The following is a 112,606-nucleotide window of genomic DNA, read 5'->3' as shown; positions in this document are numbered from 1 at the left end:
CATGTCACTTGCAAAACCGCTGCACAGTTTCGCGCGACATGCTTCAGTTCGTCAGCCGAACTTTACAGCAGGATCGCCGCTTTCGGGAGGCTTGTTGGAGCCGCGATCGGCAAGCGACATGCTTTGTGGCGTGAGCGTGGGAGATGTTGCTGTCGGGATCGTTGTATAGGCGTCGCGGTCGCTCGCCGGAATGGCTGCGCGAATGCGGCTTCTGATGATGGCGTAGGCGGTGATCAGAAGGTGGGCGAGCGCCGTTACCAGGAAGAGCGCATGCGGGCTGATGATGGACATGACCGGGCCGCCGATCGTCGGGCCGATGACGGTGCCGATGCCGTAAAGCAGCAGCAAGCCGCCCGAGACCTTCACGAAATCCTCCGATGAGGCAAAGTCGTTCGCGTGGGCAACCGCGATTGGATAGAGCGTGTTGGCGACTGCGCCGTAGAGAATGACGAGGCCGATCAGAAAAGCGGGGGAGGAAGGGTGCAGCAGGAAGATCAGCAGGCCGGCAAGGGCTGCGATGGCCGACATGGCGGCCAGCACGTAACGGCGGTCGATGCGGTCGGAGAGGCGCCCGGCCGGAAGCTGCATTATGGCGCCGGCAAAGATAGTGGCACTCATCATCACCGCAATCGAGGTATCGGAGAGGCCGGCACCCGCGCCGAAGACGGCGCCGAGCGTACCATAGGCGCCGTTGGCGATGCCGACGAGCAGGATGCCAAGGCAGGAGACGGGCGAATTGCGATAGAGCGCCGGCAGGTCGAGTTTCACTGCCTTCAGCGGTTGTGGCGAAGCGGCGGTCGAAAGCGTCGTCGGCAGCATGGCGATGCAGTAGAAAATGCCGCAGATCATGAAGAGTACCGGCGTGCGCACGTCTTCCAGCGGGATCATCAACTGACCGCCCACGACGCCGAGCAGGGTGATGCCGATATAGAGCGAGAAGATCGCGCCGCGGCTTTCATTGCTCGCCCGCTCGTTCAGCCAGCTTTCGATGATCATCGAGGTGCCGGCGGTTGAGAAACCGGTGACGGCGCGCAGAATAACCCACCAGACCGGATCGATGACTATGCCGCTCACCAGCGCTATGATGGCGATAATGGCGATGAAGCCGGAGAAGGCGCGGACATGGCCGACACGGCGCACCATCTTCGGGGCGACAAGGCAGCCGATGACAAAGCCCGCTGCCCATGACGTTCCGAGCAGGCCGAGCGTGGTCGTTGCATAGCCTTCGAGATTTCCGCGTACGGGAAGCAGAATGCCCTGCAATCCATTGCCCATGAAGAGGAAGAGCGTGCCAAAGAGCAGCGCAGCGACGGACAGCAGATTTCTTGTCATATCCCCAGACTCGGCGTGTTCGCTTTGAAAAGGACATAAGGCGAGACCTGCATCCGCCCAGTCCATAAGAATGTTGATTGTGCCCCGGAATGCCTTTACGGCGTGTAGATATTCTCTGTTCGCGTGAAAAAATGTCCGTCCTGTGACATTCTGATAGATGGAAAAAATAAAGCCATGACAAAGCTGATAGCTTTGCTGCTCATCCTTGCCATGGCAATCCAGATCATCAAGCCGCTCGGCTATCCGGGGCTGCGCCGCCGGATGGATTTCTGGAAGATCGCACTGATTGCCTTTGCCATCTGGGCGGTGGCACTGCTGGCGCGCGACTTCCTGGTGCAATAGGCAGGTTCAGTCTTTCAGGATGATCTCGCCTTTCATGACCGGCACGCAGCTTCCCGAGATCGTCACGTCGGTGACGGTTCCGGTTCTCTTGACGACATCAAGTTCGATGATGCTGCGCCGGGCCATTTCGACGCCCTGTTCGATCGTTACGTGCTGGCTGATGTCAGCTTCCGGCAGCAACGAGACGAGATAGGCGGAAAGGGCTGCCGATGCGCTGCCGGTCGCCGGGTCTTCGATGACGTTGTCCAGCGGCGCGAACATGCGGGCGCGGATCTTCCAAGGTGTCACGGCCGAGCGAACGTAAAGGAACAGGGAGAAATCATGGCTGCCGGTTACAGACTTGGCCGCAGTCTGGAAGCCGTTGATATTAGGGCTTGCAGCAGCCAGAGCCTCAAGGCTCTCGAGTTCGGCAACGGCAAATTTCAGGCCGACCGAGACGAGGACCGGGACATGTGTGTTCTTGCGGATTGACGCCGGATGGATAGAGACGCAGCCAGCGATGACCGCATCGGGTATCGTGTCTTCTATTTCAAGCGGTCGTGGGGCGCGGATCGTCGCTGCGGTGACCCGGCCTTCGCGGCGCTTCAGGGCGACTTCTACCAGACCAGCCTTCTCCTCGAACCGCAGCGTATCGTTGATGGGGCGGCCGAAGATTTCGCTCTGCTGGCCCAGTACATAGGCGGTGCCGACATTGGGATGACCGGCGAAGGGTATCTCCATCGTCGGCGTGAAGATGCGCACCCTTGCAGTGTTTTCGGGGCTCTCCGGCGGCAGTACGAAGGTGACTTCGGAATAGCCGAATTCGACAGCGATCTTCTGCATTGCCGCGTCGCTCAGCCCCCTTGCATCGGCCATGACCGCAAGCGGGTTGCCCTCGAAGCGGGTGGAAGTGAAAACGTCGACAGTGGTGTAGGACAGGCTGTTCATGGCGGCTCCGATGGTTGGGCGCCATGATTAGCGAGGCCAGCGGTTGCGGCGAAGGATTATCTTGTCGCCATGACAAATCGCCATCGCGATATGCAGGCGCAAAGAAAACAGGCGGCGAGGGTGTTCGCCGCCTGCATCATTCTCTCAAGCTTCAAAAGCTCATGCGGCCTTTTCGAGCTCGGCCTTCCAATTGCCCTTGGCGGCGAGGCTGTTCATTTCGGCGCGGTGCGTGAGTTCGCGCTGGCCGGCAGCGACATTTTCCGGCTTGCCGTTCCAGGCCTTGAGCGCGCTGTCCTGCAGGGCCCGGCCGTAGGAGAAGGTGACGAACCAAGGCAGTTCATAGCCGGAATTGATCGCCGAGAGATGGGCTGTCGCTTCTTCCGTGGTCTGGCCGCCGGAGAGGAAGGCGATGCCCGGAATGGCCGATGGGACCGTGCGCTTCAGCACCTGAACGGTACGTTCTGCGACTTCGGCGACCGAGGCCTTGCGGGCATTCTTGCCGTCGATGACCATGTTCGGCTTCAGGATCATGCCTTCGAGGCTGACGCGGGCATCGGCCAGTTCCTCGAACACGATGCGCAGCGTGGATTCGGTCACTTCGGCGCAGCGGTCGATATTGTGGTCACCCGGCTTGCCGTCCATCAGGCATTCCGGCTCGACGATCGGCACGATCCCGGCCTCCTGGCAGAGGGCTGCATAGCGGGCGAGCGCCTGAGCGTTGGCGCGGACGGAACCGCGGGTCGGCAGGGTCTTGGAGATGGCGATGACGCCGCGCCACTTGGCGAAGCGGGCACCGGCGTCATAATATTTAGCCAGACGTTCTGCGAGGCCATCCAGGCCTTCGGTGACCGTTTCACCCGGATATTTCGCCATCGGCTTGGCGCCAGTATCGACCTTGATGCCTGGAATGCCGTCGGCGGCTTTGATGATGTCGACGAAGGGCGTGCCGTCGGCAGCCTTCTGGAAAAGGGTTTCCTCATAGAGAATGACGCCGGAGATATATTTCTTCATCGCTTCGTCGGAGCGGAAGAGCATCTCGCGATAGTCGCGCCGGCTGGTTTCGGTCGATTCAAGATTGATCGCGTCGAAACGCTTCTTGATGGTGGCGGTCGATTCATCGGCTGCAAGCAGGCCCCGACCACCGGCAACCATCTTCACTGCAATGTCTTCCAGTCGTTCGCTCATCTTGTTCTCTCCACAATGAAACCCGGTAGAATTGATAATATAGAACCCGGATAACAGAAGTTTATAGGGAGAAAAAAGGGAGCGCTAAGTCGTTGAAACGATTGAAATGATTTCAATCGTTTGAAAGTTCGGGAATTTTTTCTTTTCTTGAGCAAAAGACCGCAGAAGCGTGCGCTTCCACGGTCTATCCTGCTGGAATATCTGTCGAATCGGCTTATCGATTAGCGCCGGTTAGCGGGAGAGAACGGCCACGCCCGGCAGTTCCTTGCCTTCCATCCATTCAAGAAAGGCGCCGCCCGCGGTCGAAACATAGGTAAACTCTTCGGCAACGCCGGCATGGTTCAGCGCGGAGACCGTGTCACCACCGCCTGCGACTGACGTGAGCTTGCCGGCCTTGGTGCGTTCGGCGGCATATTTCGCGGCGGCGACGGTCGCTGCATCGAAGGGCTCGATTTCAAAAGCGCCGAGCGGGCCGTTCCAGACGAGCGTGGTCGCGCGCTCGATCCAGGCCTTGACGGCATCGATCGACTTCGGGCCGACATCGAGGACCATGGCATCATCAGGAATGGCGTCGATGGAGACGGTCTCGTTGGCCGCACCTGCCTTGAATTCGCGGGCGACGACACCGTCTTCCGGCAGGACAATCGCGCAGCCGGCGGTGGCGGCTTCGATCATGATCTGCCTGGCGGTATCGGCGAGATCGTGTTCGCAGAGCGACTTGCCGACATTGGTGCCGCGGGCGGCGATGAAGGTGTTGGCCATGCCGCCGCCGATGACGAGCGCATCGACCTTCTTCACGAGGTTCATCAGGAGGTCGATCTTGGAGGAGACTTTGGCGCCGCCGACGATCGCCACGACAGGGCGAACCGGGTTGCCGAGGCCCTTTTCCAGTGCCTCAAGTTCGGCCTGCATGGTGCGCCCCGCATAAGCCGGTAAATGATGAGCAAGCCCTTCGGTGGAGGAGTGGGCGCGGTGAGCAGCCGAGAAGGCATCGTTCACATAGATATCGCCGTTTGCGGCAAGTGCCTTGGTGAAATCAGGATCGTTCTTTTCCTCGCCCTTATGGAAGCGGGTGTTTTCCAACAGCAGGATATCGCCGTTGTTCATCTTCGCGACGGCGGAAGCGGCAGCCTCGCCGATGCAGTCGGAAGCTGTCAGCACGGCATGGTCAAGCACCTGTTCGACGGAGGGGGCAACCAGCGAAAGCGAGAATTCTGCCGAGGGGCCATCCTTAGGGCGGCCGAAATGAGCAAGCAGGATGACCTTCGCGCCCTTTTTCGACAGCTCAAGGATCGTCGGCGCAACGCGCTCGATGCGGGTCGTGTCCGTGACCTTGCCGTCCTTGACCGGGACGTTGAGGTCGACGCGGACGAGAACGCGCTTGCCGGCGATGTCGTTGAGGTCGTCGAGGGTCTTGAAAGCTGCCATGGGAGGATCCATTCGTGGTTGGCGAAAGTTGCGCCGACCATAGCAAGGATCGGAGGAGACGCAAGGCAGTCGGCCGCCGTTTCAACGCGGGTTTTCGTCACGTCCTGCAGCACTTTCCGCCGTGGCTGCCTCATGTTTCTGGCGGCCTTTCATGCGGTCGCGAATGCGCTGGATAATATCGCGCAGATTGATGAAGATCGGCAGCGTGGTGGCTGGCTCGACAGCCTCCAGCGACATGCCGACAGAGGTGATGTGATCCTGATCGTCGAGGTCGCGGACGATGAGGATGAGCGAGCCGAGACGGACACGATCGGCGTAGTCCGCCTTGCCGCCGAGGCGCTGTTTCATCAGTTCGGCGATTGTCAGCCCCTTTTCGGATTCATTGAGAAGGCCCGGGCCATAGGCGGCATCGAGATCGGCTGCGGGGCGGGCCGGGGACAGTGCGAAGGCGCCGAAGAATTCCGCATCGTCGTCATCAACGGGAGCGCGGCTGGCGAAGAGGCGGTCGAGCAGGCGTGAGTAGCTGGGCGCTATGAAGAGATAGACGAGATCGTTTTCCCTGAGGCGGCCGGCATACTGATAACGCATCGACTTGCCGTCGCGGATCACCAGCGAGGGTGCTGCCCAGCGCGGAATGCGCTCGCCGCGCAGAACCGGACTGTCCTTGACGACGCGATAGGAAAGCAGTTCGTGATTGGCGGCACCCGGCAGGTCTACCTCCACCTTGTCGACCGCGCCGATGCGTGGAGGGATGATGAGGCCGAGGCGCTTGGCGACGGGTTTGATCGTCCAGCCTTGTACGAGCAGCGAGACCAGCACGATGATGAAGGCGGTGTTGAAATAGATTTGGCTGTGCTCCAGCCCGCCGAGGATTGGCATGATGGCGAGCAGGATGGAGACGGCGCCGCGCAGGCCGACCCAGGCGACGAAGCCGATTTCCTGCTGCGTGTAATCGAAGGGCAGCAACGACAGCCAGACGGCGAGCGGCCGGGCGACGAAGATCAGGAAGAGCGCGAGCAGGATCGCCGGCACGATGATAACAGGAAATTGCGAAGGTGTTGCGAGTAGGCCGAGGACAAGGAACATGATGATCTGGGCAAGCCAGGTCATGCCGTCCTGGAAGCGCCTGATGGTGCCGATCGCCTGCATCTTGCGGTTTCCGGCGTAGATGCCGGCGACATAGACCGCAAGGAAGCCGCTGCCACCCACCGCGCCGGTGAAGGAAAAGACGAGCAGGGCGAGCGCCAGCACGAAGATCGGCGTCAGGCCGCGATCGGTTTCCAGTCGGCCGGCGATCAGCACGATCATCATGCCGCCAAGCAGGCCGAGGATAACGCCAAGGCCCATCTGCTGGATGAACATGGCGAGCATGCCGATATTGATGCCGGCGTAACGTTCGCCGCTCGCGAGAACCTCGACCAGGGCGATGGTCAGGAAAATCGCCATAGGGTCGTTGGTGCCGGATTCGACTTCCAGCGTGGAACGCACCTTGTCGCGGATGTTGATACCGCCGATGCGCAGCAGGAAGAAGACGGCTGCGGCATCGGTGGATGCGACGATGGAGCCGAGCAACATACCTTCGAGCCAGCTGAAATGCAGCAGCCAGCGGGCCGCAAAGGCGAAGAGCGCTGCGGTCAGAAGCACGCCGACCGATGCGAGCGTCAGTGACGGGATTGCGGCGATGCGGAAGGCCTGCATCGGCGTGCCGAAACCGGAATCGAAAAGGATGATGGCGAGTGCGATCGAGCCCAGAACATAAGCGAGATAGTTGTTGCTGAATTCGATGCCGACACCGTCAACGCCTGCAGCAAGGCCGATCATCAGGAAGAGCAGAAGCAAGGGGGCGCCGAAGCGGAAGGCCAGCAGGCTCGAAAAGGCTGCAAGAAGCACGAGCGCCGTTGCGACCAGCACCACGATGTAAAACGCTTCCATGCCTACCCCTTTCGCTTCATCACGCCATCCCGAAGCCGCCCCGGCCTATTCTTCAACCCTCCGCGTCCAGCACGATCCGTTAGTAAACGGCAAAATGCGGCAGAAGGGTAGGCCTTGCGGCTTAACCTCGGCTGCATTGCTGCATCATGCTGCTGGACGGCCCTTGAAATGAGGGCCAGTGGAGAATGTTACGGGAGAAAGTCTGTAAAAAGAATGTATAGGCAAATCAGGCGAGAGCAGGGCAGATAGGCGGGGCACTGCACTTTTTGTTGATGAGGCTGTCAGAGGCCGCTTCGTTCCTTCTTCACCAGATATTGTTTCTGAATTCTGTCCACGGGGGTACCGTCGTCGAGAGGCACTTTTTCCATTACGTCATAAGTGCGGAATCCCATCTTTTCGTAATAGGCTAGCCCGCCGCCGTTATCGGCGCGAATGGTTGCGTTGATGAAGTCGATATTGCGTTCTTTCGCCACAGAAACTGTTGCTGAAAAAAGCGCGGTGCCGACGCCCGGTATCTTCGGACTCCGGCGAGCGAAGGTCCCGATGTCGGCCCATCCCTCCGGCCGGTTTTCATAGAGGCTCAGGAACTGAAAGCCGACGAGCCCGGATCCTGCTTGCGCTACATGACATGTGAGGGCGAATTCGCCGGTAATGAACCAGTCGGCCAACTGGTCGGGGGAAAGGGGAGCCTCCAGGGCAGTCGTGCCGCCGGCTTCGATGATCTCATTGAGAAGTCCGCTGAGTTCCTGTGCGTCATCAGCCGTCGCCTTGCGAATAGTGAGATGCGCCATGCTTTTCTATCCTTCCGTTGTTGCATGCAGGGTCGGGTACTTCGATTCCAGCCGCTCCGATCTTCTGTTTATCGCAGAAACGAAAACGGCCCGGTTTCCCGAGCCGTTTCCTGATCTCTCTGCCGGAAGCTTAGATGAGCTTGGCGAAGGCTACGGCCGTGTCGGACATACGGCTGGAGAAGCCCCACTCGTTGTCGTACCAGGACAGGACGCGCACGAAATTGCCTTCCATGACCTTCGTCTGATCGGTTGCGAAGATCGACGAGTGGCTGTCGTGGTTGAAGTCGCGGGAGACGAGCGGCTCGTCGGTGTAGCCGAGGATGCCCTTCAGCTTGCCGTTTGCAGCGGCCTTGATCGCTTCGTTGATTTCGCCGACCGAGGTGGCCTTCTTGGCAACGAACTTGAAGTCGATGACCGAGACGTTCGGGGTCGGAACGCGGATCGAGGTGCCGTCGAGCTTGCCCTTGAGGTGCGGCAGCACAAGGCCAACGGCCTTTGCGGCGCCCGTCGAGGTCGGGATCATCGAGAGGGCAGCGGCGCGGGCGCGATACAGGTCCTTGTGCATCGTGTCGAGCGTCGGCTGGTCGCCGGTGTAGGAGTGGATGGTCGTCATGAAGCCATGGTCGATGCCGACGGCGTCGTCGAGAATCTTGACGACCGGCACCAGGCAGTTCGTGGTGCAGGAGGCGTTGGAGATGACCAGATGCTCCTTGGTGAGCTGGTCATGGTTGACGCCGAAGACGACCGTCAGGTCAGCGCCGTCGGCAGGAGCCGAAACGATGACGCGCTTGGCGCCTGCCGTCAGGTGAGCGGCTGCCTTGTCGCGGGCGGTGAAGATGCCGGTGCATTCCATCGCGATGTCGACACCCAATTCCCCATGGGGAAGGGTAGCCGGATCCTTGATGGCGGTGACCTTGATCGGCTTGCCGTTGCCGACGGTGATCGTGTCGCCTTCGACCTTCACGGTCGCTGGGAAACGGCCATGGATGGAGTCGTAACGGAGCAGGTGGGCGTTGGTCTCTACCGGGCCGAGGTCGTTGATGGCGACGACTTCGATGTCGGTACGGCCGGATTCAACGATGGCGCGAAGAACGTTGCGGCCGATACGTCCGAAACCGTTGATGGCAACCTTGACTGTCATGTGCATTCACTCCCTAGAGGTGGGGCTTACAGATAGTAGGTGAGGAAGTGCCCGAAGGCACTTCCGTTGAAATCAGCCCGTTAAAGCTTGGCTTCTGCCGCGGCGACGACGGCGTCAGCCGTGATACCGAAATGTTCGAAGACCTTCTTTGCCGGACCGGATGCGCCGAAGCCCTTCATGCCGACAAACGAGCCTTCCGGACCAATGAAAGCATCCCAGCCTTCGCGAACGGCGGCTTCGACGGCGATCTTGACCGGTGAGTTGCCGAGGATTTCCTTGCGGTAGGCATCCGGCTGATCGAAGAAGAGTTCGGTGCAGGGAACGGAAACGACGCGGGTGCTGATACCCTTGCCTTCCAGCGTTGCGCGGGCAGCCACGGCCAGTTCCACTTCCGAGCCGGACGCGAAGATCGTGACTTTGGCGTCGGCATTGCCTGATAGCGTGTAAGCGCCGAGTTCGCAGAGGTTCTTCTCATTATACTCGGTGCGGACGGTCGTCAGGTTCTGGCGGGTGAGTGCCAGCGCAGACGGATGGTCCTTGCTCTTCATGGCGATCTGCCAGCATTCGGCCGTTTCGACGGCGTCTGCCGGGCGGAAGACCCGCAGGTTCGGAACGGCGCGCAAACCAGCGATCTGCTCGACCGGCTGATGGGTCGGACCGTCTTCGCCGACGCCGATCGAGTCATGCGTGAGCACGTGGATGACACGAATGCCCATGAGGGAGGCAAGGCGGATCGGCGGGCGGCAATAATCCGAGAAGATCATGAAGCCGCCGCCATAGGGGATAAGACCGCCGTGCAGCGCGATACCGTTCATGGCAGAGGCCATGCCGTGCTCGCGGATGCCCCAGTGCATGTAGCGTCCGGCAAAATCCGTCGGCGTGATCGAATGCATCTGGCTGGTCTTGGTATTGTTCGACGGAGTCAGGTCGGCAGAGCCGCCAAGCGTTTCCGGCACGAAGCCGTTGATGACTTCAAGCGCGTCTTCAGATGCCTTGCGGGAGGCGATCGTCGGCTTGGTCTCTGCGAGCTTCTTCTTGTAGTCGTCTATGGCCTTGTCGAAACCATCAGGCAGATCGCCAGCGAAACGGCGGCTGAACTCGGCCTTGGCCGGTGACTTGGAAAGGGTTTCTTCCCAGGCCTTGACGATATTGTCGGAGCGGGTGCCGGCAGCGCGCCATGCGTCGAGGATGTCGGAAGGGATGACGAAAGGCTCGTATTCCCAGTTCAGCGCCTTGCGGGTGGCGGCGATTTCGTCGGCGCCGAGTGGGTTGCCGTGCACCTTGTGGGTACCCTGCTTGTTCGGAGCGCCGAAGCCGATGACGGTCTTGCAGGCGATGAAGGTCGGGCGGTCGGACTTGTGGGCGGCTTCGATCGCGTCTGCGATGGCGGCCTGGTCATGGCCGTCGATCTCGATCGTGTTCCAGTGAACGGCCTTGAAGCGGGCGACCTGGTCGGTCGAGTCCGACAGCGATACGGCGCCGTCGATGGTGATCGAGTTGTTGTCCCAGAAGAGGACCAGCTTGTTGAGCTTCAGGTGGCCGGCAAGCGCGATCGCCTCATGGCTGATGCCTTCCATCAGGCAGCCGTCGCCATTGATGACGTAGGTGTAGTGGTCCTGCAGATCGGAGCCGAATTCCTCGCGCAGCTTGCGCTCGGCAATCGCCATGCCGACGGCATTGGCAATACCCTGGCCAAGCGGGCCGGTGGTCGTTTCGATGCCGGTGGCATGGCCGTATTCCGGATGGCCGGCGGTCTTGGAGCCGAGCTGACGGAACTGCTTCAGGTCCTCGACCGACATGTCCGGATAGCCGGTCAAATAGAGAAGCGAGTAGAGCAGCATCGAGCCATGACCGGCAGAGAGAACAAAGCGATCGCGGTTCGGCCAGTGCGGCTTCTGGGGATCGAAGCGGAGATATTTGGTAAAGAGGACCGTTGCCACATCCGCCATGCCCATCGGCATGCCCGGGTGGCCGGAATTCGCCTTTTCTACAGCATCCATGGAGAGGAAACGGATCGCATTCGCCATCCGGTCGTTTTGTTCGCGTGAGGTCATGGCTTTTCCGCTAGTTCCGGGTTTGAGGATGGCCTCGAGCCTGCCAAGACCATCAATGAGAGCGGTCGAGACATACCAGTTGGAACGGCCAAGTCAACAAAATGGAAGCCGTTTGGAGGCCGGGTGCGACGATTTTTGACATTTGACCGTCAAGTTTTACAAAAGACGAATCTTGTGTGACAGGCTTGTGTAAATCGCTCATCCACAGAATAGGGCGGGGTGCAGCGGGGAGGCTTTATTGACGTGCTCCGGGCTAGCTGCATATCCTCTTGAAAATACAGGGTCGGCGGCAGAGGCCGATTCGCGGGTCTTGTGCGGGGAACCGGAAAAGACATGACGCCTAATGGCAACATCATCGAAGCTGCGCTTACGGAGCTGAAACAGGCAATCTCGGGCCTAGAGAATGCCGTCGACATGCGCATCGAGCGCCAGCGTGAGCAGGGCGAGATCGAAGGCGAAGTCCGCCGCGTGCATGCCGACCGCTCGCGCCTTGCCCAGGAGCTCGACCAGGCCGAATTCCGCGCGAACCGGCTGGAAGAGGTCAATCGCGAGGTTTCGCGGCGTCTAGTGACGGCGATGGAAACGATCCGCGCGGTTCTTGACCGCTAAGAGGACTTGATGACATGGCGCAGGTAACGGTAACGATCGACGGCAAGGCCTATCGCATGGCCTGCGAAGAAGGCCAGGAAGATCACCTGACTGACCTCGCGGTGCGTTTCGACCGTTATGTCGGCCATCTCAAGGGGCAGTTCGGCGAGATCGGCGATCTCAGGATCACCGTCATGGCCGGGATCATGGTCATGGACGAGATCTCGGAGCTGACGCGACGTGTTGCCGGGCTGGAATCGGAGCTGGAAACGCTCCATAGCAACCGGGACACGGTCCTTGCCGCCACCGCTCGCACGGAAGAAGGCATTGCAGTGGCGCTTTCGGAGGTCACGAGCCGTATTCAGGGCATTGCCGACAAGCTGAACGGCCGCACGCCCGCCGAGCTTAATTAATTTGGGAGAGCAGTGCTGACCCACTGGTGCGGTGCTGCAAATGCCCCTATATTCTCTTACGCGGTCTGTGCTTCTCGACAGGAACAATGAATCCTCGGGGCCATACCCGATCCTTAGGGAGCTGTCCCTGTCCAGGCTCGTGGGTCTGGATACACGGCGCCCACCTACTTTCGTAGGCGCCCAGGATCGAAAGTTTCCACCGGTTGTGTGGATCGCGCTTCTCTCTTTCGGCCGGGTTCTTCCCCGTTGCGAGATATCTCCCGATAAGCTCTCTAGTCGCCCGGCGGCTCCGTCCAGCCGGTGAGCTTCGCCCAGTCGTAGGCGCCCTCCATGATAATATCGAATACCGGATCCTTGATGTCGTAATAGGCATTGACGTCATCGGGGAAATAGCCGGCGAGGCGTTGTTTGATCAGCCCGTAGGCCGCGGCGGCCGTCGGATGGGCGCGCAAAAAATCCCGGCAGAGAAGCGGATAGCGTTGATTGAAGCGGCCTCTTTCGCGGATATGCACATTTGCAGCACGGCCGGTGCTCTTGAAGAGCAGCTTTTGCAACTCGCCCTCCGCCAGATCGAGGCCCGGCGGGCAATGGTCGGTCACGCCTGTGCGGCGGATGAAGCCTTCCTGCTCGAAAGCTGTGTCGTTGATCTGATCGAGGGAGACGACGCTGAGCTGAACGTCAATGATATCCTTGGCAGCGAGATCAGGCACGGCGGTGGAACCGATGTGGTGGATTACAACGTCGGCTGGCGCTGCGCGCAGGAGGGCCTGTTTCAGGCCCAGGAAGTCGTCGCTCCAGTTCTGTCTTGGCGGATGAATTTCTATTGGCATGTGAGGCTCGCTATCTTTTCGCCGTGACGGGCCGATGACAGGCTTGATATCCAACCTAGCGGATATTGCTGACCAGGAAATCGATGAAGGCGCGGATGCGCGCCGCCAAGTGCTCGTGACCGGGATAGACGGCGTGGATGAGCTCGATATCCTCCGGATTATAGGCTTCAAGCACAGGTAACAAAGTTCCGGCGTCGATATCCGGCTGCACATGGAATTGGCCGACGCGTGCAAGACCAAGGCCGGCGAGGCAAAGAGTGCGTGCTGTCGGTCCATTGTTGGTTTCAAAGTTGCCGAAAATGGGTCTTACGAAACGATCGCTGCTTTGGGGATCGCGGAACGGCCATTCCGCCGCACCCGCAAGGAAGCTGAAGGTCAGGCAATTGTGACGTTCGAGATCGTCAGGAGTCTCCGGGATTCCCTCCCTTTTCAAATAGTCTGGTGACGCAACGATAATGCGGCGGCTTTCGAGCAGCTTGCGCGCCTTCAGGGAAGAGTCGCGCAAGGCGCCTGAGCGGATGGCAATATCGGCGCGCTCGCCGACAATATCGATGATGCCGTCGTTAAGTGCGAGATCGAGATCCACCTCCGGATAGAGATTCAAGAAATCCGGAACCAGCGGCACGATATAGCGAACGCCGAAGGCGACGGAAGTGCTGACGCGCAGACGTCCCCGCGGCATTGCCGCCCCGCCGGCGGCAACGGCACGTTCCGTCTCCTCGATGTCTGAGAGAATACGGCGGGAGCGTTCGAGATAGATTTCGCCTTCCGGCGTGAGCTGCAAAGCGCGGGTGGTGCGCACCAGAAGACGCGTAGCGAGACGCTCTTCCAGCCGCGTTACGAGCTTGCTGACGGCGGAGGGCGAAAGCCTGAGTTTGCGGCCGGCTGCCGAGAAACTCTGAAGTTCGGCGACCTGCACGAAGACATCCATCTCACCGATGCGGTTGTCCATGACACCCTATCTTGAATTCAATTCACAACTGTTGAGCCATTATAGGCTGTTATCGAGCAGGTGCGCCACGCCCATATTCCGGCCCGAACAAGAATCAAACCATCGGGTTACTCTCATGCCACTTGCTCTCTTTGCGTTGACGATCGCCGCCTACGCGATCGGCACGACGGAATTCGTCATCGTCGGCCTGCTGCCGACGGTTGCCAATGATCTCCACATCACCCTGCCGCTCGCCGGCCTCATCGTCAGCGTTTACGCGCTGGGCGTCACCTTCGGCGCGCCGATCCTGACAGCGTTGACAGGGCGGATCGAGCGTAAGCCGCTCCTGCTCGGGCTGATGGCGCTTTTCGTTATCGGCCACATCATTGCCGCGCTCAGCCCAGGCTACGAAGTGCTCTTGATTGCCCGTGTCGTCTCGGCTTTCGCACACGGCGTCTTCTTCTCCGTCGGTTCCACGATCGCTGCCGATCTGGTGCCGGAAAACCGCCGGGCATCGGCTATCGCCATGATGTTCATGGGCTTGACGGTCGCCATCGTGACCGGCGTTCCGCTCGGCACCTTCATCGGCCAGACCTTCGGCTGGCGTACCACCTTCGGTGTCGTCGCCGGTCTCGGTGTCGTTGCCTTTGCCGGCATCGCCTTGCTGCTGCCATCGAACCTCAAGAAGGCTCCGCCGGCCAGCATCGGCGAACAGATCCGCGTGCTTGCCACCGGTCGCTTGCTGCTCGTCTATGCAATGACCGCGCTCGGCTATGGCGGCACGTTCGTTGCCTTCACCTTCCTCGCGCCGATCCTCGAGCAGATCACTGGCTTTGCCTCCTCGGCCGTTGCCTTGATCCTGATGCTCTATGGCGTGGCGATTGCCATCGGCAATGTCGTCGGCGGGCGCATTTCCAACCGTGATCCCGTCAAGGCGCTGACTGTATTGTTCATCGCCCAGACGCTGGTGCTGGTGCTCTTCGGCTTCACCGCGATTTCACCCTGGCTGACGATCCCAACGCTCGCGATCCTCGGCTTCCTGTCCTTCGCCAATGTGCCGGGCCTGCAGCTCTATGTCGTGCAGCTCGCACGTGAGCTTCGGCCGAATGCAGTCGATGTCGCCTCGGCGCTCAACATCGCCGCCTTCAATCTCGGCATCGCCTTGGGCGCCTGGATCGGCGGTCTGGTCGTCGAATCTCGCTTCGGGCTGGGTGCCACGCCTTTCGTTGCGGCAGCGCTTGTTGCTGTCGCCCTTGGTCTCACCATCAGGAGCGGCGCACTCGACCGCCGCTCCACGCCTGCCGCGGCTGTTGCCGGCAGCGCCGCCTGATCTCTGCGCATTGAAAGGAAACAGCATKAAAATCGTCAGCGCCAATGGCGCCTCCATCCCCACCCTCGGCTTCGGCACGTTCCGCGTGCCAGGTCCTGATGCAGAACGCATGGTCTCGCATGTGCTTGCCACTGGTTATCGCCACATCGACACAGCGCAAATCTATGGCAATGAGGCCGAGGTTGGAGACGGTATCCGCCGTTCCGGTGTCGCCCGCGGTGATCTCTTCCTGACCACCAAGGTCTGGGTCGAGAACTACAAACACGTTGCCTTCATTGCCTCGGTGGACGAGAGCCTGAAGAAGCTCAGGACCGACTATGTCGATCTGCTGCTTCTCCATTGGCCGAACGAATCCGTGCCGCTTGCCGAGCAGATCGATGCGCTGAACGAAGTCGCAAAGGCAGGCAAGGTGCGCCACATCGGCGTGTCGAACTTCAATACCGATCTGATGCGAGAGGCCGTCAAGCTCAGCAGCGTGCCCATCGTCACGAATCAGGTCGAATATCATCCTTATCTCGACCAGACGCCGGTGCTCCGCGCTGCGAGCCAGCTCGATATGTCTGTCACCGCCTACTATGCCATGGCCGACGGCAAGGTGCTGAAAGATCCGCTGCTGCAGGAGATTGCGGCCAGGCATGGCAAGTCGATCGCCCAGATCGTGCTGCGCTGGATCGTGCAGCAGGATGTCATTGCGCTGTCCAAGACTGTCTCGGAAGAGCGGGCGAAGGAAAATGCGGCGATTTTCGACTTCGCGCTGACGGCGGATGAGATGGCGGAGATCCACGCGCTGGCACGGGCCAATGGCCGAATCGTCAATCCGAATGGATTGGCGCCGGTCTGGGACAAGACCGCTTAAGGAAACGGGCGCTTCGGCGCCCGTTTTGCCGTACCGGATCAGCGGCCTTGGAGCGGGTGAGGACCATCCTCAAAGATCTGGTCGTGATAGCCCTTGGACCCGACAATGCGGGCGAGCGGGCTCCTCCAATCCTTGCCATCACGCAGACAATTGAGGACGTGGGAAAAGTCGTATTTTTTGGATTCCAGCCGAGCTCTCGTCGGGCGAGCGTGTTGACGTAGACACGATCGAAGTGCTGGAACATGCTCCAGCCCCGCACGGCATATAGTGCGGTCATGCCAGGGAACAGGCGTCCCACCGTTGCGGTCGCGTCACGGCGCAGGTCGGCGAGATCAGCCTCGGTAAATGGCGCAGTCGCAGAGATGATATAGCGGCCGAAACCGATAGACTGCGCCTTGTCGAGCGCCAGCAGATGGGCATCGACCACGTCCTCGATATCAACGCGGCGACGGGCAGCACATCCTCCGTGACCCAAGCGGCCGGTTCGCTTGCGGCTGGGCGCAGGGCCGCTCCGAAAGCGCTGGTGGTGCTGGTGAAGACGAAGCTTTTCACGCCGATGGCGACCGCCTGTTCGAGAAGATTCAGCGTACCAGAGACACTTGTGTCGACGAAATCCTGATTGCTGTGCGTTCCGACATCCGGCTTGTGCAGGGGTGCGGCATGGATAACGGCGGTGGCGCCTGTTAGCGCAAGGCGGATGAAATCGGCATCGGTGATCGAGCCGGTCATATTGGTGAAAGGCGAGGGCTTGATATCGATTCCGCGCGCCTGATGGCCTTGATCTCTCAAAGTGCGCATCAGCGCTTCACCGAGATGGCCGGCGCTTCCCGTCACCAGTATCGTCATTCTGCGTCTCCAGCCAGATGGCGACGGAGGCTAACAAAGGCAGCTTCGGCAGGACAACCTGCGCACCCAAAGAACATATCCGACGGTGATGGGCAGTACCCCAGGGCAGCAAAGCTCACTAAAGCGAGGGATCGTCGAGTTCGCTTTTCAGCCGGTCCAGGATGGAGAGCGCATGCCCGGCATAGGCGCTGATCCAACGGTCATGGATCTGCTTGATCGGCAGGCTGTTCAGGTGATTCCAGCGCTCCCGGCCTTCCTTCCTGGCTATGACCAGATCAGCTTCTTCGAGCACCTTCAAATGCTGCATGACGGTGCAGCGGTCCATCTCGGGAAAGGCTTCGCAAAGCGCACCGGTTGTGCGGGGTGCATCCTTCAGAAGGTCGAGAATGTCGCGGCGGCGGCGGTGCGCCAACGCCTTGAAAATGGGGTCGTCATCCGATTCGCTTGACATGTTATGTTTTTATAACATAATTGGGCGAGATACAACGGGGAAGAGGAGGAAGTCACATGTCCCTCAATATTCGCGTCTCGGGCCGTATCGGCCGCCCGGTGGCTGATGTCTTCGATGCGGTCGTCAATCCGAAGAGCCTGTCGGGCTATTTCACAACGGTCGGCGGAGCGAGCGCGCCGCTTGTGCAGGGCACGACGGTTACCTGGTGGAAGGATGTGCCGGTCGAGGTGGTCGAGCTCGTGCCCGACAGCAAGATCGTGCTGCGCTGGGATGGCGCCACGGACGAGGAGAAGAAGCCTTATAAGACGCTTGTGGAGATGAATTTCAAACCGCTTGATGATGGTGGCACCATGGTGACTATCGCCGAAGACGGCTGGCGCGAGGATGAGCCGGGGCGGCGCGGAACCTACCAGAACCTGGAGGGCTGGACGCAGATGTTCTGCTGCATGAAGGCCTTTGTCGAATACGGCATCAACCTGCGCGACGGCATGTTCCTCAGCGAGATGCGCGGCGAGCAGGCCAAAGCGCAGGAAGGTTGAGAGGAAGTGCCATGAGCGATTTGATCTATGGCGGCGTCGACGTTGCGATGAAGGTTCCGCCGCATCAGTATGAGGCCACTATTTCCTTTTACCGCGACGTTGTGCAGCTGAAGGAAATCGAAGTGGAGGATGTCTCCTTCGAACTCGGGCCGATCCGGCTCTGGATCGACAAGGTGCCGACCATGAGCCAGGCCGAGCTCTGGCTGGAATTCATGACGCCTGACTTCGACAGCGCCGCAGAGCATCTGGAGAAGGCCGGTGTTCTGCGCTGCGATCCCATCGAGCCGTTGCCCTCCAGCCTCCGTGGTGGCTGGATCCTTAATCCGGCTGGCATCGTTCATCTGGTGCGAGAGACTGGCCGCGGCTGACGGCATCCAAGAGATCCCTCGATGGACATAGATAGCCGCTGATGAGGCGGCTATCTGCTTTTGAAGGGTTGGAATTGCTCTTCAAAGACGGCAAAGTAGGAGGCGCGAGAGGTAGAGCCCTGCGCAAGATGCAACAGACGCATTCGCCTTTGTGACAGAGACTTCGCTTGCCTGTCACGATGCGGGTGCTAATTTCCGGAATCATATCGATTTAAATCCCAGGAGATTTCAGATGCAGCTTGGCATGGTAGGTTTGGGCCGTATGGGCAATTACATGGTCCAGCGCTTGATGCGGGGCGGCCACGAGTGCGTGGTTTATGACGCCAAGCCCGAAAGCGTAACCGAGCTTGTCGGCCTCGGTGCCGAGGGCAGCGCCTCGCTCGAAGAATTCGTCTCGAAGCTCGCGCGCCCGCGTGCGGTGTGGCTGATGCTGCCGGCGGCCATCACCGACAAGGTGATTGCAACGCTTCTTCCGCTACTGCATGACGGCGATATCCTGATCGACGGCGGCAATTCCTACTATCACGACGATATCCGCCGCGGGGCGGAGCTCATCACCAAGGGCATTCACTATGTCGACGTCGGCACCAGCGGTGGCGTCTTCGGCCTTGAGCGCGGCTACTGCCTGATGATTGGCGGCGAAAAGGGCATCGTGCAGCATCTTTCGCCGATCTTCGCGACGTTGGCGCCGGGCGATGGCACCACGGAAGCCTCGCCGAACCGCACGGCTGAAGCTGCGGCTCTCAGCACCGCCGAGCAGGGATTCCTGCATTGCGGCCCGCATGGTGCCGGCCATTTCGTCAAGATGGTGCATAACGGCATCGAATATGGCCTCATGGCCGCCTATGCCGAAGGCCTCAACATTTTGAAGCACGCCAATGTTGGCGCCCTGACGCATGAGGCGGATGCCGAGACGGCGCCGCTCTCCCACCCGGAATTCTATCAGTACGATTTCAACCTGCCGGAAATTTCCGAAGTCTGGCGCCGCGGCAGCGTCATCACCTCCTGGCTGCTCGACCTGACGGCCGATGCGCTGCACAAGGACCCCGTCCTTACCCAATATGCGGGTCGCGTTTCGGACTCCGGCGAAGGCCGCTGGACGATCATGGCCGCCATCGACGAAAGCGTGCCGACGCCGGTGCTGAGTGCCGCACTCCATGGCCGTTTCTCCTCGCGCGACCAGGATGAATTCGCCAACAAGGTGCTTTCGGCCATGCGCGCCGGCTTCGGCGGCCATGCCGAGAAGCCGCACAAATAGGCGAAACATATTGTTCTGATGTGATGAGCCGCCGGCCGCGAGGCCGGCGGCTTTCTTTTGACCATGATCAGCTAGACCGTTTGTTCGTCTGGCTTTTCCGCTGCGGCGCTTGCATAAATGCCTGACGTGCGAAACCGGAGGCGGGCATGCGGCGAATTTCAGCGATCGGCATCTGCAGCATCATGATGCTGCTTTCTCTTTTCAGTGCCGTTTACGCACAGACGACCCCGGCAGCCTCTCCTGATGTTGCGCCGCCGCCTGCCCAGGTGCGGCAGATGATGGAACTGATGCAGACGCCGGAGGTCAAGCAATGGATGGCCACGCAGATGGCGGCGCCTGCGGTTTCTGATGGCAATGACGAGGAGATGTCGGTGTTGTCGGGCCGCCTCCAGCGGGCCCGCCGGCATATCGCCATGGTCTCCGGCGCCGCGATGACGCTGCCGTCCGAAGTTGCCCGTGCTTCATCGCTCTTCGTCGGCGAATTGAGCGCGGCCGGCCCCTTGCGCATGGCCGCGCAATTTCTCGCCATCCTGATCACCGGCTTCATCGTCGAAATGCTCGTGAGGACCGCCGTGCGCGAAAGGCGGGAACGGGCGGCGCAGATGACCGGCACAAGGCTTGCCGCGCGTGTCATCCCCGCTATTGTCTTCGGCCTGGCGACTGGGCTGGTGCTGGTGAGCTTCAACTGGCCGCCGGTCAGCCAGAATATCGCAATCGCCATTGCCATAGCGGTGGTCGTGCAGCGCTTTGCCATTTCCTTCGGCGGGGTCATCGTCGATCTTGTCACCTTGCCGCGTGGGGAAGGGCCGACGGTTGCGGTCGATCACGCCGTTGCGCAATTCTGGTTTCGGCGTTGCGTGCTTTTCGTCATCTATTTCATCTTCGGCTGGGCCGTCCTGCAGTCGATGGAGCCGCTCGGCTATTCGATCGGCGCACGTTATCTGGTCGGCTATGTGCTTGGCATCGGGCTCTTCCTGATCGCGACGGAGGCGGTCTGGTCGCGGCCGGGCAATGAAACACGGCGCAGTCACGCCGCAACCTGGCTGCTGATCCTTTACTTCCTGCTGCTCTGGGGCATCTGGGTGCTCGGTTTTGACTGGCTCCTCTGGGTCTGCATCTATCTCCTGCTGTTGCCGAAGGTGCTTTCGGTGTCGACGCTCGCGGTCAAGTCGTTCCACCAGGCCGAGGCAGGCTTCCTCGCCCAGCGACGCATCGCGACCGTACTGCTCGACCGCGGTGTGCGGGCGGTCATTATCGCCCTCGCGGCGGTCTGGCTCGGGCGAATGCTCGGCGTCGAAACCACCGCGATGATGATGTCGAACGAGACGATGATTAACCGGGTGGCGCGGGGCATCATCGGTGGCGTCGTCATCCTGCTTGCAGCAGACCTGCTCTGGCATCTCGTCAAGGCCTATATTGACGGCAAGCTTGTCGATGCACCGATCGATGGCGCGGTCAGCGACGAGGAGAAGGTCAAGCGCGCCCGGTTGCAGACACTGCTGCCGATCTTTCGAAACATCATCGCGGTTGTCATCGTCGTGATTGGCGCCTTGATGGTGCTGTCGGGCCTCGGCATCGAGATCGGGCCGCTGATTGCCGGCGCCGGTGTTGTCGGCGTCGCGGTCGGCTTCGGTGCACAGACGATCGTCAAGGATGTCATCAGTGGCATGTTTTATCTGTGGGACGATGCTTTTCGTGTGGGCGAATATATCGAAAGCGGCAGTCACAAGGGTGTCGTCGAAGCCTTCAGCCTGCGGTCCGTGAAGCTTCGTCATCACCGCGGGCCACTGACGACGGTGCCTTTCGGCGAACTTGGGGCAGTCAAGAACCTCAACCGCGACTGGACGATCGACAAGATCAGCCTGAACGTGACCTACGACACCGATCTCGTGAAGACGAAGAAGATCATCAAGCAGATTGGCCAGCAACTTCTCGAGAACCCGGAATGGGGTCCCAACATCATCGAGACGCTGAAGATGAAGGGTGTCGAGCAGTTCGGCGAGTTCGCCATCGAAATCCGCCTGTCGATGATGACCAAGCCCGGCGAGCAGTTCGTCATCCGCCGCAACGCCCTAGCGATGATCCGCAATGCCTTCAAGGAAAACGGCATCCAGTTCGCCGTGCCAACAGTGCAGGTTTCCGGCGAGCGGGAACTCGATGCGGATGCCGCCGCCGCTCGCTATGCGGCGCACTCACGCACGCGCGATGAGCCGGCGGCCTGATCTTTTCGGATATGCATCGGGGGCGACGAGAAGCTTACGAAAATGCAATGCATTCGGGCCTGTGTGCTGCGCAAATTTGCCCCAATTGGGGATGAAGGAGGCGGCAAGCGCGGGTGTGGGGTAGCCGCGGCACGGCTTCATAGAGCTTGCATGCCGCGTATGTTACGTCTTTCGAAAGAGATTCCCGCCAGAATGGCAGTTGCAGCAGGTACGAGATGTCGGGTCACGGCAATTTGGAAGAGATTTCAGAGACGGAAGAAGGCTTTTCGCTGCGTGCGCTGTTTCGACGCTACCGGACGCCGTTAACGGCTTTCGCGACGCTTCTCATCTTCTGCCTCGTCGGTTACGCGATCATGCAACTGACGGACGAAGTGCGCTACGACGATGTTGTGGAGGCGCTAGCGGAAACTCGGCTGAGTTCCATCCTGCTCGCCTTGTTATTCACGGCACTGAGCTTTCTGGCGCTCGTCTTCTACGATCTCAACGCCATCGAATATATCGGCAAGCGGCTGCCTTTTCCGCATGTCGCGCTTACGGCCTTCAGTGCCTATGCGGTGGGCAATACCGCTGGTTTCGGTGCGCTTTCGGGTGGAGCGATCCGTTACCGCGCCTATACGCGGCTTGGACTTTCGCCTGAGGATATCGGTCGCATCATTGCTTTCGTGACACTATCCTTCGGCCTCGGTCTTGCTGCCGTGGCGGCGATTGCACTGCTCATCATCGCCGATGAAATTGCGCCGCTGATCAGCGTCAGCAGCCTTTGGCTTCGCATCGTGGCAGCGGTGATCCTGGCGATCCTCGGTTCTCTCATGGTGCTCGGTCGCGACGGCCGGGTGATCGAGATCGGCTCGATCGCCATCCGCCTGCCGGATTCTCGTACCTGGTCGCGCCAGTTCCTGGTCACCGCCTTCGATATCGCAGCCTCCGCCACGGTGCTTTACGTGCTCCTGCCGCAGACGGCGATCGGCTGGCCGGTGTTTCTGGCGGTTTATGCGATCGCCGTCGGGCTTGGCGTGCTGAGCCATGTTCCGGCAGGGCTCGGCGTCTTCGAGACGGTCATCATCGCCTCACTTGGCAGCGCGGTGAATATCGATGCTGTACTTGGCTCGCTGGTGCTCTACCGCCTTATCTATCATGTGCTGCCGCTCTTAATCGCCATCCTTGCGGTCTCGGCCACCGAGCTACGCCGCTTCGTGGATCATCCGGCCGCTTCCAGCGTGCGGCGCATCGGCGGGCGGCTGATGCCGCAGCTTCTTTCTGCGCTGGCGCTGCTCCTGGGCGTCATGCTGATCTTTTCGAGCGTGACGCCGACGCCCGACCAGAACCTCGAATTCCTCTCCAACTATCTGCCTCTACCGATGGTGGAAGGCGCGCATTTCCTCTCCAGTCTGCTTGGTCTTGCGCTAGTGGTTGCCGCGCGAGGCCTGGGCCAGCGGCTCGACGGCGCCTGGTGGGTGGCGGTATTCTCGGCCGTTGCTGCCCTCACGCTGTCGCTGCTGAAGGCGATCGCCCTTGTCGAGGCGGCCTTCCTTGCCTTCCTGGTCTTCGGGCTGTTCGTCAGTCGCCGGCTCTTTACTCGTCATGCCTCGCTTCTCAACCAGGCGATGACGGCATCCTGGCTGATGGCGATTGCGGTCATTATCGTCGGCGCGGTCGTCATCCTGCTCTTCGTCTATCGGGACGTGGAGTACAGCAACGAACTCTGGTGGCAGTTCGAATTTGCGGCGGAAGCGCCGCGCGGTCTGCGCGCTGTGCTCGGCATCACCATCATTTCCTCGGCGATCGCCATCTTCAGCCTGCTGAGGCCGGCGACCTTCAAGCCGGAGCCAGCGGACGAAGAATCGGTACGCCGCGCTGTCGAGATCGTCGAGAAGCAGGATAGTGCGGACGCCAATCTGGTGCGCATGGGCGACAAGTCCATCATGTTTTCGGAAAAGGGCGATGCCTTCATCATGTATGGCCGGCAGGGCCGTTCGTGGATCGCGCTGTTCGACCCGATCGGCGACCATCATGCCGTGCAGGAGTTGGTCTGGCGCTTCGTGGAAGCGGCGCGCGCCGCCGGCTGCCGTGCAGTTTTCTACCAGATCTCGCCGGCGCTGCTCTCGCACTGCGCGGATGCGGGCCTGCGCGCCTTCAAGCTCGGTGAGTTGGCGGTGGCCGATCTGCGCACTTTCGAGATGAAGGGCGGTAAATGGGCGAACCTGCGCCAGACTGCAAGCCGCGCCCAACGCGACGGACTGGAATTCGCCGTTGTCGAACCCGCCGATGTTCCTGCAATCATCGGCGATCTCTCGGCCGTCTCCAATGGCTGGCTCGAGCATCACAATGCCAAGGAGAAGGGTTTCTCGCTCGGCGCTTTCGATCCGGATTATGTGATGTCGCAGCCGGTCGGCGTTCTCAAGAAGGATGGCAATATCGTCGCTTTCGCCAATATCCTCGTGACCTCGGCAAAAGAGGAGGGGACGATCGACCTGATGCGTTTCTCGCCTGACGCGCCGAAGGGGTCGATGGACTTCCTGTTCGTGCAGATCATGGAATATCTGCGCGCCCAGGGTTTTACGCATTTCAACCTCGGCATGGCGCCTCTCTCCGGCATGTCGAAACGCGAGGTGGCGCCCGTCTGGGACCGTATCGGCGGTACGGTCTTCGAACACGGCGAGCGCTTCTACAACTTCAAGGGGCTTCGTGCCTTCAAATCCAAGTTTCATCCGCACTGGCAACCGCGCTATCTTGCGGTTTCCGGAGGGGGCAATCCGATGATCGCATTGATGGATGCGACATTTCTGATCGGAGGCGGATTGAAAGGGGTAGTGAGAAAATGATGAAAAACATACTCTTTGCCGCTGCGTGCGTCAGCATGCTCGCGGCTGCGCCGTCCTATGCTGCGGAAGAAACCACTGATAGTTTCGAGACAGGCCTTATCCCTTCACCGCACATTTTCCTGCCGCAGGGCGAAGTGAAGGGCGCCGTCTTCCTGATCTCCGATGCGGCCGGCTGGGGAGACAATGAAAAGACCGAGGCCGACCGCCTGGTTTCGGAGGGTACCGTCGTCATCGGCGTTGACTTTCCGTCCTATATGGTAGCGCTCAATCGCTACGACGTCAGCTTGAACGATGGCTGCATCTATACGGTTTCCGATATTGAATCTCTGAGCCAGCAGGTGCAGCGCGCCGCAGGCAACAGCCCATATCACCTGCCCATCATCGCCGGAATCGGCGAGGGCGGCGCTCTGGCGCTGGCCATTGCCGCGCAGACGCCCGATGCGACGATCGGTCAGACATTCGCCGTCGATCCGCGCGCAGGTATTCCGCTGACCAAGGAGCTCTGCACGCCGGCGACCAAGCGGGTGGTGGGGGACCGTAGCATCTACGGGCTTAGCGACGGCGCCCTGCCGGACCCTGTTATCGCCACCTTCACGCCTGCGGCCGACAAGGATGGTCGTACCCATGTCGAGGATCTGAAGAAAGTACATGATGCGATCGAAATCCGCGATTCTTCCGACGATGCGCAGACCACGTTTGCCGATACGCTCGATGATCTGGTAACGGCCTCGGGTGCCTTCGACAATCCGCTTGGCCTGCCGCTCGCGATCCTCGATGCCAAGCCGAACCTCGATACGATGGCTGTCATCTATTCCGGCGACGGTGGCTGGCGTGATATCGACAAGGAAGTGGGCGGCATGTTGCAGAAGGAGGGCATTCCCGTCGTCGGCATCGACTCGCTGCGCTATTTCTGGACGGAGAGAGAACCGCAGGAAACGGCCGACGATCTTTCCCGCATCATCGACTTCTATCGCAAGCAGTGGAAGGTGAAGCATGTTCTGCTGATCGGCTATTCCTTCGGCGCGGATATCCTGCCTGCCACCTACCAGCGTTTGAAGCCCGCAGAGAAGGAGACGGTGGCGCAGATTTCGCTTCTATCGCTGTCGCACCAGGTCGACTACGTGATCTCCGTCATGGGCTGGCTGGGTCAGAAGACCGACGGGGCGAGCGGCGATCCTATCAAGGACCTCAAGGGCACCGATCCGAAACTCGTCCAGTGCATCTACGGCAAGGATGATGACGATGATGTAGCGTGCCCTGCCGTCAAGGATGTCGGCGGCGAGGTGATCGAACTGCCGGGCGACCATCACTTCGATGAGAATTACGGTCTTCTGACCAAGACGATCATCGATGGCCTGAAAGCGCGTCTCAAGGGATGAGCATTTCTGTTTTTCTTCGAACTACGGAAATGCTCTATCTCTGTGTTTTACGCAATTCCGAACGCGAGCCCGCTGCGCACCTTGCTGGAGTTGCTCAGCGCATCAGCATCTCTTCGCTCCAGCCGAGTGCGGTGATCTCGCCGCTCCGGAACCTCGCATCGTCGTCGACGATGAATTCGTCGAGCTGCGGCGGCGCGACGCTGCTGCCGGACAGCATGGCATGAACCTGCCCGCGATGGTGCGTCTGATGCTGGAAGAGGTGATTCAGCACGTCCTCCATGCGCTCCCGCTGGATGCGGCCGTCGCGCTGCAGGTCGATAGTAGAGGCAAGCTTCTCCAGCGTCAGCGCTTCGCAGACGGCAACAAGGCGCTGGTCGACCTTGGCCTGCTCCGAGGCAATTGATGACAGGTTGTCAAAGGGTTCCTCGATGTCGAAGGCACGAAGGCCGAGCGTGCCGCCTTCGAGGCCATCGATATAGAACCAGTCGACTGTGATTATGTGGTTCAGCGTCGACTTGATCGACGGGAAAAAGCTTGCGCGCGTGGCCTCAAATTCACCGGGCTTGAGGTTTGCGCAGGCGGAAAGAAGCCGATTGTTCGCCAGGGCATTGTTGTAGGCGAGCTTTCGGAACATGCGGCAGGGGTCGAAACTCGCCATTGCGTCTCCTCCTTAGAGCATTTCCGGTCCTTAGAGCATTTCCGGTTTTCTCCGAAACACGGAAATGCTCTATCCCTTTGTTTCACGCAATTCCGGACGCAAAACCGCTGCGCACCTTTGCTGGAATTGCTTAGTTCTTGTCATCAAGATCGCCGTCGCGCCACACCAGATGACGGGGCGAGGCGGGCAGGTTTTCGATCTCAGCAGCGATGAAATAGGGCGGAATATCGAGTGCGGTCAGGGCCTGGAATGTTGCGGACACCCATTTGAACTCCAGATGGTTGTCGCCATCCTCCACCCGATGAATGATCTCATGCGTGCGGAACGGAAATTCCTGGGGGATTTCCATGAGATAGTAGAAGCCGAGTTCGTGCCAGTCGCGCCCTTCGTAATGGAAGAAATTCTCGACGGTCCAGAGCAGGCGGTCGACGGTCACCTCGACCCCGATCTCCTCCATCATCTCCCGTTTCAGCGTTTCCTCAGAGGTTTCGCCGATCTCGGCACGGCCGCCGGGAAAGGTCCAGAAAGGTTCGTGAACGGCGCGATGGACAAGTACGTGCCCATCACGAAAGCCGAGCCCGGCGATGCGGTAGTTGAAGCGCTGGCTGCCTGCATTGAGGCGTACGACGGTTCTTTTGGGCATGATATTATCCGAGATCAATGACCACTATCTCCGGCGGAACGCCGAAGCGCACGGGCGCGATAGAGCAGCCGAGCCCGCCGGAAACGATGATATTCCGGCCGTTCTCTATGATATGGCCATAGGCATAACGATCGCCATAGCGTGAGGGCACGATCGGCGAATAACCGAGAAGACGGATCTGTCCTCCATGCGTGTGGCCAGACAGCGTCAGCGATACACGTTCGGGCACGCGCGGAAAGATATCGGGCTCATGGGCAAGCAGGATGACTGGCGCGTCGTCGGAAACCTGCGCGAGCGTTCCGTCGAGATCATCGAGACCCTGCATTCGGGTGCGGCCCCATTTCCTGCCCGGCAGGAGCGCCAACTGGTCCTCCAGACCGGCCAGCCAAAAGCCATGCCCGCCCTTTTCTAAGCGGACGGCGCGATTGCTATAGACGGGAATACCGGCTTCGGCCAGAGCCCTATGTCCGAACGTATCGCCTCCGCCATTCAGCTGCGCAGTTCTATCCTCCCACCAATCATGGTTGCCCATGATGGCGTGGACACCCAGCGGGGCTTCGAGCGCCGCGAGTGCCTTTGACCATTCGCTGGAATGGACATAACGCGTCACCATGTTCATGCCGGCCGCGTAGTCACCGAGCAGGAGTGTGATATCCCCCTCCAGCTCGTTCGCGAGGGCGCAGATCGAAGCGATGCGGGCTGCGGACATCCAGGGTTCGCAGGCGTGGAAATCGGCAAGTGCGACAAGCCGAAGCTTCAGGCCGGGCGGCCATCCAGGCGGGGTCAGCGTATAACGGGAAATTGTCAGCCGGGCCAGCGGTTCATAGGCGAAGGCATACCCGCCGAGCGCCATGAGGCCTGCGAAGCTGCTGCCCATGAGTTTGAGAAAGCCGCGCCGGCTGATCAATCAATCGTCCTCCCGGAACAGCCCGAACTGCGCAGCCTCCATATCCTTCGGCGGCTGCATGCCGAGATGTTTCCATGCGATTGCGGTCAGAACGCGGCCGCGCGGCGTGCGCTGAATGAAACCCTGCTGGATCATATAGGGCTCGATGATGTCTTCAATCGCGTCACGCGGCTCGGAGAGGCCGGCGGCGATGGTTTCGATGCCGACCGGGCCGCCGCCGAAATTGACGGCGATCATATTGAGGTAACGCTTGTCGAGCTGATCGAAGCCGACATTGTCGACCAGCAGGCGGGTCAGGGCCTCGTCGGCGACCTCGCGGGTGACGGCTTCGGCCCTTGCGACTTCGGCGAAGTCGCGTACGCGGCGCAGCAGGCGGCCGGCGATGCGCGGCGTGCCGCGGGCACGCCGCGCGATCTCGCGGGCCCCGTCATCAGTCATGCCAAGGCCCATCAGGCGGGCGCCGCGGCGAACGATCAGCTCCAGTTCCTCCACCGTATAGAAAGAGAGGCGCACGGGAATGCCGAAACGGTCACGCAACGGCGTGGTCAGGAGGCCGAGGCGGGTGGTGGCGGCAACGAGGGTGAATTTCGACAGGTCTATCTTCACCGAGCGGGCGGCCGGGCCTTCGCCGATGATGAGGTCGAGCTGGAAATCTTCCATCGCCGGATAGAGGATTTCCTCGACCGCCGGGTTGAGGCGATGGATTTCGTCGATGAAGAGAACGTCGCGCTCTTCGAGATTGGTCAGCAATGCGGCCAGATCGCCGGCCTTGGCGATGACCGGACCGGAGGTCGAGCGGAAGTTGACGCCGAGTTCCTTTGCCATGATCTGTGCCAGCGTCGTCTTGCCGAGGCCGGGCGGGCCGACGAAGAGGACATGGTCCAGCGCCTCACCGCGGTTTTTAGCGGCTTCGATGAAGATCTTGAGATTGGCACGCGCTTCCGCCTGGCCGGTGAACTCGTCCAGAGACTGCGGGCGCAGCGTCGTATCCAGGTCTTCGCCACGCTTTTCAGGCGTTATCAGGCGGGCATCGGTCATAGGGTATTTCCGTTCGAAGCTTGCTCAAGTCCATACACCAAGCGGCCTGCGTTGACACCCTGCGGGGCCATCAGCGCGAAAGTTCCCGCAGGCCAAGACGGATCAACTTGGCGCTATCCGCATCTTCGCCGGCGGTCTTCATGGCGGCGGCAACCGCATTGGCTGCCTGATCACGCGAATAGCCGAGATTGGTCAAGGCTGAAACGGCGTCGGCAACAGGGGCTGCGGCCACACCTTCGCCGATCTCCTGCTTGAGGCCGATATTGATCGCATCGCCGGCAAAGGCAGGTGCCTTGTTCTTGAGCTCGGTGACGATACGGATCGCGACCTTGGGACCGACGCCCTGGGCGCGTGAAACGGCGGTCTTGTCCTGGAGGGCGATCGCATTGGCAAGTTCGGGAGGTGTCAGGGTCGAAAGCACCGCGAGCGCTACTTTCGCGCCGACGCCCTGCACGCTCTGCAGCAGATTGAACCATTCGCGTTCGAGCTGCGTCTGGAAGCCGAAGAGCTTAAGTTGGTCCTCACGCACATAGGTTTCGATGAAGAGCACGCAGGCTTCTCCCGCGGAACCGAGCTTCGAGAGCGTGCGCGCCGAGCAATAGGCGACGTAGCAGACGCCGTGCACATCCACGAGCACATAGTCATCGCCGATCTCGTCTATAGTGCCTTTCAGCTTGCCGATCATGATCTTGTTCCGTCAGGGATGGGTTTCGGGTGAAATGATATCGAGCGAAGGATCAGCCGGCCATCGCCTGGCGCATACGGTTTCCACCGCGGTGATGGGCATGGCAGATGGCGATCGCCAAGGCGTCGGCGGCGTCGTCGCCCTTGAATTCGACTTTCGGCATGAGAATTTTCAGCATCATGTGGATCTGTTTCTTCTCGCCGTGACCGACGCCGATGACGGTCTTCTTTACGGCGTTCGGTGCATATTCCGACACCGGCAGGCCGGCGCGGGCAGGCACCAGCATGGCAATACCCCGAGCCTGGCCGAGCTTCAGGGTCGCTACCGCATCCTTGTTGACGAAGGTCTGTTCGACGGCGGCTTCGTCCGGCTTGTAGGAATGAACGACTTCAGCAAGGCCGTCATGCAGCTGGCAGAGGCGCGAGGCGAGATCCATGTCACCATCCGAGGTGACGGTTCCCGAGGCAACAAAACGCAGCGAATTACCGAGCGTATCGATAATGCCCCATCCGGTGCGGCGAAGGCCGGGATCGATACCGATGATGCGAATCGTGTTTTGCATGGCTCACCCTATAGCGGAGGCGAAATAAGTGCCATCGATATGTGAACAAAGCGAAAACGCGCCCTGTTTTCGGTACGGCATTTACCGGGAATTAAACCGGATGCATGAATTCTGGTCCATCAAATGTGAGAGGGGCCGGCTTCCGCAGGGCTTAAGCCTCCGATGTTCTGTTTACAGGTCAACTGGCCGGCGATTTTCCCGACTGGTGCGCCGTTCCGGAAGGGTTCGTTTTCATGGCTCAGAGATTTCAGTCCCTGTCCTTCAAGGTGATTGCCACCTTCATCCTGTTGGCCACGCTTTCGGTCGCGGTGATTGACGTCCTCGCCTATTTCGCCAGCAGCCGCGTTTCCGACGAGCAGGCGCTGAAGGCGAAGGAGAGTGTGCTGATCTTCCGCGGTGACATGCTGCAGGATCAGCTCGAGCAGCTCGAGAACCAGGCGACCTCCATCGCGCGCATCGAAGCGCTGCAGATGTCGATCACCAATTTGAAGAGCGGCTGGAAGACGATGGAGAAGAGCTCCGGCGATGCGCGGGGCGAGCTGAAGAAGGTATTTATCACGAACAACCCGAACCCGCCCGACCAGCGCGAAAAGCTTGCCAAGCCCGAGGGGCCGAGCGGATTTTATTATTCGAGCCACGAGAAGACGCAGGGCGAAGTGGCCCGCGATCTCACTGATACCGCCTTCAGCGATCTGCTGATCGTCGATCTCGACGGCACCGTGCTCTATTCCTACAAGAAGAACGACGACTTTGCCGAAAACCTGAAGTCCGACGCCTGGAAGGCCACCGGATCAGGCATCGCCTATGCCAAGGCGATCGAGAATACCGCGAAGGCAACCGACGATTCCGCGCCGACGGCCTTCTCCGGTCTGCGCGTCGATGCGGGCAGCGGCAAGTCGGCGATCTTCTATGCCGTGCCGATCGTCAAGCTCGGCCAGGCGAAGGGTCTGATGCTGTTCAAGGTGCGCGATGACGTCGTCACCGGCATTCTAGCGAAGGGTATCGTGTCCGACAGCACGGCACAGGCGGCGATCATTTCAGGTGACGGCTCGGCCGTCGGTCTTAATGCGTCCGGCCGGCTTGCGACGCTCGATACTGCGCAGTTCACCTTTGTGAAGGATGCGCTAGCGAGCTCGGCGATGACAGTTGCGGATTTCGATCGCGCCGATGGTGTGGCACGCGCTTATGTGCGCGGCATCGACTATCGCGGTGACCGGTTCCTCGTCGTCGAAAGCGTGCTGCTCAGCGAATTGAATGCCGGCTCCATCGAGATCGCCACGCTGCTGACCTGGATCGGCATCGGCGTTCTCGTCATCATGGCCGTTGCCACGGGGCTCATCACCAACTTTCTGTTCTCGCCGCTCGCCCGCCTTGCGGGCGTGACGCGCGAAGTCGCTGACGGCAAGCTGGAAGTCGAGATCGGCAGCCAGAACCGCAAGGATGAGATTGGCACGATGGCGAAGGCGCTTGGCCGTTTCAAGCAGTCGCTGATCGAAGGTCGCGAACTCGAAGCAGTAAGCGAGCAAACGCGTGCACAGGCCGAAAGCGAACGCCAGGAGAACCTTGCGCAGCGCGAAGCAGAAGCCCGCAGCCTGCAGGACGTCGTCACGGCACTCGACGAAGGGCTTCATCATCTGGCAAGCGGCGATCTGGCCTATCAAATCGAAACCCGCTTCCCGAGCGAGCTCGAAAGCCTGCGCGTGAACTTCAACGAGGCGCTCTCAACGCTTAACGAAACGATGACGGCGATCGGCGGCAACTCGATGGCCGTCCGTGCAGGCTCCGAGGAGATGCGCACGGGGGCGGATGAACTGGCCGGCCGCACCGAGCGGCAGGCAAGCTCGATCACCGAGACGGCTAATGCGATCAGCGCCATCACCCAGTCGGTGCGCGTGCAGATCCAAAGAGCCGAGCATGCCGAGCGCATCGCCCGCGATGCCAAGAAGGAAACGGTCGGCTCCAGTCAGATCATGCGCGAGACGATTGCGGCGATGGAGGCGATCCAGACGTCTTCGCGCCAGATCAACACCATCATTTCCGTCATCGACGATATCGCCTTCCAAACCAATCTGCTGGCGCTGAACGCCGGCGTCGAGGCAGCGCGTGCCGGCGAAAGCGGCAAGGGCTTTGCGGTCGTCGCCATGGAAGTGCGCGAACTGGCGCAGCGGTCTTCGAGTGCAGCCAAGGAAATCTCCAGCCTGCTGCAGAAATCCACGCATGAGGTAGAAAGCGGTGTGGCCCTCGTCGAGAAGGCCGGGGTTGCACTGACCGGCATCGGCGGCCATGTCGAAGCCATCAACGGCCAGATCAACGAGATCATGGAGTCCACCCGCGAGGAGGCGGATACGTTACGACAGATCAACACGTCTGTCGCCGAACTCGATTCCATGACGCAGCAGAATGCGGCTATGGTCGAGGAAACGACGGCTGCGATCCATCGTCTCGCGACGGAGGCTGTGGAAATGGACCGCCAGCTCGGCAATTTCACCCTTGGCGAAGGACATCAGCAGCATGGCGGCGACATGCACCTGCTGCGGAAACGGGCTTGATCGTATTATGATTATCCGCTTCGAAAGACCTGAGGATGCGGATGCCATTCACGCACTGACATGGGCGGCATTCGAGCCGATGCCTTATAGCAACAATACCGAGGCCCGGATCGTCAGGGATCTTCGTGCATCAGGTGACCTTGCGATATCGCTCGTTGCGGAAGAGGGCGAAGAGATCATCGGCCATATCGCGTTCTCGCCGATCACGATCGGCGGTGTCGAGGACGGATGGTATGGGCTGGGGCCGATTTCGGTGAAGCCGGAGCGGCAGCGGCAGGGCATCGGCAGAGCGTTGATCCTGAAAGGTCTGGACCTGCTGAGAGAGCGTGACGCGACGGGCTGTGCGCTGATCGGCAATCCCTCGGTCTATCGCGACGTCGGCTTCGAAAGCGATGGAAGGCTGACTTACGGCGATCTCGAAACGCGATATGTGCAGCGGATCGTCTTCAACGGGCCGCCGCCCTCCGGTGCACTGAAATTCTCTTCTGCTTTCGACGAATGACAGCCGCTTGCTACCGGTGTTTTTGTTTGCGCTGCGATTTGGAATAGCTCCATAGCGAACCTACATAGACCGCACCCCTATTCTTGCGCGGCAGGTTTCCATGGTTCCCTTTTCCATTCTCGATCTTTCCCCCGTGGCCGAAGGCACGACCATCAGCCAATCCTTCGACGCGTCGAAGCGAATGGCTCAGAAGGCGGAGGAATACGGCTATACGCGTTTCTGGATGGCGGAGCATCACGGTATGCCCGGCGTTGCAAGCGCTGCAACCTCAGTCATTCTCGGCCAGATCGGAGCGGTGACGAAGACCATCCGCATCGGCTCGGGCGGCGTCATGCTGCCGAACCACGCGCCGCTCGTCATTGCCGAACAGTTCGGCACGCTGGAAGCGCTATTCCCCGGCCGTGTCGATCTCGGGCTTGGCCGCGCGCCGGGAACGGATATGCGCACGGCGCAAGCGCTGCGGCGTAATCTCGATGCCGGTGCCAACAGCTTTCCCAATGATGTGGTGGAGCTGCAGCAGCTGCTCGGCACGCCGATCGAAAATCAGGCTATCCTCGCTGTGCCCGGTAACGACTCGCATATCCCGATCTGGCTGCTCGGCTCCAGTCTCTACAGTGCCCAGCTTGCGGCCATGCTCGGCCTTCCCTTTGCCTTCGCCTCGCATTTCGCGCCTGATATGCTGCTCGATGCGATCGCGATCTACCGTGACCGTTTCCAACCCTCGGCAGAACTCGACAAGCCCTATGTAATGGTCGGCGTCATGGGTGCCGTTTCGCAAACGGGCGAGGAGGCACAGTATCATTTCACCTCGGCCCAGCAGCAGTTTGTCAACCTGCGGCGCAATGTGCGCGGGCCTTTCCCGCGACCGGTCAAGGATATGGATGCTTTCTGGTCGCCGATGGAGAAGATGAATGTCGAACATACGCTGCGTTACGCCGTCGTCGGCTCGCCGGCCACGGCCGAAGCTCAGCTCAACGACTTCCTGAAGGAGACGCAGGCCGATGAAGTGATCATCTCGATGCCGATCCATGACGTCGAGGCGCGATTGAAATCGGTGGAGCTCTTTGCCGGGCTCGGTAATTTCATGCGGGCTGCAGCCTAATCAGCAGAACACAGGCAAACAAAAACCCGGCTGAAGTGCAGCCGGGTTTTTCATTCCGTATTCGACAAGGCGTCAGGCCGAAAGCTTGGCCAGGACTTCTTCCGAGACTTCGAAGTTCGAATAGACGTTCTGGACGTCATCATCGTCTTCGAGCGAGTCGATGAGCTTCAGCATCGACTGGGCCTTTTCTTCGTCGACCGGCACGTTGTTCTGGGCGCGCCAGACCGCCTTTACGGTATCAGCTTCACCGAGAGTGGCTTCGAGAGCCTTGGCGACGTCGCCGAGGGCTTCGAAGGCGGTTGTGATGTAGTGGCCTTCCTCATCGGTCTCGACGTCATCGGCGCCGGCCTCGATGGCGGCTTCCATGATCTTGTCGGCGTCACCCGCGGACAGCTTGTAGGTGATTTCGCCGACATGGTCGAAGGAGAAGGACACCGAGCCGGTTTCACCGAGGGCGCCGCCGGCCTTGGTGAAAATCGAGCGGACGTTAGAAGCTGTGCGGTTACGGTTGTCGGTCAGGGCCTCGACGATGATCGCCGTGCCGCCCGGGCCATAGCCTTCATAGCGGACTTCGTCATAGTTCTCCGTGTCGGCTCCGGAGGCCTTCTTGATCGCGCGGTCGATATTGTCCTTCGGCATCGACTGGGCCTTGGCGTTCTGGATCGCCAGGCGCAGGCGGGCGTTCATCGTCGGGTCGGGCAGTCCGGCCTTGGCGGCAACGGTGATTTCGCGCGCGAGCTTGGAGAACATTTTCGACCGCACGGAATCCTGACGGCCCTTGCGGTGCATGATGTTTTTAAACTGTGAATGGCCAGCCATGGCACCCCTGTTCACGTCTCATTGTTCGGAATGGGCCGCCTTATAGGATCGGAAGGGGCGATATTCAAGGAAAAAGCAGCTTTTCGATCCTTCCCTGACGGCGTGGCGGGTGGCGGAACAAAGCCGAGGAGATGACGTTTTCAACCGACGACACCAACAGGAAAGGAACGGCCATGGCAAGCTTCAGCGAAGCCCGTGAACAACCGGCACGTCAGCTCTGGGACCAGATCAACGACATCCATGCCGGCATGCTCGGCCTTTCAGGCGTCGACATGCATATGCAGCCGATGGCTCCGAATGTCGATCCGACCACCAATACGATCTGGTTCTATACCAAGACGGATGCCGAACTCGTGCAGATGATCAAACCAGGCAGCCGCGCGCATTTCTGCGTGATCGGCAAGAACCACGATTATCATGCCTGCCTGTCCGGGGTTATCGAGGTGCGTCCTGATTCCGCAAAGATCGAGGAGTTCTGGAACTCTGTCGTGGCCGCCTGGTATGAGGGCGGTAAGAAGGATCCGAAACTGACGATGCTTTCCATGCATGTCGATGATGCGGAAATCTGGGTGTCTACCGGCAGCAAGCTGAAATTCGGCTGGGAAATCGCCAAGGCCAATTTCGACGAGGAGAAGATGCCCGATGTCGGCATCAAGCGGCATCTGCAATTTGCTTGAGTCCAAAGGCCCGGCACAGAGCGCCGTGCGTCCATTCGGACGCACAAAGAACGCTCTACCTTTTTGAATCTATGCATCGGCCCGAAAATCGATTCCGATTTTCGGGCCGATGCTGTAGTCCGGGCCTTTTTACTGCACGTCTTTCATCACATAGATCAGGGGCTTCTTCGGGAGCGTGCGCAGCGAAACGGTAATGCTGTTGTCGGGCGCATAGTTGACGTCGAAACCATTGCCGAACATCGAGATGAAGGCGTTGACCGGCGGCCCGCGGCGATGCATCGGCAGGATCAGCGATGAGCGCAGCCGTTTGATGACGCGGCTCATGCTGTCGGCTCCCATGGTCAGGCCGCCGTCGACCGGTACCATGACCACGTCGAGCCTGCCGATTTCGGTGTAATGCGTATCGGTCAGCTCATAATGCAGGTGGCCGAGATGGCCGATGCAAAGGCCTGATATTTCGAAGATGAAAATGGAATTACCGTCGAGTTGTGATCCGCCGAGCCCGTAACTGAAGCGGATATCCGTCGTGACGTTGCGGATATAGGCGTCACCAACCACGAGATTGATCCTGGCCTTATCGCCAGAGGCGTCGCTCCAGCCATGCAGCACGTGTTTGATGCCGGGATCCGGCGTCAGCGTGTAATGCGTCGAGTGCGCCTTGTTCATGGTCACGACATCGGGGGTGACGGCCGGCTTGTACCAACCATTATAATCAGTGGCGATGACGATGCCGCCAGGCGTCTCGATCTCGAAAGTCGAATGGCCGAGATAGGTGAACTTGACGTCCTCACCCTCGGAAACCGCTGGGACCACCGGCACTGCGCTGGAGAAACTCGCGAAGGTGGCCTTGGGAATATTCTGCGCGATGGCCTGGCACTGGCTGACCGGTCTTCGATCTTCCTGGGCTTCGGCAAGGTTCGGTGCGGAGAAAACCGCAACACATGCGATAGCGAGGACAAGACAATGCGGCTTCATGCCACCCCTCCGGCGCTTTCACGACGCCGGGAGGATGCGGCATGCCGTCGCAGCGGTCCAGACGGGGCATGCTCACAATTGCGTGTTACGAGGCGCTAGCGCCAAAACTCCGGGATCGTCTCGGCAAGCCTCGGGCCGAGGCGCAGGGGGGCGATCTTCTCCGCCAGTCCCGTCGCATCGGAGATTTCCACGCCGACACCGCAGATGGTGGCAGGCCCGGTGGCTGCCTCCATGCGGCCCTTCGGCATCTTGGAGATGAAGCGGTTGAGCGGCTCTTCCTTGTCCATGCCGAGCGAGGAGTCGTAATCGCCACACATGCCGGCGTCCGACATATAGGCGGTGCCGCCGTTCAGGATCTGCGTGTCGGCGGTCGGCACATGAGTGTGCGTCCCGACGACAAAGCTGGCGCGGCCGTCGACGAAATGGCCGAAGCACTGCTTCTCGCTTGTCGCTTCCGCATGGAAATCGAAGATGATGGCATCGGCCTGTTCCTTCAAAGGGCAGGCAGCAAGGATCGTTTCGGCCGCCTTGAAGGGGTCGTCGAGCTCGGGATGCATGAAGACGCGGCCCATGATGTTTGCGACGAGCACGCGGGCGCCGTTGCGCGCATAGAAAAGGCCTGAGCCGCGGCCAGGCGTTCCCTGAGGGTAGTTCGCCGGTCGCAGGAATTGGTCATGGCGACCTGCGAAGGCGACGGCATCCTTCTGGTCCCAGACGTGATTGCCTGTCGTCACCACGTCGGCGCCGGCATTGATCGTTTCCAGAAAAATGTCTTCGGTGATGCCGAAGCCGCCGGCGGCGTTCTCGCCATTGACGATGACGAAGTCGAGTTTCAGGTCGGAAACCAGGCCGGGCAGGCGATCCCAAACCGCCGTGCGTCCCGTCTTGCCAACCATGTCACCCAGAAATAGCAGTCGCATTCCCTATCCAATCCGTGAGGTAAAATGGCGCAGGCCGCTTTCCGTCAGGATGGAATCCAGGCTTATGTCGTGCGGCTCAGCGGGTACCTCTGCCACTTCCTGGCAGTCAAATGCAATGCCGATCAGCTTCGGAGACAGGCCTTTTTGCCGGAGACGGTCGATTGCCCGGTCGTAATGGCCGGCGCCATAGCCGATGCGGTGGCCACGGGAATCGAAGGCGGATAGCGGCACGAGCATAATATCGGGGTCGAGAACAGCCGCATCCTCACCTGGGCCGACCGTGCCGAAACCGGTGCCGATCAGCGCTGAGCCATGGGCGAGTTCCCGGAACACAATGGTCTGCTTATCGATGATGGCGGGCACGCAGAGGCGGGCTCCACGTCCGCGCCACCGTGTCATCAACGGCTGTAAGTCGGCTTCGGAGCGGATCGGAAGAAAACCCGAGATGATGGTGTCGGGCGCAAAAGCAATGGCATCGCCGGCATGAGCTGCCATGTCGAGGCTTTTGGCGGCACGCAGATCGGTCGGGATGGCGTCGCGAAGCGCCAGACGCTCGGCGCGCAGTTGGGCCTTCAATTCCTTTGGTGTCATTTTAGGTTCCGTATCGTTATCCGGCGAAGATAGCCGCTCGCCGTCGGTTGCAACAGGCAAAACACCTATTCCTCACCTGTTGGCGGCTCATCCTCGATATGGGCTTGGGCGAGCTTCAGCATGATTTCCGATGCTTCCATCAATGTCGTGCGCTCTTCCGGCGTCAGGCGGGCGTCCATCGCCTTTTCCAGCCAGGCGCGGCGAGAGCCTATGTCCTCGGACAACACCGTACGGCCGTGAGGAGTGATCGACAGTTCGATCTCGCGACGGTCGGTCTCGCTACGCGTGCGGCTGATCAGCTCGTCGCGCTCAAGTGCAGCAATGATGCGGGTGACCGATTGCGGCTGCAGGTGCTCCTCCAGGGCCAACCGCCAGGCGGGCATCGGCCCCAGGCGGTGAAGGGTGGCGAGGATTGCGATGGTCGATAGGCTATGCGGACCCTCGGCCCGCGCGGCACGCAGGCGGCGGCCGAGCAACAGGACGGATCGCAGGATGAGTGTCGCAGGTGCGTCCTGGTTACTGGACATATAGTACGCACTGCGTATTATTTTTCCCGATCCCAATTCCGGGTCTGAGAGACGGTTGATGGAAAAGACATTCAATCACGTAGCCGGGGCCTTTCGCTGGTCGACTGAAAAGGAAGTGACGGCAATCGAAATCGCCGTATCAGCGCTTGCCATGGCCGTTCCGGCACTGCTTGCTGCGAAAGGCCACCATTCGGGGCTCGGCCTGATCGGCGGCATGGCGATGAGCGGGACGGTAGCGCATGGCAGACTGCGGGCGCAAGCCGCGAGCGCAGGGGCCGCACTGCTGGTGCTGATGCTTGCGGCAGCGCTTGCCTGCGCACTCGGGCGGCTCGGCGACGCTTGGCAGATCGGCCTGCTCTTGATCGCCGCGCTTGCCGGTGTCACAGGCGGTTTCGATCGCGCCATGGTCGCCGCCTCGATGCGTTTCATCTTCTATCTGGTCATGGTCGGCGGCATCGTCTCCGCCACGACGGCAGATCCGCTGCTTATCTTTGCCGTCATCATCGGCGGCGCGCTTTTCGCTGTCGTTCTCCACATGGCGATGGCTGTGGTCGTCGCGCATACCCGCGGTCATGCCTCAGAGGAGACCGAGGACGACCGCAAGCCAACCGCCAGACAGAAATTCAACAGGCTGCGGCATTCCCTGGTGGAGCCGGCAGGTTGGCAATATCCCGTCCGGCTGGTTTCCTGCCTGAGTGCCGTCTCGCTGATCCACCTGTTCTTTCCCGATCATGACGTCCATTGGGCGGCGCTGACGCTGGTGCTGCTGATCGAGCGGCGGCCGGAACGTTTGCCGCTCAAGACGACGCAAAGGGTGATCGGCGTCCTTTTCGGCGTCTGCTGTGCGGGGTTGTTATCCTTCCTTGCCTTGCCGATCTGGGCCGATGTGCTTGTTGTCGCAGCGCTCGGCGGTATCAGGCCGTTTTTGCGGGCCAGGAACTATCTCGTCTATTCGATCGTGATGACGCCGCTGATGATGATGGCCATGGGGACAGCCGATCATGCCGTCCCGGCTTCCGCGCTGCTGGACAGGTTATTCGCAACCGTCTTTGCCGCCTGCCTGGTGCTGCTCGTCAACCAGGCAACGATTTATCTGTTGCCTCAGACGGCAGCGCCGAAAACCTAGACGACGATGCTGGAGGGAATGGTCGCCGTCGGCACTGCAGCCGACAGGCCGGTCACGGCCGATTGTGCTGCGCCGATTGCGCCATCGGCGGCAGCATCGCGGTTCTTCTCGCGTAGATCGCGCATGGCCTTTTCAAGGATCTGCTTCAGTTCGCGGACGACGGATTTGAATTCTTCCATCGTTTTGCGGTCATCGGCGGAAATTGCCGACGACTTCGGACCGTCTTCGACGGTTTCCTGATAGGCCTTGCGGGCATGAGCCGCGCCATCCGTTTCCGCAGTGTTGGTGCCGTCGTCGGCTGCTTCCGTTGGCGTTTCGGTATCCTGCGTTGCCTCGGTGGAAGCCGTTGCATCGCTCGCGACAACCTTGGCTGTTTCGCTCGTGGCGGCATCGGTCGTCGCGGACGTGGCTGCTGCGCTGGTGGCAGCACTTTCGCCGGAAGAGCCACCAGTGGCAACGGCTGAGGCGAATTCGGAGGCCGCGGCGCCGACCTTGCGCGCGAGTTCGGCCGCGAGACGGGCAATCACTTCCGGAGGAAAGCCCGCCGTCTTCAGCGCCTGAAGCTCCTGCTTGGCTTCTTCGAGCTTGCGTTGAGCGCGGCTCTTTGCATCGTCGGCGGAGCTTGCCAGCGAATTACGCACCTGCTCCAGCGCCAGCGACTGCCGCTGGATCTTCAATACGCCGGTATCGGGCTCGTCGCTCGTGGATGAAACGCCGGATTGTGCTGGCTGAGTGCCGCGCAGAAGGGTGGACGCCGAAACGGTTGCGAGCTGCATAAGATACCCCCGATTACATTTGGGGCGTACTCTGCCAGATCAGACTTGCGTGGAACTGGGCCGAGGAACCATTTTTTTCTCGGCCAATTGCCGCATGGTCTGCTCGAAAAGAGACATGCCGCCTGGCTTCCAGCCGAGTGTGCGGATCTTTTCCGTATTCATGGGGCAAAGCCCCGCCTTGTCCGCTGCCTCGGGCAGCGGGAAGGGACAGTTGGCGTGGTGCCGTATGCGCGAGAGAATATCTCTTGTGTCGACGGCGATATCCGAGACGTTGAAGACTTCGCCCGAGATTCGGGCACTTTCTGTTTCAAGCATCAGTCGCACGGCACGACCGAGATCGCGGCCGTGTAATTCGGTTCCCGCGCGCAGGGAAACAGGCTCTCCGCGGAGATACTCATCGATCAGGTCGTCCCATTTGTTAGGAGAGCGATCGCCGTAAATACCGGTTGCCCGCAGGCTTACTCCGGCAAAGCCTGGGCCGGAAAGATGTGTCAGTGATCGTTCAGCATCGAGCTTGACCTGGCCGTAAAGTGTTTCCGGTGCTGGGGGCTTGGTTTCGACCAGTTCAGTGCCTGGCGCAGGCTCGCCATAAGCAGCGCGGCTGGAGATGAAGATGCAACGGCGGGTGCCGGCACGCTTTGCTTCCTCGAAGAGTTTGACGGTGCCGTCGAGGTTCAGACGGCGAAACGCCTTTGGGTCGTCGCCTTCGCCGCCGCGGTATTTTCCCTCGACGTGGCTGAAGGCGGCATGCACGAAGAAATAGGCATCATCGAAGGCGCCGATATGGTCCTCGTCCGGATCGAGCGAAAGTCGGGCGAAATCGACCGGACGGGAGAAGGACCGGGAGAGCGGCGCGCGCCGCCCGCCGATAATCACCTGATATCCGGCAGAAAGCAGCTCTTCGACGATATAGTGTCCGACGAGGCCCGTTCCGCCTGATACCAGTACTTTCATGCCACCTCATCCGGATTGGCCAGAGATGCAATCTCCGGCACATGGCCGCCAGTATGGAAACAATGCCACAAATCGATCAAAGGTTGTAGCCTCGTTGCCTTAGGGTGATCTTTTTCCCAAGGTTTTTCATACTGATAGTGGAGGACCGAAATGCTCTTCCAATCCCACAGTGCCGGCATGGTAAACCACACATATTGCAGCATGTTAAAATATACGGGCAGGCCGTGCCAATCGGGAAAGAATGTTTCGAGGAACGTCTGATCGGTGCGCCGCCAGAAGATGTCGGGCTGATCCAGAACGTCGATCATCCGCCTGAAGGTCTCTTCCGAAGGACGGGCGACGAAGACGCCGGAATTCATGCGGTGGAAATCGGCGAGACTCTCATAGACATTCGGCGCCGCGGAGAATTCCGGGTAGGCGAAGAGCTTGTCGATATTCTTCAAGACGATCGCATCGGCATCGATGAAGACGCAGCGCTCATATTCGACAAGCTGCCAGAGGCGCAGCTTACAGAAATTATCGAGCGGCGAATGAAACACCGGTTTGCGGCCTTTTGTGAAGGGTGCGGCGACGTGGAGATTGCCGCGCGCATGACGCTCGTTGAAAGCATCTGACAAGGGTAGATGTTCGACTTCGATCAGCCGGCAGCCCAGAGCGTCCAGTGGGGCGAGGGCGGACGCATCGACCGCGCCGGTATGCAGAACGACGATGGAGGCTTCGGTGCCGGTGCGGCGCAGGGAGTTTGCCAGCGCGGTGGCACCCGTCGCGTAGTCGGCGTTGGTGACGAGGGTGACGTAGGCAATGGGTGGGGTCTGGGTCATTGGCGGCGGGCGCTCCCGCAAACGCCTAGATTTACGCGCGGTCGGTGCCTCGAGATAAAAGCACCGCTCATGATACGGACTTCAGCCGCTTGCCTTCCGGGTCGTGATTGATCGTCGCAGCGATATCCTTCGTCCAGGCAGAGACGGCCGGGACACGGGAGCGGTCGACGCGGTAAGCGAATTTCTTGGCGACTTCGACGATTTCGTCGAGCAGGCCGGCCTGCAGAGTAATCGGATCGAGGCCGAGACCCAGGAATTTGTCGTTCTTGACGACCAAATCGTTTTCGGCCGCCTCCTTGCGCGGATTGGGTAGCCGGACGATCTCCGAACCGCTCATCCTGGCGATCATCTCGGCGAGATCGCGCACGCGATGGGTTTCTGTCATCTGGTTGAAGATCTCGACGCGCGAGCCGCGGGCCGGAGGGTTCTCGAGTGCCAGCTCGATGCAGCGGACGGAATCCTGGATATGGATGAAAGCACGCGTCTGACCGCCGGTGCCGTGGATCGTCAGCGGATAGCCAATGGCGGCCTGGATGAGGAAGCGGTTTAGCACCGTGCCGTAGTCGCCGTCATAATCGAAGCGGTTGATGAGCTGCGGATGGCGGCGCGTCTGTTCGGTATGCGTGCCCCAGACGATGCCCTGATGCAGATCGGTGATCCTTAGGCCATCATTCTTGGCGTAAAACTGAAAGAGAAGCTGATCCAGGCACTTGGTCATGTGGTAGATCGAGCCCGGATTGGACGGATAGAGGATTTCCTGGGAAACGGTCTCGCCGCCGGTCGTTTCGATACCAACGGGCAGATAACCTTCAGGGATCGCCGCGCCGACCGTCGAATAGCCGTAGACGCCCATGGTGCCGAGGTGGACCAGATGAGCATCGAGCTGCAGTTCGACCAGTGCGTTCAGCAGGTTGTGCGTGGCGCTGACATTGTTGTTGACGGTGTAATTCTTGTGGCGGTCGCTTTTCATCGAGTAGGGGGCGGCGCGCTGTTCGGCGAAATGGATGATTGCATCCGGCCGGTTCTCGGCGAGCCACTTCTTCAGAAGCTCGTAGTCGCGGGCGAGGTCGATCAGATTGAAATGGATGCGGCGGCCGGTTTCGGCATGCCAGATACGTGTGCGCTCCTGAATGGAGTCCATCGGTGTCAGCGACTGCACGCCCAATTCGGTATCGATCCAGCGGCGGGAGAGATTGTCGAGGATGTGGATGTCATGCCCGGCATCGGAGAGATGCAGCGAGGTTGGCCAACCGATGAAACCGTCTCCGCCCATCACTGCGATCTTCATGCCACTGGCTCCTCATGGTTGCGTCCTAACGGGAATAGTTAGGAAATATGACAATTGTTCAATGCTTGCGTGTCGAGACGTGTTGCGCCAAAGAGGGCCGGAAAGTTTGGAGAAAATTATGGCGGAACGCGGTTTTTCTATTTCCGGCGAACTTACCGAAGCGGGCCATCGCCTCGTGCAGCGGGTCTATTATGAGGATACGGATTTCTCCGGCCTGGTCTATCATGCCCGCTATCTGCATTTCCTCGAGCGCGGCCGCACCGACTATCTGCGTTGCCTCGGCGTCGAGCAGCGCGACCTCGTCAGTGCCGACGAGGAGGGGCTGGTCTTCGTCGTCCACCGCATGGAGATCGACTTCAAGAGCCCGGCGCGAATGGATGATGTCCTGACCGTGGTGACCCATACCGAAAAGGCGGGCGGGGCCAAGATGGTCCTCAGCCAGGAAATCCGCCGCGACGATATGCTGTTGATTGCCGCAAAGGTGATCATTGCCGTCATCAACGCCAAGGGCAGGCCGCGCCGGTTACCGGAGGCGCTAGCAAGGCAAATGCTCATTCCGGAAACATGAGCAAGAGGCAGACAATACCGCCGTTTTCTGTGCGGAGACGCCCTGATACGAGGGCTTGTAAAAACTTGAATTTTATGTGAAGGAATTGCCGCGCTGCAAGATGAGCGCTGTGTTCAGCAACCGGACGATTCTCCGGTCAAGTTAATCCAGGAACAAAATCTCCCGCGATATTCCCGCTGTCATCGTTTGGCACTAACGATCTATTAACCATAATGGTGTCTTACTCGCGGAGTCGGAGTTTGTGCGACGCACGCCTTCCTTTGACCAAATTTGACGGCAAGAAGGCGGAAGAAGAGCTTGGAAGCTTGACCAGGGCTTTGGGCGGCGGCCGCCAGACATTCTTGCGTGATCACTTCGTGCCGCCCGGTCAAGCGCCGGGCGTTTGGATTCGGGGATTTTGGATCTATGGAACAAGTAGGATTGGCAGCAGCCACGACCGACGTCAGCCTCTGGTCGCTTTTCATGCAGGCCGGCATCGTCGTCAAGTTGGTCATGCTCGGCCTTATCGCCGCTTCGGTGTGGACCTGGGCTATCGTCATTGACAAATATCTGGCTTACGGCCGCGCCCGTCGCCAGTTCGACAAGTTCGAGCAGGTGTTCTGGTCGGGCCAGTCGCTGGAAGAACTTTATCGGACGCTTTCCGAGCGTACCAATACCGGCCTTGCAGCGATCTTCGTCGCGGCGATGCGCGAATGGAAAAAGTCCTTCGAGCGGGGCGCGCGTTCGCCGATCGGTCTGCAGATGCGTATCGACCGCGCCATGGACGTGACGCTCGCCCGCGAATCCGAATTTCTTTCCGCTCGCCTCGGGTCGCTCGCAACGATCGGCTCGGCCGGTCCGTTCATCGGCCTCTTCGGTACGGTTGTCGGTATCATGACCTCATTCCAGGCGATCGCCGGTTCGAAGTCCACCAATCTCGCGGTCGTCGCACCCGGCATCGCGGAAGCGCTTCTTGCAACCGCCATCGGCCTTGTCGCCGCTATCCCGGCGGTTATCGCCTACAACAAGTTCTCCGCCGACGCCGGCAAGCTCTCGGGTCGCATGGAAGGCTTTGCGGATGAATTCTCCGCCATCCTTTCGCGCCAGATCGATGAAAAGCTGCAGCCGCGTCAGGCTGCGCAGTAACGGACGGAGCGACGACCATGGGTATGGCTGTAGGCGGCAATAGCGGAGGAGGCGGCGGACGCCGCCGCCGCGGTGGCCGCAACAAGGGAGTGATCTCCGAAATCAATGTGACGCCGCTCGTCGACGTTATGCTCGTGCTGCTCATCATCTTCATGGTGGCGGCACCGATGATGACTGTCGGCGTTCCGATCGACCTGCCGGAAACTCAGGCCAAGGCGCTGAATTCCGAGACGCAGCCGATCACGATTTCGGTCAAGAACAGCGGCGAAGTCTATCTGCAGGAAACGCCGATCCCGGCGGAAGAGATTGCTGCAAAGCTCGAGGCGATCGCGACTACCGGTTACAATGAACGCATCTTCGTGCGGGGCGACGCAACGGCGCCCTATGGCGTGATCGCCGACGTGATGGCCCGCATCCAGGGTGCAGGCTTCAAGAATATCGGTCTCGTTACGCAGCAGAAGAAGGACCAGTAACGTTTAAGATGAAGACCAGCGTCGTCACATCTGCGGTTCTGCACGTGCTGGTGCTTACCTGGGCGCTGGTGTCGCTGAGCGCTCCGGAATCCTTCAAGGTGGAGGATTTCGAGGCGATGCCGGTCGACCTTGTGCCGGTCGAATCCATCACGCAGTTGCAGCAAGGCGACAAGAAGGCTCCGAAGAAGGAGACTTCCGCTCCCGTGCCGACGACGCGGCCGCCGATCGCGCAGCCCGCCGAGAACGCTGGCGATAATAATGTCGACCTGAAGACGCCGCCAGTGCCGAACGCCAAACCGAGCAACAGCGAGGCGGCTGCCGCCAATTCCAGCGAAAAACCGCTGCCGCAGGTTGACCCCAAGCCGAACGACGTCAAGGAAGTCAACAAGGAAGAGACCGAGGTCGAGCAGCCGAAGGAGGTTGCTTCCATTCCGCCGCCCAAGCCGGTCGAGGTGACGCCGCCGAAGCCTGAGGAAAAACCGCCGGAAGAACAGGCCAAGCCTGAGGAGCCGCCGAAGCCGGATGCTGAAGCATTGCCGGACAAGGTGCCGACGCCGGTCGTCAAGCCGCAGGTAAAGCCGCCGGAACCACAGAAGCCGGCTGAAAAGCCGCCGGAAAAAACGCCTGATGAGCCCAAGGCTGCGGAGAAGCCGACGGACAAGAAGAAGGCGGACAAGAAGCAGGAGGTGGCGAAATCGGCTTCTTCGATGAAGAGCGATTTCAATGCCGACGAGATTTCGGCGCTGTTGAACAAGACCGAGCCTTCCGCCGGCGGCGCCAAGCGTTCGACGCAGGAGGCATCGCTGGGGGCGAAGAAGAGCAATGGTGGCTCGAAACTCAGCCAGAGCGAAGAGGAAGCCCTAAAAAACCTCATACACAGCAACTGGCTTACGACTCCTGGAATGGAGGGTCTTTCCGGCATGGTCGTCAAAATGTATTTCAAGCTCGACAAAGATGGAAACATCATCGGCCAACCTGAGATCGAGTCGTCCGGCGGAAGCGGCAGCGACTCAACGCGCCGTGCAGTGGAAAGTGCCGCTTACCGTGCCGTGATGAAATCCGCCCCTTCCTTTCACTCGACACTTCCGATGGACAAGTATGATGCGTGGAGCGAGGTCGTCGTTAACTTCGACCTCAGCGATATGGGGATTTAAATGCCGAGTGATTCGATCCATCTCGCGAAATCTTTCGGGATATACGCGGTGCTGACAGGGTTGATCCTTGGCCTCGCATTTCCCTTCGATGCAAATGCGGAGGCGGCTGATCACCGAAACAGCGATGCAAATTTGCCGGTTCTCAGCGTGGCTGAAGCTAATGCGGTGCGAGACGCGATCGAACGTCAATTCATCATCGACAGTCGCCTGAAAGATATCGGCAGCGTGCGTTTGACGATCCATATAAAGCTAGCCAGAGACGGGCAGATCGTAGGCAACCCTGGGGTGCAGGTCACCGGTGGCAGTGAGAATGCGCAGAAAAGTCTTGCCGATGCCGGCCTTCGCGCAGTTCGTCGCGCAGCTCCTTTTACGATGCTTCCGAAAGATAAATACGATGTCTGGAAGGAAGTTGTTTTCAATTTCGACACCAGCGCTCTTACCCAATAAGATGCTGAAAGGCTTGTTTGATATGGTCAAGTGTTCCCTCATCCGCGCTCTGATGGTCATTGCAGGCCTGATTGGGGTCGCAGCCTTCACGACGCCGGCGAACGCGTTGGTCACCCTCGATCTTCGAAAAGGCAACGTCCAGCCGATGCCGATTGCGGTGACGGACTTCCTGCAGGGCGATATGGGCGCACAGGTCTCGCAGGTGATCGCTGCCGACCTGCAGCGTTCCGGCTTGTTCGCCCCGATCAACAAGACGGCCTTTATTGAGAAGATTTCCAATCCGGATGCCGCGCCGCGGTTCGAGGACTGGAAGGTCATCAACGCCCAGGCGCTGGTCACCGGCCGCGTCACCCAGGAAGCGGATGGGCGCCTTCGCGCCGAATTCCGTCTCTGGGATCCCTTCGCCGGTCAGCAGATGACTGGCCAGCAGTTTTATACGCAACCCGAGAACTGGCGGCGTGTCGCCCACATCATCGCTGACGCGATCTATAAGCAGATCACCGGCGAAGAGGGCTATTTCGATACCCGAGTCGTTTTCGTTTCCGAATCCGGTCCTAAGCAGCAGCGCAAGCGCCAACTGGCGATCATGGATCAGGACGGCTTCAACGTGCGCATGCTGACCGATGGCAGCGACCTCGTCCTGACGCCCCGCTTCTCGCCGAGCCGGCAGGAAGTGACCTACATGTCCTTCGCCAACCAGCAGCCGCGCGTCTATCTGCTGCAGCTTGAGACCGGACAGCGTGAGGTCGTCGGCAACTTCCCGGGCATGACCTTCTCGCCGCGTTTCTCTCCCGATGGCCAGAAGGTCATCATGAGCCTGCAGCAGGAAGGCAACTCGAACATTTATACGATGGACCTGCGTTCGCGCACGACGACCCGTCTGACCTCCACGGCTGCGATCGATACATCGCCCTCCTATTCGCCGGATGGAAACCGCATCGCCTTCGAAAGCGACCGCGGCGGACAGTCGCAGATCTATGTCATGAATGCCGACGGTTCGGGCCAGACCCGTATTTCTTTCGGTGATGGCCGCTACTCCACGCCGGTCTGGTCGCCGCGTGGCGATCTGATCGCCTTCACCAAGCAGTCGGGCGGCAAGTTCTCGATCGGCGTGATGAAGCCGGATGGTTCGGGCGAACGCATTTTGACGACCGGTTTTCACAACGAAGGCCCGACCTGGGCGCCGAATGGCCGCGTCATCATGTTCTTCCGCCAGGCGGCAGGTGCCGGTGGCCCGCAACTCTATTCGATCGACCTAACAGGCTACAATGAACAGGCCATCAAGACGCCGGCCTATGGCTCGGACCCGGCCTGGTCGCCGCTTCTGGAGTAGTGGAGAGCGGAAATAACGCCTTCATGTCGCCGCAAAGTCCTGAAAATGGGCGATGCAGGGACAAATCAACGAATCGTTAACCATAATCTTTGATGGCCGGTTAACCGAGTGCGGTTACTGTCCGGAAACCCTGATTGAAGTCGCAAGGAGACCGGCCATGAGCCGAATTCACACCCCGGCAATGAGCCGTCTGCAGAATTTCGCCCGCAACCCCGTCATGATCGCGCTTGTAGCCGGTCTCGCTCTTGCGAGCTGCGCCAACAAGAAGAACGTGCCGAACAGCGCGGGTGATCTCGGCCTCGGTGCCGGTGCGGCAACGCCGGGCTCTGCCCAGGACTTCACGGTCAATGTCGGCGACCGCATCTTCTTCGACACCGACTCCACATCGATCCGCGCCGATGCCGCCCAGACGCTCGACCGTCAGGCTCAGTGGCTCGGTCGCTACCCGAACTACCAGATCACCGTCGAAGGCCATGCCGACGAACGCGGTACGCGCGAATACAACCTTGCTCTCGGTGCTCGTCGTGCCGCATCCGCCAAGGATTATCTCGCTTCGCGCGGCGTTCCGGCCCAGCGCATGAAGACGATCTCCTACGGCAAGGAACGTCCGGTCGCCGTCTGCGACGATATTTCCTGCTGGTCGCAGAACCGCCGTGCAGTCACCGTTCTCGGCGGCGCAGGCATGTAATTTCCGGCAAAAGCCGGATTTTGACGAGGCGGCCCCTTGTGGGCCGCCTTTCTTTTTGACCACACTTTGGCCAGACTCCGTTGCTTTTTGAAAGCAATTGGAAAAATCTCCTGCTCGTGCCATCGGGGCGCGAAGAATCACTGGGACAGGACGATACAAATGAAGAAACTAGTCGTGGCAGGCATGCTGTGCCTTGCGGCCGTGACCGGGAGCGAGCGAGCGGCATATTCCGCTTCGTTCTTCGGCTTGCACATCGGCGGCCAATCCGCGCAACAGAGTCAGCCAGCAGCACCTGTTATCAAAGTGCAGAGCGGTGATGCGGAAATCCGTGTACAGCAGATGGAAGACCAGATGCGGCAGTTGAACGGCCGAATCGAGGAAATGAGCTATCAGCTCCTCCAGATGCAGGAGACGATCCGCAAGCAGCAGGAAGACAACGAATTCCGCTTCCAGCAGCTCGAAAAGACGGGCGGCGGCGCAAGCGGTGGTGGCGGTGCCAAGGCGCCGGTGAAAAAGAGCGAGGCAGATGTCGCTCCGCCGGCATCAGGCGGTGGCGACGATATCGCCAGGGTCATCCAAGCCCCGCAGGGAGCCGAAACGGCTCCCTCCACCGATGTGCCGGCCAATGAAGGCCTCGGCCAGCCGCCGCGCGAGCTGGGCTCCATGGATTTCGACCAGAACGGCAATCAGATCGGCGGTTCGGTAGGTAAAGGTGCAACGGTCGGTTCCGCGCCGCTTCCGGATGCTGCGCCGAAGGGCAATAGTCTTCCAGGCGTAACTGCGCCGCAGCAGACAGCGTCGCTCGGCAGCGAGGCCGATCAGTACAAGGCCGCCTACGGCCATGTACTTTCCGGCGACTACAGCACGGCCGAACAGGAATTCACCCAATTTATCGGCCGATACCCGAACAGTGCACGGGCTCCGGACGCCAATTTCTGGCTCGGCGAAGCGCTTTATTCGCAGGGTAAATTCAACGAGTCGGCGAAGACCTTCCTCAACGCCCATCAGAAATACGGCACCTCCGAAAAGGCGCCGGAGATGCTGCTGAAGCTTGGTATGTCGCTTGCCGCGCTCGACAATACCGAGACTGCCTGCGCGACGCTGCGCGAAGTGTCCAAGCGCTATCCGAAGGCTTCCCGCGCCGTCATAAACAAGGTCGCGAGCGAACAGAAGCGTCTCGCCTGCTAAGGCCTTCCGGTTTGTTTCCGGAAGAACCCATTTCCCCCGAGGCGGCAATCGGCCGTTTCCTGGCTTCGCTGAAGACGCCCGCGCGCATTCTTGTCGCGATCTCGGGCGGAAGCGATTCCACCGGCCTGCTTCTCCTGCTTTCCAAAGCGCTGAAGGCCACTCCAGATCTTTCCATTTCCCTTTGTGCTGCGACCGTCGACCATGCGCTGCGCTCTGAATCCGCAGACGAGGCGCGTCAAGTGGCAGCACTGTGCGCATCGCTCGGCATTCCGCACCGGATAGTGGTCTGGCAGGGCGAAAAACCGAAGACCGGTATCATGGCGGCTGCGCGCGAGGCGCGTTACGGTCTTCTCGCCGAGGCTGCGGAAACGCTCGGCGCCAATCTCATCGTTACCGGGCATACGGCCGACGATCAGCGCGAAACGCTGAAGATGCAGGGCAAGCGAACCGAGCAGGTTTCGATCGGCATTGCGGATGCGGTGCTCTTCGACCGGCGCTTCTGGATCCTGCGGCCGCTGCTTTTCTCCACGCGTGCGGATATCCGCGCTTTCCTGAGTGCGCGAAACGTGTCGTGGATCGACGACCCCAGCAACGAGGATCTGAAATACGAACGGGTGCGGACGCGCCTGCAGCTATCGACCGAAGCTGGTTCAGAGAAGGATACCCGTAGGGACGGGCAGGAGCGGCTGGCTCTTGCGTCCGGAGGAGCAGAATGGCTCGATCGATATTTCAGGCTTCATGGCGGCCTGCTCGGACAGGTGATGCCCGATGGGCTGAAGCAGGATCACGCAGTCCTCAACTATGTGCTCGGCCGCCTGACGGCGGTTTTCGGTGGACAGTCGTTCGTGCCGGGGACGGTACAAATGGGACGGCTTTTCGCTTTCGCAGCCGGTGGCAAGCCGGGGCGGATGACCATCGGCAGGGTGGTGTTTGATTTGCGGCGTGACGGGCTTTATCTGGCGCGTGAGAGCCGAGGGGTGTTGCCTCTGGTTCTAAAGCCCGGGGAGGCTGGGGTTTGGGATGGGAGATTCAAGGCCAAAAATGGGTCGGGAACGACGATGAGGATCGAGGCGCGGTCCGCTCACTCCTCCGTCATCCCCGTGCTCGTCGCAGGAATCGAGCCACCGCGCGACCGTGCGGCGAATGACTTCGACGCACTGGATTCACGTGGTGAGCACCGGAATGAGGGAGAGTGGGCTAAGTTCCTTCCAAAGGCTGCTTGGAAGCGAGCCCTCGCTTCTGCTCCGGCCTTGTTCGCCGAGGAACCGCTTTTATTTCCAGAATCCGTCCGATCGGTCGATATGACGGCGCATTTTGCCCCCTTCGACCGCTTTTTGACACGATTTGATTTCACCTTTGCCGACAGGCTTTCCGCAGTTTTCTCAAGGGCGCCCTATGCGGAGCCGCCTTTAAGAAGTATTGACGGAAAAACAATCTGACTTGGTGGATTACCTTGGCAATGGCGCAGGGCAACCCTATGTTAGAGACCAAATATGACGGCCGCCATGAGGCGACTGTTCCAGTGCTGGGGAGTTCAATGAACCCTAACTTACGTAATTTCGCCTTGTGGGCGATCATAGCGCTTCTGCTGATCGCTCTCTTCAGTATGTTCCAGACGGCTCCGGCGCAGACGGGTTCCCGTGAAATCCCTTATTCGCAGTTCCTGCGTGAGGTTGATGCGGGCCGCGTGAAGGATGTTGTGGTCACCGGTAACAGGCTGACCGGAACCTATCTGGAGAACAACAATACCTTCCAGACCTATTCGCCCGTCATCGACGACAACCTGCTCGACCGCCTGCAGGCCAAGAACGTCGCTGTAACTGCGCGTCCGGAAACCGATGGTTCCTCCGGCTTCCTGAGCTATCTCGGAACGCTGCTGCCGATGCTCTTGATCCTCGGCGTCTGGCTGTTCTTCATGCGCCAGATGCAGGGTGGCTCGCGCGGTGCGATGGGCTTTGGCAAGTCCAAGGCCAAGCTTCTGACCGAGGCGCATGGCCGCGTGACCTTTGACGACGTCGCCGGCGTTGATGAAGCCAAGCAGGATCTGGAAGAAATCGTTGAATTCCTGCGCGACCCGCAGAAATTCCAGCGCCTCGGCGGCAAGATCCCGCGCGGCGTGCTGCTCGTCGGTCCTCCGGGTACCGGTAAGACGCTGCTCGCCCGCTCGGTTGCCGGCGAAGCCAACGTGCCGTTTTTCACCATTTCCGGTTCCGACTTCGTGGAAATGTTCGTCGGCGTCGGTGCAAGCCGCGTCCGTGACATGTTCGAGCAGGCCAAGAAGAATGCGCCCTGCATCATCTTCATCGACGAAATCGATGCCGTCGGCCGCCATCGTGGCGCCGGTCTCGGTGGTGGTAACGATGAACGCGAGCAGACGCTGAACCAGCTTCTTGTCGAAATGGATGGTTTCGAGGCGAATGAAGGCGTCATCCTTATTGCCGCCACCAACCGTCCCGACGTTCTCGACCCCGCGCTTTTGCGTCCGGGCCGTTTTGACCGCCAGGTTGTGGTTCCGAACCCCGACATCGTCGGTCGCGAGCGCATCCTCAAGGTCCATGCCCGCAATGTCCCGCTGGCACCGAATGTCGACCTCAAGATTCTGGCCCGCGGAACTCCCGGCTTCTCCGGTGCCGACCTGATGAACCTCGTCAACGAAGCAGCCCTGATGGCCGCCCGCCGCAACAAGCGCGTCGTCACCATGCAGGAATTCGAAGACGCCAAGGACAAGATCATGATGGGCGCCGAGCGCCGTTCCTCGGCCATGACCGAGGCGGAAAAGAAGCTCACCGCTTACCATGAGGCCGGCCACGCCATCACCGCGCTCAATGTCGCGGTGGCCGATCCGCTGCACAAGGCAACGATCATTCCGCGAGGTCGTGCGCTCGGCATGGTCATGCAGCTTCCTGAGGGCGACCGCTACTCGATGAGCTACAAGTGGATGGTCTCGCGGCTCTGCATCATGATGGGCGGCCGTGTCGCGGAAGAGCTCACGTTCGGCAAGGAGAACATCACCTCCGGCGCTTCCTCTGACATCGAGCAGGCTACCAAGCTTGCACGTGCCATGGTCACGCAGTGGGGCTTCTCCGACCAGCTTGGTCAGGTTTCTTACGGCGAGAACCAGCAGGAGGTTTTCCTCGGCCATTCAGTTTCGCAGTCGAAGAACGTTTCGGAAGCCACCGCGCAGAAGATCGACAATGAAGTGCGTCGCCTGATCGACGAAGCCTATACCCAGGCCCGCACGATCCTGACGGAAAAGCATGACGAATTCGTCGCTCTCGCCGAAGGCCTGCTCGAATACGAGACGCTGACCGGCGAAGAGATCAAGGCGCTGATCCGTGGCGAAAAGCCTGCGCGCGATCTTGGCGATGATTCGCCTCCGAGCCGCGGCTCGGCTGTTCCGAAGGCCGGTGCGCGCCCAGCTTCCAAGGGTGATGAACCCGAGGGCGGGCTGGAACCTCAGCCCCACTGAAATTGAACGGGATTTACCTAAGAGGCCGGATTTCCACAGGGAATCCGGCCCTTTTTATATTAGTAACAGGATATAATCAGTTTTCTTGGTAATTTACGTGCCGGTTACGCGGTTTTGTGGCATTCCGCTGACTAAAGACAAGTCTGAATCGAGGTCTCTGGCACAGCATCAATCTTTGAAGCCGGATTCTTGCTTGAGGAATGCGTAAGCTTCTACGGCGCGCGGAAAGCGCAGGAGTGCATATGAAAAGACGCTATTTTGGGACGGACGGCATCCGAGGCCAAGCCAACATCTTCCCCATGACGCCGGACCTTGCCATGCGGGTCGGTATTGCCGCAGGAACGATTTTTCGGAACGGCGCCCACCGTCATCGTGTTGTGATCGGCAAGGACACACGCCTGTCAGGCTATATGCTGGAGAATGCCCTGGTGGCCGGCTTTACCGCGGCGGGACTGGACGTGTTCCTGCTCGGACCTATTCCGACACCTGCGGTTGCCATGCTGACACGTTCGCTGCGATGCGATATCGGGGTAATGATTTCAGCCTCGCACAATCCATTCCAAGATAACGGTATCAAGCTTTTCGGTCCTGATGGTTACAAGCTCTCCGATGATCTCGAAGCGCAGATCGAGGATCTGCTCGACAAAGATCTATCGGGACAGCTTGCCAAGGCTGAGGAAATCGGCCGAGCAAAGCGTGTCGATGGCGATATCTATCGCTATCTCGAGCACGTCAAACGCACCCTGCCGCGCGACGTGACCTTGCAGGGTCTGCGCGTCGCGGTCGACTGCGCCAATGGCGCAGCCTACAAGGTCGCTCCTGCCGTGCTTTGGGAACTTGGCGCCGACGTGGTGACGATCGGCAATGAACCGAACGGCACGAACATCAATCTGAATTGTGGCTCTACCAGCCCGGTCGCCTTGCAGAAGAAGGTCGACGAGGTGCGCGCCGATATCGGCATTGCGCTCGATGGCGATGCCGACCGCGTCATCATCGTGGACGAAAACGGTTCGATCGTCGATGGCGATCAACTGATGGCCGTCATCGCCGAAAGCTGGGCCGAGAGCCAGCAGCTGCGCGGCAACGGTATCGTCGCGACCGTCATGTCCAATCTCGGCCTTGAGCGCTTCCTTGGGGACAAGGGCCTTGGTCTTGCGCGCACGAAGGTTGGCGACCGCTATGTCGTCGAGCACATGCGCCAGCACAATTATAATGTCGGTGGCGAGCAGTCCGGCCATATCGTGCTTTCGGATTACGGCACAACCGGCGACGGTCTCGTTGCCGCCCTGCAGATCCTGGCGGCGGTCAAGCGCACCGGCAAAACGGTCAGCGAAATTTGCCGCCGTTTCGAGCCGGTGCCGCAGCTTCTGCGCAATGTCCGCATTTCCGGCGGCAAGCCACTCGAAGACCTGCATGTGGTCAAGGCGATCGCCGATGCCGAAGCCGAGCTTTCCAAGAATGGCCGTCTCGTCATCCGCCCTTCCGGCACCGAGCCGTTGATCCGCGTGATGGCGGAGGGCGACGACCGCGCGCAGATCGAGCGCATCGTCAACGATCTGATAGGCACGATTTCGAGCGTACGCAGCGCCGCCTGAAAGCGTCGCCTCAAGGATTGAAAGCCGGCCTTCGAGCCGGCTTTTTTATTGGTGCCGATTTACTGGTATTGCGCGAGCCAGACCGTGTGGTTGCCGCAGGTCGGGTCTTCGGCCTTGTGGGCGACGACTGTGAAGCCGTGTTCGGCGAGCAGGGCGCGATATTCATCCGGACTGAGACTGCTGTGATAGAGCGGTTCGCCGACGAAGACGCCCATGGCTTCGCCATGCGCCGGGCCACTGGTGAACATCAGCGCCGTTCCCGGCTTCGAATGCGTGCGAAACAGCGGGAACATACGCCGCTGGTCTTCTGATGTCAGATGGAAGAAACTGTCCCAGGCAATCAGCCCATCGAAACTTCTGCCAAGCGACAGATGGCGCATATCTGCGACCTGCCAATCGGAGTTTGGAAAGCGCGTCCGGCACATGTCGATCAGGCTGGGCGACGAATCGATGCCGGTCACGGCATAGCCGCTTTCGATGAAATGGCGTGCGAGAGGTTCGCCCGAGCCGCAGCCGATATCGAGGATCGGACCGCCTTGCGGGACCAGGGCAGCGAAGCGGTCCAGCCAGCTCCGTTCAAAAAGGGTTTTGCCGCGGCTTGTATCCCAGAGTTTGGCATGCCGCTCGTAGAGATCGGCAATGGTGTCGGCCGCCTGCCTGTTGCTGTTCTGCATGTGTCGATCCCACGTGGAAAATCCTTGCTGTCTTACGTGGTTGGCTGCTGAAGGAACATGTCCCTCGACCCTGTTTGCTTTTCTTCTGCGCTCTTCGTCCGCTTTATTTGTCGTCTTGCAGGTTCCAGAAGTCAAAACAGGCAGATGGCCCGCATTTACCTTTCCGAAACATGTTCTCCGGCGAATATTCGAATTACTTCTTATGGTTAAGCAGCTTTTAACGTTTCCGATTCATTATCCATAAAAGCTTATCCGTTTGGCGGCCTGCAGCGCGCCGACGCAACCGTTGGAGTGGATCCATGAAACGAACTTTGTCCGGTATCTTCGCCGCGCTGGTGATCGCGTCGAATGCTTATTCTGCCGATCTTGCGCCGATCGAGCCCATCCCGGAACAGCCGCCGGAAGTTGCCGTCAGCGAAAGCACCGGCTGGTATCTGCGCGGCGATGTCGGTTATGCCTTTACCGACCTGCGCGGGGCGAAATTCTTCCAGGGAAGCAATGCCCTCGAAGCCGATTTCGACGATGCAGACCTTGACGATGCCTGGACGGTCGGCGGCGGTGTCGGTTACCAGATCAATAGCTATCTGCGCACTGACTTGACCTTCGATTATCTGACCAAGTCTGACTTCCGCGGTTCGACGGTCGGCGGCGGCGCTGACTTTGGCGCCTGCGTAATCGCATGTACGTCGAGAGACGTATCGTCGATGACGGCTTACACGCTGCTCGCCAACGCCTATGTGGATCTCGGCACCTACGCCTACTTCACGCCTTATGTCGGCGCTGGTATCGGTGGTTCCTACGTCAAGTGGAAGGACCTTCACAACGTCGCCTGCGCCGATGACGGCAGCGGTTGCGATGATGAAGTCGTCCATGGCGGCCGCGGCGGCTGGCGCTTCAGCTACGCCCTCATGGCCGGCGCCTCGATCGACGTGACCTGCAACGTCAAGGCCGATGTCGGCTACCGCTACCTGCATATCGATGGCGGCAACATGTTCGGCTACAACGAAAACGGCGGCCCGGGTCGCGACCGTGGCGTCAACGTCCATGAAGCCCGTGTCGGCGCCCGTTACCTCTTCGGCGGCTGTGCTCAGCCGGTCGCCTACGAAGCGCCGGAAATTCCGCTGCAGCAGCCGGTCTACAAGTAAGCGAGAGCTCCAGAGATTATCGAAAGCCGTCCGAAAGGGCGGCTTTTTTCGTTTCAGCGGGCGTTTCTGGAGACCATCGCCAGAATGATCTCGAAAAGTTCGTCCTCGGCCTGCCTAGCGTTGATTTCACCGGTTGCCGCGGCATAGGAGAGAGTTTCGGCCGCGCCAAGCATTGCCCAGAGGCCGGCTGACGCGATGGTTCCCGCGCCGACGAAGGGGGTGAGCACTGATCTGCATTGGTCCATGAAGATCACCTGACACTCGTGTTTGACCTTTTCCAGCTCCGGGGAACTCGCCAAGGCGGCGATCACATCGGGAATTTCCCGGCCCTGCGTGAGAACGCAATCGATATAGGAGGCCGCCATGACCTGCGCCTTGTCTTTCAGCGCCGGTCCGCTTTCGCGCAGTGCGGCTTCCATGAGCGCCGTCTGCCGATCGTCGAATTCCCGGTAAAGTTCTGCAAGCAATCCCGTCCGCGTGCCGAAATGATCGTAGACCACGGGCTTTGCCACGTCTGCTTGTTCGGCTAACCGGCCGAGTGTTAGCGCGTCCGTTCCTTCTTCCCGGATCAATCGCCAGGACACATCCAGGAGCTGTCGATGCCTCTCCTCTCTCGAAAGCCGGCGACGAGGGCGGGGGAGGGCGTTTTCCATGCTTGACATCGTAACCTACGAAAAGTAACTTACTATAAGTAGCTTACGAAAAGTATATAAGTGATCGATCGCGCTCGCAATCATCGATCAGGAGGTTTCGACATGCATGCACTTATCGTTCTCGCCCATCCCGACTCCAACTCACTCAGTCACGGCGTTGCCGCGGGGATTGCCGGAGGCATAGCGGCTTTCGATGCCGCCAACTCCTTCGAAATCGCAGACCTGACGGAAGAGGCTTTCGATCCCAGATTCACCGAGGCGGATATTGCGGCTCATCGCCGGAAAACCGTGGCGCCTGCCGATGTGCTGGCGGAGCAGGCAAGGATCGATCGCGCCGATGCGCTCATATTGGTCTATCCTGTCTATTGGTGGTCCATGCCGGCCTTGATGAAAGGCTGGATCGATCGCGTCTTTGCCAATGGCTGGGCCTATGACGACACGTCCGGCAGGGTCGAAAAAAAGCTTGAGCATTTGCGCGTGCATCTCGTCGGGAACGGCGGTGCTGATGTCGGTACCTATGAGCGCCACGGCTATTTCAGCGCCATGAAGACGCAAATCGACCATGGTATTTTTGACTATTGCGGCGCCCCTGTGGTGACGTCGGAACTGTTTCTCGACTCCGACGCTGGGAATGCTGCCATGCATATCGAGACAGCCCGTCGCATCGGCCGCGATATCTTCAACGCGCGTGATCGCGCCGCGCCAAGCAGCGTCGCGTGACCGGAAACGTGATCGCGGTTGCGGCAAAATACCCTCCAGAAACGACGTCGGCCGCTTGACTATGATGAGCTTCGTCCATAAACACAGCGGCGGGACACTCCTCCCCAACGAGGAGCCATCTATCTGGAAGGGTAGCAATATGGCGAATACCGCAAAGCCGGACGTGCGTCCGCAAAACACTCATTTTTCTTCTGGCCCCTGCGCGAAACGTCCTGGCTGGACGCTCGAAGCTCTTTCCGATGCGGCCCTTGGCCGTTCGCACCGTGCGAAAGTCGGCAAGGTCAAGCTGAAGCAGGCGATCGATCTCACACGCGAAATCCTGGAAGTGCCGGTGGATTACCGCATCGGCATCGTTCCGGCTTCCGATACCGGCGCCGTCGAAATGGCGCTCTGGTCGCTGCTCGGCGAGCGCGGCGTCGACATGGTCGCCTGGGAAAGCTTCGGTGCCGGCTGGGTTACCGACGTCGTCAAGCAGCTCAAGCTCAAGGACGTTCGCAAGATCGAAGCCGGTTACGGCGAACTTCCTGACCTTTCCACCGTCGATTTCGACCGTGACGTGGTCTTTACCTGGAACGGCACGACCTCGGGCGTCCGTGTTCCGAACGCCGATTTCATCCCTGCTGACCGCAAGGGCCTGACGATCTGCGATGCAACCTCTGCCGCCTTCGCGCAGAATCTCGATTTCGCCAAGCTCGATGTCGTTACCTTCTCCTGGCAGAAGGTTCTGGGCGGCGAGGGCGCGCATGGCATTCTCATCCTGTCGCCGCGCGCTGTCGAACGCCTGGTTTCCTATCAGCCGGCCTGGCCGCTGCCGAAGATTTTCCGCCTGACCTCGGGTGGCAAGCTGATCGAAGGCATCTTCCAGGGTGAGACGATCAACACGCCGTCCATGCTCTGCGTCGAGGACTATATCGATGCGCTTCTCTGGGCGAAGCGGCTCGGCGGCCTCAAGGCTCTCATCGGCCGTGCCGACGCCAATGCCAAGGCTGTCGCCGATTTCATTGCCGCAAACGACTGGATCGCCAATCTGGCCGTCAAGCCTGAGATCGAATCCAACACCTCGATCTGCCTGAAGATCGTCGACAGGGACGTTGCCGCTCTCGATGCCGACGGCCAGGCGAATTTCGCCAAGGGCCTCGTCGCTCTCCTTGAAAAGGAAGGCGTCGCCTATGACATTGGCGCTTATCGTGACGCTCCGTCCGGGCTGCGCATCTGGGCAGGTGCGACGATCGAGACCGCCGACATGCAGAAGCTGATGCCTTGGCTTTCCTGGGCCTTCGAGACCCAGAAGGCTGCGCTTTCCCAGGCTGCTGCCTGATGTGATCGCATCCGGCTCCGCCTGGTGGCGGAGCCCCGCATTCCCAATTCAAGTTTATCGCTGAACTCTTTGAAGGAGGCCAAAATGGCACCTCGCGTTCTCGTATCCGACGAACTGTCGGAAACCGCCGTCCAGATCTTCCGTGATCGCGGCGTCGAAGTCGATTTCCAGCCGCAGCTCGGCAAGGACAAGGACAAGCTGTTCGAAATCATCGGCAATTACGATGGCCTTGCGATCCGCTCCGCCACCAAGGTGACCGAGAAGATCATAGAAGCGGCCAAGAACCTCAAGGTCGTCGGCCGCGCCGGCATCGGCGTCGACAATGTCGATATCCCGGCCGCCTCGCGCCGCGGTATCATCGTCATGAACACGCCTTTCGGCAACTCGATCACCACTGCCGAACATGCGATCGCCCTGATGTTTGCGGTTGCCCGTCAGCTTCCGGCCGCGGACACTTCCACGCAGGCCGGCAAGTGGGAAAAGTCGAAGTTCATGGGTGTCGAGATCACCGGCAAGACGCTCGGCGTCATCGGCGCCGGTAATATCGGCTCCATCGTCTGCGCCCGCGCCATCGGCCTGAAGATGCACGTGGTTGCCTACGACCCGTTCCTCTCCAAGGAGCGTGCCGAGGAAATGGGCGTGACCAAGGTCGAGCTCGACGAGCTGCTTGCGCAGGCCGATTTCATCACGCTGCACGTGCCGATGACGGACAAGACGCGCGGCATCCTGAACAAGGAAGCGCTTGCCAAAGCGAAGCCCGGTGTGCGTATCATCAACTGCGCCCGTGGCGGCCTCGTCGATGAGGCAGCGCTTGCCGAAGCCATCAAGTTCGGCCATGTCGCCGGTGCTGCTTTCGACGTCTTCGAAGTCGAGCCCGCCAAGGAAAGTCCGCTCTTCGGCCTACCGAATGTCGTCTGCACGCCGCATCTCGGCGCCTCGACCACGGAAGCCCAGGAAAACGTGGCTCTGCAGGTTGCCGAGCAGATGGCGGACTACCTCGTCAAGGGTGCGGTTTCGAATGCCATCAACATGCCGTCGATCACGGCTGAGGAAGCGCCGATCCTGAAGCCGTTCATCAGGCTCGCCGACGTTCTCGGTGCTTTCGTTGGTCAGGTCACTGAAGAGCCGATCAAGGAAATCGAGATCCTCTACGATGGCATTACGGCCAACATGAACACCCGAGCGCTGACCTCGGCTGTTCTTGCAGGCCTCATCCGCTCGCAGGTTGCCGACGTCAACATGGTTTCGGCGCCGATCATGATCAAGGAAAAGGGCGTTATCCTTTCGGAGGTGAAGCGCGACAAGTCGGGCGTCTTCGATGGCTACATCAAGCTGACGGTGACGACGGAATCCATGACGCGTTCGATTGCCGGCACGGTCTTCTCCGACGGTAAGCCGCGTTTCATCCAGATCAAGGGTATCAACCTCGACGCCGACGTCGGTAGCCACATGATCTATATCGCAAACACCGACGTTCCCGGTATGATCGGCTTTATCGGCACAACGCTTGGTAGCGCCGGTGTCAACATCGCCAACTTCCAACTCGGCCGCGACAAGCAGGGCGGCGACGCTATCGCTCTGCTTTATGTAGACGCTGCGGTTGACGATGTCGTTCTGGGTAAGCTTACAGCCAATTCGGCGATCCGCCAGGCAAAGCTGCTGACTTTCAACGTCGACTGAGTTTTCCTCCCAAGGAAGACGCGCAAACCCGGCACGGTTTCCGTGTCGGGTTTTTATATGATTTGGCAAATACCGTTAGAGGTCAGGCTTTCCGGATATCGACTCCGATTTTCGGGCCGATGCTGTCGTGGCCAGCGATCAGTGACGGGTGGCATTCGTGTCGTGATGCAGGAAACTGTCCCTGCTCGCGTCGAAAACCCTGAAGAACTCGTCCCAGGAAATGTTCTCCACACCGTTTTCCTGCCTGCTGAACTCAACGCCGACCAGGCCGCTTTTCATCCGGGCGGGATGGCCACCACGTGCTTCGATCCATTCCCGGATTTTATCATGATCTGTCATTGCGGATGTGCCCATCATTGCCTCCCTGCCGATGGGTTGTATTTTCAACGGGTAATAACTCTTTGGAAATGAATTGGTTCCACGTGCCGATCAAGGTATGCGTTTGAGCCCTTGGTCAATCGCTGGAATGTTCAGCTAAGCCGCGAAATTGCCAGTCTGAAAGCTTTCGCTCCCTGGAATCGATCATCGCATGATGAATGTGGCGTAGAGCCTGCCCCAGTGCCGCACCATGAGGCTGAAGCGCTGATCTACGACCGCCAGCTGAGGAAGGCATCAGTTTGGGATCATCGCATCGAACGCATCGGCCGCCTTGCTGCGATAGCGCTCTTCGTGGCGCAGCAGGAAGAAGGGACGGGGCAGGGGCGGCATATTCACCTCGGTGAGAAGACCGTTGTGCAACTTCATAGCAACCGTGCTGCGCGACATCAGCGTCGGTCGCCATCGCCATCAACCACCTGCGGCAGGGCTGCCTTTTAATCTCGGCTGGTGGAGTTGTACATTCCCGATCGGCGTCTATGCCGTTGCGACGCTGCGGCTGTCCAGCATCTTTCCGTTGTCGGCACTCGCAAGCTTCGGAGAGGGTCTGGTCGCAGCCCTTGCCGCAATCTGGATCGTCGTCGCGATCCGCACATGCTGCGGCGCTTATAACGGCTCTCTATTCGTCGATCCCGGCCGGGAGAGCTGACGGTAACCTACACAACGGTTTCAATCATTCGTTATTTTGAGAATGCCCGTCAGCATTGCATACTTGGCGCGGGGCTGGAAAGGAGGATGCACATGAAACGCTACACACTTTCGATGATTGGTCTGGCGATCGTGACTGCCATCATCGCCAATCCGGGCATCGCACTTGCCTGCAACAAGCTGATCGGTACCTAAGCCGATACCGCCCACCTCTTTCTTGAAGGCGCAGTTTCGGCTGCGTCTTTTTTTATATTTTTCCTTTCCCATGCTGCAGCGCACCCTAACTGCGACTGCATGACAGAGTTTCTTGACAATATCCGTGCTGAAGGCGTCTGGCTGCCGGACTGGCTTGCGAGGGTCATCATCTTCGCAGTCGTCATCTCGTTGACGCTCTTTGCGCATCGCATTCTCTTTCGCTTGCTGACCCGCCTGGTCAAGGACCAGGATCTCTTCTGGCGCTCGCTCGTCTCGCGCCTGAAGCGGGTTGTACGGCTTGCCATGCTGGTGGCCGCCCTTTCCTTCGGGGCGACCATTGCGCCGCTGACGGACATGCAGTCGGCAACTGTCCGGCATATCCTGCTTATCTTCTTCATCATCCTTGTGGCCTGGATGGCCAAAACCGCCAAGCATATCTGGATGACGGTCTATCTCAGGCGCTTCAAGCTCGATGCGGAAGACAATCTTCTGGCGCGAAAGCATGTAACACAGACGCGCATCATGGAGCGTGTCGTCGATCTTCTGATCGTTCTCGTGGCGATATCGGCCTGCATGATGAGTTTCGATGCAGTCCGGCAATATGGCGTCAGCCTGCTCGCCTCGGCCGGCGTTGCCGGTATCGTCGTCGGCCTCGCACTGCAGCCGGTGCTGAAGAACCTGTTTGCCGGCATCCAGCTTGCCATTACCCAGCCGATCCGCATCGACGATGCGCTGTTGGTCGAAGGCGAGTGGGGCAGGGTGGAAGAAATCACCTCCACCTATGTCGTGGTGCAATTATGGGACTGGCGGCGGCTGATCCTGCCGCTCAGCTACTTCATCGAAAACCCGTTTCAGAACTGGACGCGCGAAAGCTCGGCGTTGATCGGCACTGTGATGATTTATCTCGACTACAGTGTGCCCGTCGATGCGATCCGCAGGAAGGTGGAGGAGATTGCGCAAGGTTCGAAGCTCTGGGATCGCCGCGTCGTCAATATTGCCGTGACGGATTTCCGCGAAGCGGTGATGGAAATCCGTATCCTGGTGTCGGCATCGAATTCCGGCCGCACCTTCGATCTGCGCTGCGAGGTGCGCGAGAAGTTGATCGATTTCATCCAGAGCGAATATCCGGCGGCCCTGCCGCGCATGCGTGCGGTGATGAACGAGCCGCCCGCCCGTGCCCAGCGCGAGGCGGCGGAGTAGGCCCTATCGCGTCGGGGCTTCCACGTCGCCTTCCACCGGCGTCGTGGCAATGGGCGACTGCGCATCACCTGAGGCGACAGCCGCGGGCAAAGGCACCTGGCGCTTGCGTTCACGGATCAGCGTCAGCAGGCCCGAGCAGATGATGAGCACGATGCCAAGGGCCATCGGCAGATCGACACTGTCGTCGAAGAAGAGATAGCCGAAGGCAATCGCCCAGATCATCTGGCTGTATTGCGGGGTCGCGATCAGCGTTGCGGGGGCGAGTCGTGCGGCGGTCATCAGCATTACGTTACCGGCTGCGCCGAGCAGGCCGTAGCTTGCAAGGAAGAGCCATTGCTGCGGGCTTGGCACGACCACCTGTGAGAGCATGAGCAGGCCGCTGACGATAAGGGTGCCGAGCAGCGAGGCGCCATAAAGCGACAGGCGTTTTTCGGCGGGGCCGAGCTTTCGAAGGATGACGATGGCAATGGCGGCTGAGATCGCGCCGATGGTCGCCGCCAGATGGCCGACGGACAGTTCGCGGAAACCCGGCCTGAGAACCACGAGCACACCCAGGAAACCGACGATGACGGCGGCCCAACGCTGCCAGCGTACATCTTCCTTCAAGAAGATGACCGAGAGGATGGTAACGAAGGAGGGCAGCAGGAAGAGCAGGCAGAAGGCCTCCGCCATCGGAAGCTTGGTGAAAGTGATGATGGAGGCGATTGCGCCGGTTGCGCCGGCCGCAAAGCGCACCAGCCACAGCGGCCGGTTCGTCGTCCTGAAAATGTCGAGCCATGAATCGCGCGGTCCCTTGATGAAGGGGAGGGCGGCAAGGCTGAGGATTGCGCCCGTGAAGGCGACCTGGAAGGAGGGAACCGTGCCATGCAGGGCCTTGATGGATGCATCGCTGAAGGCAAAGACGGCATAGGCCGCAAATGCGACAAGGACGCCACGAAGCGTGGTGGAAGCGGCTGTCATTTATCCGAATCGTGTAAAAGGTGGGTCATTTCATCTACGTGATGAAATGCGGCCTATCAAAGGTCGATTGCGAATAGCTGCAATGCATGACCCGCGCATGACGCCGCCGGGAAGGCCCCAAAACCCGGCCCTTGCGCAGGGGCGCAATAGTTTCTATATCCGTCGCCCATGAAACCGGCGGCCGATCCCGCCGGAAATGTAGGAAATCCGCCATATTCCGAAGGCAGGAAGGCGGATCGAAACAGCACAGAAATTTGGCAGCACCCGTGAACACACTGGATTTTGACAAGAAGCCGGAAGACACCCGTGTCGTCGTCGCCATGTCGGGCGGCGTTGACAGCTCCGTCGTGGCCGGGCTTCTCAAACGCCAGGGCTATGATGTGCTCGGCATTACGCTGCAGCTCTACGACCACGGCGCCGCCGTGCATCGCGCCGGCTCCTGCTGCGCGGGTCAGGATATCGATGATGCGCGCCGCGTCTGCGAGACGCTCGGTATTCCGCATTACGTCCTCGATTACGAGAAGCGTTTCCGCGAAACGGTCATCAATCCCTTTATGGAAAGCTATGTTGCCGGTGAGACGCCGATCCCCTGCGTTGCCTGCAACCAGACGGTCAAGTTTGCCGATCTTCTGGCAACCGCCAGGGAGCTCGGTGCCGATGCACTGGCGACCGGTCACTATATCCGCTCGCGCCAGAACCCGTCTTCCTGCAATCCCGGCCGTCGCGCGCTCTATCGCCCGGCCGACGCCGATCGCGACCAGAGCTATTTCCTCTTCGCCACGACGCAGGAGCAGATCGACTATCTGCGCTTCCCGCTCGGCGGCCTGCCGAAGGCGGAGACCCGCCGGCTGGCCGAAGAGATGGGCCTCGTCGTTGCCAAGAAGGCTGACAGCCAGGACATCTGTTTCGTGCCGCAGGGCAAATATTCCGACATCATCACCAAGCTGAAGCCGAATTCTGCCCTGGCTGGCGACATCGTGCATCTCGACGGCCGCATCCTTGGCCAGCACGAGGGCATCCTGCACTATACGATCGGTCAGCGCCGCGGCATCGGCATCGCCACCGGTGAGCCGCTCTATGTCGTCTTTCTCGACGCCCGCTCGCGCCGCGTCATCGTCGGCCCCAAGGAAGCGCTGGAGACGCATCGCGTCTATCTGCGCGACGTCAACTGGCTGGGCGACGAGACGCTTCAGGTCGCAGCATCAGGCGAGGGTTTTGCCTGCTATGCCAAGGTGCGCTCCACCCGCGCACCGGCGCCTGCTGTGCTGCACATCGATGCGAGCGGCGTCTATGTCGACCTGACGGTTGGCGAAGCCGGTATTGCGCCCGGACAGGCCTGCGCGCTCTACTCGGCGCCGGGCGACGACGCCCGTGTTTATGGCGGCGGTTTCATCGAGCGCTCCGAGCGCGAGCCCGCAGCCGAAGTCTCCCTGAAGGCGCTTTTGAGCCAGCCGGTGGCCGTGTAAAATTCCCGGGAAAGGCTATGCGGCGGCACGGCCTTTTTCTCCATCATATGCTTGACACAAAGCCGCTACGCTCTTAATAAGCCGCTCATCCGACGGGCTGAGCGCTTCGCGAAAGGCTCGTTTGAACAGTGGCTGGGTAGCTCAGTTGGTGAGAGCGCAGGATTCATAACCCTGAGGTCGGCGGTTCAATTCCGCCCCCCGCTACCATTTTTCCCTAAAAGCAAAACAGTCGATGCGCATCAGTTGCGTAGTCGGTATAATTTTGACTGGACGCATCGTCACCGGGGATTCACGATGAAATATGCTGTTGTCGCAATACTTCTCCTCCTGGCAGCCGGCTGCAGCACGACAGCGACAGAAGACCAGCCCATACCGGGTAGCCTGACTTATGGCGGCAAGGTTATCCATTCGCCCTATAGGCCCGGCACTGTGATAAAGCACACGTTCCTTGGCGAATTCGGCTATCGGCAGTTCGAACGGTATGTTGTTCAGCCTGACGGGACGCTCAAGCTTGCCTCCCGCATTGAAAGCGAAGATTTCCTCTGGAACTGAAGAGTGGCGTCGACTTCACCTGAGATTGACCTGCGTCAAGGCGCGGGATTACGATTGCTGGTGAATTCCTTCCTCATTTTAATTTCGCCAGCAGAACGGATCTCCCATGTACAATCGCATATTGCTGCCCACCGACGGTTCGGAACTTGCCGCTCGGGGCGTCGACCATGGTCTGGCGCTTGCCAAGGCGCTCAAACTTCCCGTGACAGTCGTGAGCGTCATCGTGCCGCTGACCGGTTTTGCGCTTCAGGGGATCGTGCAGGCGGAAGCGATGGACAGTTATAACGAAGGCCGGCGGAAGGAGATCGAGGATCTGGAGCAGATCATCGCGGAAAAGGCGAAGCGCGCCGGTGTCGTTGCCGACTTCGTCAGCAAGGTGCATCTCTCGCCGGCCGCGGCCATTCTGGAAACGGCGGCAGAGCAAGGTTGCGGCCTGATCGTGATTTCTTCGCATGGCCGCCGTGGGATCTCGCGACTGATGCTTGGCAGCCAGACGTCCGAGGTACTTTCCGAGGCCGGTATTCCGGTCCTGGTGGTAAAGTAACAGCTTAGCTTTCGCTCAGTGCGGCGAGGGATGCCGTGCGCTCGCCGGCGTGATCTGCCGTCTTGATGGACACCGCTCCGCTTTCTTCGCGGCTGTCGTCGGCCTCGTCACGGCTGCCTGCCTCCGGCGTCATGTAGAAGGCGAGCATTTCCTCCAGGCGCGAGGAAGTGAGGCTGGCGGCGAAACCCTTCATGGTTTTCCTCGGCGGTGTTTTCCAGTTGCGGAATTTCATAACCCATGTTCCGGCAGGTCCGGAACATGTTCCGGAAGGTTGTCACCAACTTTCGAAGATCGGTGTCGAAAGCGTCTCACTTCAGATTCACTTCCCACGCTTTAAATCCTTGTTTCCGCATCTCGTAATCGCAAAACCGCTGCGCACTTTTGGGCGACATGCTTCAGTCGCTGACAAGTTCGTTGCAGAATTGGATAAAGGCGTTGACCTTGGCCGGTACGTGATGCCGGGAGGGGTGGATGGCATAGAGCGGGAAGGTTTCGCCCGGCCAGTCGGGGTAGAGTTCCACAAGGCGTCCATCGGCAAGCAGGTCCTTGACGCTCAGCGCAAGCACCTGGGCGATGCCGGCGCCGGCAAGGCAAGCATCGAGCATGGTGCCGGGGTCGCTCATCAGAAGCGGACCATGGGCGTCGAGCGGCACGATCTTCTTGCCTCTGTGCAGTTCCCATTCGAAAGTCCGGCCTGTCAGCGGATCGCGGAATTGGATGCAGGAGTGGTCGGTGATCTCGGCAGGCATCTTTGGCGTACCGTGCTCAGCGAGATAGGCAGGTGTCGCGACCGTCAGAACGCGGGTTTCCATCAGCTTGCGGGCGATGCGCGAGGAGCTTGGCTGCTGGCCGAAGCGAATGGCGATATCAATGCCGTCGGCGACGAGATCGCTCATGAGATCGCGGGTTATCAATTCGAGTTTCAGCGCCGGATAGCGGGTGATGAACTGCTTCAGATGCGGCGCCAGCACCATGCGAGAAAAGATCGGATCGACATCGACGCGCAGGCGGCCGCGCACGGTCAGAGACGCACCTGATGCAAGCGTGGCGGCTTCTTCGATGCCATCAAGATGGGGAGCGACCTGCGCATAGAAGCGGGCTCCCTCATCCGTCAGCTGCAGTGAGCGCGTGGTGCGGTCGAGCAGGCGGACGCCGACGCGCGCCTCCAGCCTCGATATAGCGCGACTGATGCCAGAGGCTGAGAGGCCGAGCGCATCGGCAGCTTTGACGAAACTGCCGCTTTCGATGACCGCGGCAAGCGTGCTGACACCGGAAAGCAGGCGGCCGTCGAATGCCATGGATCACTCCTGATTTGGTGTCATGGATAATCGTCGGGAAGTGCGGCATAGTCAACCACACAGGCCCTGGTCGCTGCCCGCGTGGATCCAGAAAAGCGGTTCGATGGAACATCTTCCCGCCGATTTAGTTTCTCCCGCACAGATTGGAGGATCATGCGATGACCCAATATGGTGACGACAAGAAGACCCCGATCGTGGATGAGAACACCGGTATGCCGCTCGGGCAGGCATCCTATGAAGACGAGAAGGTCCTGGCCGATGAGCGGCGCAGCGTCTCGCTCTGGGGTGTACTTGCAGCCGGTATCCTGGTCATCCTGATCGCCGCGGCGAGCTTTGCCATCTGGCCGAGCACGACGACAGATCCGGCTTCGACTGCATCCACAAAGCCTGACGCGATCAATGTCCAGCCTTCCGGTCAGGGCACATTCGACAATAATCCGGCAACCGGCTCCATCAAACCGCCGGAAGCAACCGACCGAGATCCGACACCCGACGGAAGCGGCGGCGGCCCAACAGGCGTGACTACGCCAAGCGGTACGCAGAACGGACAGTGAGGGTGTAATCTAGCATCACGGCTGGGGAAGGGCCGCGCGTGACCGCGCGGCCCTTTTCATACGATGCGAACACCGTTCAGCCTGCTGGCCATTTCCAGTTGCGCACATCTGGCATGTCCTCGCCATATTCTCGGACATAGGCGTGATGCTCGACCAGCTTTGCCGTCAGGCTCTCCAGCACTTCAGGTACTTTCTCCTTCAGGCCCGGAACGCGCTCGATCGCCTCGATGGCGAGGTGGAAGCGGTCGAGTTCGTTGAGTACCGTCATGTCGAAGGGCGTGGTGGTCGTGCCCTCTTCGATGAAGCCGCGCACATGGATGTTGCGGTGATTGGTGCGCTTATAGGTCAGCCGGTGGATGAGGTAAGGATAGCCGTGATAGGCGAAGATGACTGGCCTGTCCGGCGTGAAGATCGCGTCGAAGGCCTCGTCCGTCAGGCCATGCGGGTGCTGATCCTGCGATTGCAGGGCAAGCAGATCGACCACGTTGACGGTGCGGATCTTCAGCTCCGGAATATGCCGATGCAGCAGGTCGACGGCGGCGAGCGTTTCCATGGTCGGCACGTCGCCGGCGCAGGCCATGACGATATCGGGAGCGACCGTATCGTCCTCATGGCTTGCCCAGTTCCAGATGCCGATACCGATCTCGCAATGTTTCACCGCCTCGTCCATCGTCAGCCATTGCGGCTCCGGCTGTTTGCCGGCGACGATGACGTTGATGCGGTCGTAGGTCCTCAGGCAATGATCGCCGACCCAAAGCAGGGTATTGGCATCCGGCGGCAGGTAGATTCGGACGATATCGGCCTTCTTGTTGGCGACGAGATCGACGAAACCGGGGTCCTGATGCGAGAAGCCATTATGGTCCTGGCGCCAGACATGCGAGGTCAGGAGATAGTTCAGGGACGATATCGGCTTCCGCCACTCCAGTTCGCGGGTGACCTTCAGCCACTTGGCATGCTGGTTGAACATGGAATCGATGATGTGAATGAAGGCCTCGTAGCATGAAAACAGGCCGTGCCGGCCGGTCAGCAGGTAGCCTTCCAGCCATCCCTGGCAAAGATGTTCGCTCAGTACTTCCATGACGCGGCCGTCGCTGGCGAGGCCCACATCGTAGGGTTCGATCTTCTCCATCCAGACGCGATCGGTGACTTCAAAGACGCTGCCGAGACGGTTTGATTCCGTTTCGTCGGGGCCGAAAATACGAAAGTTCGCGTTGGCTTCATTGAGCTTCATCGTGTCGCGCAGGTAATGGCCGAGGATTTCGGTGGATTGCACCATCTCCGCCCCCCGTTTTTCTACCTTTACCTCATAGGTGCGGATATCGGGCGCGATCAGCTCCTTGCGCAGCAGACCGCCATTGGCATGCGGATTGGCACCCATACGGCGTTTGCCTGAGGGGGCCAGCGCCTGTAGTTCCGGCTTCAGCGTGCCCGAGGCATCGAAAAGGTCTTCGGGATCGTAACCGCGCATCCAGTCTTCGAGGATTTTCCGGTGTCCGTCGTTCTCCCGGCAATTGGAAACCGGCACCTGATGGGCGCGCCAGAAACCTTCGACCTTCTTGCCATCCACTTCCTTCGGGCCAGTCCAGCCCTTGGGGCTGCGCAGCACGATCATCGGCCAGCGCGGGCAGGCCTGCGGCGCTGTGCCGTCGCGTGCCTCCTTCTGTATTGCCCGAATGCGGTCAAAGATCTTGTCGAAGGCGGCCGCCATTTGCTGATGCATCTTTGCCGGCTCGTGGCCTTCAACGAAGAAGGGCTCATAACCATAGCCTTCGAACAAATGCGTCAGATCTTCGTCGCTCGTCCGGCCGAGAATGGTTGGATTGGCAATCTTGTAGCCGTTGAGATGCAGGATCGGCAGCACGGCGCCGTCGCGGGCGGGGTTCAGGAACTTGTTGGAATGCCAGCTCGCAGCCAACGGACCGGTTTCGGCTTCGCCGTCGCCGATCACACAGGCAACGATCAGATCAGGATTGTCGAACGCTGCGCCATAGGCATGGACGAGCGCATAGCCGAGTTCACCGCCTTCGTGGATGGAGCCGGGGGTTTCCGGTGCTGCATGGCTCGGGATGCCGCCGGGGAAGGAGAACTGGCGGAAGAGCTTGCGCATGCCGTCTTCGGTCTCGGCGATGTCGGGATAGATCTCGCTGTAGATGCCTTCGAGGTAGGTATTGGCGACCATGCCCGGTCCGCCATGGCCGGGACCGCACATATAGATGATGTCGAGATCGCGGGTACGGATGACGCGGTTCAGATGCGCATAGATGAAGTTGAGGCCGGGTGTCGTGCCCCAATGGCCGAGCAGGCGAGGCTTGATATGTTCGGGTTTCAACGGCTGGCGCAGGAGGGGATTGGACAGGAGATAGATCTGTCCGACCGAGAGATAATTGGCTGCCCGCCAATAACGGTCGATGAGCGCGAGTTCCGCGTCGGAAAGAACTGCTGGAGTCGAGACATGCTTTTCCATGGATTTCTCCCGTTTAAACTTGTTCAACGTCAATTCTAGCTGATGGCGCCGGCATGCATTTGATCTGGATCAGCCCGAGCGAAGAATGGTGAACGTCTCCTGCGCGATGATCTGTTCCTCGTCCGTGGCAATGACATGCGCCGTTATGCGGCTTGAAGGTGTCGTGATCGTGAAGCCGTTGGCAGCATTTGCTTTTTCGTCAACGGCAAGGCCGAGCCAGCCCAGGCGTTGAATGACTGCCGAGCGAATCTGCGGCTGGTGCTCGCCGATGCCGGCGGTGAAGACGACGGCGTCGAGCCCGCCGAGCGTCACCGACATCCGGCCGATCTCGCCAGCAATGCGCAGTGCAAAGAGGTCGAGCGCCTCTTGGGCTTCTGCGCGGCTATCCTCAAGAAGATCGCGGGTATCGGCATTGATGCCGGAGACGCCAAGCAGGCCGGAGCGATGGTAGAGTAGATCTTCCACCTGATTGGCGGACTGCTTCTTTTGCTGCAGCAGATGCAGGATCACGCCGGGATCGAGCCAGCCGGGCCTTGTTGCCATGGGAATGCCGTCAAGCGTGGAAAAGCCCATGCTGCAATCGCGACTGATGCCGTTTTCCAGAGCGCAGAGGCTTGCGCCGCTACCGAGATGGGCGGCGACGATTTTCGCTTTATTCGACAGCCTGCGGTTCACCTCGCCGGCGATGAATTTGTAGGAAAGGCCATGAAAGCCGTAGCGCTTGATGCCCTCGTCATGAAGTGCGCGGGGGATGGCGAAGCGGCGGACGAGATCGGCCTGTGTGGCGTGAAAGGCGGTATCGAAGGAAGCGGTCTGGGCAAGCTGTGGCTTCAGGTGTTTCAGGGCACGGATGAATCGAAGCGCCTGCGGCTGATGAAGGGGTGCGAGCGGCGTGAGCGCGTCGATCGCCGCGATTGCGACATCATCGAGCGTAGTTGCCGCGGTAAAACGGTCGCCTCCATGGACGACGCGGTGGCCGGCAGCGCGGACGGTCTCGATATCGAAGTGCTCCGAGAGAAGTTTGAACGTTTCGTCGATGACCGCGTGCAGATCGTCGGTAAGCCCGGCCTTCAGCGGCGTATCGAACGTTTGCGGACCTTCCGTCAGTTTGAAGGCGAGCGGTTCGGCGCGGAAGTCGATCACGCCCTTGCCGATGCGGCGCACCTTTGCATCCTCGATTGCGAAGATTCCGATCTTTACCGTCGACGAGCCGGCATTGAAGGTCAGGAGAAGGTCGGTCGACGGCATTTTACTTGATGCTCCCTGGCAGCGTGACGATGACGAACTTAGCGTCATCGTGCCGGGTGGGAAGTCTCTTGAATCCCGGCAGGCAATTTTTGGTTGCTGATTTCGGTCCCGGTTCCGGCATGGCTCGCGAATGGCCGCGTCATGAGAGCTTCACGCTAGGGATTTATTAACAAACGGCAATTTGCAAATGGAACAAGGAACTATGCCATGGCCGACATTGCCCCCAGCCATAGCGACGCTTCCCATCCGCTGCATCATTCGAACTCCGCCGGCAAATGGTTCTTGCCGGTGTTCGGGCTCGTTGTGGTCTGCGGTCTTGGATATGTCGGCTATGCCCTCGCCCGTGATTTGACTGCTGCAGTTGCCGTTCCCTGGCTGCTTCTCGGCCTTGCGCTGCTGATCGCGCTCGGCTTCGAGTTCGTCAACGGTTTCCATGATACGGCCAATGCCGTGGCGACCGTTATCTACACGCGCTCCATGCCGGCGGAATTTGCCGTCATCTGGTCAGGCTTCTTCAATTTTCTCGGCGTCTTGACGTCGACGGGCGCCGTCGCCTTCGGCATCCTGGCCTTGTTGCCGGTCGAGCTCATCCTACAGGTCGGCTCTGGGTCGGGCCTCGCCATGGTCTTCGCTCTTTTGATCGCAGCGATCGTCTGGAACCTTGGTACCTGGTATCTTGGTCTGCCGTCATCGAGCTCGCATACGCTGGTCGGCTCGATCATCGGTGTTGGCCTCGCCAACCAGTTCCTGGCGCCGGCAGGTTCAGCCACCAGCGGTGTGGACTGGTCGCAGGCAACCAACATCGGCCTGTCGCTCTTGATCTCGCCAATCATCGGTTTCGGCCTTTCCGCCATCCTGCTCGTCGTTATGAAGTTCCTGGTACGCAAACCCGAGCTCTACCAGGAGCCGAAGGGCAACCAGCCGCCGCCGTTGTGGATCCGCGCCATCCTAATCTTTACCTGCACGGGCGTCAGCTTCGCCCACGGTTCGAACGACGGCCAGAAGGGCATGGGTCTCATCATGCTGATCCTGATCGGTCTGGTGCCGACCGCCTTCGCGCTGAACCGCACACCTGATGTCAACTACCTCGAAGCCTACAAGTCGGCTTCGGCACAGGTGGAAACCGCGCTCGGCAAATATGTGAAGCCGGGTATCACCGTCAGCGACTACAAGGCGGAAGTCAGCAATGCCGTCAAGAACAAGGTCTGGACGGATGCGACCACGCCGGCGTTGCAGCAGTATATCCACCAGACGAGCACTGAAGTCGCGGCTTTTCCGACGCTGGAGGCCGTTCCGACCAATCTTGTCAGTAACGTCCGCAACGATATCTACCTGATCGGCGAGGCGCTCAAGCTCATCGACAAGCAGAAGCTGCTGCCGATGGATGCCAGCGATCTCAAGGCCGTCACCGGCTATCATGCGGCGGTGGACAACGCCACGAAGTTCATTCCGTTGTGGGTGAAGGTCGCCGTCGCGCTGGCGCTTGGTCTCGGCACCATGGTTGGCTGGAAGCGCATCGTCGTGACTGTCGGTGAGAAGATCGGCAAGACGCACCTGACCTACGGACAGGGCGCTGCCGCGGAAGTCGTCGCCATGGTGACGATCGCCTCGGCAGACCATCTCGGCCTGCCGGTTTCGACCACGCATGTGCTGTCATCCGGTGTGGCTGGCACGATGGCAGCGAACGGATCGGGCCTGCAATGGTCCACCGTGCGCAACATGCTCATGGCCTGGGTGCTGACGCTGCCGGCCTCGATCGCGATCGCCTTCCTGCTGTTCGTGATCCTGCGGCAAGTCTTCTAGTGTAAAGCATTTCCGTTTTTCTTCGAAACACGGGAATGCTCTACCTCTTTGTTTTTACGCAGTCCCGGACGCAAGCCGGTTCACCCTTTTATTGGAATTGCTCTATTCAGGCCGTGGAGGCCAGATTGGCATTTTGACTTTCGGCGAAGATGTCCGCCTCTGCGGCGGGCATCGCCTTGCCGAAGAGATAGCCCTGGCCGATGTCGCAGCCGAGCTGCAGCAGATAGGCCAGCTGGGCGTGCTCCTCGACGCCTTCTGCCGTCGTCTTGATATTGAGGCTTCTGCCGAGAGCGAGCATGGCGCGGACGATTTTTTCCTGCTTCTCGTCCTCCCGGCAGGTGGCGATGAAACTCTTGTCGATCTTGATCTTGTCGAAACGGTAGCGGGCGAGCTGAGCGAGGCTCGAATAGCCCGTGCCGAAATCATCGAGTGCAATCTGTATGCCGGCCTCATGCAACTCATCGAGAATATGGGCGGCGATCGCCGGGTCCTGGATCAGCGCGTTTTCTGTGATTTCCACTTCCAGCCGCTTTGCCGGCAGACGGCTTGCGGTCAGCACTTTAAGGATGCGGGAAGCAAGCAGCCTGTCTTCCATCTGCACCGGCGACACGTTGAAGGAAAGCCTGACATGATCCGGCCAGGCCAGCGCATCGTAACATGCCTGGGTGAGCAGATTTTCGAACAGTTCGGTGATCATGCCGGTTTCTTCGGCAATGCTGATGAAAACCGGGGGAGGGATGTTCGTGCCGTCGTCGTCGGTCCAGCGAGCAAGCGCCTCGAAGCCGCAGAGCCTGCCGCTTCTGAGATCAATCAGCGGCTGGTAATAGGTTTTGATCGCCTTCTTCTGAATGGCGCCGCGCAGCTTGGTCTCCAGTGATGCGCGTTCCGTTACCTTGTTCTGCATCGACGGTTCGAAGGTCAGTTGATGATTGGGACCGCGCGATTTCGCCTCGTACATGGCAAGGTCGGCGCGGTGAGCGGCATCCTCCAACGGCTCGGCGCCTTCGCTCCAGCGGCCGTAACCCACGCTTGCGCCGACCTCGACGGCAAAGCCGTCGATCAGTATGGGGCGCGTGACCGCCTGGATGAGCACCTTGGCAAACCATTCCTCCCGCGCCGCGGTCATACCGAGGGCGATGATGATGAATTCATCTCCGCCGAAACGGTAGACGCAATCGGCATTGCCCAGCGCGCAGATGCGCTTGGCCACTTCCACCAGCAGAACGTCGCCGCCCTTGTGGCCAACGAGGTCGTTGACTTTCTTGAAGCCGTCGAGATCGACGGAGAAGATCGTGACGTTGCTCCTGACTTCTTCGGGAATATTGCCTTCCTTATCGGCGGGCTTGGGCAGGATTTTGCGTTCGAAAGCGTAGCGGTTCGGAAGCTTGGTCAGATGATCGTGGGTGGCGGTCCAGTCGGCGCGCGCCTGGGCGGCGTCGCGAAGTTGCATCTCCTTGCGAAGGTCGGCAATGCGCAACACGGAATAAATGAAACTCATCGCGCCGGCGATGCCGAGGGCCAGCACGAATTTATCGGCGCCGTAATTCTCGAAGTTGCTCATGAAGGAAACGAGCCAGCTATCGACATCCAGCAGGGCGCCTGAAATCCAGATCGCTGCACCGAGCGCCATGATCGTCAGACATTGCCTTCCCGCCCTGCTCCTGAAGAATTCCGGCATCAGCTTCTCCATCTCCACCCGGGGCGGAAATATCATGAAAGTCTGAAATGTTTATTGAAACCTGAAGGCGAATTGTTGGAGACAATGCCACGCATTCGTTAGCACTTTCATCGCTACGCCTACCCCTTTCGTGCTGCGCAGCATTTTCATAGCGTACGGAGCACCGAATTTTACCGGCGATTTGAAACCTTTGGCCGCTTTCCGCTTTATGCTTTCGCAACGGGTGCAGGGCAGATGTCTCTCTTCTATTTCAAGACCATAGACAATGACGGCACGGCTCCGGGCGATCTGCCGTTCGAATTTCCCGACCTTTTCGCCGCCGTGGAAGAGGCAAAGCATGTACTGGCCGAAATGGCGCTCGACGGTTTGCCGCAACAGCCGGGCGGATCGCTGGGCATAGAAGTGCAGAACGGGGACCGCTCTCCGATCGTGCGGCTGCGGCTGGAGCTGAAAGTAGATTACATCCGGCCGTCCTAAATCGGAACCAATGCTGCGCTCAAGCCGTTTTCCGAGACCATTCACGACAGAGGACAATCTCATGCAACTTGTCGGCACCCAGGTCATTCCCGCCTATGGCGCTAAAGGCGGTTTTACGGTCGAGTTTGTGGGCGACGGTGGCGAAGTCGTCTCCGTGCAGATCAAGAACGATCGCGGTCAGCAATTGAACCGGCTGAACGCGGTGGAAAAGGCGAGGGAAGTGATGAGCCGCTTCGCCACGGCGCCAATCCGCGAGGATGATAACGAGCAACCAACGGGGTTGCGGAATGCTCGTTCGCGAGGTGACGAGGAGGCGATGGAAGAACAACTGGACGAGGGACTGGAAGGCACTTTCCCCGCCAGCGATCCGGTCTCGATTACCTACACCGCAATACCAAAGGGCCGCAAACACTGATCCCCTTTCACGGCCGCTATGCCTGAAAGCGCCCTGCGATCATCGGCTTGATCGCAGGGCGTTTTTCCGTCACTGGTGCTTTAACCGCTGTTCAGAGATCGTTTTTCATGCCCTCCTCAAATGCTTCCTTCGTGCGTTCCGCGCTGATCATGCTGGCGCTCGGCGTGCTGATCCTGACGGCAATCGTCGGGGCATCGCTTTGGCTGGTGCGGGAAAACAGCCTCTATTCCGATGAGGTGGCGCAGATACGCCGCGTGCGCAGCGCTGCAGCCGACCTGCTGTCGACGCTGCAGGACGCAGAGACGGGCCAGCGGGGTTTTCTACTGACTCTCGACCGGAAGTATCTCGATCCGTACAACACCGCCATCCAGGACCTGCCGGCGCGGCGCCAGGGGTTGCTGGATGCAACGAGCGATCTTCCTAAAAATAGCGAAAGCCTGAGGGCGCTGGATAAGGCAATCGACAGCAAGCTCAAGGAGTTGTCATCGACAATTACGCTTGCCTCCCAGGGGCAGATGGCAGACGCCCTTGCCATTGTCCGCAGCGATACCGGCAATGCGGCAATGGCGGCAGTGCGGACGACGCTGGGCGGCCTCATCGCCTCGACAGACGATCGCCTTCGTATCATCGTGATCCAACAACTGGATGCAGCCGACAATCTGCAATGGGTCACCGTGGGCGGCGCCATCGCCATGGTCATCGTCATAGGCGGCGCCATCCTCATCATCTTCCAGCATGTGCGGGAGCTCTCGCGGGCGCAGAAGGAGCTAGAAGTGCTCAATTTCGGCCTCGAAGAGCGCGTTACCGAACGCACTGAAGACCTGATGCGGGCCAACCAGGAGATCCAGCGCTTCGCCTATATCGTCACCCACGATCTTCGCGCGCCGCTTGTCAACATCATGGGTTTTCTCAGCGAACTGGAGACCAGCCTGAAGGCGGTAAACAGCTACGTGCTTGCAGACAACAAACAGCCGAGCGAAGAGGAAATCAGGGAGGCACGGCTTGCGGTGGAGGAAGACCTGCCGGAAGCGATGAATTTCATTCGTTCCTCCACGCGAAAAATGGATTCGCTGATCAACGCCATCCTGAAGATTTCGCGCGACGGCCGACGCAAGCTTGCTCCGGAGCGGATCGATCTCAAGGCGGTGGTGGAAACGGCGGCTGAGAATGTCCAGCACCAGATTGCAGCATCCGAAGGCACGGTGGAAATCGACGTGCGCGTGCCGTCGCTCGTGACGGACCGCTTCTCGCTTGACCAGATTTTCGGTAATCTCTTTGACAATGCCGTGAAATATCGATCACCCAGCCGGCCGCTCGATCTGCACGTAAAGGCCGTACCTGCCGGAAAAGGGCGTATCCAGATCGACATCAAGGACAACGGCCGCGGTATCGGCAAGGCGGATATGGAGCGCGTTTTCGAGCTTTTCCGGCGCGCCGGCACGCAGGACCAGCCGGGCGAGGGTATCGGCCTTGCCTATGTGCGCTCGTTAATACGAAATTTGGGCGGCGATGTTACGGTCGATTCGGCCGAAGGCGTCGGCAGCACGTTCACGCTGACGCTGCCTGCGGACCTCAGCACGATTATAAAGGCAGAGACATGATAGCGACCGGCAAGGAAGTCACCATCGTCATGATCGAGGACGATGAGGGGCATGCCCGCCTCATCGAGAAGAATGTACGCCGTGCCGGCGTCAATAACGAAATCGTGCCTTTCACCAACGGCACCAGCGCGCTCGACTTCATTCTGGGCACGGACCGCAGCGGTGAAGTGAGCCGCGACCGTTATCTTCTGGTGCTGCTGGACCTGAACCTGCCGGATATGTCGGGCATCGATATTCTGGAGAAGATCAAGGGCAACGAACACACCAAGCGCCTGCCGGTGGTGATCCTGACGACGACCGACGACGAGCGCGAAATCCAGCGCTGCTATGACCTCGGCGCCAACGTCTACATCACCAAGCCGGTCGACTACGAGAACTTTGCCCACGCGATCCGCCAGCTAGGCCTGTTCTTTGCTGTCATCCAGATTCCACAATAATCTGCAAAGAGAAAGGCGAGCGGCCGTAGCGCGCTCGCCTTTGACGTGCTCTGACTTTTCAAGCGACGTTGATCAGCAATGGCAGGCCGATCATCACGCCGACAAGAACAGCGACAACAGTTGCGACACGCACGATGCGCAGACGCCGCGTGCGTTCCCCACTCCAGTCATAGGTCATTTTGCGTCTCCTCGGGGAAGGACGTAGAGCCCGGGATTCCGGGTTCAATATGTATGACTGCGTTTGCTTGTGTAAGGCTGGCCTAATTTACGAGGATTATTCAGAAACGCAGCGACCAGCGGCGGCCGTCATGGGTCATGCGTACCATGCCGAGCGGCTGGACATCGATGGTCCAGAAGGAAGCGGGTGGCGCTTTCAGCACATCCAGGATCGCGGCGCGGATGACGGCTGCGTGGCTGACTGCTACGACATGGCCGCCCAGGGGCATTTCCTCGTTCATCCAGCCGGCAATGCGTTTGCAAAGCTGTTGCAGGCTCTCGCCCTCATGCGGGGCGGCTTCGGGATCGGACATCCAGAGAGCAAGATTTTCCGGCTCTTCGGAGTGAAGGTTCATCAGCGGCTTGCCGGCCCAGCGGCCGTAGTCGCAATCCCGCAGCGAGGGAGCAAGGGTCGCGTCGAACCCCAGCATCTCGGCAGTCTGCCGGGCACGCAGCGCCGGGCTCGTGAAAGCCCTGTCCGCCCGTCCTGGCGCCGGCAGCGCGCCTTCGCTCAGCGCCTTCTCCTCCAGCGGTTCGTCCGCCGGAAAAGAGGCGGTGCGATTTGCCGCCGTCGCGCCGTGGCAGATCCATGTGAGGCGGGTAGTCACGTTACTCGGCGCCCTCCGGAGATAGGGCGGGATGGTGGCCGCCCGCATATTAAGTTTCGTTGACAGTATCTTTGACGAACAGATATAACCGTGACGTTGCGGGTTTGGAAGCCGGTGAAAGTCCGGCGCGGTCGCGCCACTGTGACCAGCGTGTCGAAATTCTTCGCGTTGGAAGTCAGACCCTACTGCACACAAGATCTTCGACTGAACGCGTCATTCCCGGAGGAATAAATGTCTGACACCACTTTCGCGCCCGTCGCGGCACCCGCACCGATCCCGCTTGGCCAGATCCTGCCCTGGGCGATCTTCGGCGGCCTGCTGATGCTTTTCGCCATCTATTTCGTCGGCACCGAAGAAGGCGCGATGGCGCTCTTCAACGGTATGTATGTGCACGAATTCGTGCATGACGCCCGCCACCTTCTCGGCTTCCCCTGCCACTAAAGCGCTCCGCGATCTTCCAGATCCGCTCGACACGTTTTTGTTTTTGTTTTTGCATGTCGTCATCGCAAAACCGCTGAACGCTTTGTGCGACGTGCTTTAGGGGAGTGTCTCACATGGTTGGAAATCTTCTGCTTCGCGGCATGATCGCGGGCTTGATTGCAGGCATCCTGGTTTTTGCCTTTGCGCGCTTCTTCGGCGAACCGCTCGTCGATGTGGCCATTGCCTTCGAGGAGGCGGCGGCGCAGGCTGCCGGCGAGGTCGCCGAGCCTGAAATCGTCAGCCGTGCAACCCAGGCGGGGCCTGGGCTCTTTATCGGCGTCATTGCCTATAGCGTTGCCATTGGCGGGCTGTTTGCGCTTGTCTTTGCCTTCGTGCATGGCCGCTTCAGCAGCCTCTCGGCACGCGGCACCTCGGCCGTTATCGCGGTCGCCGCTTTCGTCGCCATCGTGATCGTTCCGGCCATCAAATATCCGGCCAATCCGCCGGCTGTCGGAAACTCGGATACGATCGGCGTGCGCACAGAGCTGTTCTTCCTGATGATTGTCGTCTCGATTGCTTCGCTGATCGCGGCCGTCGCAATTGCCCGCAGCCTGGCAGCGCGCTACGGCTTATGGAACGCGGCGATCGTTGCGGGTGTTCTCTTCGTCGTCTTCATCGGTCTGGTGGAATATCTGCTGCCTCCGATCAATGAAGTGCCGGAGAATTTCTCGGCGATGGTGCTATGGCGCTTCCGCACGACCACGCTCGGCATGCATATGATCCTCTGGTCGGTGCTCGGTCTTGCTTTCGGCGCGCTGGCGGAGAAGCGCCTCGGGGCGAAGGGCGGGTTGCGCCCGGCCTATCGATAAGGAGCGGGAGAGGGGGCTTGCCGCTCCCTCTTCCTCGCGAAGCCTGTCGGCTCTTGGGCTGCTGCGTCGGGACGTTGGACGTATTGTGAAAAACGGATTCAATCTCCTTTATTTCGGCCTTGCTCTGCTGATCGCGGGTAGCGCATCCGCGCATGGAGGCGGCGGGGGCGAGGGCAGCAGTGCAGGCCTGCCGGTGCCCGAAATATCTCACGGGGAAATGGCTGTGATTGCCGACTATCGCGGTCGTATCATGGATCTCGCCGCAAGCGCGGTTGATACAAACGAGCCCTTCCGGCGTGTGCTGAACTATGCCGAAATACAATATTCCTACTGTCTCTGGGGCCGGATACCGGGGAGCGTGACGGATGAGAAAAGCCCGTTCAATGAATGCGCCCATGCCTATCTCGCGGGGACCAAGGCTCTGCTGCTTGCCATGCGCGACATGCCGCAAGAGGCCGTGGCGGCTGGTGAAATCGCATCTGCTGTCGATGTCGATATGGTCGCGCGCGGGCTCTCGTTTGTGACCTGCCGGTTCAGCGGCGAGGGGTTCAACACCGCTGATATCGTGCGGCCGCGCTGGAGCGAGATTCCCCTGCATCCGGCGAGCATGGCTTCGCTTACCGGATTTGCGGCGATTCTTGCGGCGGGATTCTTTGCCGTCAGGCGGTTTCTTCGGATTTAGTCGTCCGAATAGCGCTGCTCGCGCCACGGATCACCATACATATGGTAGCCGTTCTTTTCCCAGAAGCCGGCCTTGTCTGCCGGCATCAGATCAATGCGCCGCAGCCATTTGGCGCTCTTCCAGAAATACAGGTGTGGCACGACCAGACGCATCGGCCCACCGTGATCGCGGGTGAGCGGCTGACCCTCCCACGAGGTGGCGAGAATGGCATCCTCGGCGGCGAAATCGGACAGCGGCAGATTGGTGGTATAACCGTCATAGCTTGTCAGCATGACGTAACCGGCTTCCGCTTTCGGCATGGCGAGATCGAGCAGGTCGCGGGTCGAAACACCTTTCCACTTGTTGTCGTAGCGCGACCATGTCGTGACACAATGGATGTCGCTGACCATGATGCTCTGTTCCAGCGTCTGGAAGGCGGCCCAATTGAGATCGAGTGGCGTCTCGACCAGACCGTGAACCTCCAGTCGCCAGCTATCGGTGGAAATGATCGGCTGCTGGCCGAGATCGAGGACCGGCCAGTTCTTGACCAGGTGCTGGCCCGGTGGCAGGCGTTCGGTTTCCTCGCGGCTGATGCGGCCGGTCAGAAATTTTCCCTCCGCGGCCCAGCGGCGTTTGGATGTTGTGAGCTTGCTGTCTTCGGGGATCTGTTCGTCGCTCATGGCGGTCTCCTGACGGTGCAGCAATCAGACATCCGCGCCCGACAGGTGTCAAGTTTCAGCACCTCTTGGAAATCTGCACCGTGCTCATTACACTTGGATCCGTCGGGTTAGCCTCCACGGGGAGCGGAGGCGGAAAGGGAGGAGCGGGCTCTGTCTGCGCGCTATCGCATCATTGCGGCGTTCTGCGCCGCACCCTTATTGGTTTTCGCTTTCTTCTATTACGGGAGTGCGGTCGCCACGCGCGCCTATATGGGCGAGGCTTCGGCGCAGGCCGGCACCGCACTGCGACTTGCCGTCTCGGCCCTGAGTGGCCATCTCAGCCGCTACGAAGCCCTGCCGGCACTGATTGCCGATCACGACGATATCAAGGATCTGGTGACCCGGCCGGACGATCGGTCGCTGCGGGATAGCGCCAATCTTTACCTCAAGGAAATCAACGGGCTTCTGAAATCCTCCGACATTTACGTCGTGCTGCCGGACGGCGAGACGATTGCCGCCAGCAATTATGACGGCCCAGGCAGCTTCGTCGGCGAAAATTTCAGCTATCGACCGTATTTCCAGGAGGCGATCGGCGGGCATCATGCACGCTTCTATGCGCTCGGCACGACCTCGCTGAAGCGCGGCTATTATTTCTCTTCGCCGATCCGGGTGGAAGGAGAAATCCGCGGCGTCATTGTCTTCAAGGTGGATATCGATGTGATCGAATCCTCCTGGAGCGGCGGCGAGTACCGCATCTTCGTCTCCGACCCCGAGGGCATCATCTTCATGTCAGACAGTCCGGACTGGCTCTATGGGGGCATCCTGCCGCTGAGTTCGGATCGCTTGGCGCGCACCGAGGCATCGCGGCGCTATGCCAATGCGAAGCTCGTCGAACTGCCGGTCATCCGTCATCGCTTCGAGGATCATGACCTGATGACGCTCGCCGGCGATCGTGGTCAGAGCGAATATCTCGTTCTCTCGCATTACATGCCAGCTGAAGACTGGACGGTGCACGTGCTGATGGACACAAGTTCCATCCGAACGCAAGCTAGCACTGCGCTGGTCGTGGTTTTCCTTGTTCTGTGCATTGCTGCGCTGACATTCGCCGTTCTGCGGCAGCGGCGCATGCGGCTTGCCGAGCGCCTGCAATTGCAGGCCGAGGCACGGAACGAGCTGGAGCGGCGTGTCGAGGAGCGCACGGCCGACCTTGGACGCGTCAACAGCCGCATCGAGGAGGAGATCGCCGAGCGGCGTCTGACGGAGCAGCAACTGCGCCAGACTCAGGCCGATCTCATCCAGGCCGGCAAGCTTGCTGGGTTGGGGCAGATGTCGGCGGCACTTTCGCATGAGTTCAATCAGCCGCTTGCCGCCGCCAAGACCTATACCGACAGCGCCGCCGTGTTACTCGAGCGCGGCCGTACGGCGGAAGCGCAAGATAATATCCAGCGCATCGGCGGGTTGATCGACCGCATGGCTTCGATCAGCCGACATTTGCGTAATTTCGCACGTAAGCCCAATGAGAAGCTCGGTCCGGTGCCGCTCGACGAGGCGATCCGCGATACGCTGGAAATCATCGCCTGGCGGTTGAAAGCCGCAGATGCCGATCTCTGGCTCCATCTCGGGCCGCGGCCGCCGGTGGTGAAGGCCGGTTCGGTGCGGCTGCAGCAGGTGCTGGTCAATGTCATCTCGAATGCTGCCGATGCTGTCGAAGGGCTGGTGGACAGGCGTATCGAGGTTTCGGCGTCCGAAGAGGCAGGCAAGGTGGTTCTGACCGTGCGCGATCATGGGCCTGGTGTGCCGGCGGCGATTGCCGAGCGCATCTTCGATCCCTTCTTCACCACCAAGGGCGTCGGCAAGGGCCTCGGTCTCGGGCTTTCCATATCCTACAACATCATCAAGGATTTCGGCGGCAGCCTGTCTGTGTCCAATCATCCGGAGGGCGGGGCCGTGTTCCGTATCGAGCTTTCGGCCGCGGCAGGCATGATGCCGGAGGCGGCGGAATGAACGAACAGAAAATATTGCTCGTCGACGACGAGGAGGAACTGCGCCGTTCGACGGCGCAGGCGCTGGAACTGTCCGGCTTCAGCGTCGAGACCTTTTCCAATGCCGATCATGTGCTGGAACTGATCGGCTACAGTTTTCCGGGTGTCGTCGTTACTGATATCCGCATGCCCGGTATGGACGGCATGACGCTGATGCAGAAAATCCGCGAACTCGATACCGAGGTCCCGGTCATTCTCGTCACCGGTCATGGCGATGTGCAGCTTGCCGTCAAGGCGATGCGCGAGGGCGCTTATGACTTCATCGAAAAGCCGTTTACTCCGCAAATGCTCGCCGGCGTCATCCGCCGCGCGATGGAGCGGCGCAGCCTCGTGCTGGAAAACCGACTGCTGAAGGCGGTCGCCGGTAAGCGAGACGATATCGAGGCACGGCTGCCGGGGCGCACGCAGATCATGGTCGATCTGCGCTATCGTATCCGCGCGATCGGGGCGAGCGATGCCGATACGCTTGTTGTCGGCGACACCGGGGCCGGCAAGGAGGTGGTGGCGCGGGCGCTGCATGATATCAGCGCGCGGGCGAGCCGGCCCTTCATTGCCATCAATTGTGCGGCGCTGCCGGCAAACCTGATCGAGAGCGAGCTTTTCGGGCATGAAGCCGGTGCCTTTCCGGGAGCAGTGCGGCCGCGCTACGGCAAGTTCGAGCACGGACGTGGCGGTACGATCCTGCTTGACGAGATCGGCTCCATGCCCGTCGACCTGCAGGCGAAATTCCTGCGAGTGCTGCAGGAAAGAACGATTTCCCGGCTTGGCTCGAACGAGACCGTGCCGCTTGACGTACGTTTTATCGCGACGAGCAAAGTTGATCTTGAAGCAGAAGTCGCTGCGGGCCGCTTCCGCGCTGACCTGTTCTACCGGCTGAATGTCGCGACCCTTCATGTGCCGTCGTTGTCGCAGCGCCGGGCTGATATTCCGTTGCTCTTCCTGCAGTTGGTGCGGGAAGCGGCCGCGCGTTATGGCAAGGACGAGATGATTGTGCCGCCGGATGTGATTTCCGACATTGGGCAGCGCGACTGGCCAGGCAATGTCCGCGAATTGCGCAACGCAGCCGACCGCTTCGTGCTCGGTCTCGATGGCGGCGGCCGGCAGGCCGAGGCTGCGGGGCTTGCCGAGCGCGTCGCGGAATTCGAACGTGGCGTGATCGCCAGTGCGCTTGTCGCTCATGGAGGCAGCCTGAAGCCGGTCTACGAATCGCTCGGCATTTCGCGCAAGACGCTTTACGAGAAGATGCAGAGATACGGTCTCGACAAGAAACTGCTGGCCAATGAGATGGCCGGCGAGATGCGCCGCGAGTCCTGATCCAATTCCCAGTCCTGGAGTGTGATTGCCCGTTTTCAGGCTACTTTCGATTCATGCCTTGACATGCAACCATTTGGTTGCCTATAAATATTACAATAGGCAACCAAATGGTTCCGTATCGACGTGGATGAAGACGCGGTTTTTCGAGCTTTAGCGGACGGCAGCCGGCGACGGCTTCTGGATCGCCTGCATGCACGAAACGGCCAGACGCTCGGCGAATTGGGTGAAGGGCTGGAGATGACGCGTCAGGCGGTGGCGAAGCATCTCGGCATTCTCGAAGAAGCGAACCTCGTCTCCACGCGCCGGCAAGGGCGCGAAAAGCTGCATTACATCAATCCGGTTCCGATCAACGAGATCGCGGACCGGTGGATCAGCAAGTTCGAGCGCCGTGCATTAGAGGCGCTCTCCGATCTCAAGAAGAGCCTCGAGGGCAGCAAAGACGAATGAATCGTCCCACCTGCCGGCGAGGGTGTGAACAAGCCTCGGCCAAAGGGAGTATCATCATGGCTGGCAGCGCATTCAATTACGTCACCTATATCCGCACCACACCGGAGCAGCTCTGGTCGGCACTCACGACATCGGAATTCATGAAGAAATTCTGGCTTGGCGTGCAGTTCGAAACCGATTGGAAAGTCGGTTCTGCCTGGCAGATGTGCTATTCCGACGGAACCGTCACCGATACCGGCGAAATCCTTGAATTCGACCCACCCAAGCGCCTTGTGCTGAAGTGGCATAATGAGTTCAGGCCGGAGCTCAAGGCGGAAGGGTTTTCTCGATGTGTGATAGAGCTTGAGCCGATCGGCGAGGCGGTCAGGCTGACGCTGACGCATTCGATACCGGTAGAAAGTTCCAAGTTCATCGGCGCGATCTCCGGCGGATGGCCACAAATTCTCTCCAATCTCAAATCGCTGCTGGAAACGGGCGAAGTCGTCCTTACACCCAACCGGTGAAGGTCAAGTGATGGGTGGATTTCCACCCATCACTTTAACCATTTGTTTCCAAATCGACCCATGCTGCGGCGCACTGTCGCAAAAGCGTCATTCCTCTCCTCTGATCGCGATTGCGGCTGTCAGTCCCTGGCCTGCAAATGAGCCATCCGAACCGGTGCGGAGGATGCGCCGGAGAACGATCCATTTTCATCAGGGAGGAAAACGATGAAAATCCTGAAGGCCATGCTCGGCGTGACCGCCGCCGCTGCCGTTTCGCTTCTCGCCAATGCCGCTTCGGCGCAGACCTATCTCGAGCGCACCATTACCATGGTCGTGCCTTTCGCCGCCGGCGGCCCGACCGATACCGTTGCGCGCCTCGTCGCTGAATCCATGTCGAAGGACCTCGGCCAGCAGATCGTAGTCGAAAATGTCGGCGGTGCCGGCGGCACGCTCGGCGCCGGCCGCGTCGCGGATGCCGATCCGGATGGCTATACGATCCTGCTGCATCATATCGGCATGGCGACCAGCGCCACGCTTTACCGCAAGCTCGCCTATGACACACTGAACGCCTTCGATTATGTCGGTCTCGTCACCGATGTTCCGATGACGATCGTTGCCCGCAAGGATTTTGAGCCGACCGATCTCAAGGGCCTGGTCGAATATGTGAAGGCGAACAAGGACAAGGTTACCGTCGCCAATGCCGGTATCGGCGCCGCATCCCACCTTTGCGGCATGATGTTCATGAGCGCTATCCAGACGCCGCTGACGACCGTTCCCTACAAGGGAACCGGCCCGGCCATGACCGACCTTCTCGGCGGCCAGGTCGATATTATGTGCGACCAGACGACCAATACGACAAAGCAGATCAAGGGCGGTACGATCAAGGCCTATGCCGTGACATCGTCGGCCCGCCTCGATGTGCTCAAGGACATTCCGACGGCGGTCGAAGCCGGCCTGCCGGGCTTCGAAGTCGGTATCTGGCACGGCATCTACACGCCGAAGGGCACGCCGGCCGAAATCAACGAGCGCCTGTCGAAGTCGCTGCAGATTGCGCTGAAGGACCAGAATGTTGCCGCCCGCTTCGCCGAGCTTGGCACCGCTCCCTCGTCGGATGCTGATGCGACCCCGGCGGCGCTGAAGGCGAAGCTCGAGAGTGAAATCGCCCGCTGGAAGCCCATCATCGAAGCTGCCGGCGAATACGCGGACTGAGCCCGACAGCCGCATTCATACCCTCCTCCCGATCGAGGAGGAGGGTATTTGCGCAGTCTCATTTCCGTCGCGACGCCCCATCTCCAACCCCAGGAGACATCATGAAATCTCTCAGTTTCGACACCACCAATGTCATATGCGGTGCCCTGCTTGCCGCGGCCGGCGCCTTCTTTGCCTATCAGTCGCTGAACCTCGACCTCGGTACGGCCTTTCGCATGGGGCCTGGCTATTTCCCGCTCGTTCTGTCAGGCATCCTCGTCCTGCTCGGCCTGATTATTCTCGTCCAGGCCGTGCGGGTTCAGGGCGAGCCGATCGACCCATTTGCCTGGCGCGGCATGCTCTTCATCCTGCCGGCGCCGGTCTTCTTCGGGCTGACGGTCCGCGGGCTCGGTTTTGCTCCGGCAATCTTCCTGACTGCCTTCATCGCTTGTTTTGCATCCAGTCGCATGAATGTGCTGTTCGCGCTGGTTCTCTCGCTGCTGCTGACGGTCTTTTCGGTTGGGGTCTTCAGCTACGCACTTGGGCTGCCGTTCGAACGTTTCGGCCCCTGGGTCCGGTTCTAGGAGGCGGGTATGGAACTCTTCAGCAATCTCGCACTCGGTTTCTATACGGCGGCAAGCCCGGAAAACCTGTTCTTCTGCCTTATCGGCGTGCTGCTCGGCACGCTGATCGGCGTGCTGCCCGGTATTGGTGCCACGGCAACGATCGCCATGCTGCTGCCGATCACCTTCCAGCTCGAGCCTGTTTCCTCGCTCATCATGCTCGCCGGCATCTATTACGGCGCGCAGTATGGCGGCTCGACGACGGCAATCCTCATCAACATGCCGGGTGAATCTTCCTCGGCCGTGACAGCCATCGACGGCTATCAGATGGCGCGCAAGGGCAGGGCTGGCGCTGCGCTCGCGATTGCCGCGCTTGGCTCTTTCTTCGCTGGCACGGTCTCGACCTTCCTCGTGGCTGTCTTTGCGCCGCCACTGACGGCGATTGCACTGCAATTCGGTTCGGCCGAATATTTCTCGCTGATGATCGTCGGCCTCGTATCCTCGATCGCGCTGGCACATGGCTCGGTCGTCAAGGCGCTGGCGATGGTGGCGCTTGGACTGCTGCTCGGCCTTGTGGGCACGGATATCTATACCGGCACGCCGCGCTTCACGCTCGGCATCCGCGAATATGCCGACGGATTGAATTTCGTGGCGCTTGCTGTCGGCGTCTTCGGCATTGCGGAAATCCTGCGCAATCTGGAAGGCGAGAAGACGCGCACAGTGTTGATGGCAAAAGTCTCGGGGCTGTTGCCGTCGAAGGAGGAATTCAGGCAGATGATCGCGCCAATCATTCGCGGCACTGTCATCGGCTCGGCGCTCGGCATCCTGCCGGGCGGCGGCGCGATCCTCGCCTCCTTCGCTTCCTATACGGTGGAAAAACGCGTCTCCAAGAAGCCGGAGGAATTCGGTCATGGTGCAGTTGCCGGCGTTGCAGGGCCGGAATCGGCCAACAATGCCGGTGCGCAGACCTCGTTCATTCCGCTTTTGACGCTCGGCATTCCGGCAAACCCGGTCATGGCGCTTATGGTCGGCGCGATGATCATCCAGGGCATCGTACCGGGGCCAAACGTGGCAACGGAACAGCCGGCGCTCTTCTGGGGCATCATCGCCTCGATGTGGATCGGCAACCTGATGCTCGTCATCCTCAACCTGCCGCTGATCGGCCTGTGGGTGAAGCTGCTGACAGTGCCTTATTACGTGCTCTTCCCGATCATCATGGCCTTCTGCTCGATCGGGGTCTACAGCGTCAATTCCAACGTCTACGACCTCTATGCCGTCGCCTTCTTCGGTTTCATCGGCTACGTGCTCGCAAAACTCCGCTGCGAGCCGGCGCCGTTGCTGCTTGGCTTCGTGCTCGGGCCGCTGCTGGAGGAGAACCTGCGGCGTGCCATGATCCTGTCGCGTGGCGATGCGACGACCTTCGTCACACGGCCGATCAGCGCCATTCTGCTGACGATCGCCGTGGCGGTGCTGATTGTCGTCTTCCTGCCGAGCGTCAAGCGCAAGCGTGAAGAGGTGTTCGTCGAGGAGGCGTGAGGGGTTGCGCTCTCTGCCTGTTTGTTGAAGAAAGAACGATCTGATGCGGGCGCCGTCGGGCGCCCGTTTCGCTTTACAGGATATCCAGGCTCATGAGCATCCCCGCCCGGATCAGCAACGATCTGCCTTTTCTCACCAATCTCCGCCGCGATCTGCATGCCCATCCCGAACTCGGCTTCGAGGAGGAGCGCACCAGCGGTATCGTCGCGAAGCTGCTGGAAGAGTTGGGCATCAAGGTGCATCGCGGCCTCGGTGGCACCGGAGTCGTCGGCACGCTGCAGATCGGTAACGGTACGCGCACGATCGGGCTGAGGGCGGATATGGATGCGCTTGCCATGCCGGAGACAGCAGATCGCCCCTACAAGTCGACGGAACCGGGCAAGATGCATGCCTGTGGCCATGACGGGCATACGGCAATGCTGCTCGGCGCGGCGCGGTATCTGGCAGAAACGCGAGGGTTCTCCGGCACGGTGCATTTCATCTTCCAGCCGGCCGAGGAAGGCCGTGGCGGGGCGAAGCGCATGGTCGAAGAAGGGCTGTTCAAGCAGTTTCCCTGTGATGCCGTCTATGGGCTGCACAATATGCCAGGGCTTGCCATCGATGAAATCGCCGTTGTGGAGGGGCCACAGCTTGCTTCGTCGGATAGCTGGCGGATCACGTTCCGCGGTGTTGGCACGCATGGCGCAAAGCCGCATCTCGGGCGTGATCCAATCACGGCTGCCGGCACCTTCCTATCGTCGCTGCAGACCATCGTTGGGCGTGTCGTCGATCCTCTTCAGCCGGCGGTCGTCAGCGCCTGTTCGGTCCAGGCCGGCAATCCCAGGGCATTGAACGTCATCCCTGATATCGTCGAGATCGGCGGGACGGCCCGCGCCTATTCGCCGGAGGTTCGTGACCAACTCGAGGCGGAAATCGGTCGCCTAGCGCAGGGAACGGCCGCGATGTTCGGCATCTCGGCAGACTATGAATTCGAACGTCGCATTCCTCCTGTGGTCAACAATGCGGATGCAACGGCGCGGGCGCTGGGTGCAGCGCGGGGCGTCTTTGGCGAAAAGGTGCGCACGAGCTTTCCGCCGTCCACGGCCGGCGACGATTTCGCTTTCTTCGGACAGAATGCGCCGGGCTGCTACGTCTGGCTCGGCAACGGCCCTGCCGTGGATGGCGCGCTGCACCACAATACCGCCTACGACTTCAATGACGAGGCGCTCGGATATGGCGCAGCCTATTGGGTGGCACTTGTGGAGCAAGAGCTCAAGGCCGAGGCGTAAACCGCCTCAGAGGGTTTCCAATATCGGGCTCTCCAGCACTTTGCCGGTAACGACATCGGCGATGCCGCAGTCGGTCTGGTGTGGGCCGACATTGCAGGCAAGCGTAGCGCCGAAGCAGGCCTTGAAGACCAAATAGGGTGGCTTCCAGTCGACGATCTTCTCCATGGCCTTGCGGATGCCGGCAAAGCCGTTGGCGGTTTCCTGGAGGGAAGCGTCGCTCACGAGGCCGGAGAGTGGCAGCGGTAGAAGGACTTCGACCTGGCCGTCCTTTGCGACGGCCATGCCGCCGCCGACCTCGATGACGGCGTTTGCCGCAAGCGCCATGTCGCGTGCATTCCCGCCGAAGACGGTGAGGTTGTGGCTGTCATGCGAGACAGTGGTGCAGAAGGCACCGCGCCATTCGCCCCAGCCGGTCAGGAAGCCGATGCGCGGCTTCCCATCCGCCAGTCCATGGCGATGCGCGACAGCGATCATGGCACTGCCGGCGGGCGGCACGACGAAGCCGTCACGAACGTCGGCTTCTGCCTCGCCCCATTGGGTGAAGCGCGGTCGATCGATCGTCGCGAGACGCACTCTGGTGCCTTCAGCGGGAATGCGGAAGTCATCGTCGGTGAGCTGTGCGAGCTTGACCGAGCGCAGGAGCGGGCTTGTATCGAATGGCTGGGTGGGTTCCGTCACCACGCCGTTTTCGGCGACCAAGCGGCCATTGGCGATGACGGTGCGGGCCTTGAAGCCGGCCAAGTCTTCGAACAAGACGAGATCGGCCCGGCGACCAGCTGCGATGAGGCCGAGATCGGAGCGTTTCAATCGCTGTGCCGCATTGAAGGTTGCTGCGCCAAGCGCCCATTCCGGCCTCATGCCGTAGCGAACGAGGCGACGTACCACGTCGTCAAGACCACCATTTTCATGGAGTTCATCGGGGAAAACGTCGTCGGTGCAGAGTGTGACGGTCGCCGGCAGGTGACCGATGCCATCAAGCGCATCGACGAATTCTTTCAGCAGATGATCGTGCGAGCCGCGCAGCTCGATCGTCATTCCGGCTGCGAGTTTCTGCAGCAGGTCGGGGCCTGATGTGAGCTCGTGATCGGAGGTGACGCCGGCCGCCATGAAGGCATTGAGGTCAGCACCATCAAGTCCGCGGGCATGGCCGCAGACGAGCTTGCCGGAGGTCAGGCCGGCATTGACGATGGCTGTCAGACGGGGATCGCCATCGATGACGCCACGCATGTTCATGACCTCGGCGACGCCGCCGATTGCCGGCGTACGCAGCAGGTCGGCGATGATGTTGGCGTCGAAATCCGCGCCGGCCAGTTCGAGACCGGGGGCGGAGGGAACGCAGGAGGGGGCAAGCAGGATCATACGCAGTGGCAGGCAGCGCGAGGCTTCGATTGCCCAGCGCACGCCGTCGAGACCATGGACGTTGCCGAATTCATGCGGATCCCAGACGATTGTCGTGACACCGCGCGGCAGTACGGCTTCCGCATATTCCGCCGGCGTGACCATCGAGCTTTCGATATGCATATGCGTATCGATCAGCCCGGGAGAGATGATGCTGCCGGTGGCATCGATTACGCTTGCGGAATCGCTACGGCTTGCCGGCGCGTGGACGCTTGCGATCAAAGCGCCGACGAGGCCGATATCGGCCTCGCGGATCAGGCCGGTGACGGTATCGAGAATGCGGCCGCCGGTAATAAGCACATCGAAAGGACTATCGCCGCGAGCCGCTGCGACAGCACGGGCACGTAAGACCGGATCATTGAGATCGGCAGGTTCCTGGCGCAGGGTTGCGGTCATTTGCGGGCCTCGTTGACCAGGGCGGCGAGAATGATGACACGCGCCATTTCGGCATCGATGTCGGCGGCGAACTGAGCATTGAACGTTGCGTGAGTGGCGCGGGTTTCAACGACGGTGCGCCCACGCGTGTGCTGGCCTTGCAGTTCTGCATCGATGCGAGCGGGGCGAAAGCTTACCACCTGCGGCGCGACGAAGGCGACGGCGGCCGAGGGATCGTAGATGGCCATGGCTGCGCGTCCGCGGCTGGTGCCGATCCTGATGTAACCGGCGAACATGTCGGCGATCAGGTCGGCATTGGCACCGCCCGCCGCACGCACTGAATCGGCATCCTCCGGCTTTGCGAGAACCTTGCGGCAGAGATCGAGATCGACCATGCGCAGCGGCAGCTTGTGAGCGATGACGATCGCCAGCGCCTCCGGGTCGGCAAGGGCGTTGAATTCGGCGGAGGCCGTGTGGTTGCCCGAGGTGACGCCGCCACCCATCCAGACGAGTTCGGTGATGCCGGCTGCAAGATCGGGCCGCGCGAGCGCCAGTGCTGCGATATTCGTGAGCGGTCCGAGCGCCAGGATGCGATGCGGGCCTTCCAGCTCTAGCCAGCGGCAAAGAGCGACGAAGGCATCGCTGTCAGGGAGGATAGGGGCCGGCGGCAGGTGTTTGCCTGTCGTTGGAATGCCGCTTTCGCCGAGGATCGCCTGCGCCGTCTCTAGTTTGCCGAGGACGGGCATGTCGCGGCCGGTGTGAATTGGAAATTTCCAGCCGAAGGCCTTGGCAGCGCCCGCCGCATTGGTGCGCACCTGCGGCAGCGGCGCATTGCCGAAGACCAGCGAGACGCCGTCGATGTCGAGTTCGGCGTTCGTCACCACCATGATGGCGGCGATATCGTCGAAACCCATGTCCGTGTCGATCCAGACGCCCATGATCTCACCCGAAACGCTTGAGGCTTGCGGAAGCTGCAACCGGCAGGTCGAAGACGATCGTGCTGCCCAGTTCGTGTTGCGGCAGGGCGGCATCGACTTCCGCCTTAATCGGGCCAAGCGTGCTGTCCAGCAGATATTCGTGGCTGTTGCCGGCGAAAGACGTGCCACGCACGGTACCCGGGAAAGGCCCGGAACCAAGGATCACCGCGCGCGGCCGCCAGGCCAGGCCCGCTGCAGCTTCAGGCGCTGGGGCGGAAAGCGCGACCGGGCCGTTTGGCGTCGAAAGCTTTCCGTCCTTCAGCGCAAAGACATTCTCGAAGCCGACGAAATCGGCAACGAAGGAAGAGACTGGCTTGTTGTAGATCTCTTCGGGCGTGCCGATCTGCTCGATGCCGCCGTTCAGCATGACGATGATACGGTCGGCAAGGGCAAGCGCTTCCGCCTGATCGTGGGTGACGAAGATCATCGTCACGCCGGTTTCCTTCTGCACGCGCTGCAGTTCCGCGCGCATTTCCAGGCGCAGGCGGGCGTCGAGGTTGGAGAGAGGTTCGTCGAGCAGCAACACCTTCGGTTCCATGACCATGGAGCGGGCAAGCGCCACGCGCTGCTGCTGGCCGCCGGAGAGTTCGCCTGGCTTACGGGTGGCGAATTTGGCAAGGCCGACGGATTTCAGGCCGGCGTTGACCTTGGTCTCCAGATCCTGGCCGCGAAGGCCCTTCAGGCGTAGGCCGAAGGCAACGTTTTCATAGACCGTCAGATGCGGGAAAAGTGCGTAGGACTGGAAGACGAGGCCTATGGCGCGCTTGTTGGCGGAAACGCGGGTGATCTCGGCGCCATCCAGATTGATCCGGCCGGAGGCCGGGTTGAGCAGGCCGGCAATGGCGCGCATGGTCGTCGTCTTGCCGCAGCCGGAGGGGCCGAGAAGAGCTACCAGCTCACCCTTGGCGATCGACAGGTCGAGGTCCTTCACCGCGACCGTATCGCCATAGGCGAGTGTCAGCTTGTCGAGTTGAAGGTATGCATCAGACATAGCGAGAAAATCCCAGGAAGCGTTCGGCAAGGAAGACGATACCGATCGAAAGGAAGGCGAGTAGCGCGGAGAGCGCGGCAACGGAAGGGTCGTAGGTGGTCTCCATATAACCCAGCATGTCGATCGGCAGCGTGCGGACGCCGGGACCGGAGAGGAAGAGCGAGACTGGCACCTGATTGAAGCTGGTGACGAAGCCGAGGATGAAGGCAGCGAGAATGCCGCCGCGGATATTCGGCATGACGACGCGGAAGAAGGCGCCGAGCCGCGAGGAGCCGAGCAATACCGCGGCTTCCTCGATATCGGCGCGCAGGTTTCCGAGGCTCGCGGATACCACGCGTACGGCATAGGGCAGCACCAGTGCAGTATGAGCGAAGAAGAGTGCCAGCGTGATGTTGAAGCTGAAGGGCACGACCAGATACCGCAGCAGCGCCAGGCCGACAATGATACCAGGCACGATGATCGGCAGGGAGACGATGGTTCTCACCGTCTCCGACCCTGGCAGCCGGTAGCGCGACAGTGCATAGGCCGCGGGAATGCCGAGGATGAGAGCTGAGAGCGTTCCAAAGACCGCCAGAAACATCGACATGGCAAAGCTGTCGCGGAAACTGTCGATGGTGAAGACCTTGGCCACCCAGCGCAGCGACAGGCCCTGCGGCGGGAAGGCCAGCGTGTCGCCGGCCGAAAGCGAGGCAGCGATGATGATCAGGAAGGGGCCGATCAGGAAGACCAGCAACAGGAACAGCACGACCGGTGAGAAGAGGCGGATACTCATCGGCGGTTCCTTGCGGTGGCAAGGCGCTTCAGCAGAATATTGGCGGCAAAGCTCATGACGATCAGGATGAAGGCGATGACGCTCGCCGAGACGAAGTTATTGGCGACGGAGACCTGCTGGTACAGCAGCGTTTCCAGCATCAGCACCTTGGAGCCGCCCAGAATGGCGGGCGTGATATAGGCCGTCAGTGAGCCGGTAAAGACCAGCGTGCCACCGACGACAAGGCCTTCCTTGGTGAGCGGCAGGATGACCTTCCAGAAGACCTGGAACCAGTTGGCGCCGAGAACGCGGGCGGCGGGAATAGCGTCCTTCGGCATATTTTCCAATGCACTGATCAGCGACAGGATCATCAAAGGCAGGAAAAGCTGAAGCAGGCCGATGAAGACGGCGGTTTCCGTGAAGAGAAGGCGTAGTGGTTCTGCGCTCAGGCCGAGGCCGGTGATCGCTTCATTGACGATACCGGTGCGGCCGAGGATGACGATCCAGGCATAGGTACGGGCGACGGGCGAAATCATCAGCGGCAGGGTGATGAGACCGATCATGCGGCCCTTGCCCTTCGGCGGCAGATTAACGATCGCAAAAGCGGCGGCATAGCCGATGATGGCCGAAACTGCCGTCACCTCGAGGCCGAGCCGGAAGGTGCGGAAGAAGACGGTGCGGTTCAGCGTCTGAGAGAAGAAATCAACATAGGCGGCAAGCGTCCAGGCGCCGCCGCTGCGAAAGCCTTCAGAGAGCAGGATCGCGACAGGCAGCAGGAAGACCACGGCGGCGAAGATCGCTGCCGGCAGGGCAAGCGCCAGGGCTTCTGCGCGGTTCTGGAACATGAGACGCCTTTCGAGCTGAGGAAGGGTCGGTCCCGGCTGGCGCCGGGACCGATTTCAGCGACGGCTCACTGGCCGACCTTTTCATTCCATTCCTTCAGCCAGCCATTGCGGTTGTCGAGGGCGGCTGCGGAGGGGATGAGCTTCAAGCTTTTGGCGGTCTCTTCGCCGTAGGTGATATTGTTGGCGACCGCGTCGGAGACCTTGACCTCCTTGTTCGCCGGGCTGTCGATCAGCTTTTCGGCGAGCTTGGTCTGGACGTCCGTCGATAGCCAGAAATCCATGAACTGCAGGGCGAGGTCCTGGTTCTTTGAACCCTTGGTCAGCACCAGCACGTTCATGCCGCCGGTCTGGCCTTCCTTGGGCGTTGCCCATGCAACGGGAACATCGAGCTTGGTGAAGCCCGCCCAGGAGAAGCGGCCGATTGGAGCGGCCCAGATTTCTTCCTGCTGCATAAGCTGCACGAGCTGTGAGGACTTTTCATAGAAGGTGACGATCTCGTCCTTCTTTTCGCCGAGTGCTTCGATCGGCGCCTTGAGGTCCGGCGTGTCCTTGCCGAGCGCGAGGCCGAGCATATAGAGCGCCGGCGGGCCTTGGTTGGTCGTGACGTTCGGGAAGGCGACGTGGCCGACATATTCAGGCTTCAAGAGATCGGCCCAGGACTCGATCTTCATCTTGTCGGAGCGATAGGCGATCGAGGTGGCGTAGAAGGTGTAGCCGACGCTCATGCCATCGGCGTTCGGATCCTTGGCGATATCGTAGAGCTTGGACAAATTTTCGAGTTTGGACGTATCGAGCTTGTCGATCAGGCCGGCGCGGGAAGCGGCGAGCCCATCAGCCATGGAGACGGCTGCAAGATCGATGACCGGATTGGCCTTGTTGGCTTCCATCTTGGCGAGGCGCTCGACGCTGTTGCCGGTCTCGACAATAAGCTTGCAGCCGCATTTGGCCTCGAAGGGATCGTAGACGATCGTCTTGAAGTCATCCTGTGCGAAAGCATAGACGGAAACGGTCAGCGTCCGTTCCTGAGCTGCGGCGCCGAAGGGGGAAAGTGCGGCCAGCGCCATCGATGCAATGAGGGTTTTCTTCATTCTACATGTTCTCCATCTCTGAGATTTTTGGTGCCGGGTTCGCGCGCCCGGATGAGTGGCGGATGATGAGCTGCATGGGTACGCGTTCGGTCTTCGCCGTGACCAGCACGCCCTCCTGAGTGCCGCTTTCGTTTATTCTGTCGATAAGCGCGGAGACGGCGATATCGGCAATCGTATCCATGTCCATCCTCACCGTCGTTAGCGACGGCGTGACGACGGGCGACCAGATGAGATCATCGAAGCCGGTGACACTGACATCGCCGGGCACGCTGATCCCCTCTTGCTGAAGTTCGGTCAGTGCGCGCAGAGCCTGCAGGTCGGAAAGGGCTGCAAAGGCGGTGAAGCCCTGACCCGCCTTTTCCGCAAGGCCCAGCCGGCAGCCGGCGCCCGTCTCGGTTTCCAACCGCTCGATCCAGAGCGTTTCGGAGCGCATGCCGGGCGCCAGGCCGGCCCTGATGCCGCCGGCTCGGTCATTCTGGACATTGGATTCGTGATTGTTGCCGATGATCAGGATCTGCTTGTGGCCGAGGCCGGCGAGATGGGTGGCGATTTCCCTGCCGCCCTGCCAATGGTCGGCAGCGACCGTATTGCCGGGCGTGGAGGCTGTGTCGATAACCGCAACCGGGCAGCTTGCGGCGGAAATACGGGTGGCGCGGCGAGGCACGACCACCATGCCGTCGACGCCGCGTTCCACCAGCCGGTTGATCGCCTCGGTCTGCGCCGTGATATCGCCGCGAGAGTCGGCGATCAGCACTCCGTAGCCGGCGGCGGATGCGGCAGATTCGATGGCCTGGGCAATTTTTGGGAAGAGGGGATTGGCGATATCAGGCAGGACAAGACCGAGCACGCCGCTGCGGCCCGTACGCAGCGCCCGCCCGGCCTGGCTCGGCACATAGCCGAGTTCGGCGGCATGCGAGCGAATTCTTTCGATCAGAGCGTCGGAAACCCGGCCCTTGCCGGAGAGCGCATTCGAGACCGTGGCAACAGAGACGCCGAGCGACGTCGCTATCCTGCTGAGGTTGGGTCCCGAGCGTTGTGAAGCCATTGTTTTGAAGTTCTGCGCTTAATCGTTTAATCAATTGCATAGCGTAGCGATTGCGGCTTGTCGAATCCAAATTCCTCCAATGTGTATATTATCTGTCGCGGCAGATATTCACGCAAAGAAAAAGCCCCGCGGAAACCGCGGGGCTTCGGAACAATACTATGCGAGGAGTTTAGGTGCCCTTGGTAACCTTGACCGGTCCCGAACCGGTGGTCTTGCCGCCCGGAGCGAAGCCGCCACCGGTTGCGATGTTGAGCGCAGCGTAATCCTTCGCCATCTGCTGAACAGCGGCGGCAAGGCTTGCTTGAGCGAGAGAGACCTGACGCTGGGCGTCGAGAACGTCGAGCAGCGAAGAAGCGCCGTCCTTGTAGGATGCCGTCGAAAGCTCGAGGGTTTCCTGCGTCGTCCTGACCTGAGCGCGCAAGGCGTCAACGGTCTGGGCGTCACGGCGAACGGCCGAAAGGGCATCCTCGACCTGCTGGATTGCCGTCAGGACGGTCTGTTTCCAGGCGAGGTAGGATGCGACTGCGTCAGACTTGGAAACGTCGACATTGGCGCGCAGGCGGCCACCGTCGAGGATCGGCAGGTTCAGGGTCGGGCCGAAGGACCATGCCGACAGGCCGCCATGTATGCCGCGCTGGTTAATGTAGCTCGGCGAGATCGAACCTGAGAGCGAGATCGACGGGTAGAGCTGAGCCTCTGCGACACCGATCTGGGCAGTAGCGGCGGCGAGGTTGCGCTCGGCCTGGCGAATATCTGGACGGTTGCGGATCAGGTCGGCCGGAATGCCGGAATTGATGCCGCCGCGGAAAGTCGGCTGGCCGGAGCCACGCAACAGTTCATCAACCATCGAACCGGCCGGCTGGCCGAGGAGGGTGGCGATATGATGGGCCGAAACGCGGATGTTGGTTTCGAGGCCGGGGATTTCTGCGAGGGTCGACTGGACAAGACCCTCAGCCTGCACGACGTCGAGGCGGGATGCCGCGCCTGCATCAAGCTGGAACTTGGTGAGGTCGTAGGTTTCCTGACGGGACTTCAGGTTGGCCTTCGAAAGCGCCAGACGCTGCTGGAAGAAGCGCAGATCAATGTAGGTCGAGACAAGGTCCTGGATGTAGGACAGCTTGGCGATGTCGGCACCCGCGTAAGCGGAATCAAGAGAGGCGAGCGCGCTTTCCTTGCTGCGCTTGTAGAGTCCGAACAGATCGAGCAGCCAGGACAGGGAAAGCTGTCCGGCGCTGGTGTTGCGGGTGTCGAATTGGGTACGGAGTTCGCCCCCCTGGCCACTGATGGTGTGGGAAGCACCGACATCGAGGGCGGGCAAGGCGCCGGCGCCGGCGATGGTGACGTTGGCGGATGCGGAATTGATACGCTCGATCGCTTGTTGAATCGTCAGGTTCTGGCTAAGGCCGGTCTGGACAAGGCTGTCGAGCTTGCGGTCGTTATAGGCGGTCCACCAAGCCGTGGTAGCGACATCGCCGATGTTCTTTTTGCCACCTTCACTGAATTTTCCAGGAAGCGCCATTTCAGGAGGTACGTGATCAGGGCCTACTACGCAGCCCGATAGCAATAACAATAACGCCGGTGTGGCATAACGAAGGGGTACCATGCATTTCATCCTGTAACTCGAGCAAGTCAATTCTTGTCCCGAAGCGTCATGCTTCACTATCGGCTAACGCGCCTCGTTCCATACGCAAAACATCATGCCGAAGCAGTCCGTGCGCAATGTAGCAATCTGAAAAGCTTTCTCACAGTGCATTTATATCACACTCCCGCCTCATTTTTTTGCCGTGTGGCAAAGATGCGGCGGATGACGACGAAGAAGCTCGGCACGAAGAAAATGCCCAACATCGTCGCAGCGAGCATCCCGCCGAGCACGCCGATGCCGATCGCGTTCTGGGCGGCGGAACCCGCGCCTGTTGCGATCGCCAGCGGCACGACGCCGAGGATGAATGCCAGAGAAGTCATGATGATGGGACGCAGGCGCAGCCTGGCTGCTTCCAGCGTCGCCTCGAAGAGGCCCAGCCCTGTCTCCATCCGGTCCTTGGCGAATTCCACGATCAGGATCGCGTTCTTCGCCGCAAGGCCGATGGTCGTGAGCAAGCCCACCTTGAAATAGACGTCGTTCGCCTGCCCGAAGAGCGTTGCCGCGACGAGCGCCCCGAGCACGCCGACCGGCACAGCCATGATGACCGAGAAGGGGATCGACCAGCTTTCGTAAAGCGCAGCCAGGCAGAGGAAGACGACGAGAACCGAGATCGCGTAGAGCATCGGCGCCTGCGAACCCGAGAGGCGCTCCTGATAGGAAATGCCCTGCCAGGCGACCGTATAGCCGCCGCCGAGCTGTTCGGTCAGGGCTTCCATCTCATTCATGGCTTCACCCGAGGAGACGCCTGGCGCCGCGCCGCCATCAAGCGGAATGGCGCTGACGGCGTTGAAGCGGGCAAGAGACGGCGCGCCGTCGACCCACTGGGTGGTGGTGAAGGCGGAGAATGGCACCATTTCGCCGGCGTTGTTGCGGGCATACCAGTGGTTCAGATCGGTCGGCTGCATGCGGAAGGGCGCGTCGCCCTGCACGTAGACCGGTTTGATCTCGCCGTTCAGCGTAAAGTCGTTGACGTCGCGGCCGGTGAAGATGATCGACAGCATTGAGTTGACCGAGGCGAGGTCGACACCCATGGCGCCGATCTTCTCCTGATCGATCAGGATCTTCATCTGCGGCTCGACTTCCTTGTTATTCGAACGCAACGCCACGACCTTGCCGGTGGCACCAGCCATCTGGATCAGCCGCTTGGAAGCGGCCGTCAGGGCCTGATTGCCGTGGCCGCCGGTATCCACCAGATACATGGAGAAGCCGCTCGACACGCCGAGGCCCTGGATTGCGGGCGGCAGCAGCGCAAAGACCTGCGCCTCGCGGATCGCAAAGAAGCTCTTGAGAGCTCGGTTGACCACCGACTGCGCGCTGAGGTTGGGATCGGTGCGCAGCGAGAAGTCCTTGAGCTTGGTGAAGACGATGGCGCTGTTCTGGCCGGAACCGTTGAAGCCGAAGCCGAGTGCGCCGAAGACGGATTCCACTGCATCCTTCTCGTTTTCACGGAAGTATTTTTCGACCTTTTCAACGACGGCCTGCGTCTGCTGCGTGGTGGAGCCCGGCGGCGTGGTGACGATGGTCAGGAGCACGCCCTGGTCTTCCTGCGGCAGGAACGAGCTCGGCAGACGGGTGAAGAGATAGGCGCAGCCGACGCCGACCAGCAGGAACACCAGCATGACACGGACCGGCCGCTTCAACAGGTAGCCGATGGTGCGAACATAGCCGTTGGTCGAGCGGGTGAAGTTGCGGTTGAACCAGTCGCCGATGCGATGCTTCTTGTGCTCGTTGACCGGCTTCAGCATCGTAGCGCAGAGCGCAGGTGTCAGCACGATGGCGACAAGCGCAGAGAGCAGCATGGCCGAAACGATGGTGATGGAGAACTGGCGATAGATGATGCCGGTCGAACCGCCGAAGAAGGCCATGGGGATGAAGACGGCGGTCAGCACGAGAGCGATGCCGACGATGGCCCCGGTGATTTCCCCCATCGATTTCTCGGTGGCCTCCAGAGGCGAAAGCTTCTCCTCCGACATGATGCGCTCGACGTTTTCCACGACGACGATGGCATCGTCGACGAGAAGGCCGATCGCCAGCACCATGGCGAACATGGTCAGCGTATTGATTGAATAGCCTGTGACCGCGAGGACGCCGAACGTGCCCAGAAGCACGACGGGAACGGCGATGGTCGGGATCAATGTTGCGCGCAAGTTCTGCAGGAAGATCAGCAGGACCACGAAGACGAGCACGATCGCCTCGATCAGCGTATGCACGACCTTCTCAATCGACAGCTCGACAAATGGGGTTGTGTCGTAGGGATAGGTGATCTCGACGCCTTCCGGGAGGCCGCGGCCGATCGTTTCGAGCGCAGTACGGACACGGGCGGCAGTATCGATGGCGTTCGCGCCGATCGCGAGATTGATGGCGAAACCTGATGACGGCAGGCCATTATATCGCGAGCTGCCACCGTAGCTTTCCTGACCGATCTCGACGCGGGCGACATCGCTGAGGCGGACGGTCGAACCGTCTTTTTCGACCTTCAGGATGATGTGTTCGAAATCAGCAACCGTGGTGAGCTGGCTCTGCGCAGTGATGGTGACGTTGATCTGCTGGCCCGGAACGGCCGGCTGAGCGCCGAGCGAGCCGACGGAGACCTGGGTGTTCTGTGCTTGGATGGCCGAGGTCACATCGCCGGGGGTGAGCTGGTATTTCTGCAGCTTGAACGGATCCAGCCAGACACGCATCGCGTAGCCGGAGCCAAACACATTGATGCTGCCTACGCCTTCCAGACGCTGGATCTGGTCTTCGATCGAGGTCGACATGATGTTGCCGAGGTCGACGGAGGTGCGCTTGCCGTCCGTCGAGACCAGCGAGCCGACGAGAAGAATGCTCGAGGTGGAACGCGTGACGCTGATACCGGCATCGATGACGTCGCCAGGCAGTTGCGACTGGACGAGCTGCAACTTGTTTTGCACCTGCACCTGCGCAATGTCAGGATCGATGCTGGTACCGAATGTCAGCGAAATGCTAGCTGAACCTGTCGATGAGGTCGAGGTCATGTAGGTGAGGTCATCGAGGCCGGTCATGCCGTCTTCGATAAGGGTGGTCACCGATTTTTCGACCGTCTCGGCGCTCGCGCCGCGATAGCTGGCGTTGATGCGGACCGTGGTCGGCGCAATGTCGGGATATTGCGAGATCGACAGCGTGAAGATGGCGAGCAGACCGCCGAGCATGATGGTGATCGCAATGACCCAGGCGAAGATCGGTCGTCGGATGAAAAACTTGGCCATCGGTTATTCCTGTACGGCTGGGACGGTGACGATACGAAAGCGCCTGCGCATTACTTTGCTGCGGGCTTCTGTTCGCCTCCGGCCACAGGCTGATCGGCAGGGATAACCACGCCGTTATCGTTGATCTTCATTGGAACCGGCTTTACTGGCATGCCTGATACAATCGACTGCAGGCCGCTGATGATCAGCTGATCGCCGTCCTTCACGCCTTGCGTCACCAGCCAGGAATTGTTGGAGGGTGTGGCATTTTCGAAGACCCGGGTCTCGACCTTGCCCTCGGTGGAAATGAACTGTGCGGTCAGGCGGCCGTTGGCATCGCGGGTTGTTGCAAGCTGCGGCAGGGAATATCCGGCTTCAGCACCGAGTTCGACCGTGGCGCGTACATACATGCCCGGCAGGACGACGCGGTTCGGATTTGGGAAAACCACGCGAATGATGAAGGTGCCGGTCGTTTCGCTGACGACCTGCTTCGACATGTCGAGCTTGCCCTTCTGATTATATTCCCGGCCGTCTTCGAGGATCAGGCGGAAGGCGACATTGTTGTCCTCACCCTTGACCTCGCCGGCAGCGATTGCATCGCGCAGCTTCAAAAGGTTGGTGCTCGATTCCGTCAGCGAAATATAGATCGGATCGAGCTGGCGGATGGTGGTCAGCGCGGTCGACTGATTGGCCGCGACGAGGTTCCCGACATTATAGGCGGTCTGGTCGATAATGCCGTCGAAGGGCGCGATGATCTTTGTGTGGTCAAGGTCGATCTGCGCTGATGTCAGCGCGGCCTTGGCCGCTTCGACTTCGGCATTTGCCTGGGCAAGCGCCGTGCGGGCGGTTTCGAACTCGATCTGCGTCGCGCCGCTGCCGACCAGCCGCTGATAGCGGTCGAAATTGCTCTGGGCGCTCGGCACGCTCGCCTGAGCCTTGGAGATGGTCGCCTGGGCCTGTTCGACAGCGGCGCGATAGGCGGCATCGTCGATCTGGTAGAGCAGGTCGCCCTTCTTGACCTCGCCGCCTTCCTTGAAGGCGATCTCGCGGATGATGCCGTTCACTTGCGGGCGGATATCGGCTACCTGGAAGGCTTCGGCGCGGCCAGGCAGGATCGTGGTGATCGGATAGGTGTCCTTTTTCAGCGTGACCACACCAACCGGAGCGGCCTGCTGGGCTGCACCCCCGCCTGCATTGCCTGCGGGCTTGCTGCCGCTCTCGTTGCAGGCGACGAGGCCCATAACGAGCATGAGGGCCGAGGAGACGATGAGGGCACGCCAGATCATGCTGAATTTCCTGTGCGGTGGCAGTAGCGGTTCAATCGCCGGCCCCTATGAGGCGCCGCTCTATATAAGAGTGATGATTGATCCGGAAACAGATGCCGTTATCCGATATTAAGAAAAGCTTTACGAAGTGACGTAATTCAGCAATCGTCACTTAGCAAGGGTTATTTTGCAGTGCGGCATCCACGAAACACACGATTTTTTCCGCACGGTAGACAAGCGTGTTTTTGTCGTCCTTGGCGATGAGAATAGGGTGCAGAACGCAGGCCAGAACGTCTGCGACGGTTCGGGCCGCCGCGTCTGTATTGTCGCAATGGTAGCTGCCTTCGGCCACACCTTCACGGATGATCTCGCCGAGTTTCTGTTCTATCCGTTGGCGATAGCGATGACCGGCGTCGAGCTTGGCATCGATCGTAGAGATCACCATTTCGAAGATGTAGGGKTTCTGCTGTATATCCTGCAGATGGCTGTCGAGCAGGCGCAGGACGAAGCTCAGCAATTGCTCCTTCGGCGGCAGGCTGGTGTCGACGGCGGCAAAGCGCTCCGTGGCATTGCCGAGATGGCGCTCGGCGATCGCATCGACAAGCACCGCCTTTGATTGAAAATGCTTGAAAACATTGGCCGGCGACATGTGTAGCGACGAGGCGATGTCGGCGATGGAAACCGCGACGAAGCCGCGCTGGCGAAACAGCGTTTCCGCCGTCGAGAGGATATCCTCCCGAGTTTCTTCGGCCTTGCGTCTGGGCCTGCGTGCCATCTGTCCCCCGCCGGGCTTGGCCCGGCACCCCTTTTTTCCAATGCTAGCGCGATTGGTTGAAAGGCTGCAAGCAGGCTTGCAGCTTTGTCTTTAACGGTTCAGGAAAAATAGGGCGCGAGATTTACCCGCACACGCGCCGCCGGCGTTTCACCACGATCGTCGGGCAGGAAGCGTTCGCCGGTGATCCATTCATAGGCTTTGATGTAGACCGCCGAGGTCTGCTTGATCAGCTCGACCGGAATTTCCGGAATTTCATCCTTATAGGGGTCGCAGCGCTCGACCACCCAGGCGCGTACGAAGTCCTTGTCGAAGCTTTCCGGCCGCTTGCCCGCTTCGAAGGCAGCGGGATAGGTTTCTGCCACCCAGTAGCGGCTGCTGTCGGGCGTATGAATCTCGTCGGCGAGAATGATGTTGCCATTCTCGTCCGTGCCGAATTCATATTTGGTGTCGACAAGGATCAGGCCGCGTTTTGCGGCCATGTCCTGGCCGCGGGCGAAAAGCGCCAGCGCATATTTGGAAAGCGTTTCCCACTGCTCTTTCGTCAGCAGCCCACGGCTGACGATTTCGGCCGGCGTCAGCGGTTCGTCGTGGCCGCCGTCGAATTCCTTGCTGGTCGGCGTGATGACCGGCTCGGGAAGAACCTGGTTGTCGTGCATGCCGTCGGGTAGACGCATGCCGTACATCTCACGCTCGCCCTTTTTGTAAAGCGTCAGGATTGAGGTGCCGGTCGTGCCGGCGAGATAGCCGCGTACGACGATCTCGACAGGAAGAATATCGAGCCGCTTGCCGATGACGACGTTCGGATCGGGATAGTCGAGAACGTGATTGGGGCAAATGTCCTTCGTTGCCTCGAACCAGTAGCGGGCCGTCTGCGTCAGCACCTGTCCCTTGTAGGGAATGCAGGTCAGGATGCGGTCGAAGGCGCTCAGCCGGTCGGTGCTGATGATAATGCGCCGGCCATCCGGAAGATCGTAATTCTCGCGCACCTTGCCACGGTAGTAGTTCGGCAATTCCGGGAAATGGGCTTCGGAGAGAATGCGCACGGTGCTCGGCTGTCCTTCTATCGGCTTAAACTGTCCCTGCTCTAGTTTCATTGCGGGGGAAGTCAAGCAAAGGCTCATCAAAGCCAGAAGAGGGTGATGAGAATGAGCGTAACTATATAGCCGGCGAGTGTCAGCGGCCAGCCGGCGCGCAGGAAATCGCCAAAGCGGTAGCTGCCGATGCTCATCGACAGCGTATTGTTGTGATGGCCGAAGGGTGTGAGGAAGTCCTGCGAGGCACCGGCGGCCACCGCAATCAGATAGGCCTGTGGCGGCTGCTGGCCGGCTCTCGCAAATTCCAGCGCGATCGGCGCGAGCACGATCGCGACCGTGGCATTGTTGACGAAGGGTGTCAGCGCCATGGCCAGAAACAGAACGAGTGCGATGCCCCACAGCGGATGGCTGATCGGGAAGGCTAGGCTCAGCCACGCTGCGATGGTCTCGGCCATGCCCGTTGTGGCGACAGCCTGACCGATCGGGATCATTGCCGCGAGCATGATGATGATTGGCCAATTGAGGTCCGCCATTGCATGACGAATGTTGAGATAGCCGGGCAGCGCGAGCGCCAGCACCACGAAGGCAAGAGCAATATCGGGGCGTAGGCCGAAGGCGGAAGCGACAACGCCGCAGGCAAAGATTGCAAAAGGCTGCCATGAAGCCGGCGATCCGGGGAAGGGCGCTGCGGAAGCAAGGGGCAGACATTCACACTCTTCCAGCGCCTCAGCTATCGCCGCTTTCGGGCCCTCCAGCACCAATATGTCGCCGATGGAAAGCTGGAGATCCGCAAAACGTCCTTCGATACGGGGAGAACGCATCGACAGTGCTGAAACGGTGACGCCGCGAGTACGGAAGACTTCCAGCGAGGCGATGCGCGAGCCGACGACCGTGCTTTCCGGCATGACGACGGCTTCGATGCTGGCGAAATCCGGCTGCAGCCCATGCGGATGGGCGTTTGGCGCCAGCGTTTGCGAGGCGGCCAGATCCGCGAAGACCGAATCCGCGCCCTGCGCCAACAGAATATCGCCCGGCTGAATGACCGATTGTTCGAGCGGGCCAAAGACGAAAGCCCTATCGCGGATCAGGGCATGCGGCTGGATGCCGAAACGCTCTGGACATTGGGCAAGTGTTACGCCGACGAGCGGCGAATGTTCGGGAATGCTGCGCTCTACGACGATGCGGCGGGCCGGCGGAGTTGGCACTTCCGCGACCTCGTCCGGCTCCGAAAACAACCGCCGCACGATCAGCGCGATCAGCAGAATGCCTGTTACGGCGACCGGAAGCCCGACATAAGCAAAGTCGAAGAAGCGGAAACCTTTGCCTGTGGTTTTCTCAAGCGCATCGCTGACGAGAAGATTGGCGGGCGTGCCGATCAATGAGACGAGACCGCCGAGAAGAGCGGCGAAGGATATTGGCATCACGAGCTGCCGGCGCGGAATGCTCATGAGCGTGTTCAGCCGCAGCGCCAGCGGTAGGGTAATTGCGAAGGCGCCGATATTGTTCATGAAGATCGAGATGAAGCCGGTCAGGGCGGAGACGCCTGCTATGACCCGGAAATGCGAAAGGCCCGATGCCACAAAGCGCTCAGCGAGGCTGTCAAAGAGTTTGGTGCGCGCCAGAACCTGGACGACCATCAGGATTTCCACGACAGTGATGACCACCGGGCTTGCGAAGCCGGCAAAGATCCCGTCGGCAGGATAAAGGCCCAGCACATAACCCGCAAGTAATCCGCCGATCGCGACAACTTCTATGCGCAGGCGATCGAGGGAGAACAAGAAGAGCATCGCCACCAGCAGGATCAGGAGGGCTGCTTGCTCAAGCGTCATCGGCGGTTCCTGTCTTCGATCACACGCCGAATGTAGCTTTTCGTTCGGTGCTGTATAGCCCGCTCAGACGAAAGAATGATCGGTCCTGACATCTGATCTTGCTGCTGGTCAGGCCGGTCTGCGCCATTTTCCTTCGGCTGTCCGCTCTAGGACGGGCGTGGCAAAAACGCCTTTCGTGCGTGCCTGCCATTTGGGGCCTGCGGCATCGAGTTTGGCGGGCCAGCGGTCCGATTGCAGCATTGCCGCGCCAATGACGACGGGTTCTATGCCGCAGCTTGCGAGAAGATCGAGACCTGCGACGATCGAGGTTCCGCTCGATATGACGTCGTCGATCAGCGCGACGCGGCGGCCTTCCAGAAGAGGCAGCATGCGCGGATCGACATAGAGCCGTTTCTGTTGCTCCGGTGTGGTAATCGATGAGAGGGCGACCGACAATTCGTCGCGATACCAGAATTTGCGGGAGGTGCCGAGCGGCACATACCGGTCGTGTCCGAGCTTCTGGGCAACTGCTGCGGCAAGGGTCAGACCGAGTGTCGGCAGACCGGCGACCACGTCGATAGCGAAGGGCTCTATTTTTGCGGCTAGGTCTTCGGCGAGTGCATCCAGCACTGTGAAGCTTGCCTGATTGATGATCAGCGAGGCCAACCCATGTTCGCCGTCCGAGAGTACGCGGATCGGCAGCCGCAACTGCCTGCCATCCTCGAGTTCCGCCACGAAGAAGGACGTGAAGTCACCGACCGTTTCAAAACTGCCGGGCGGATGGATACCCTGCCAGAAATCATGCGGCTTCATCTCGTTCATTCCCGATCCCTTATTATTTTGCCGGTGCGATCTTCCGGCGAAGATCCTTCAGTTCGGTCTCGGTCAGCGCCCTAACAGATCCCTTTGGCAAGTCGCCAAGCTCCAGCCCACCGATCGCCACACGCATGAGCCGCAGGCAAGCGATATCAAGTGCTTCCAGCATCCGGCGGATCTGCCGGTTGCGGCCTTCCTGCAGTTCTACTTCGATCCAGGAATTGCGGTCGCCTTCACGCAGCTTTCGGGCAGCTGTGGCGCGCAGCAGTTCACCTTCATGCCGAAGACCCGATGTCATGGCCGCCAGCATGTCATCGTCAGCGATCCGGTCGATCTGGACGTGATAGGATTTCGAGACGTGAGTGATTGGGTCGAGCAGCGCCTGGGCGAATTCCGTATCGTTGGTGAAGAGCAGCAACCCCTCGCTCGCCTTGTCGAGCCGGCCGACAGGCGAGAGGTGTGGGACATCAAACTCGGTCAGGCAGTCATAGACCGTCGGGCGACCTTCCGGATCATGGCGGGTGGTCACAAGGCCGCGCGGCTTGTTCAGCATCAGGTAGATCCTGGCCTCGGCGGCGATCTGCTTGCCATCGACCTTAATGAGGGCGGTCGAAAGATCGACCCATGCCGAGGGATCGGTGACGATGCGATTGCCGACCTCGACGCGGCCCTCTGAAATCAGGCGTTCGGCCTGCGTGCGGGAACAATAGCCAAGCTTGGAGAGCGCGCGCGGGAGCGTAACCCGCTTGCCGGCCGGTTCGGCCTCGGGTCTGTTGGGTTCGCGTGTTTTTTGCGGTGATCGCCGGTCTTTCACTTCGCCATCCCTGATGCGATTGCGAAAGCCGTTCTTTGCATGAACGACGTATGGATGCCAGCAATGGGGCTCGAAATTCTGGGGAGTAGGGGATCTCGGATGCCGAAAGGAACTATCAACGCTTCAGGAAAAGCGCAGTAGGGGAAGAAGAGCTTTTCTACTGCCTCAGGGGCAGGCCATGAAGCCGGCGAGTTCCTGCCGGTTCACCACGATGCCGGCAGCAGCCTTGGCCGGATCCGGATGTGTGTAGGACAGGCTCGGCATTTCGGGGAGATCTAGCGCCTGGCGCATGTTCATGATGCCGACTGCAAGGCGCCCATCGCCGCCGTCGACGCTGACTTCAACGATCAGCTTCTCTCTCTTGTTTTCCATGATGTCCTCCCTTCATTTTTATGTTCCCACTGCTCGCATTAAAAATTGGTTTTTCTAAGACATAAGTGTTTACGCATCCTGCAAAAATTGGATTTGCAGGATGCGCAAAAATGTAGCGATGGAGGTTGGTGGTTCAACGCCACCAGTGGCGCTGTTCGGGTTGTGAGGCGCTCGACAGCATATAGCCCGCCAGGAAGCCGATCGCTCCAGCAACCAGAAGTGCCGTCGTGGTCGCTGCCGGATGTTCGCGGGCCGTGCCGGCGACTGCCGCACCTTCTGCCCGGATTTGGGCGACTGCGCTCTTGGCACGGGGAAGCGCGTCTTCATAAGCCTTGCCTGCGCGGTCGCGCACTTCGTAATAGGCTTCGGCGCCCTGAGCGGAAATCATCTTCTGTAGGCGGGACACCTCCTGCTGCAAGGCGGCGATGTCCTTGCTGACGGATGTTCTGAGATCATCGGTACTGGCGGCCATGTCTGTCTCCTTTCCTTCAATGGGGAGGGAAACACGGAAATGCGCGTTAGGTTCCGAGCCTTTCACGACAATCCTTTATGACGGTCGTTTGACATGGGCGGACGAGCGGCCATTTATTCGGTGTTAACCATAAAACTGGCCAAGGCACTGTTTTTTCGTGGCCTTTCCGCATTTTTGGGAGGGGTTCAGGATGATTTTTTATCGTTCAGTAAAAGATTGTTCGAGAATTTTGTCGCAAAGTGGATCTGTGGATAACTTTCTGCCAGAAAATCCCCTKTCGAATCAACCTGTTACAAAAATGTCAAAAAAGTTGGTTGGGATGTGTTGACTGTTTCGAGGGTGTGGGATTATAAGCCCACTCACTGAACGAGGGCGGCGGCGCTGCTGGCGACGAAGTCTTTCGTTCTAAAGAAATCAAGCGAATTGGCG

Annotated in this window: 107 protein-coding genes, 1 tRNA gene, 1 other RNA gene and 1 pseudogene; 55 read left to right on the top strand and 55 right to left on the bottom strand. The window is 60.1% G+C overall.

Translation table 11 applies throughout. The features are described 5' to 3' along the window. Positions 1-51: 51 nt before the first annotated feature. Positions 52-1,332: an MFS transporter gene (locus AC1DUP_RS10540; RefSeq protein ID WP_113295353.1), complete on the bottom strand. Its 1,281-nt coding sequence runs from the start codon at positions 1,330-1,332 to the stop codon at positions 52-54. A 174-nt stretch (positions 1,333-1,506) separates the two neighbouring features. Here AC1DUP_RS10540 and AC1DUP_RS10535 point away from each other — a divergent pair, with 174 nt between their 5' ends. After that, on the top strand, positions 1,507-1,674 hold the full coding sequence (locus tag AC1DUP_RS10535) for a hypothetical protein (protein WP_183850680.1): 168 nt from the start codon (positions 1,507-1,509) through the stop codon (positions 1,672-1,674). A 6-nt stretch (positions 1,675-1,680) separates the two neighbouring features. Here AC1DUP_RS10535 and AC1DUP_RS10530 read toward each other — a convergent pair whose 3' ends face one another. From AC1DUP_RS10530 to tkt, 7 genes are all read right to left on the bottom strand, one after another. Then, positions 1,681-2,601, bottom strand: coding sequence for a PhzF family phenazine biosynthesis protein (locus tag AC1DUP_RS10530; RefSeq protein WP_477832626.1), 921 nt, complete (start codon positions 2,599-2,601; stop codon positions 1,681-1,683). Between the two features lie 159 nt (positions 2,602-2,760). Beyond that, positions 2,761-3,786, bottom strand: coding sequence for a class I fructose-bisphosphate aldolase (locus AC1DUP_RS10525; RefSeq protein WP_477832625.1), 1,026 nt, complete (start codon positions 3,784-3,786; stop codon positions 2,761-2,763). A gap of 231 nt (positions 3,787-4,017) precedes the next feature. Further along, positions 4,018-5,214: a phosphoglycerate kinase gene (locus AC1DUP_RS10520; protein ID WP_477832624.1), complete on the bottom strand. Its 1,197-nt coding sequence runs from the start codon at positions 5,212-5,214 to the stop codon at positions 4,018-4,020. 81 nt (positions 5,215-5,295) lie between these two features. Beyond that, positions 5,296-7,146: a potassium/proton antiporter gene (locus AC1DUP_RS10515; protein ID WP_113508405.1), complete on the bottom strand. Its 1,851-nt coding sequence runs from the start codon at positions 7,144-7,146 to the stop codon at positions 5,296-5,298. 281 nt (positions 7,147-7,427) lie between these two features. Further along, positions 7,428-7,937, bottom strand: coding sequence for an N-acetyltransferase family protein (locus AC1DUP_RS10510; RefSeq protein WP_477832623.1), 510 nt, complete (start codon positions 7,935-7,937; stop codon positions 7,428-7,430). Between the two features lie 130 nt (positions 7,938-8,067). Further along, positions 8,068-9,078, bottom strand: coding sequence for a type I glyceraldehyde-3-phosphate dehydrogenase (gene gap, locus AC1DUP_RS10505; protein WP_113295359.1), 1,011 nt, complete (start codon positions 9,076-9,078; stop codon positions 8,068-8,070). Positions 9,079-9,158: 80 nt separating this feature from the next. After that, a complete protein-coding gene (gene tkt, locus AC1DUP_RS10500) occupies positions 9,159-11,132 on the bottom strand; it encodes a transketolase (RefSeq protein ID WP_113295360.1) in 1,974 nt (657 codons plus the stop codon). A gap of 333 nt (positions 11,133-11,465) precedes the next feature. On the opposite strand from tkt, the gene AC1DUP_RS10495 reads away from it, so the two are divergent. From AC1DUP_RS10495 to ssrS, 3 genes are all read left to right on the top strand, one after another. Beyond that, complete coding sequence (locus tag AC1DUP_RS10495; RefSeq protein ID WP_112545050.1) at positions 11,466-11,741, top strand: DUF4164 domain-containing protein; 276 nt, start codon at positions 11,466-11,468, stop codon at positions 11,739-11,741. A gap of 14 nt (positions 11,742-11,755) precedes the next feature. Next, positions 11,756-12,133, top strand: coding sequence for a cell division protein ZapA (locus AC1DUP_RS10490; RefSeq protein ID WP_113295361.1), 378 nt, complete (start codon positions 11,756-11,758; stop codon positions 12,131-12,133). 59 nt (positions 12,134-12,192) lie between these two features. After that, a non-coding RNA gene (gene ssrS / locus AC1DUP_RS10485) (6S RNA) lies at positions 12,193-12,351 on the top strand. A gap of 54 nt (positions 12,352-12,405) precedes the next feature. Here the strand turns inward: ssrS and AC1DUP_RS10480 are convergent. Together AC1DUP_RS10480 and AC1DUP_RS10475 are read right to left on the bottom strand one after the other, a co-directional pair. Beyond that, positions 12,406-12,963 carry a GrpB family protein gene (locus AC1DUP_RS10480; protein WP_477832622.1) on the bottom strand — a complete coding sequence of 186 codons (558 nt, stop codon included), beginning with the start codon at positions 12,961-12,963 and terminating at the stop codon, positions 12,406-12,408. 55 nt (positions 12,964-13,018) lie between these two features. Beyond that, a complete protein-coding gene (locus tag AC1DUP_RS10475) occupies positions 13,019-13,915 on the bottom strand; it encodes a LysR family transcriptional regulator (protein ID WP_477832621.1) in 897 nt (298 codons plus the stop codon). A 115-nt stretch (positions 13,916-14,030) separates the two neighbouring features. On the opposite strand from AC1DUP_RS10475, the gene AC1DUP_RS10470 reads away from it, so the two are divergent. Together AC1DUP_RS10470 and AC1DUP_RS10465 are read left to right on the top strand one after the other, a co-directional pair. Further along, a complete protein-coding gene (locus tag AC1DUP_RS10470; protein ID WP_113295364.1) occupies positions 14,031-15,224 on the top strand; it encodes an MFS transporter in 1,194 nt (397 codons plus the stop codon). 25 nt (positions 15,225-15,249) lie between these two features. Continuing rightward, positions 15,250-16,080: an aldo/keto reductase gene (locus AC1DUP_RS10465; RefSeq protein WP_477832724.1), complete on the top strand. Its 831-nt coding sequence runs from the start codon at positions 15,250-15,252 to the stop codon at positions 16,078-16,080. 38 nt (positions 16,081-16,118) lie between these two features. Here the strand turns inward: AC1DUP_RS10465 and AC1DUP_RS10460 are convergent. Together AC1DUP_RS10460 and AC1DUP_RS10455 are read right to left on the bottom strand one after the other, a co-directional pair. Then, a pseudogene (locus tag AC1DUP_RS10460) lies at positions 16,119-16,926 on the bottom strand (NAD-dependent epimerase/dehydratase family protein). A gap of 118 nt (positions 16,927-17,044) precedes the next feature. Next, positions 17,045-17,377 carry a metalloregulator ArsR/SmtB family transcription factor gene (locus AC1DUP_RS10455; RefSeq protein WP_113295366.1) on the bottom strand — a complete coding sequence of 111 codons (333 nt, stop codon included), beginning with the start codon at positions 17,375-17,377 and terminating at the stop codon, positions 17,045-17,047. 56 nt (positions 17,378-17,433) lie between these two features. Here AC1DUP_RS10455 and AC1DUP_RS10450 point away from each other — a divergent pair, with 56 nt between their 5' ends. From AC1DUP_RS10450 to AC1DUP_RS10425, 6 genes are all read left to right on the top strand, one after another. Further along, entirely contained in the window at positions 17,434-17,916 is a 483-nt protein-coding gene (locus AC1DUP_RS10450; protein ID WP_113310260.1) for an SRPBCC domain-containing protein, read from the top strand. 11 nt (positions 17,917-17,927) lie between these two features. Continuing rightward, entirely contained in the window at positions 17,928-18,284 is a 357-nt protein-coding gene (locus AC1DUP_RS10445) for a VOC family protein (RefSeq protein ID WP_477832620.1), read from the top strand. Positions 18,285-18,516: 232 nt separating this feature from the next. Then, positions 18,517-19,542 (top strand): phosphogluconate dehydrogenase (NAD(+)-dependent, decarboxylating), encoded by a 1,026-nt coding sequence (gene gnd / locus AC1DUP_RS10440; RefSeq protein ID WP_113295369.1) that lies wholly within the window; start codon positions 18,517-18,519, stop codon positions 19,540-19,542. A 146-nt stretch (positions 19,543-19,688) separates the two neighbouring features. Then, the gene (locus AC1DUP_RS10435) at positions 19,689-21,764 is read left to right on the top strand and encodes a mechanosensitive ion channel family protein (protein WP_477832619.1); all 2,076 of its coding nucleotides are present in this window, start codon (positions 19,689-19,691) and stop codon (positions 21,762-21,764) included. A 215-nt stretch (positions 21,765-21,979) separates the two neighbouring features. Continuing rightward, complete coding sequence (gene mprF / locus AC1DUP_RS10430; RefSeq protein ID WP_477832618.1) at positions 21,980-24,586, top strand: bifunctional lysylphosphatidylglycerol flippase/synthetase MprF; 2,607 nt, start codon at positions 21,980-21,982, stop codon at positions 24,584-24,586. Continuing rightward, positions 24,583-25,965 carry a virulence factor family protein gene (locus tag AC1DUP_RS10425; protein ID WP_113508398.1) on the top strand — a complete coding sequence of 461 codons (1,383 nt, stop codon included), beginning with the start codon at positions 24,583-24,585 and terminating at the stop codon, positions 25,963-25,965. Before mprF ends, AC1DUP_RS10425 begins: the two co-directional genes overlap by 4 nt. 94 nt (positions 25,966-26,059) lie before the next feature. Here the strand turns inward: AC1DUP_RS10425 and AC1DUP_RS10420 are convergent, their stop codons facing one another. The 6 genes from AC1DUP_RS10420 to ruvC form a co-directional block, all read right to left on the bottom strand. After that, positions 26,060-26,623 carry a DinB family protein gene (locus AC1DUP_RS10420; RefSeq protein ID WP_477832617.1) on the bottom strand — a complete coding sequence of 188 codons (564 nt, stop codon included), beginning with the start codon at positions 26,621-26,623 and terminating at the stop codon, positions 26,060-26,062. 130 nt (positions 26,624-26,753) lie between these two features. Continuing rightward, positions 26,754-27,266, bottom strand: a complete 513-nt coding sequence (locus tag AC1DUP_RS10415; protein WP_477832616.1) for an NUDIX hydrolase — start codon at positions 27,264-27,266, stop codon at positions 26,754-26,756. 4 nt (positions 27,267-27,270) lie between these two features. Further along, entirely contained in the window at positions 27,271-28,173 is a 903-nt protein-coding gene (locus tag AC1DUP_RS10410; RefSeq protein ID WP_477832615.1) for a metallophosphoesterase, read from the bottom strand. Next, positions 28,174-29,211, bottom strand: a complete 1,038-nt coding sequence (gene ruvB / locus AC1DUP_RS10405; RefSeq protein ID WP_113295375.1) for a Holliday junction branch migration DNA helicase RuvB — start codon at positions 29,209-29,211, stop codon at positions 28,174-28,176. Positions 29,212-29,281: 70 nt separating this feature from the next. Further along, the gene (gene ruvA, locus AC1DUP_RS10400) at positions 29,282-29,896 is read right to left on the bottom strand and encodes a Holliday junction branch migration protein RuvA (RefSeq protein WP_113310254.1); all 615 of its coding nucleotides are present in this window, start codon (positions 29,894-29,896) and stop codon (positions 29,282-29,284) included. A 52-nt stretch (positions 29,897-29,948) separates the two neighbouring features. Next, positions 29,949-30,458: a crossover junction endodeoxyribonuclease RuvC gene (gene ruvC, locus AC1DUP_RS10395; protein ID WP_113295377.1), complete on the bottom strand. Its 510-nt coding sequence runs from the start codon at positions 30,456-30,458 to the stop codon at positions 29,949-29,951. A gap of 233 nt (positions 30,459-30,691) precedes the next feature. Between ruvC and AC1DUP_RS10390 the strand changes: the two genes are divergently transcribed. The 3 genes from AC1DUP_RS10390 to AC1DUP_RS10380 all read left to right on the top strand — a co-directional run bounded on the left by AC1DUP_RS10390 (position 30,692) and on the right by AC1DUP_RS10380 (position 34,611). Beyond that, positions 30,692-33,007 (top strand): methyl-accepting chemotaxis protein, encoded by a 2,316-nt coding sequence (locus AC1DUP_RS10390; protein WP_477832614.1) that lies wholly within the window; start codon positions 30,692-30,694, stop codon positions 33,005-33,007. A 7-nt stretch (positions 33,008-33,014) separates the two neighbouring features. After that, complete coding sequence (locus tag AC1DUP_RS10385) at positions 33,015-33,509, top strand: GNAT family N-acetyltransferase (RefSeq protein ID WP_477832613.1); 495 nt, start codon at positions 33,015-33,017, stop codon at positions 33,507-33,509. Between the two features lie 100 nt (positions 33,510-33,609). After that, complete coding sequence (locus AC1DUP_RS10380; protein ID WP_477832612.1) at positions 33,610-34,611, top strand: LLM class flavin-dependent oxidoreductase; 1,002 nt, start codon at positions 33,610-33,612, stop codon at positions 34,609-34,611. 72 nt (positions 34,612-34,683) lie between these two features. On the opposite strand, the gene AC1DUP_RS10375 is transcribed toward AC1DUP_RS10380, so the two are convergent. Then, the gene (locus AC1DUP_RS10375) at positions 34,684-35,430 is read right to left on the bottom strand and encodes a YebC/PmpR family DNA-binding transcriptional regulator (protein ID WP_113295381.1); all 747 of its coding nucleotides are present in this window, start codon (positions 35,428-35,430) and stop codon (positions 34,684-34,686) included. Between the two features lie 173 nt (positions 35,431-35,603). Between AC1DUP_RS10375 and AC1DUP_RS10370 the strand changes: the two genes are divergently transcribed. Next, positions 35,604-36,107, top strand: a complete 504-nt coding sequence (locus tag AC1DUP_RS10370; RefSeq protein WP_113508393.1) for a pyridoxamine 5'-phosphate oxidase family protein — start codon at positions 35,604-35,606, stop codon at positions 36,105-36,107. Positions 36,108-36,236: 129 nt separating this feature from the next. Here AC1DUP_RS10370 and AC1DUP_RS10365 read toward each other — a convergent pair whose 3' ends face one another. The 4 genes from AC1DUP_RS10365 to AC1DUP_RS10350 form a co-directional block, all read right to left on the bottom strand. Further along, the gene (locus AC1DUP_RS10365; protein WP_477832611.1) at positions 36,237-37,082 is read right to left on the bottom strand and encodes an MBL fold metallo-hydrolase; all 846 of its coding nucleotides are present in this window, start codon (positions 37,080-37,082) and stop codon (positions 36,237-36,239) included. Between the two features lie 95 nt (positions 37,083-37,177). Beyond that, positions 37,178-38,002, bottom strand: coding sequence for a TIGR00282 family metallophosphoesterase (locus AC1DUP_RS10360; RefSeq protein ID WP_113295384.1), 825 nt, complete (start codon positions 38,000-38,002; stop codon positions 37,178-37,180). A gap of 3 nt (positions 38,003-38,005) precedes the next feature. Then, entirely contained in the window at positions 38,006-38,593 is a 588-nt protein-coding gene (locus AC1DUP_RS10355) for a 5-formyltetrahydrofolate cyclo-ligase (RefSeq protein ID WP_477832610.1), read from the bottom strand. Between the two features lie 65 nt (positions 38,594-38,658). Further along, positions 38,659-39,120 (bottom strand): MarR family transcriptional regulator, encoded by a 462-nt coding sequence (locus tag AC1DUP_RS10350; protein ID WP_115036374.1) that lies wholly within the window; start codon positions 39,118-39,120, stop codon positions 38,659-38,661. A gap of 58 nt (positions 39,121-39,178) precedes the next feature. Between AC1DUP_RS10350 and AC1DUP_RS10345 the strand changes: the two genes are divergently transcribed. Beyond that, positions 39,179-40,246, top strand: coding sequence for an FUSC family protein (locus AC1DUP_RS10345; RefSeq protein ID WP_477832609.1), 1,068 nt, complete (start codon positions 39,179-39,181; stop codon positions 40,244-40,246). On the opposite strand, the gene AC1DUP_RS10340 is transcribed toward AC1DUP_RS10345, so the two are convergent. The 4 genes from AC1DUP_RS10340 to AC1DUP_RS10325 all read right to left on the bottom strand — a co-directional run bounded on the left by AC1DUP_RS10340 (position 40,243) and on the right by AC1DUP_RS10325 (position 44,085). Then, on the bottom strand, positions 40,243-41,022 hold the full coding sequence (locus tag AC1DUP_RS10340; protein WP_113508388.1) for a hypothetical protein: 780 nt from the start codon (positions 41,020-41,022) through the stop codon (positions 40,243-40,245). The genes AC1DUP_RS10345 and AC1DUP_RS10340 overlap by 4 nt on opposite strands. 39 nt (positions 41,023-41,061) lie before the next feature. Then, entirely contained in the window at positions 41,062-41,976 is a 915-nt protein-coding gene (locus AC1DUP_RS10335; RefSeq protein ID WP_477832608.1) for an NAD-dependent epimerase/dehydratase family protein, read from the bottom strand. Beyond that, on the bottom strand, positions 41,973-42,797 hold the full coding sequence (locus AC1DUP_RS10330) for a glycosyltransferase (protein WP_113508386.1): 825 nt from the start codon (positions 42,795-42,797) through the stop codon (positions 41,973-41,975). The genes AC1DUP_RS10335 and AC1DUP_RS10330 overlap by 4 nt, the downstream gene beginning before the upstream one ends. Before the next feature lie 67 nt (positions 42,798-42,864). Next, complete coding sequence (locus AC1DUP_RS10325) at positions 42,865-44,085, bottom strand: NAD-dependent epimerase/dehydratase family protein (RefSeq protein WP_477832607.1); 1,221 nt, start codon at positions 44,083-44,085, stop codon at positions 42,865-42,867. Between the two features lie 118 nt (positions 44,086-44,203). Between AC1DUP_RS10325 and ybgC the strand changes: the two genes are divergently transcribed. The 11 genes from ybgC to glmM all read left to right on the top strand — a co-directional run bounded on the left by ybgC (position 44,204) and on the right by glmM (position 56,125). After that, positions 44,204-44,653: a tol-pal system-associated acyl-CoA thioesterase gene (ybgC, locus tag AC1DUP_RS10320; protein WP_113295392.1), complete on the top strand. Its 450-nt coding sequence runs from the start codon at positions 44,204-44,206 to the stop codon at positions 44,651-44,653. Between the two features lie 405 nt (positions 44,654-45,058). Further along, positions 45,059-45,778 carry a protein TolQ gene (gene tolQ, locus AC1DUP_RS10315; protein ID WP_113295393.1) on the top strand — a complete coding sequence of 240 codons (720 nt, stop codon included), beginning with the start codon at positions 45,059-45,061 and terminating at the stop codon, positions 45,776-45,778. A 17-nt stretch (positions 45,779-45,795) separates the two neighbouring features. Further along, positions 45,796-46,251 carry a protein TolR gene (gene tolR / locus AC1DUP_RS10310; RefSeq protein WP_007827059.1) on the top strand — a complete coding sequence of 152 codons (456 nt, stop codon included), beginning with the start codon at positions 45,796-45,798 and terminating at the stop codon, positions 46,249-46,251. An 8-nt stretch (positions 46,252-46,259) separates the two neighbouring features. Next, positions 46,260-47,405 (top strand): hypothetical protein, encoded by a 1,146-nt coding sequence (locus tag AC1DUP_RS10305; RefSeq protein WP_477832606.1) that lies wholly within the window; start codon positions 46,260-46,262, stop codon positions 47,403-47,405. Next, complete coding sequence (locus AC1DUP_RS10300) at positions 47,406-47,852, top strand: cell envelope integrity TolA family protein (RefSeq protein ID WP_477832605.1); 447 nt, start codon at positions 47,406-47,408, stop codon at positions 47,850-47,852. 22 nt (positions 47,853-47,874) lie between these two features. Next, positions 47,875-49,185 (top strand): Tol-Pal system beta propeller repeat protein TolB, encoded by a 1,311-nt coding sequence (gene tolB, locus AC1DUP_RS10295; protein ID WP_477832604.1) that lies wholly within the window; start codon positions 47,875-47,877, stop codon positions 49,183-49,185. Positions 49,186-49,342: 157 nt separating this feature from the next. Next, positions 49,343-49,873 carry a peptidoglycan-associated lipoprotein Pal gene (gene pal, locus AC1DUP_RS10290; RefSeq protein ID WP_113309296.1) on the top strand — a complete coding sequence of 177 codons (531 nt, stop codon included), beginning with the start codon at positions 49,343-49,345 and terminating at the stop codon, positions 49,871-49,873. 159 nt (positions 49,874-50,032) lie between these two features. Then, positions 50,033-51,061, top strand: a complete 1,029-nt coding sequence (ybgF, locus tag AC1DUP_RS10285; protein ID WP_113295399.1) for a tol-pal system protein YbgF — start codon at positions 50,033-50,035, stop codon at positions 51,059-51,061. 11 nt (positions 51,062-51,072) lie between these two features. Beyond that, positions 51,073-52,500 carry a tRNA lysidine(34) synthetase TilS gene (gene tilS, locus AC1DUP_RS10280; RefSeq protein WP_477832603.1) on the top strand — a complete coding sequence of 476 codons (1,428 nt, stop codon included), beginning with the start codon at positions 51,073-51,075 and terminating at the stop codon, positions 52,498-52,500. Positions 52,501-52,598: 98 nt separating this feature from the next. Next, on the top strand, positions 52,599-54,530 hold the full coding sequence (ftsH, locus tag AC1DUP_RS10275) for an ATP-dependent zinc metalloprotease FtsH (RefSeq protein ID WP_113295401.1): 1,932 nt from the start codon (positions 52,599-52,601) through the stop codon (positions 54,528-54,530). Between the two features lie 242 nt (positions 54,531-54,772). After that, entirely contained in the window at positions 54,773-56,125 is a 1,353-nt protein-coding gene (gene glmM, locus AC1DUP_RS10270) for a phosphoglucosamine mutase (RefSeq protein WP_113295402.1), read from the top strand. A gap of 59 nt (positions 56,126-56,184) precedes the next feature. On the opposite strand, the gene AC1DUP_RS10265 is transcribed toward glmM, so the two are convergent. Further along, a complete protein-coding gene (locus AC1DUP_RS10265) occupies positions 56,185-56,799 on the bottom strand; it encodes a class I SAM-dependent methyltransferase (protein WP_115034100.1) in 615 nt (204 codons plus the stop codon). A gap of 299 nt (positions 56,800-57,098) precedes the next feature. Between AC1DUP_RS10265 and AC1DUP_RS10260 the strand changes: the two genes are divergently transcribed. Beyond that, a complete protein-coding gene (locus AC1DUP_RS10260) occupies positions 57,099-57,944 on the top strand; it encodes an outer membrane protein (RefSeq protein ID WP_113295404.1) in 846 nt (281 codons plus the stop codon). A 53-nt stretch (positions 57,945-57,997) separates the two neighbouring features. Here the strand turns inward: AC1DUP_RS10260 and AC1DUP_RS10255 are convergent, their stop codons facing one another. Next, positions 57,998-58,606, bottom strand: a complete 609-nt coding sequence (locus AC1DUP_RS10255; protein WP_113295405.1) for a helix-turn-helix domain-containing protein — start codon at positions 58,604-58,606, stop codon at positions 57,998-58,000. A 93-nt stretch (positions 58,607-58,699) separates the two neighbouring features. Here AC1DUP_RS10255 and AC1DUP_RS10250 point away from each other — a divergent pair, with 93 nt between their 5' ends. The 3 genes from AC1DUP_RS10250 to serA all read left to right on the top strand — a co-directional run bounded on the left by AC1DUP_RS10250 (position 58,700) and on the right by serA (position 62,315). Beyond that, positions 58,700-59,317 carry an NAD(P)H-dependent oxidoreductase gene (locus tag AC1DUP_RS10250; protein ID WP_477832602.1) on the top strand — a complete coding sequence of 206 codons (618 nt, stop codon included), beginning with the start codon at positions 58,700-58,702 and terminating at the stop codon, positions 59,315-59,317. A gap of 139 nt (positions 59,318-59,456) precedes the next feature. Continuing rightward, entirely contained in the window at positions 59,457-60,635 is a 1,179-nt protein-coding gene (locus AC1DUP_RS10245; protein ID WP_477832601.1) for a phosphoserine transaminase, read from the top strand. Positions 60,636-60,719: 84 nt separating this feature from the next. Next, positions 60,720-62,315, top strand: coding sequence for a phosphoglycerate dehydrogenase (gene serA / locus AC1DUP_RS10240; RefSeq protein WP_477832600.1), 1,596 nt, complete (start codon positions 60,720-60,722; stop codon positions 62,313-62,315). Positions 62,316-62,453: 138 nt separating this feature from the next. Here the strand turns inward: serA and AC1DUP_RS10235 are convergent, their stop codons facing one another. Beyond that, positions 62,454-62,669 (bottom strand): hypothetical protein, encoded by a 216-nt coding sequence (locus AC1DUP_RS10235; protein WP_477832599.1) that lies wholly within the window; start codon positions 62,667-62,669, stop codon positions 62,454-62,456. Positions 62,670-63,045: 376 nt separating this feature from the next. Here AC1DUP_RS10235 and AC1DUP_RS10230 point away from each other — a divergent pair, with 376 nt between their 5' ends. Both AC1DUP_RS10230 and AC1DUP_RS10225 read left to right on the top strand, forming a co-directional pair. Continuing rightward, complete coding sequence (locus AC1DUP_RS10230; RefSeq protein WP_477832598.1) at positions 63,046-63,339, top strand: SLAC1 family transporter; 294 nt, start codon at positions 63,046-63,048, stop codon at positions 63,337-63,339. A 293-nt stretch (positions 63,340-63,632) separates the two neighbouring features. Then, positions 63,633-64,733 (top strand): mechanosensitive ion channel family protein, encoded by a 1,101-nt coding sequence (locus tag AC1DUP_RS10225; RefSeq protein ID WP_477832597.1) that lies wholly within the window; start codon positions 63,633-63,635, stop codon positions 64,731-64,733. A gap of 3 nt (positions 64,734-64,736) precedes the next feature. On the opposite strand, the gene AC1DUP_RS10220 is transcribed toward AC1DUP_RS10225, so the two are convergent. Next, entirely contained in the window at positions 64,737-65,693 is a 957-nt protein-coding gene (locus AC1DUP_RS10220) for a DMT family transporter (RefSeq protein WP_113295412.1), read from the bottom strand. 266 nt (positions 65,694-65,959) lie between these two features. Between AC1DUP_RS10220 and mnmA the strand changes: the two genes are divergently transcribed. From mnmA to AC1DUP_RS10200, 4 genes are all read left to right on the top strand, one after another. Beyond that, positions 65,960-67,159 (top strand): tRNA 2-thiouridine(34) synthase MnmA, encoded by a 1,200-nt coding sequence (gene mnmA / locus AC1DUP_RS10215; protein ID WP_113295413.1) that lies wholly within the window; start codon positions 65,960-65,962, stop codon positions 67,157-67,159. Positions 67,160-67,289: 130 nt separating this feature from the next. Then, positions 67,290-67,366, top strand: a tRNA-Met gene (locus AC1DUP_RS10210). 87 nt (positions 67,367-67,453) lie between these two features. Further along, positions 67,454-67,711: a hypothetical protein gene (locus AC1DUP_RS10205; protein ID WP_113295414.1), complete on the top strand. Its 258-nt coding sequence runs from the start codon at positions 67,454-67,456 to the stop codon at positions 67,709-67,711. Between the two features lie 106 nt (positions 67,712-67,817). Continuing rightward, positions 67,818-68,255 (top strand): universal stress protein, encoded by a 438-nt coding sequence (locus AC1DUP_RS10200; RefSeq protein WP_113295415.1) that lies wholly within the window; start codon positions 67,818-67,820, stop codon positions 68,253-68,255. A gap of 4 nt (positions 68,256-68,259) precedes the next feature. Here the strand turns inward: AC1DUP_RS10200 and AC1DUP_RS10195 are convergent, their stop codons facing one another. Both AC1DUP_RS10195 and AC1DUP_RS10190 read right to left on the bottom strand, forming a co-directional pair. Beyond that, positions 68,260-68,448, bottom strand: coding sequence for a hypothetical protein (locus AC1DUP_RS10195; RefSeq protein ID WP_162747018.1), 189 nt, complete (start codon positions 68,446-68,448; stop codon positions 68,260-68,262). A 202-nt stretch (positions 68,449-68,650) separates the two neighbouring features. Next, a complete protein-coding gene (locus tag AC1DUP_RS10190; protein ID WP_477832596.1) occupies positions 68,651-69,553 on the bottom strand; it encodes a LysR family transcriptional regulator in 903 nt (300 codons plus the stop codon). Between the two features lie 158 nt (positions 69,554-69,711). On the opposite strand from AC1DUP_RS10190, the gene AC1DUP_RS10185 reads away from it, so the two are divergent. Next, positions 69,712-70,107, top strand: coding sequence for a hypothetical protein (locus AC1DUP_RS10185; RefSeq protein WP_477832595.1), 396 nt, complete (start codon positions 69,712-69,714; stop codon positions 70,105-70,107). 76 nt (positions 70,108-70,183) lie between these two features. Here AC1DUP_RS10185 and AC1DUP_RS10180 read toward each other — a convergent pair whose 3' ends face one another. Both AC1DUP_RS10180 and AC1DUP_RS10175 read right to left on the bottom strand, forming a co-directional pair. Continuing rightward, on the bottom strand, positions 70,184-72,571 hold the full coding sequence (locus AC1DUP_RS10180) for a phosphoketolase family protein (RefSeq protein ID WP_477832594.1): 2,388 nt from the start codon (positions 72,569-72,571) through the stop codon (positions 70,184-70,186). A 69-nt stretch (positions 72,572-72,640) separates the two neighbouring features. After that, entirely contained in the window at positions 72,641-73,819 is a 1,179-nt protein-coding gene (locus AC1DUP_RS10175) for an acetate/propionate family kinase (protein ID WP_477832593.1), read from the bottom strand. Positions 73,820-74,026: 207 nt separating this feature from the next. Between AC1DUP_RS10175 and AC1DUP_RS10170 the strand changes: the two genes are divergently transcribed. Further along, a complete protein-coding gene (locus AC1DUP_RS10170) occupies positions 74,027-75,622 on the top strand; it encodes an inorganic phosphate transporter (RefSeq protein WP_477832592.1) in 1,596 nt (531 codons plus the stop codon). 106 nt (positions 75,623-75,728) lie between these two features. Here the strand turns inward: AC1DUP_RS10170 and AC1DUP_RS10165 are convergent, their stop codons facing one another. Further along, positions 75,729-77,300 (bottom strand): putative bifunctional diguanylate cyclase/phosphodiesterase, encoded by a 1,572-nt coding sequence (locus tag AC1DUP_RS10165; RefSeq protein WP_477832591.1) that lies wholly within the window; start codon positions 77,298-77,300, stop codon positions 75,729-75,731. 234 nt (positions 77,301-77,534) lie between these two features. Here AC1DUP_RS10165 and AC1DUP_RS10160 point away from each other — a divergent pair, with 234 nt between their 5' ends. The 4 genes from AC1DUP_RS10160 (at position 77,535) to AC1DUP_RS10145 (ending at position 80,230) form a co-directional block, all read left to right on the top strand. Continuing rightward, complete coding sequence (locus AC1DUP_RS10160) at positions 77,535-77,777, top strand: DUF6894 family protein (RefSeq protein ID WP_113295422.1); 243 nt, start codon at positions 77,535-77,537, stop codon at positions 77,775-77,777. A gap of 61 nt (positions 77,778-77,838) precedes the next feature. Continuing rightward, entirely contained in the window at positions 77,839-78,192 is a 354-nt protein-coding gene (locus tag AC1DUP_RS10155) for a hypothetical protein (RefSeq protein ID WP_477832590.1), read from the top strand. Between the two features lie 107 nt (positions 78,193-78,299). Further along, positions 78,300-79,793: a sensor histidine kinase gene (locus tag AC1DUP_RS10150; protein ID WP_477832589.1), complete on the top strand. Its 1,494-nt coding sequence runs from the start codon at positions 78,300-78,302 to the stop codon at positions 79,791-79,793. Further along, on the top strand, positions 79,790-80,230 hold the full coding sequence (locus AC1DUP_RS10145) for a response regulator (protein WP_113295423.1): 441 nt from the start codon (positions 79,790-79,792) through the stop codon (positions 80,228-80,230). Before AC1DUP_RS10150 ends, AC1DUP_RS10145 begins: the two co-directional genes overlap by 4 nt. 278 nt (positions 80,231-80,508) lie before the next feature. Here AC1DUP_RS10145 and AC1DUP_RS10140 read toward each other — a convergent pair whose 3' ends face one another. After that, positions 80,509-81,054, bottom strand: a complete 546-nt coding sequence (locus tag AC1DUP_RS10140) for a histidine phosphatase family protein (RefSeq protein WP_113309421.1) — start codon at positions 81,052-81,054, stop codon at positions 80,509-80,511. Positions 81,055-81,285: 231 nt separating this feature from the next. Here AC1DUP_RS10140 and AC1DUP_RS10135 point away from each other — a divergent pair, with 231 nt between their 5' ends. From AC1DUP_RS10135 to AC1DUP_RS10125, 3 genes are all read left to right on the top strand, one after another. After that, positions 81,286-81,495, top strand: coding sequence for a CbtB domain-containing protein (locus AC1DUP_RS10135; RefSeq protein ID WP_113508366.1), 210 nt, complete (start codon positions 81,286-81,288; stop codon positions 81,493-81,495). Positions 81,496-81,608: 113 nt separating this feature from the next. Beyond that, positions 81,609-82,343: a CbtA family protein gene (locus AC1DUP_RS10130; RefSeq protein ID WP_477832588.1), complete on the top strand. Its 735-nt coding sequence runs from the start codon at positions 81,609-81,611 to the stop codon at positions 82,341-82,343. Positions 82,344-82,428: 85 nt separating this feature from the next. Then, a complete protein-coding gene (locus AC1DUP_RS10125; RefSeq protein WP_477832587.1) occupies positions 82,429-83,025 on the top strand; it encodes a hypothetical protein in 597 nt (198 codons plus the stop codon). On the opposite strand, the gene AC1DUP_RS10120 is transcribed toward AC1DUP_RS10125, so the two are convergent. After that, a complete protein-coding gene (locus AC1DUP_RS10120) occupies positions 83,022-83,684 on the bottom strand; it encodes a sulfite oxidase-like oxidoreductase (protein WP_477832586.1) in 663 nt (220 codons plus the stop codon). The genes AC1DUP_RS10125 and AC1DUP_RS10120 overlap by 4 nt on opposite strands. Positions 83,685-83,882: 198 nt before the next feature. Here AC1DUP_RS10120 and AC1DUP_RS10115 point away from each other — a divergent pair, with 198 nt between their 5' ends. From AC1DUP_RS10115 to AC1DUP_RS10080, 8 genes are all read left to right on the top strand, one after another. Then, the gene (locus AC1DUP_RS10115; RefSeq protein ID WP_477832585.1) at positions 83,883-85,667 is read left to right on the top strand and encodes a sensor histidine kinase; all 1,785 of its coding nucleotides are present in this window, start codon (positions 83,883-83,885) and stop codon (positions 85,665-85,667) included. Continuing rightward, on the top strand, positions 85,664-87,019 hold the full coding sequence (locus tag AC1DUP_RS10110) for a sigma-54-dependent transcriptional regulator (protein ID WP_477832584.1): 1,356 nt from the start codon (positions 85,664-85,666) through the stop codon (positions 87,017-87,019). The genes AC1DUP_RS10115 and AC1DUP_RS10110 overlap by 4 nt, the downstream gene beginning before the upstream one ends. 123 nt (positions 87,020-87,142) lie before the next feature. Beyond that, entirely contained in the window at positions 87,143-87,466 is a 324-nt protein-coding gene (locus AC1DUP_RS10105; protein ID WP_113508523.1) for a metalloregulator ArsR/SmtB family transcription factor, read from the top strand. A gap of 56 nt (positions 87,467-87,522) precedes the next feature. Beyond that, complete coding sequence (locus AC1DUP_RS10100) at positions 87,523-87,969, top strand: SRPBCC family protein (protein WP_477832583.1); 447 nt, start codon at positions 87,523-87,525, stop codon at positions 87,967-87,969. A 204-nt stretch (positions 87,970-88,173) separates the two neighbouring features. Then, positions 88,174-89,157, top strand: coding sequence for a tripartite tricarboxylate transporter substrate-binding protein (locus tag AC1DUP_RS10095; protein WP_477832582.1), 984 nt, complete (start codon positions 88,174-88,176; stop codon positions 89,155-89,157). Between the two features lie 101 nt (positions 89,158-89,258). After that, the gene (locus AC1DUP_RS10090) at positions 89,259-89,720 is read left to right on the top strand and encodes a tripartite tricarboxylate transporter TctB family protein (protein ID WP_113295434.1); all 462 of its coding nucleotides are present in this window, start codon (positions 89,259-89,261) and stop codon (positions 89,718-89,720) included. A gap of 9 nt (positions 89,721-89,729) precedes the next feature. Then, positions 89,730-91,235, top strand: a complete 1,506-nt coding sequence (locus tag AC1DUP_RS10085) for a tripartite tricarboxylate transporter permease (RefSeq protein WP_477832581.1) — start codon at positions 89,730-89,732, stop codon at positions 91,233-91,235. Positions 91,236-91,327: 92 nt separating this feature from the next. Then, complete coding sequence (locus AC1DUP_RS10080; RefSeq protein WP_477832580.1) at positions 91,328-92,503, top strand: M20 aminoacylase family protein; 1,176 nt, start codon at positions 91,328-91,330, stop codon at positions 92,501-92,503. A 6-nt stretch (positions 92,504-92,509) separates the two neighbouring features. Here the strand turns inward: AC1DUP_RS10080 and AC1DUP_RS10075 are convergent, their stop codons facing one another. From AC1DUP_RS10075 to AC1DUP_RS09995, 17 genes are all read right to left on the bottom strand, one after another. Further along, positions 92,510-94,297, bottom strand: a complete 1,788-nt coding sequence (locus AC1DUP_RS10075) for an adenine deaminase (protein ID WP_477832579.1) — start codon at positions 94,295-94,297, stop codon at positions 92,510-92,512. Further along, the gene (locus AC1DUP_RS10070) at positions 94,294-95,214 is read right to left on the bottom strand and encodes a nucleoside hydrolase (protein ID WP_477832578.1); all 921 of its coding nucleotides are present in this window, start codon (positions 95,212-95,214) and stop codon (positions 94,294-94,296) included. The genes AC1DUP_RS10075 and AC1DUP_RS10070 overlap by 4 nt, the downstream gene beginning before the upstream one ends. 4 nt (positions 95,215-95,218) lie before the next feature. Next, a complete protein-coding gene (locus AC1DUP_RS10065; protein ID WP_477832577.1) occupies positions 95,219-96,244 on the bottom strand; it encodes an ABC transporter ATP-binding protein in 1,026 nt (341 codons plus the stop codon). Continuing rightward, positions 96,237-97,016 carry an ABC transporter permease gene (locus AC1DUP_RS10060; RefSeq protein WP_113508357.1) on the bottom strand — a complete coding sequence of 260 codons (780 nt, stop codon included), beginning with the start codon at positions 97,014-97,016 and terminating at the stop codon, positions 96,237-96,239. The genes AC1DUP_RS10065 and AC1DUP_RS10060 overlap by 8 nt, the downstream gene beginning before the upstream one ends. Further along, positions 97,013-97,840, bottom strand: coding sequence for an ABC transporter permease (locus AC1DUP_RS10055; protein WP_113309388.1), 828 nt, complete (start codon positions 97,838-97,840; stop codon positions 97,013-97,015). Before AC1DUP_RS10055 ends, AC1DUP_RS10060 begins: the two co-directional genes overlap by 4 nt. Before the next feature lie 65 nt (positions 97,841-97,905). After that, entirely contained in the window at positions 97,906-98,928 is a 1,023-nt protein-coding gene (locus AC1DUP_RS10050; RefSeq protein ID WP_113309391.1) for an ABC transporter substrate-binding protein, read from the bottom strand. Position 98,929: 1 nt separating this feature from the next. Further along, the gene (locus tag AC1DUP_RS10045; RefSeq protein WP_477832576.1) at positions 98,930-99,973 is read right to left on the bottom strand and encodes a LacI family DNA-binding transcriptional regulator; all 1,044 of its coding nucleotides are present in this window, start codon (positions 99,971-99,973) and stop codon (positions 98,930-98,932) included. A 169-nt stretch (positions 99,974-100,142) separates the two neighbouring features. After that, complete coding sequence (locus AC1DUP_RS10040; protein ID WP_113295444.1) at positions 100,143-101,576, bottom strand: efflux transporter outer membrane subunit; 1,434 nt, start codon at positions 101,574-101,576, stop codon at positions 100,143-100,145. A gap of 155 nt (positions 101,577-101,731) precedes the next feature. Then, positions 101,732-104,842 carry an efflux RND transporter permease subunit gene (locus AC1DUP_RS10035; protein ID WP_477832575.1) on the bottom strand — a complete coding sequence of 1,037 codons (3,111 nt, stop codon included), beginning with the start codon at positions 104,840-104,842 and terminating at the stop codon, positions 101,732-101,734. Between the two features lie 50 nt (positions 104,843-104,892). Further along, positions 104,893-106,107, bottom strand: a complete 1,215-nt coding sequence (locus tag AC1DUP_RS10030; RefSeq protein WP_477832574.1) for an efflux RND transporter periplasmic adaptor subunit — start codon at positions 106,105-106,107, stop codon at positions 104,893-104,895. A 151-nt stretch (positions 106,108-106,258) separates the two neighbouring features. Then, the gene (locus AC1DUP_RS10025) at positions 106,259-106,861 is read right to left on the bottom strand and encodes a TetR/AcrR family transcriptional regulator (protein WP_477832573.1); all 603 of its coding nucleotides are present in this window, start codon (positions 106,859-106,861) and stop codon (positions 106,259-106,261) included. A gap of 98 nt (positions 106,862-106,959) precedes the next feature. Then, positions 106,960-107,904: a phosphoribosylaminoimidazolesuccinocarboxamide synthase gene (locus AC1DUP_RS10020; protein WP_477832572.1), complete on the bottom strand. Its 945-nt coding sequence runs from the start codon at positions 107,902-107,904 to the stop codon at positions 106,960-106,962. Positions 107,905-107,981: 77 nt separating this feature from the next. Continuing rightward, positions 107,982-109,724, bottom strand: a complete 1,743-nt coding sequence (locus AC1DUP_RS10015; protein ID WP_477832571.1) for an SLC13 family permease — start codon at positions 109,722-109,724, stop codon at positions 107,982-107,984. 108 nt (positions 109,725-109,832) lie between these two features. Further along, positions 109,833-110,516, bottom strand: coding sequence for a phosphoribosyltransferase (locus AC1DUP_RS10010; RefSeq protein ID WP_477832723.1), 684 nt, complete (start codon positions 110,514-110,516; stop codon positions 109,833-109,835). Between the two features lie 22 nt (positions 110,517-110,538). Then, entirely contained in the window at positions 110,539-111,333 is a 795-nt protein-coding gene (locus tag AC1DUP_RS10005; RefSeq protein ID WP_477832570.1) for a pseudouridine synthase, read from the bottom strand. Between the two features lie 165 nt (positions 111,334-111,498). Further along, entirely contained in the window at positions 111,499-111,705 is a 207-nt protein-coding gene (locus AC1DUP_RS10000; protein ID WP_113295451.1) for a hypothetical protein, read from the bottom strand. Between the two features lie 133 nt (positions 111,706-111,838). After that, a complete protein-coding gene (locus tag AC1DUP_RS09995; protein ID WP_113309419.1) occupies positions 111,839-112,177 on the bottom strand; it encodes a hypothetical protein in 339 nt (112 codons plus the stop codon). Between the last annotated feature and the right edge of the window lie 429 nt (positions 112,178-112,606).

The sequence above is a fragment of the Rhizobium sp. 01L419 genome (assembly GCF_056400025.1).
The sequence above is the reverse complement of the archived record's forward strand: the minus strand, read 5'-3'. Positions and strand labels throughout refer to the sequence as shown.

Bases quoted from the DNA above. Each gene is read 5' to 3' on its own strand.
- AC1DUP_RS10540 (WP_113295353.1), bottom strand. From the start codon at position 1,332: ATGACAAGAAATCTGCTGTCCGTCGCTGCGCTGCTCTTTGGCACGCTC.
- AC1DUP_RS10535 (WP_183850680.1), top strand. From the start codon at position 1,507: ATGACAAAGCTGATAGCTTTGCTGCTCATCCTTGCCATGGCAATCCAG.
- AC1DUP_RS10530 (WP_477832626.1), bottom strand. From the start codon at position 2,601: ATGAACAGCCTGTCCTACACCACTGTCGACGTTTTCACTTCCACCCGC.
- AC1DUP_RS10525 (WP_477832625.1), bottom strand. From the start codon at position 3,786: ATGAGCGAACGACTGGAAGACATTGCAGTGAAGATGGTTGCCGGTGGT.
- AC1DUP_RS10520 (WP_477832624.1), bottom strand. From the start codon at position 5,214: ATGGCAGCTTTCAAGACCCTCGACGACCTCAACGACATCGCCGGCAAG.
- AC1DUP_RS10515 (WP_113508405.1), bottom strand. From the start codon at position 7,146: ATGGAAGCGTTTTACATCGTGGTGCTGGTCGCAACGGCGCTCGTGCTT.
- AC1DUP_RS10510 (WP_477832623.1), bottom strand. From the start codon at position 7,937: ATGGCGCATCTCACTATTCGCAAGGCGACGGCTGATGACGCACAGGAA.
- gap (WP_113295359.1), bottom strand. From the start codon at position 9,078: ATGACAGTCAAGGTTGCCATCAACGGTTTCGGACGTATCGGCCGCAAC.
- tkt (WP_113295360.1), bottom strand. From the start codon at position 11,132: ATGACCTCACGCGAACAAAACGACCGGATGGCGAATGCGATCCGTTTC.
- AC1DUP_RS10495 (WP_112545050.1), top strand. From the start codon at position 11,466: ATGACGCCTAATGGCAACATCATCGAAGCTGCGCTTACGGAGCTGAAA.
- AC1DUP_RS10490 (WP_113295361.1), top strand. From the start codon at position 11,756: ATGGCGCAGGTAACGGTAACGATCGACGGCAAGGCCTATCGCATGGCC.
- AC1DUP_RS10480 (WP_477832622.1), bottom strand. From the start codon at position 12,963: ATGCCAATAGAAATTCATCCGCCAAGACAGAACTGGAGCGACGACTTC.
- AC1DUP_RS10475 (WP_477832621.1), bottom strand. From the start codon at position 13,915: ATGGACAACCGCATCGGTGAGATGGATGTCTTCGTGCAGGTCGCCGAA.
- AC1DUP_RS10470 (WP_113295364.1), top strand. From the start codon at position 14,031: ATGCCACTTGCTCTCTTTGCGTTGACGATCGCCGCCTACGCGATCGGC.
- AC1DUP_RS10455 (WP_113295366.1), bottom strand. From the start codon at position 17,377: ATGTCAAGCGAATCGGATGACGACCCCATTTTCAAGGCGTTGGCGCAC.
- AC1DUP_RS10450 (WP_113310260.1), top strand. From the start codon at position 17,434: ATGTCCCTCAATATTCGCGTCTCGGGCCGTATCGGCCGCCCGGTGGCT.
- AC1DUP_RS10445 (WP_477832620.1), top strand. From the start codon at position 17,928: ATGAGCGATTTGATCTATGGCGGCGTCGACGTTGCGATGAAGGTTCCG.
- gnd (WP_113295369.1), top strand. From the start codon at position 18,517: ATGCAGCTTGGCATGGTAGGTTTGGGCCGTATGGGCAATTACATGGTC.
- AC1DUP_RS10435 (WP_477832619.1), top strand. From the start codon at position 19,689: ATGCGGCGAATTTCAGCGATCGGCATCTGCAGCATCATGATGCTGCTT.
- mprF (WP_477832618.1), top strand. From the start codon at position 21,980: ATGTCGGGTCACGGCAATTTGGAAGAGATTTCAGAGACGGAAGAAGGC.
- AC1DUP_RS10425 (WP_113508398.1), top strand. From the start codon at position 24,583: ATGATGAAAAACATACTCTTTGCCGCTGCGTGCGTCAGCATGCTCGCG.
- AC1DUP_RS10420 (WP_477832617.1), bottom strand. From the start codon at position 26,623: ATGGCGAGTTTCGACCCCTGCCGCATGTTCCGAAAGCTCGCCTACAAC.
- AC1DUP_RS10415 (WP_477832616.1), bottom strand. From the start codon at position 27,266: ATGCCCAAAAGAACCGTCGTACGCCTCAATGCAGGCAGCCAGCGCTTC.
- ruvB (WP_113295375.1), bottom strand. From the start codon at position 29,211: ATGACCGATGCCCGCCTGATAACGCCTGAAAAGCGTGGCGAAGACCTG.
- ruvA (WP_113310254.1), bottom strand. From the start codon at position 29,896: ATGATCGGCAAGCTGAAAGGCACTATAGACGAGATCGGCGATGACTAT.
- ruvC (WP_113295377.1), bottom strand. From the start codon at position 30,458: ATGCAAAACACGATTCGCATCATCGGTATCGATCCCGGCCTTCGCCGC.
- AC1DUP_RS10390 (WP_477832614.1), top strand. From the start codon at position 30,692: ATGGCTCAGAGATTTCAGTCCCTGTCCTTCAAGGTGATTGCCACCTTC.
- AC1DUP_RS10385 (WP_477832613.1), top strand. From the start codon at position 33,015: ATGATTATCCGCTTCGAAAGACCTGAGGATGCGGATGCCATTCACGCA.
- AC1DUP_RS10380 (WP_477832612.1), top strand. From the start codon at position 33,610: ATGGTTCCCTTTTCCATTCTCGATCTTTCCCCCGTGGCCGAAGGCACG.
- AC1DUP_RS10375 (WP_113295381.1), bottom strand. From the start codon at position 35,430: ATGGCTGGCCATTCACAGTTTAAAAACATCATGCACCGCAAGGGCCGT.
- AC1DUP_RS10370 (WP_113508393.1), top strand. From the start codon at position 35,604: ATGGCAAGCTTCAGCGAAGCCCGTGAACAACCGGCACGTCAGCTCTGG.
- AC1DUP_RS10365 (WP_477832611.1), bottom strand. From the start codon at position 37,082: ATGAAGCCGCATTGTCTTGTCCTCGCTATCGCATGTGTTGCGGTTTTC.
- AC1DUP_RS10360 (WP_113295384.1), bottom strand. From the start codon at position 38,002: ATGCGACTGCTATTTCTGGGTGACATGGTTGGCAAGACGGGACGCACG.
- AC1DUP_RS10355 (WP_477832610.1), bottom strand. From the start codon at position 38,593: ATGACACCAAAGGAATTGAAGGCCCAACTGCGCGCCGAGCGTCTGGCG.
- AC1DUP_RS10350 (WP_115036374.1), bottom strand. From the start codon at position 39,120: ATGTCCAGTAACCAGGACGCACCTGCGACACTCATCCTGCGATCCGTC.
- AC1DUP_RS10345 (WP_477832609.1), top strand. From the start codon at position 39,179: ATGGAAAAGACATTCAATCACGTAGCCGGGGCCTTTCGCTGGTCGACT.
- AC1DUP_RS10340 (WP_113508388.1), bottom strand. From the start codon at position 41,022: ATGCAGCTCGCAACCGTTTCGGCGTCCACCCTTCTGCGCGGCACTCAG.
- AC1DUP_RS10335 (WP_477832608.1), bottom strand. From the start codon at position 41,976: ATGAAAGTACTGGTATCAGGCGGAACGGGCCTCGTCGGACACTATATC.
- AC1DUP_RS10330 (WP_113508386.1), bottom strand. From the start codon at position 42,797: ATGACCCAGACCCCACCCATTGCCTACGTCACCCTCGTCACCAACGCC.
- AC1DUP_RS10325 (WP_477832607.1), bottom strand. From the start codon at position 44,085: ATGAAGATCGCAGTGATGGGCGGAGACGGTTTCATCGGTTGGCCAACC.
- ybgC (WP_113295392.1), top strand. From the start codon at position 44,204: ATGGCGGAACGCGGTTTTTCTATTTCCGGCGAACTTACCGAAGCGGGC.
- tolQ (WP_113295393.1), top strand. From the start codon at position 45,059: ATGGAACAAGTAGGATTGGCAGCAGCCACGACCGACGTCAGCCTCTGG.
- tolR (WP_007827059.1), top strand. From the start codon at position 45,796: ATGGGTATGGCTGTAGGCGGCAATAGCGGAGGAGGCGGCGGACGCCGC.
- AC1DUP_RS10305 (WP_477832606.1), top strand. From the start codon at position 46,260: ATGAAGACCAGCGTCGTCACATCTGCGGTTCTGCACGTGCTGGTGCTT.
- AC1DUP_RS10300 (WP_477832605.1), top strand. From the start codon at position 47,406: ATGCCGAGTGATTCGATCCATCTCGCGAAATCTTTCGGGATATACGCG.
- tolB (WP_477832604.1), top strand. From the start codon at position 47,875: ATGGTCAAGTGTTCCCTCATCCGCGCTCTGATGGTCATTGCAGGCCTG.
- pal (WP_113309296.1), top strand. From the start codon at position 49,343: ATGAGCCGAATTCACACCCCGGCAATGAGCCGTCTGCAGAATTTCGCC.
- ybgF (WP_113295399.1), top strand. From the start codon at position 50,033: ATGAAGAAACTAGTCGTGGCAGGCATGCTGTGCCTTGCGGCCGTGACC.
- ftsH (WP_113295401.1), top strand. From the start codon at position 52,599: ATGAACCCTAACTTACGTAATTTCGCCTTGTGGGCGATCATAGCGCTT.
- glmM (WP_113295402.1), top strand. From the start codon at position 54,773: ATGAAAAGACGCTATTTTGGGACGGACGGCATCCGAGGCCAAGCCAAC.
- AC1DUP_RS10265 (WP_115034100.1), bottom strand. From the start codon at position 56,799: ATGCAGAACAGCAACAGGCAGGCGGCCGACACCATTGCCGATCTCTAC.
- AC1DUP_RS10260 (WP_113295404.1), top strand. From the start codon at position 57,099: ATGAAACGAACTTTGTCCGGTATCTTCGCCGCGCTGGTGATCGCGTCG.
- AC1DUP_RS10255 (WP_113295405.1), bottom strand. From the start codon at position 58,606: ATGTCAAGCATGGAAAACGCCCTCCCCCGCCCTCGTCGCCGGCTTTCG.
- AC1DUP_RS10250 (WP_477832602.1), top strand. From the start codon at position 58,700: ATGCATGCACTTATCGTTCTCGCCCATCCCGACTCCAACTCACTCAGT.
- AC1DUP_RS10245 (WP_477832601.1), top strand. From the start codon at position 59,457: ATGGCGAATACCGCAAAGCCGGACGTGCGTCCGCAAAACACTCATTTT.
- serA (WP_477832600.1), top strand. From the start codon at position 60,720: ATGGCACCTCGCGTTCTCGTATCCGACGAACTGTCGGAAACCGCCGTC.
- AC1DUP_RS10235 (WP_477832599.1), bottom strand. From the start codon at position 62,669: ATGGGCACATCCGCAATGACAGATCATGATAAAATCCGGGAATGGATC.
- AC1DUP_RS10225 (WP_477832597.1), top strand. From the start codon at position 63,633: ATGACAGAGTTTCTTGACAATATCCGTGCTGAAGGCGTCTGGCTGCCG.
- AC1DUP_RS10220 (WP_113295412.1), bottom strand. From the start codon at position 65,693: ATGACAGCCGCTTCCACCACGCTTCGTGGCGTCCTTGTCGCATTTGCG.
- AC1DUP_RS10205 (WP_113295414.1), top strand. From the start codon at position 67,454: ATGAAATATGCTGTTGTCGCAATACTTCTCCTCCTGGCAGCCGGCTGC.
- AC1DUP_RS10200 (WP_113295415.1), top strand. From the start codon at position 67,818: ATGTACAATCGCATATTGCTGCCCACCGACGGTTCGGAACTTGCCGCT.
- AC1DUP_RS10195 (WP_162747018.1), bottom strand. From the start codon at position 68,448: ATGAAGGGTTTCGCCGCCAGCCTCACTTCCTCGCGCCTGGAGGAAATG.
- AC1DUP_RS10190 (WP_477832596.1), bottom strand. From the start codon at position 69,553: ATGGCATTCGACGGCCGCCTGCTTTCCGGTGTCAGCACGCTTGCCGCG.
- AC1DUP_RS10185 (WP_477832595.1), top strand. From the start codon at position 69,712: ATGACCCAATATGGTGACGACAAGAAGACCCCGATCGTGGATGAGAAC.
- AC1DUP_RS10180 (WP_477832594.1), bottom strand. From the start codon at position 72,571: ATGGAAAAGCATGTCTCGACTCCAGCAGTTCTTTCCGACGCGGAACTC.
- AC1DUP_RS10175 (WP_477832593.1), bottom strand. From the start codon at position 73,819: ATGCCGTCGACCGACCTTCTCCTGACCTTCAATGCCGGCTCGTCGACG.
- AC1DUP_RS10170 (WP_477832592.1), top strand. From the start codon at position 74,027: ATGGCCGACATTGCCCCCAGCCATAGCGACGCTTCCCATCCGCTGCAT.
- AC1DUP_RS10165 (WP_477832591.1), bottom strand. From the start codon at position 77,300: ATGCCGGAATTCTTCAGGAGCAGGGCGGGAAGGCAATGTCTGACGATC.
- AC1DUP_RS10160 (WP_113295422.1), top strand. From the start codon at position 77,535: ATGTCTCTCTTCTATTTCAAGACCATAGACAATGACGGCACGGCTCCG.
- AC1DUP_RS10155 (WP_477832590.1), top strand. From the start codon at position 77,839: ATGCAACTTGTCGGCACCCAGGTCATTCCCGCCTATGGCGCTAAAGGC.
- AC1DUP_RS10150 (WP_477832589.1), top strand. From the start codon at position 78,300: ATGCCCTCCTCAAATGCTTCCTTCGTGCGTTCCGCGCTGATCATGCTG.
- AC1DUP_RS10145 (WP_113295423.1), top strand. From the start codon at position 79,790: ATGATAGCGACCGGCAAGGAAGTCACCATCGTCATGATCGAGGACGAT.
- AC1DUP_RS10135 (WP_113508366.1), top strand. From the start codon at position 81,286: ATGTCTGACACCACTTTCGCGCCCGTCGCGGCACCCGCACCGATCCCG.
- AC1DUP_RS10130 (WP_477832588.1), top strand. From the start codon at position 81,609: ATGGTTGGAAATCTTCTGCTTCGCGGCATGATCGCGGGCTTGATTGCA.
- AC1DUP_RS10120 (WP_477832586.1), bottom strand. From the start codon at position 83,684: ATGAGCGACGAACAGATCCCCGAAGACAGCAAGCTCACAACATCCAAA.
- AC1DUP_RS10110 (WP_477832584.1), top strand. From the start codon at position 85,664: ATGAACGAACAGAAAATATTGCTCGTCGACGACGAGGAGGAACTGCGC.
- AC1DUP_RS10100 (WP_477832583.1), top strand. From the start codon at position 87,523: ATGGCTGGCAGCGCATTCAATTACGTCACCTATATCCGCACCACACCG.
- AC1DUP_RS10095 (WP_477832582.1), top strand. From the start codon at position 88,174: ATGAAAATCCTGAAGGCCATGCTCGGCGTGACCGCCGCCGCTGCCGTT.
- AC1DUP_RS10090 (WP_113295434.1), top strand. From the start codon at position 89,259: ATGAAATCTCTCAGTTTCGACACCACCAATGTCATATGCGGTGCCCTG.
- AC1DUP_RS10085 (WP_477832581.1), top strand. From the start codon at position 89,730: ATGGAACTCTTCAGCAATCTCGCACTCGGTTTCTATACGGCGGCAAGC.
- AC1DUP_RS10080 (WP_477832580.1), top strand. From the start codon at position 91,328: ATGAGCATCCCCGCCCGGATCAGCAACGATCTGCCTTTTCTCACCAAT.
- AC1DUP_RS10075 (WP_477832579.1), bottom strand. From the start codon at position 94,297: ATGACCGCAACCCTGCGCCAGGAACCTGCCGATCTCAATGATCCGGTC.
- AC1DUP_RS10070 (WP_477832578.1), bottom strand. From the start codon at position 95,214: ATGGGCGTCTGGATCGACACGGACATGGGTTTCGACGATATCGCCGCC.
- AC1DUP_RS10065 (WP_477832577.1), bottom strand. From the start codon at position 96,244: ATGTCTGATGCATACCTTCAACTCGACAAGCTGACACTCGCCTATGGC.
- AC1DUP_RS10060 (WP_113508357.1), bottom strand. From the start codon at position 97,016: ATGAGTATCCGCCTCTTCTCACCGGTCGTGCTGTTCCTGTTGCTGGTC.
- AC1DUP_RS10055 (WP_113309388.1), bottom strand. From the start codon at position 97,840: ATGTTCCAGAACCGCGCAGAAGCCCTGGCGCTTGCCCTGCCGGCAGCG.
- AC1DUP_RS10050 (WP_113309391.1), bottom strand. From the start codon at position 98,928: ATGAAGAAAACCCTCATTGCATCGATGGCGCTGGCCGCACTTTCCCCC.
- AC1DUP_RS10045 (WP_477832576.1), bottom strand. From the start codon at position 99,973: ATGGCTTCACAACGCTCGGGACCCAACCTCAGCAGGATAGCGACGTCG.
- AC1DUP_RS10040 (WP_113295444.1), bottom strand. From the start codon at position 101,576: ATGGTACCCCTTCGTTATGCCACACCGGCGTTATTGTTATTGCTATCG.
- AC1DUP_RS10035 (WP_477832575.1), bottom strand. From the start codon at position 104,842: ATGGCCAAGTTTTTCATCCGACGACCGATCTTCGCCTGGGTCATTGCG.
- AC1DUP_RS10030 (WP_477832574.1), bottom strand. From the start codon at position 106,107: ATGATCTGGCGTGCCCTCATCGTCTCCTCGGCCCTCATGCTCGTTATG.
- AC1DUP_RS10015 (WP_477832571.1), bottom strand. From the start codon at position 109,724: ATGACGCTTGAGCAAGCAGCCCTCCTGATCCTGCTGGTGGCGATGCTC.
- AC1DUP_RS10010 (WP_477832723.1), bottom strand. From the start codon at position 110,516: ATGAAGCCGCATGATTTCTGGCAGGGTATCCATCCGCCCGGCAGTTTT.
- AC1DUP_RS10000 (WP_113295451.1), bottom strand. From the start codon at position 111,705: ATGGAAAACAAGAGAGAGAAGCTGATCGTTGAAGTCAGCGTCGACGGC.
- AC1DUP_RS09995 (WP_113309419.1), bottom strand. From the start codon at position 112,177: ATGGCCGCCAGTACCGATGATCTCAGAACATCCGTCAGCAAGGACATC.